Below are 113,647 nucleotides of genomic sequence, written 5' to 3' on the forward strand. Positions count from 1 at the left end.
GCTCGCCCGTGGCACGGGTTCCGGTCTCGATCAGGATACCCGCCATCTTGCGGCCCGACAGCAGCAGGTCATTGGGCCATTTCAGTTGCAATGCGTCGGGATCGGGCAGGAACGCCACCATTGCGTCATGAAGCGCCAGCCCCGCAATGAACGGCCACAGCCCGACCGGCACATCGGCCCCCTGCCCCACCAGCATGACCGACAGCGCCAGATTGCCGCCCGGGTCAGCCCATTGCCGCCCCCTGCTGCCCCGCCCGGCCGTCTGTGAAAGGGCAAGGATGGCAAGACCGTCCTCGCCCTGTCCCGCATCCAGCATGGCCTTGCATGTATCTGACGTTGATCCCAGCGTGTCATGTACTTCCAGCCGCCAGGGCCGCGCATTGCTGCGGGGTATGCTCTGGCTGGAAGTGCAGGCCGGGATTTCGGTCATGGTCTACCTGAACAAAGCGCCTGCGGCCGCCTGTGCCGCGGTTGCGACCGGGCCCAGACCCACAATGAAGAAAACGGTCACCAGCCCCATCCCGACCGATACGAACGAGACGGAAACCGGCGGGCGGTCCAGCGCCGGGGCCGGCGCATCGAAGAACATGACCTTGACGACGCGCACGTAGTAATAAGCCCCGATCACGCTGCTGATGATACCGATCGCAGCCAGCCCGTAAAGCTGTGCGTTGATGGCGGCGTAAAACACCATCAGCTTGCCAAAGAACCCGGCCAGCGGCGGCGCGCCCGCCATGGAGAACATGAACACCGCCATGGCCAGCGCCAGCCCCGGATCGCTGCGCCCCAGCCCCGCCAGGTCGCTGATGCGGCTGACCGCCCGCCCCTTGCGCCGCATGGCCACGATTCCGGCAAAGGCACCCACGTTCATGAACAGGTAGGTCACCAGATAGACCAGCGTGCCGCGCGTGCCCTCCGCCGTGCCCGCCGCAAGCCCGATCATGGCGTAGCCCATATGCCCGATGGAGGAATAGGCCATGAGCCGCTTGATGTTGACCTGCGGAATGGCCGCAAGCGAGCCGAACAGCATGGAGGCGGCAGACACCACCTCGATCAGCAGCTGCCATTGCGGCGTCATGCTGCCGAAGGGCCCGGCCATGACCCGCAGCAGCACGGCAAATGCCGCAACCTTGGGTGCCCCCGCCATATAGGCGGTGACCGAACTGGGCGCGCCCTGGTACACATCCGGCGTCCACATATGGAACGGCACCATGGACAGCTTGAAGCACAGCCCCACCAGCACGAACACGATGCCCACCATAAGCCCCGCCGGCAGCACGGCACTGCCACGCACCGCCTGCTGCAGCCCCGCATATTCCAGCGTGCCGCCAAAGCCGTAAGCCAGCGAGATGCCGTAAAGCAGCAGCCCCGACGCCAGTGAGCCGAGTACGAAATACTTCAGCCCCGCCTCCGCCGCCGTAACCCGGTCACGCGCAAAGGCGCACAGGATGTAGATGGCAAGCGACGAGAGCTCCAGCCCCACGAACAGCGTCATGAGATTGCCCGAGGACGCCATGATCATGGTGCCCAGCGTGGAAAACGCGATCAGGACCGGGAATTCGAATTTGTCGATTTCCATTTCCCGCGCGTAGCCCACGCTCAGCACCAGCGAGAGCGCGGCTCCGGTCAGGCTGAGCACCTTCATGAAGCGGGCAAACCCGTCATTGACAAAGACATGCCCGTAGCCCGTGCCGTCCGGTGTCAGCACCACGAGGATGCCGGTCACCACAAGGGCCAGCAGCGTCATCATGGTGCACGGGAAGAAAGCCTGCCCGCGCCTGAGCATTACCCCGGCCAGCAGGATGGCCAGCCCCGACAGGGCCAGCACGATTTCGGGCAGAGCGAGTGTCCAGTTCATTGGTATGGCCCTGACATCCTTGGGGTTAACGGGCGAACAGCATGGTGGACAGCAACACCACCAGGCCGATCAGCATGGAGAAGGCATAGACGGCAATCGATCCGGTCTGCACGCGCACGGCCTGTCCCGCGCTGCCCGCGGTCAGGCGGGCAAGACCTTCGGGTATGCCCTCGACCACATCCTCATCAACGCCCTTCCAAAGGAAGCGCGCCAGCGCGCGGTAAGGCCGGACGAAGATGAAGCCGTACAGTTCGTCGAAATACCATTTGTTGAGCAGGAACAGGTAAAGCGGGCGCATGCCGCGCGCCATGGAAGCCGGAATGCCGGGGCTTGCGATATAGCACACATAGGCCACCGCAATGCCTGCCACGGCGGCAAGGGTGGGCACCAGTGCGATGAAGCCCGGCGTCTGCTCCAGCCGTTCCATGATGTCATGGCCGGGCAGGACAGCGATCGCCCCGTTCCAGAACGCCACCTGATGGGCACCGATATAGAACGGCGCCAGCACGAACCCCGCCACCACCGCGCCAACCGACAGCACGGCCAGCGGCATGAGCATGGAAGGCGGGCTTTCATGCGCGCCTTCATTCAGGTGCGCATCACGCGGCGTGCCATGGAAGACCAGGAAGATCAGCCGCCAGCTGTACAGCGCGGTCAGGAACGCGGTGATGCAGCCCATGACCCAGCCATAATGGCCCATGGATGAACCCGACATCCATGCCGCCTCCAGGATCGCATCCTTCGACCAGTAGCCGGCAAAGGGGAAGATTCCGGCCAGCGCCAGGCTGCCGATCCACATGGCGCCGTAGGTGAAGGGAATTTTGCGCCACAGCCCGCCCATGCGGAACATGTCCTGCTCGTCATGCACGGCATGGATCACGCAGCCCGCGCCAAGGAACAGCAGTGCCTTGAAGAAGGCATGCGTGGTCAGGTGGAACATGGAAGCCTGATACGCCCCCACGCCAACGGCCACGAACATGTAGCCCAGCTGCGAACAGGTGGAATAGGCAATGGTGCGCTTGATGTCAGGCTGCACCAACCCCACCGTGGCGGCAAAGAAGCTGGTGGTGCCACCGACAAGGATGATCAGGTCGCGCGTGACTGGTGCCAGTTCCACCAGCGGCGACATGCGCACCATCAGGAACACGCCCGCCGTGACCATGGTGGCCGCGTGGATCAGGGCGGAAACCGGGGTCGGTCCCTCCATCGCGTCGGGCAGCCAGGTGTGCAGGAACAGCTGCGCCGACTTGCCCATCGCGCCAATGAACAGCAGCGTTGCGATCACTTCCAGCAGCGGATGCGTGCCGAACAGCTGGAATGTATCGTTCACATGGTAGGGGATGGCGGCGAAAATATCGTCATACGACACGCTGCCCAGCCGGATGAAGATGAGCGAGATGCCCAGCAGGAAGAACAGGTCGGCCACGCGGTTGACCACGAAGGCCTTGATGGCGGCGGCACAGGCGGAAGGCCGGTCGTACCAGTAGCCGATCAGCAGGTAGCTCGCCAGACCGACCCCTTCCCAGCCAAAGAAGAGCTGGAGCAGGTTATCCGACGTCACCAGCATGAGCATGGCAAACGTGAACAGCGACAGGTAGGAGAAGAAGCGGTACACCGGCCGCGCTTCATGCGCCATGTAACCCACACTGTACACATGCACCAGCAGCGAGACCACGGTAACCATGGCCACCACGCTGACCGAAAGCATGTCCATGCGCAGCTGCCAGTCGGCCCGGAAGCCGGCTGCGTGGACCCAGTCCGCCACCGGCACGACAAACGTGCCCACATCGCCCATCTCGAAGCCCAGCACGCCAATGGCGGACAGGGCGGCGCAGGCCATGAGGGCGATGGTGAGCGCACGCGCCGCCGCATCACCCATCAGGTGGCCGAAACCACCGGCAAGCAGGAAGCTGGCAAGGGGCGCGAACACCGCCACTTCAAACAGGAAGGATGCCGTCTGCATGTCCCCTACCCCTTCATCATCGTGATATCGTCGACCTCGATCGACCCGCGATTGCGGAAATAGACCGTGACAATGGCCAGCCCGATGGCGGATTCCGCTGCCGCGATGGTCAGCACGAACAGCGTCATCACCTGACCCGACAGGTCGCCGGTGGCAGCCGAGAACGCCACGAAATTGATATTGGCGGAAAGCAGGATCAGTTCGATCGACATCAGGATGATGATGACGTTCTTGCGGTTGAGGAAGATGCCGAACACCCCCAGAACCAGCAAAATCGCGCCTACGCTCAGATAGGGTGCAAGACCTATCGCCTCGATCGGGCTATGCATCGCCCTGTCCTTTCGTGGTTTCGGCCGGTGTCGTGACCACCAGCACGGCCTGCGCTTCCTCCGTCGCCTCACGCACGCGCCAGGCTTCGGTGCCATAGGTGCCGGGCACGGCGGCCACGTCATAACTTTCATGCGGGCGCAGGAAGCCACCCTGGGCTGCCACACCCGCGCCAAGGGGAACCTGCAGCATTTCCAGAGAATCGCTGGCCACGCGGTCGTGCTGGCGGTCGATGTTCTGGCGGCGCCCGGTGGGCCGGTCGCGCAGGGTCAGCACGATTGCCCCGATCATGGCCACCAGCAGCACCAGCGCGCAGGACTGGAACAGGAAGATGTAGTGGGTATAGATCACATCCCCCAGTGCGGCCGTATTGGTGCGCGTGGGCGATGAGGGCACCAGATGGGGGATCTGGTCGATGTTGGACGCGCTGCGCCAGCGCATGAACGCTATGACCAGTTCCACCAGCAGCACACCGCCCACCAGACCGCCAATGGGCGCGTAGCGCTGCACGCCTTCACGCATGCGGGTGAAATTGACATCCAGCATCATGACCACGAACAGGAACAGCACCGCGACCGCGCCGACATAGACAATGACCAGCGTCATCGCCAGGAACTCGGCCCCCGCTATCAGGAACAGCCCCGCCGCGTTGAAGAACGCGAGGATAAGGAACAGCACCGAATGCACGGGGTTGCGCGCGCACACCACCATGGTGGCGGACAGGACCAGCACCGCCGCGAAAACGTAGAAGACAATCTGGGTTATCATGGGTGAGCTTCCTGCCGCATGGATCTTTCCTCCGGCTGGCATGGCAGGTGCCGCGTGGGCCGCGCCCGCCATGCGGTATCAGCGGTACGGGGCATCAAGCTCGAGCCTGCGGGCAAGCACGCTTTCCCAGCGGTCGCCATTGGCCAGAAGCTTGTCCTTGTTGTACATCAGTTCTTCGCGGGTTTCGGTCGCGAACTCGTAATTCGGGCCTTCGACAATGGCATCGACCGGGCAGGCTTCCTCGCACAGGCCACAATAGATGCACTTGGTCATGTCGATATCGTAGCGCGTGGTGCGGCGTGAGCCGTCATCGCGCGGTTCGGCCTCGATCGTGATCGCCTCGGCGGGGCACGTCGCCTCGCACAGCTTGCAGGCGATGCAGCGTTCCTCCCCGTTAGGGTAGCGCCGCAGCGCGTGTTCACCCCGGAAGCGCGGCGAAAGCACGCCCTTCTCGTAAGGGTAGTTGATCGTGGCCTTCGGCTTGAAGAACGCCTTCAGTGTCACGCTCATGCCCGCCACCAGTTCGGACAGCAGCATGGAACGGGCGGCTTTGCTCAGGGTACCCATCAGCCTGCTCCTCCGGGCAGAAGGCCCGTTACCATCAGGAATCCTGCGCTCAGGACCATCCATGCCAGCGAGAACGGCAGGAATACCTTCCAGCCCAGCCGCATCAGCTGGTCGTAGCGGTAGCGGGGGAATGTCGCGCGCACCCAGATGAATACGAACAGGCAGAACAGGATCTTGGCAATCAGCCACAAAGGCCCCGGTATCCAGGTAAAGGGCGCAATCCCCAGCGGCGGCAGCCAGCCCCCCAGGAACAGGATGCTGACCATGCCGGACATGAGGAACATGTTCGCGTATTCACCCAGAAAGAACAGGCCGAACGCAAGCGCCGAATATTCGACAAAGAACCCCGCCACCAGTTCGCTCTCGCCTTCGGGCAGGTCAAAGGGCGCGCGGTTGGTCTCGGCCAGCGCCGAGATGAAAAACACGATGAACATCGGGAACATGGGCAGGCAGAACCACACATGGCGCTGCGCCAGCACGATGTCGTTCAGGTTGAGGCTGCCTACCGCCAGCAGCACCGACACGATCACCAGCCCGATCGAGACCTCATAGGACACCATCTGCGCTGCTGACCGCAGCCCGCCAAGGAAAGCGTATTTGGAATTGGACGCCCACCCCGCGATCAGCATGCCGTAGACACCCAGCGAGGAGATGGCCAGCAGGTACAGGATGCCCACGTTGATGTTGGCAATGGCCAGCCCGTTGCCCGTGGGAATGACCGCCCACGCGATCATGGCCAGCGAGAAGGTCAGGAACGGTGCGAACAGGAACAGCATCCGGTTTGCACCCGCCGGGATGACCGTCTCCTTGGTCAGCATCTTGATCGCATCGGCAAAGGCCTGCAGCACGCCGAACGGGCCGTTCACGTTCGGCCCCTTGCGCAGCTGCATGGCGGCCATCACCTTGCGCTCGGCAAGTGTCAGGTAAGCCACGCCCAGCAGCAGCGGCACCAGCACCGCCAGTGATTCCAGTACGATCAGCACAAGCTGGCCCAGCGTGGTGTGAAAGAAGAAATCCGCCATGGTCCTACTCCGCCGCCTGGTTTGCGGGGTGCACATAAATCCCCGAACAGGTTTCCATCGTGGGGCTGGCGCGGCACACCGCATGGGTCAGGTAATAATCGGCAATGACCGGATGGAAGGGGTCGGCGGCCACCGGCGTGTCACCCGCCTGCGGCCCCGCAGTGGCGGATGTGCCAAGGCGCGTCCACTGTGTCTGACCGAATACGGGATTGGCCCGCGCCATGCGCGCACGAAGCGCGTCAATCGTGTCATAGGGAAGCTTACGGTCCACCACTTCGGAGAAGGCGCGCAGGATACGCCAGTCCTCCCGTGCGTCACCCGGCGGCATGACGGCGCGGAAAGCCTGCTGCACGCGGCCTTCGGTATTGGTGTAGGTGCCCGGCTTTTCGGCATAGAGCGTGCCGGGCAGGATCACATCGGCCCGTGCGGCCCCCGCATCACCATGATGGCCCTGATAGACCACGAAGGTCTCCGCTCCGATGCGCCCGACGGGGAACTCATCCGCCCCCAGCAGCCACAGCACGTCCACGCCGCCATCCAGCATGCCCGCCACGTCGCGCCCTTCGGGCCCCGGCACCAGGCCAAGGTCCAGCCCCGCCACCCGGCCTGCCGCCGTGTGCAGCACGTTGAACCCATGCCAGTCCGTGCCAATCGCGCCAACCTGCACCGCCAGATCCCAGCACGCGCGCGCGATAGCCTGCCCGTCCGGCCGGGTCAGTGCGCCGTGGCCGATCATGACCATGGGCTTCTTCGCGTTTTTCAGCACATCGGCAAAGGGCAGATCGCCTGACGCAAGCTTCGCCAGCACATCCGGCCCCTCACCCAGCACTTCGACCGTATAGGTCGGGTCGGCATTGGGGGCACCGATCATGGCAATGGGAAAGCCGCCACGCCCGGCCCCCACGAAACGCTTGCGGATGCGGGCATTGAGCACGGGTGCTTCCTGCCGGGGAATGGAACCCACGATCAACAGCGCGTCCGCCTCCTCAATGCCGGCAATACCGGTATTGAAGGTGTAGAAATCCCGCCGCGACGTGTCGTACCGCGCCCCGTCCTGCCGGCAGTCGATGCTGGATGAGCCGAGTGCCGCCATCAGGTCCTTCAGCGCCATCATGCTCTCGGCATCGCACATGTCGCCCGCGATCGCGCCGATGCGCTCGCCCGGCACGCCTTTGAGGCGGGTGGCGATGGTGGTGAAGGCATCCTGCCAGCTTGCGGGCTGCAGTTTGCCGTCCACCCGTATCCATGGCCGGTCAAGGCGTCGGCGGCGGAAACCATCGACCACAAAGCGCCCCTTGTCGGCCAGCCATTCCTCATTCACCTCGTCATTGATGCGTGGCGTAATCCGCAGCACGGAGGCGCCACGGGCCTGCATGACAATGTTGGTGCCCACCGCATCGCACACATCGATCGAGTCCGTGCGCCTGAGTTCCCACGGCCGCGCGCTGAAGGCGTAGGGCTGCGATGTCAGCGCGCCCACGGGGCAGATGTCGATCAGGTTGCCCGACAGTTCGGATGTCAGCGCCTTTTCGACATAATTGGTGATCTCGAGGTTTTCACCGCGCGAGACGCCACCCAGTTCGGGCACGCCCGCCACCTCGGTGGAAAAGCGGATGCAGCGCGTGCACTGGATGCAGCGCGTCATGACCGTCTTGACCAGCGGGCCAAGATATTTGTCGGTCACCGCGCGCTTGTTCTCGCGGTAGCGGGAATGATCCGCGCCATAGCCGAAGGCCTGGTCCTGCAGGTCGCATTCACCACCCTGGTCACAGATGGGGCAGTCCAGCGGGTGGTTGATCAGCAGGAATTCCATCACCGCGCGGCGGGCACGACGCACCACCTCGGTATCGGTAAAGATCTGCATGCCCTCACCGATGGGGAAACCGCATGACGCCACCGGCTTGCGCCCGCCCGAGACCTCGACCAGACACATCCGGCAGTTACCCGCCACCGACAGGCGTTCATGATAACAGAAACGCGGGATTTCCTTGCCCGCCGCCTCACACGCCTGCAGCGCGGAGGAACCTGCCGCAACTTCCACCGGAATACCGTCAACGGTTACTTTTACCACTGTTCCTACTCCGCCGCTTCAACCAGGCCCGCCGGTACCTGTACGGTACGGCCGCCCCCATGCGCCGCCTTGTAGGCGCGGATGCGTTCTTCCATGACCGGGCGGAACCGGCGGATCAGCCCCTGTATCGGCCATGCCGCCGCATCACCCAGCGCGCAGATGGTGTGCCCTTCCACCTGCCGGGTAACCTGTTCGAGCATGTCGATTTCCTCGATTTCCGCCCGCCCCTGCACCATCCGGTCCATGATGCGCATCATCCATCCCGTCCCCTCGCGGCACGGCGTGCACTGGCCACAGCTTTCATGCTTGAAGAATTTCGAGAACCGGGCGATGGCGGCAATGATGTCGGTGGATTTGTCCATCACGATCATGCAGCCGGTGCCAAGGCCGGAGCCTTCGGCACGCAGGCTGTCATAATCCATCAGTACGGTGTCGCACACGTCACGCGGCAGCATGGGCACCGAACAGCCGCCGGGGATGACCGCCAGCAGGTTGTCCCACCCGCCGCGCACGCCGCCGCCATGTTTTTCGATCAGTTCCTTCATCGGAACACCCAGTTCTTCCTCGAACACGCAGGGCGTGTTGACATGGCCCGATATGGCCATGAGCTTGGTGCCCGCGTTATTGGGCCGTCCCAGCCCAGAAAACCATGCAGCCCCCCGGCGCAGGATGGTGGCGGAAACGGCAATGCTTTCCACGTTGTTGACCGTAGTGGGGCAGCCATACAGGCCCATGGCGGCGGGGAAAGGCGGCTTCATGCGCGGCTGGCCCTTCTTGCCCTCCAGGCTTTCCAGCAGCGCGGTTTCCTCGCCACATATGTAGGCGCCAGCGCCACGGTGGATGTAGAAATCGAAATCCCAGCCCGACCCGCAGGCGTTCTTTCCGATCAGGCCCGCCGCGTACGCCTCGTCAATGGCGTGCTGCAGGTGCATGGCCTCGTTATAGAACTCGCCACGGATATAGATGTAGGCCGCGTGCGCCCCCATGGCGAAGGAGGCGATCAGCGCGCTTTCCACCAGTTTGTGCGGGTCGTGGCGCAGGATCTCGCGGTCCTTGCAGGTGCCGGGTTCTGACTCGTCACCATTGATGACCAGATAATGCGGCCGCCCGTCATTTTTCTTGGGCATGAACGACCATTTGACGCCGGTGGGAAAACCCGCCCCCCCGCGCCCACGCAGGCCGGAGGCCTTCATCTCGTTGATGATGGCATCACGCCCGCGCGCCAGTATGTCCGCCGTGCCATCCCAGTCCCCCCGGGCGCGGGCACCGGCCAGAGTCCAGTCCCCCTGGCCATACAGGTTGGTGAAGATACGGTCCTTGTCCTGCAGCATGGCCTTACTCCTGCCCCTGCGGCTTGGCCGCCACGTCATCCACCAGCACCTTGCGCCCGCCTGCCGGGGCGGAGTTCAGGCGGTTGATCGTGGGGCCGGGCGTGGGGCGTTCACCGCGCTTAAGCGCCGCAATCAGTTCTTCCGTGCGCGGGCCGTCCAGATCCTCGTAATAATCATCATCAACCTGCAGGATCGGGGCATTGGCGCAGGCACCGAGGCATTCGACCTCGGTCAGGGTGAACAGGCCGTCGGCACTGGTCTCGCCAAATGCACTGATGCCCGTCGCCGCCTTGCACGCCGCCGTCACGTCATCCGACCCGCGCAGCCAGCACGACGTGGTGGTGCAGACCTGCAGGTGATAACGGCCAATCGGCCTGGTGTTGAACATGAGGTAGAAGGTCGCGACCTCGTAAACGCGGATCGGGGCCATCTCCAGCCGTTCGGCCACCACATCCATGGCCACGCGGGGAATCCACGCGCTGCCGGTCTGGCGGCCCATCTGCTTCTGCACCACGTAAAGCAGCGGCAGCACGCCGCTGGCCTTACGCTCGGGCGGGTATTTGGCCAGGATGGTGGCGATCTGCCGTTCGCTCTCGGCATCGAATGCGAAATGGGCGGGTTCCACGCCCGCAGGCGCGTTGGGCTGGACGGACATGTCGGTCACCTGTCAATCTCGCCAAATACCAGATCGAGCGACCCGATAATGGCCACGGCATCCGCCAGCATGTGCCGGCGCGACATCTCGTCGATTGCCTGGAGATGGGAAAAACCCGTGGGCCGGATCTTGCAGCGATACGGCCGGTTGCTGCCATCGGCCACCAGATACACGCCGAACTCCCCCTTGGGCGTTTCGGTCACGGTGTAGGTCGCACCCGGTGGCACGTGATAGCCTTCGGTAAACAGCTTGAAGTGGTGGATCAGCGCCTCCATCGAGCGCTTCATCTCCCGGCGCGGTGGCGGCGTGATCTTGTGGTCCTGCACCTTGACCGGCCCGGGACGGATCTGCTCGAGGCACTGGTTGATGATCTTCACGCTCTCGCGCATTTCGGCCACGCGGATCAGGTAGCGGTCATAACAGTCTCCCTGACGGCCCACGGGCACATCGAATTCGACCTTATGGTAATTGTCATAAGGCTGGCTTCGCCGCAGGTCCCATGGCACGCCGGACGCCCGCAGGCACGGGCCGCTGAAACCCCAGGCCAGCGCCTGCTCGGTGGTGAACACGCCGATGCCCACCGTACGCTGTTTCCAGATGCGGTTGCCGGTCAGCAGCGCCTCAAGGTCATCAATCCATTGGGGGAAGGTCCGCGCCCAGTCGGCGATCCGTTCCTCCAGCCCTGCCGGCAGGTCACGTGACACCCCGCCGGGGCGGACGTAATTGGCATGGAACCGTGCGCCGGATGCGGCTTCATAGAACTCGATCAGCTTTTCGCGTTCCTCATACCCCCACAGCGCGGGCGTCAGCGCGCCGCAGTCCAGCCCGAAAGAGGTCAGGTTGAGGATATGGTTCAGGATGCGCGTGATCTCGGCAAACATGACCCGGATCCACCTGGCGCGTTCCGGGGCCTCGATGCCCAGCAGCTTTTCCACCGCCAGCGCAAAGGCCTGCTCCTCACACATGGGGGAGACGTAATCGAGGCGGTCGAAATACGGCAGCGCCTTGGGATACGTCTTGTATTCGATCAGCTTTTCCGTGCCGCGGTGCAGCAGGCCGACATGGGGAATGGCGCGGGCAACGACCTCGCCCTCCATTTCCAGCACCAGCCGCAGCACGCCGTGGGCGGACGGATGCTGGGGGCCGAAGTTCAACGCGTGGGAGTCTATTTCAACCACGTGGCGCTTGACTTCGCCATCCGCCTCCTCCGGCAGGAGGCTGTCGGGAATATCCGTATCGGTACGAAGGGTTATGTCGCTCATCTGTCGCCTATCCCTGTCGTTTCATGTCCTGGCGGGCGGCATGTGCCTTTTCATCGCCCGGTAGCGTCAGGATGCCTTCCCAGGGCGATTCAAAATCGAAATTGCGGAAGTCCTGCACCAGATCGACCGGTTCATAGACAACCTGCCGCCGTTCCTCGTCGTATCGCAGTTCGACATAGCCGGTCAGCGGGAAGTCCTTGCGCAGCGGATGCCCCTCAAACCCGTAATCGGTCAGGATGCGGCGCAGGTCCGGCTGGTCGGTAAACAGGATGCCGAACAGGTCGTAGGCTTCGCGCTCCCACCATGTGGCCGCGGGCCACAGCTGGTGCACCGATGGCACCGGTGCTGTCTCGTCCGTGGTCACGATCACGCGGATGCGGTGGTTATGGGTGACGGACAGCAGGTTGTAGACCACATCAAAACGCTCGGCGCGTTCGGGAAAGTCGACGCCGCATATGTCCATCACCTGCTGGCAGGCATAACGCGGGTCATCACGCAGCATGGACATGAGCGCAAGAAGCCGGTCGCGCGTGGTCCGCACCACCAGTTCACCCTTCTCTATACTGGCGGAAATGACCCCGGGCACAGCCGTGGAAAGACGGAAGGCAATGGCCCCCAGCCCACCGGAAACCGCGCGCGCAAGCCCCCCGCCCGGGGTCGTGTTGACTGGCTCAGCCACGGCGTATGGTCCCTGTCCTGCGAATTTTCTTCTGCAGCTGCAGAATGCCGTAAATCAGCGCCTCCGCCGTGGGCGGGCAGCCGGGCACGTACACATCCACCGGCACGATGCGGTCGCACCCGCGCACGACGGAATAGGAATAGTGGTAATAACCACCACCATTGGCGCATGACCCCATGGAGATGACCCAGCGCGGCTCGGCCATCTGGTCGTAAACCCGGCGCAGGGCCGGCGCCATCTTGTTGGTCAGCGTGCCCGCCACGATCATCACATCCGACTGCCGCGGCGAGCCGCGCGGGATGATCCCCATGCGGTCCAGGTCGTAGCGCGGCATGTAGGCATGGATCATTTCCACCGCACAGCACGCCAGGCCAAACGACATGGGCCACAGGCTGCCGGTGCGGCCCCAGTTGACCAGCTTGTCCAGGTTCGCGACCACGAAGCCCTTTTCGGTAATCTCACCGGTCACGCCCTTGATCACGGCGTCCTGCTCCGCCCCCGGAGGCAACATTTCCCGGTTCCAGGCTATGCTGTCGGCCGGCCGCCCCGTGCCGGGTGTGTCATTGGCCATTGCTGCACCCTCCCCTTGTCATGCTCAATCCCAATCCAGTGCGCCCTTGCTCCATTCGTAAATGAAGCCGACGACCAGAACGCCGAGGAAACCCATCATGGAGGCGAAGCCGAACCACCCGATCCGTGACAGGCTGAGCGCCCATGGAAAGAGGAAGGCGACCTCAAGGTCGAAAATGATGAAAAGGATCGCGACCAGATAGAAGCGCACGTCGAAGCGATGACGCGCGTCATCAAACGCCTCGAAACCACATTCATAGGCGGACGTTTTCTCGGCATAGGGTTTCTGGTGGCCAAACAGCAGCGAACTGCCCAGCATGGCCCCCGCGATCACCACCGCGATGCAACCGAATATGAGAACGGGCAAATAATCAGCGATAACGGAATGCATCTTCCGTGTTCCCAACCTGTTAAACAGCCATCTGCCGTCGTTATCGACTTGTCCGTGGCTTTCAGGATGCTAGCCCCAACGTTGGGCAGGGAACAGTTACTTAACCGTGTTCTTTCAGGAACATTACTGTGAGGGCGAATACAGGACCGCATTCGTCAATATTACGTGACCGTTACTTGCATGGCACGTTTTGTTGTTCTCATTTTTTTCGTGTGGACCGGGCACAAAAAAATGCCAGTGCGCGGGCATCTGGCATCATGACCTGTGTGGCACCTGTCGTGCCATGATGGCGCGAGTGACGGGGCTCGAACCCGCGACCTCCGGCGTGACAGGCCGGCGCTCTAACCAACTGAGCTACACCCGCGTGGTGCATGTTCCTGCCTTCAGGGAGGCCAGGAAACATATGGTGGGCGATGACGGGATCGAACCGCCGACCCTCTCGGTGTAAACGAGATGCTCTACCGCTAAGCTAATCGCCCGCGACCCTACTAAGGGATTGCAAAAAAAGGGGCAACCCAAAAAATGGATTGCCCCTTCTTTTTTTCCCGATGGAAAACGGTCTTACTTGCTGACCGCTTCCTTCAGGTTCTTGCCGGGCTTGAAGCGCACGGACGTGGAAGCCGGAATATCCAGCGGTTCACCCGTACGGGGATTGCGCCCCTTGGCTGCCTTGCGGGTTGCGGTCACGAACGTACCGAAACCAACCAGACGGACTTCCTGCTTGCTGGCCAGGGCCTTTTCAATCGCACCGAAAACCGCATCAACCACTTCGCCAGCCTTCGCCTTGGCCAGATCGGCTTCCTCGGCTACAGCAGCGACGAGTTCCTGCTTGTTAAGTGGCTTCTCCATTTTACGCCTTTCTTTATACTGTGCGCCCACGCAAATCGTTCAAAAGTCGCGCCGCATTTCTGCACGCACTATGCCGCTGTTTTTTCTCACGTCAACCGACAGAATTCGGGGAATGACCGAGAAAATCCGTCATTCCCCCTCATCATGACAATTTTGCGACCCAGCACCTTCCCCATACGGTGGTCAGTGGGTCAATGCCGGGGTGGCCTTGCCTTCCGTTGCCGGCGGTGTAACCGGTTCCGTCCATTCGATCGGCTCGGGCTTGTGCACCAGTGCCTGGCCAATCACCTCATCCACATGCGCAACGGGCAGGATGGTCAAGGCGGATTTCACGACATCGGGAATATCCACCAGGTCCTTCTCGTTGTCCTTCGGGATGAAGATGGTCGTCAGCCCCGCTCTGTGGGCCGCCAGCAGCTTTTCCTTCAGGCCACCAATGGGCAGCACGCGCCCACGCAGGGTGATCTCGCCCGTCATGCCCACGTCCCGGCGCACGGGGATGCCCGTCATCACGCTCACGATGGATGTCGCCATGGCAATGCCCGCGGACGGACCATCCTTCGGCGTTGCCCCCTCGGGCACATGCACGTGCAGGTCACGCTTTTCAAACAGGTCGGGGCTGATGCCAAACGTCACGGCGCGGCTGCGGACATAGGACAGGGCCGCGGCAACACTCTCCTTCATCACGTCGCCCAGCTTGCCGGTCAGCTTGATGTTCCCCTTGCCGGGCACCATCACACTTTCGATGGTCAGGATTTCTCCCCCCACCTCGGTCCATGCCAGCCCGGTCACGACTCCGATCATGTCTTCCGACTCGGTCTCGCCATGACGGAAGCGCTTCACGCCAGCGTATTTCTCAAGGTTTTCAGCCGTGATCGCCACGGTCTTCGCCTTGCCGGTCACGATTTCGGTCACGGCCTTGCGCGCAAGGGTCGCGATTTCACGCTCCAGGTTACGCACACCCGCTTCGCGCGTGTAGCTGCGGATCAGTTCGCGCAGGGCATCATCCGATACCGACCATTCACCCGGCTTGAGGTTGTTGGCCTCCGTCTGCTTGGTCAGCAGGTGGCGCTTGGCTATCTCGACCTTCTCGTCCTCGGTATAGCCGGACAGGCGGATGATCTCCATGCGGTCCAGCAGCGGCTGGGGCATGTTCAGGCTGTTGGCCGTGGTGATGAACATCACGTCCGACAGATCGTAATCGACCTCCAGATAGTGGTCGCCAAAGGTGGAATTCTGCTCCGGGTCCAGCACTTCCAGCAGGGCGGAAGACGGATCACCGCGCCAGTCCGCACCCAGCTTGTCGATCTCGTCCAGCAGGAACAGCGGGTTGGACGTCTTGGCCTTCTTCATCCCCTGGATGATCTTGCCGGGCATGGAGCCGATATAAGTGCGGCGATGGCCACGGATCTCGGCCTCGTCGCGCATGCCACCAAGCGACATGCGGACATACTGCCGCCCCGTCGCCTTGGCGATGGACTTGGCCAGCGAGGTCTTGCCAACACCCGGCGGCCCTACAAGGCACAGGATCGGGCCCTTGAGCTTCTGCGCGCGACTCTGCACGGCCAGATACTCGATGATGCGTTCCTTGACCTTCTCCAGACCGTAATGGTCGGTATCAAGCACCTTCTGGGCTTCGGACAGGTCATGGCGGACCTTGGAGCGCTTTTTCCACGGGATTCCCAGAATCCAGTCGAGATAGTTGCGCACCACTGTCGATTCGGCGGACATCGGGCTCATGGTCCGCAGCTTTTTCAGCTCGGCCACCGCTTTCTCACGCGCTTCCTTGCTCAGCTTGGTCCGGGCAATCTTTTCCTCAAGTTCGGCGGTCTCGTCCTTGCCGTCCTCGCCTTCGCCCAGTTCCTTCTGGATCGCCTTGAGCTGCTCGTTCAGATAGTACTCGCGCTGCGTCTTTTCCATCTGCCGCTTCACGCGGTTGCGGATGCGCTTTTCCACCTGAAGTACGCCGATCTCGGCTTCCATATGCGCGAAAACCCGCTCCAGACGCGCATTCACGTCCTGGATTTCAAGGATTTCCTGCTTTTCGGGAATCTTCAGGTTCAGGTGGCTGGCAATGGTGTCCGCAAGCTTGGACAGGTCATCAATCTGGTTGAGCGAGACCAGCACCTCTGGCGCGATCTTCTTGTTCAGCTTGATGTACTGCTCGAACTGGCCGATCAGCGTGCGGCCGATGGCCTCGGCTTCCTTGCCATCGGTTTCCTGCTCCGGCACGTCCTCAATCTCGGCCTCGAAATGGCCATCGACTTCATGCAGGGCGGTGATGTGGGCACGACGGCCGCCTTCGACCAGCACCTTCACCGTGCCATCGGGCAGCTTGAGCAACTGCAGGATCGTGGATACCGTGCCGTAGCGGTAGATGTCCTCGGGCGCGGGATCATCCTGCGCCGCGTTCTTCTGCGCCACCAGCAGGATCTGCTTGTCGCTGCGCGTCACCGCTTCCAGCGCGCGGACGGATTTCTCACGCCCCACGAACAGCGGCACGATCATGTGCGGGAAGACGACAATATCGCGCAGCGGCAGCACGGCGATGGTGTCGTGGCCGCCTTCGGCTTCCTGCGGATCACGCGTGGCCACGATGGGGGTGGCGGCCGTCTTGTTATCCATGGTTTCCGTCCCTTCCGGCACGGGGTTCAGTCTGTCCGTTTTTGACATATTGTTTTTGACCTCCTGATGGACGATCCCGGACGGGCACCCAGCATCTGGCCTGCCCATCCGTTGCGCCGCATGTGCGACAACTTCACTTCATGTTGTCACGACGCCCCACCATCACAAGTCCGGCGGTGACAATTCGATGCGAATCCGGTGCCTGCGCTCAGGCAGACTGTTCGGCCGGCTCGTTCTTGCCGTACACATAGACAGGCTGGGCCTTGCCCTCGGCCACTTCCTTGTTGACCACGACTTCCTCGACATTTTTCAGGCCGGGCAGGTCGAACATGGTCGAAAGCAGGATGCTCTCCAGTATCGCGCGCAGGCCACGCGCGCCGGTGCGCCGTGCGATGGCACGCTGGGCGATCTGGCGCAGCGCATCCTCGGTAAAGGTCAGCTGCACCTCTTCCATCTGGAACAGGCGGGCATACTGCTTGACCAGCGCATTCTTGGGCTTGGTCAGGATCTCGATCAGGGCCGCCTCATCCAGATCCTCCAGCGTGGCCACAACCGGCAGGCGGCCGATGAACTCGGGGATCAGGCCGAATTTCAGCAGGTCCTCGGGCTCCACGTCACGCAGCACGGCGCCCATGCGCCGCTCCTCGGGTGACTGCACATCCGCACCGAACCCGATGCCCGACCCCTTGCCACGCGCGCTGATGATCTTGTCCAGCCCCGCGAACGCACCACCGCAGATGAACAGCATGTTGGTGGTATCGACCTGCAGGAATTCCTGCTGCGGGTGCTTGCGCCCGCCCTGCGGCGGCACGGAGGCAACGGTGCCTTCCATGATCTTGAGCAGCGCCTGCTGCACGCCCTCGCCACTGACGTCACGGGTGATGGAGGGATTGTCCGACTTGCGGGAAATCTTGTCGATCTCGTCAATGTAGACAATGCCGCGCTGGGCCTTCTCCACATTGTAATCCGCCGCCTGCAGCAGCTTGAGGATGATGTTCTCCACGTCCTCGCCCACATACCCCGCCTCGGTCAGGGTCGTGGCGTCGGCCATGGTGAAGGGCACGTCAAGGATGCGGGCAAGGGTCTGGGCCAGCAGCGTCTTGCCCGAACCCGTGGGGCCAAGCAGCATGATGTTGGATTTTGCAATCTCGACATCACTGTTCTTCTGGGCATGGGCCAGGCGCTTGTAGTGGTTGTGCACGGCCACCGACAGCACCTTTTTCGCATGGGCCTGGCCGATCACGTAGTCATCCAGGATCTTGCAGATCTCACGCGGGGTCGGCACGCCATCGCGCGATTTGACCAGATGCGTCTTGTGTTCCTCACGGATGATGTCCATGCACAATTCGACGCATTCATCGCAAATGAACACGGTGGGACCGGCGATCAGTTTGCGGACCTCATGCTGCGACTTGCCGCAGAACGAGCAGTAAAGCGTATTTTTGGAATCGCCGGATTTGTTATTCATAACCGCTCCTATTCCCGCCAGGGGGAACTTCTCCATACCTTGCGACCGGACAGCCACATCCCGGCACGCCGCAGATGACAACGCCCCACGGGGGCGGGGAGCACACCTGCGCGCATGCTCCCCGGTGCAGATTACTCAGCAGGCTTTGACGCAACGTTACGACGGACCACTTCATCCACAATGCCGAATGCCTGCGCTTCCTCCGCCGACATGTAGCTGTCGCGCTCCAGCTTCTGCTCGATTTCCTCAAGCGTACGGCCGGTGTGCTCGTTGTAGATTTCGTTCAGGCGCTTGCGGATGGTCAGGATTTCCTGGGCCTGGATCTCGATGTCGCTGGCCTGTCCCTGCGCCCCGCCCGAAGGCTGGTGCACCATCACGCGGGAATTGGGCAGGGCGAAACGCCGCCCCTTCTCCCCGCCGGCCAGCAGCAGCGACCCCATGGAGGCCGCCTGCCCGATGCACACCGTGCTGACGGGCGAGCGGATGTACTGCATGGTATCGTAAATCGCGAGCCCGGCCGACACCACGCCACCGGGGCTGTTGATGTAGAACGAGATTTCCTTCGTCGGGTTCACGCTTTCCAGATAAAGCAGCTGTGCCGACACCACGGCCGAGACCTGATCATAGACCGGCCCGGTCAGAAAAATGATCCGTTCCTGCAGAAGGCGGGAATAGATGTCGAATGCCCGTTCCCCGCGGGAGGTCTGTTCAACCACCATGGGTACCAGAGCGTTATTGAAGATCTCTACGGGATCCCGATCCCTCATAGCCATATTCCCGATCCTGAAAGGCAAGGGCGCATGCCCCGCGCACGCTGCCCGGCGCAAGACGCACGGACAGCCACGACGCAGCCGGACCCTTCCCGGTTACTTATGACAAAATAGAGACAAACACGCCAGATACCACCCCATCCCTGTCATTTTGCCACGAACGGGGTGACAAACCATGCCTGTGCGCCTGCCCGCAAACACATACGGCGCACGGAAGGAGCCCTTCCGCGCGCCGCATGCGCCACCTATGCTCCGAATGCGGATCAGACGTCAGCTTCCGGCATTTCGGCCAGTTCTTCCGGCGTCACGTCCTTGTCCTCGACCTTGGCCAGTTCGACGATATAGTCGATGACCTTGTTCTCGAAGATCGGGCCGCGCAGCCCGTCAACCGCCTGCGGGTTCTTGGAGAAATATTCGAACACGGCCTGTTCCTGGCCGGGGTAGCGCGAGGCTTCGGCGCGCACGGCGTGCACGATTTCGTCCTGCGTCACGGTGATGTTGTTCACCCGGCCGATTTCGGCCAGCAGCAGGCCCAGCTTCACGCGGCGTTCGGCAATCTTGCGATAGTCGGCGCGCAGCGTGTCCTCGTCCTTGTCCTTGTCTTCCTCATCCAGGCGACCGGCCTTGCGGTCTTCCTCGATGCGGTTCCAGATCTGGCTGAACTCGGCATCGACCATGCCCGGAGGGGCTTCGAAATCGGTCTTTTCCGCCAGCTTGTCCAGCAGTTCGCGCTTCAGGCGCAGGCGGGAAAGCTGCTCGTATTCCTGACCGACCTGCTTGGAGATCAGTTCACGCACCTGCTCCAGCCCCTCGAAGCCCAGCTTCTTGGCCAGGTCATCGTCGATCTTGGCATCAACCGGGCGCTTGAGCTCCTTGACCTTGATGTCGAAGTTGGCTTCCTTGCCCGCCAGGTGCTCCGCGCCGTAATCGGCAGGGAAGGTTACGGTGATCACCTTTTCGTCACCGACCTTCATGCCCACGATCTGCTCGGCAAAACCGGGGATGAAGCCGGCACCGCCCAGTTCGACATTCACGTCGTCGGCGGAACCGCCCTCAAAAGCCGTGCCGTCGATCTTGCCAACGAAGTCCACCGTCACCACGTCGCCATCGGCTGCGGGGCGGTCTTCCTCGATCTTCTCGAATTCGCGCTGGCGGCCTGCGATTTCCTGCAGCGCCTTGTCCACCGTCTCGGCATTGACCTCGGACTTGAGGCGCACGAGCGACAGGGTGGACAGGTCGGGAATGGCGATTTCAGGCAGGAGTTCGAACGCAACCGTGAAAACCAGGTCTTCCTTGCTGCCCGGCTCGCTGCCGGAGACCAGGTCAACCTGGGGCTGCATGGCAGGACGCAGGCCACGCTCGTCCAGCAGGGTGCGGGTCGCATCGCTGACCACCTGCTCCAGAACCTCGCCCTGGACGGATTCGCCAAAACGCTGCTGCAGGATGCTCATCGGCACCTTTCCGGGGCGGAAGCCCGGCAGCTTCATGGACTGTCCAACTTCTTTCAGGCGCGCGGTGCGCTTGCTCTCGATTTCTGCGGCAGGCACCGTAACGGTAAACCCGCGCTTCAGGCCATCGGAAAGCGTTTCAGTAACCTGCATCTGCCAGGCCATCCTCTCGGTCAGAACGTGTCAAAGAACGCAAGAGGCCGCTTGGGCCACCACGTCTGTTCGCATAACGCGACTTGCCGGGTATCTTGGTACGGGCGGAGGGACTTGAACCCCCACGACTTGCGTCACCAGAACCTAAATCTGGCGTGTCTGCCAATTCCACCACGCCCGCACAGTGCCCAGGCTGTAAGCGCGCGGCTTTAGCGCACCATTTGCCATGGGGCAAGGTCCCCCGGCGCAGGAATGGCGTTTTCAGCCGAAAACTTTTTGCGCCAGCACCTCCGCCCGTGCCCGCGCATCGCCTACATGAAGATCGAATGCCTCGGCGACCGGCCACGCCCCGGCATGCAGCGCCGCGTCACCATGCAGCCACACTCCGGCGCAGGCCGCATCCCACCGGGGCATGCCGGCGGCCAGCAGCGCCGCGATGATCCCCGTCAGCGTATCGCCCGATCCCGCCGTGCCCAGCATGGGGGTGGCGTGGTCGTTAATCGCAACGCGTCCGTCCGGGCTTGCAATGATGGTATCGGGCCCCTTCAGCACGGTGACCGCCCCGGTACGCACGGCGGCCGCACGCGCGGCAGCAAGCCGGTCCGGACCCGGCCTGCCGAACACGCGCGAGAACTCGCCGATATGGGGTGTGATGATGGCTGCCCCCGCCAGACGCTCCGGCGCACCGGCTGCCATGGTGAAGGCCCCGGCATCGGCAATCACGTCCCGGCCCGCCTTCAGCAGCGCGGGAAAGGTCTGCGCGACCTCCGCCACCGACAGGCCCGGACCGCAGACCCATACATGACGGCGCGAATCCTCCAGGAGCCTGTCCAGCGGTTCGGAATCCACGATCAGGCCGGGTGGCGCGGTCATGCGGTAGACTTCGGCGCTGTCCCCCACCGCCAGCCTGACCAGACCCGCTCCCGCCGCCCGCGCACCGCCAGCGGAAAGGCGCGCCGCGCCGGGCATGTCCCGCCCGCCACAGATGCTGACCACCCCGCGACTGTATTTATAGCTGTTCACGCCACAGGCCGGGGTGCGCCACAGGCCCGGCTCGTTGCGCCATGCCCGAATCGGGACGGACTCCACGGCGGATTCCGGTATGCCGATATCCGCCAGCACCACCTGCCCGCACAGGGTACGCCCCGGCAGGAGCAGGTGACCGGGCTTGAGGCGGCAGAACGTGACCGTCAGTTCAGCCTGCGCCGCATGCCCCCGGACCGCACCGGTCGCCCCGTCCACACCCGTTGGCATGTCAATGGCGACCAGCCGGGGCGCCGCATCGAGCACCGCCGCGATATCCGCCCCCACATCCCGGCTCAGCCCCGCGCCGAACACGCCATCGACCACCAGGTCGAAGCGGCGGGCGGCATCCGGCGTGAAGGGCACGACGGGACCGTGCCACAGTGCCGCGGCGGCTGCCGCGTCCCCACCCGGGCGGGGGGCCGCCAGCATGGCGACGGAGACCGGCCACCCCTGCTCCGCCAGCCTGCGTGCGGCCACATAGCCATCCCCGCCATTATTGCCCGGCCCGCACAGCACCAGCACCCGGCACGGGCGGGTATGGCGGCGTATGGCGCGCGCCACGGCGCGGCCCGCATTTTCCATAAGTGTCGCCACCGGCACGACGCGGGCGGCAGCGGCGTCGATGCGCCCCATCTCGTCCGGCGCGGGCAGCAGCAGGTGGCGCGCAATGGCGCGATCAGGTTGGTTCTCAGGCATGTCAGCCCCCTTTCCGGCAACTTTGGCTGCGTCAGTGCCCTTGCGCATGATACAGGAATAGGGAAACAAGCATCCCGTATCCTGCCTTTGGCACCACGACCACTTTCCTTAATCACTTACCCCCGCAAGGAGGCTTCATGTCCCCATCCATTGTCTGGAGCCTTGTGCTCGCCCTTCATATTACAGCCATGGCGGCCTGGGTTGGCGGCATGATCTATGCGGCCTTCGTGCTCAAGCCCAGCCTGGGGCTGCTGGACCCGACACAACGCGCCTCGATCCATCTCCAGACCCTGAACCGCTTCTTCCGCATCGTCTGGCATACCATGCCCATGGTGCTGGTGAGCGGATGGCTGCTGATCTATCATGACGGCGGCTTCGCGGTCGTGCCATGGCCGATCAACCTCATGCAGCTTTTCGGCCTGATCATGGCTGGCGTATTCGCGCGCATCTATTTCGGTCCCTACCAGAAGGCCCGCCGCGCGCTGCGCCCCAAGCCGGGCATGTTCGACTCGATCCGTTCGCTGGTGCTGGTCAACATCGGGCTGGGCGTGCTGACCATCCTGACCGCCTGCCTGGCACACCCGTTCTGAAATTGCGGGCGTGTACCCTCACGCCCCCTTGATTTCCATTGCAAAGATGGATAGGCACAGGGAATGTGGCGCTTGAGGGGTGTATCCCTGCGTGTCACACTCCCCTTCCCTGCATTGCTGCAGGTACATCAGGGACGGCAGCCTGATACAGCGCGACACGGTGGCAATCGGACGGGGCCATATTCACCTGCTAATACGTTCGAGAGTAATTTGAGCGCCAAAAAAACTTCCCCCGCCCCGGCACGTCCCGCAAAGAAGGCGGTGACCGCATCCCCCGCCGCCAGCACGGACGGGGCCGCCCCTGCCGATACGCCAGATCCCGGGGGGGAAGCAGAACAGGCGCAGCCCCTGTTTTCCGAACTTGGCCTGTCCGAACCCATCCAGCGCGCGATTGACGAGATGGGATACCGTCATCCCACCCCCATCCAGGCCCAGGCCATTCCGTATGTGCTGATGGGTCGCGATGTGCTGGGGGTCGCCCAGACGGGCACGGGCAAGACCGCATCCTTCACCCTGCCGATGCTTGAAATCCTGCAGGGTTCGCGGGCCCGCGCGCGCATGCCGCGTTCGCTTATCCTTGAGCCGACACGCGAACTGGCGCTGCAGGTGGCCGAGAACTTCGTGAACTACGGCAAGCACCTCAAGCTGACCCACGCGCTGCTGATCGGTGGCGAGAGCATGGCCGAGCAGAAGGAAGTGCTCAACCGCGGCGTCGACGTGCTGATCGCGACCCCGGGCCGCCTGATCGACCTGTTCGAACGCGGTGGCCTGCTGCTGACCCAGACAAAGCTGCTGGTGATCGATGAAGCCGACCGCATGCTCGACATGGGGTTCATCCCCGATATCGAGAAGATCGTGAGCATGCTCTCGCCGCTGCGCCAGACGCTGTTCTTCTCCGCCACCATGGCGCCAGAGATCCGCCGCCTGGCCGATGCGTTCCTGCGCAACCCGAAGGAGATCACGGTCAGCCGTCCGTCCTCCGTCGCGTCCACCATCGAGACCGGACTTGCCATTGTCGATGCCAAGGACAAGCGCCGTGCGCTGCGCAAGCTCCTGCGTGAGTCGGACATGCAGAACGCCATTGTGTTCTGCAACCGCAAGCGCGATGTGGACGTGCTGTGCAAATCCCTGATCAAGCATGGTTTTTCCGCCGGTGCGCTGCACGGTGACCTGGCGCAGTCCCTGCGCTTCTCCACCCTTGAGGCTTTCAAGAGCGGGGAACTGAAAATTCTGGTCTGCTCGGATATCGCGGCGCGCGGGATCGATATTGGCGGCCTGTCGCACGTGTTCAATTTCGACCTGCCATTCCATGCCGAGGACTATGTCCACCGGATTGGCCGGACCGGCCGCGCGGGCCGCACCGGCCACGCCTACAGCCTTGCCACCCCCGATGAAGAAGCTCTGGCACAGGCGATCGAGAAACTGACGGGCAAGCCCATCCCGAGAATCGAGGTCAAAGGCGTGGATAATCTGGAATGGTCCGATGAGCCGCGTGCCGCGAATGGCCGCCGCAAGTCCCGCAAAGCCAACGCGGAGACCACGCAGCAGCCCGCAGCCACCCCGGCCAGGCAACCGGCCGAGGAAGCGCCGCGTCGCGCCCGCAGGGCGGCAAACCCGCAGCCGCCTGCTTCCACCACGCCGCCACGGCGTGAACGTGACACAGGCCTGCTGCCCGCCGCCGCCGACCAGCCCACGACCGGATTTGGCGAGGACATGCCTGCCTTCATGCGTCTGCCCCGCCGGGAAAAGCCCGTTATCACGGCTGACGAATAAGCCGAATCCGTCAGGCGATCACAGTCATGGAAAACGTAGTGGCCGATGCCATTCCCGTGGTGGCGCTCGGCAATGACGGGGATGGCATTGCCCAGACCCCGACGGGGCGGATATTCGTATCCGGCACCGTGCCGGGGGATGAAATCCTGCTGACCAGCCAGACCGGCACGCATGGCGCGCTGGAGCAGGTCGTCACTCCCGGTCCCGCGCGTGTAACACCGCCCTGCCCCCTGTTCGGTACATGTGGCGGCTGTCGCCTGCAGCACATGGCGTTGCCCGCCATCATGGAATGGAAAGCAGGCCGGGTGGTCGAAGCCCTGGGCCGTGCGGGTTTTGACCCCGTGCCCGTGCCGCAGACCCGACAGGTCAGCCCCCATGGCAGGCGCCGCGTCGATCTGGCCTTCCGGCGGGTTGGCAGGGACATTGTACTGGGTCTGCACCGCCGCCGTGGCGACGTGGTGGACATGACGGCATGCACCCTGCTTGATCCCGGTCTGTTTGGCCTGCTTGCGCCGCTCCGTGCCATGCTGCATTCACTTCCCGCCGTACATGCGGGGGGTGACATACAGATCAACCTGCTTGATAGCGGGCCGGATCTGCTGATTACGATGGATGGCACGCCGGATGCGAATGACCGGCGCATTCTGGCCCAGTTCGGCCGGGCGCATGGCATTGCGCGCATATCCCTGCATGCAAAGCCGCCTGAAACACTGGCGCTGACCGGACCGGTTTTCCAGCATTTCGATGGTGTCCGTGTCGTTCCCCCGCCCGGTGCCTTTCTCCAGCCCGCGCGGGAGGGGGAAGATGCCATACGGGAAGCGGTTCTGGCCGGATTGCCGCTCAAGGGGCTGAAAGCCGGCATTATCGAACTCTATGCAGGCTGCGGCACGCTGTCCTTTGCCCTGGCTGCCCATGCCAAGGTCCATGCCTATGAAGGCGAGAAAGCAGCACTTGCCTGCCTGAAGCAGGCCAGCGGTGGCACGCGCGTGCTGCCAGCACTCCGTGACCTGAACCGCCAGCCGGTCATGGCCAGCGAACTGGCAAAAAGTGCCGCCGTCGTGCTGGACCCGCCCCATGCGGGCGCGGGTGCCCAGATAGCGCAGATCGTGGCAGGCAGGCCGCGTTGTGTCATTTATGTAAGCTGCAACCCCGTGGCCCTGCAGCGCGACCTGGCCCCGCTGCGACAGACGGGCTACCGGCTGGACAGCGTGACGGTCATTGACCAGTTCCTGTGGTCGACCGAGGTCGAATCCGTTTGCGTGCTGACGCTGCCTGCTACCCGGCCCCGGCGTTGAACAAACACGCCAGGGCAACCTGTTGGAAAAGAGAAGTTCCCGGGTGCCGCCTTTTTTAAAAAGGCGGCATTTCATGAAGCTGTTTTAAAAAACTTCGCCAAAAAACTTCCCTGGAATTTATGGGTGGTCTTTCCAAACAGTCCCTGATGGATGGTTACCTGGGGTCGGTATCGGGCAAGGCATGCGCCTCCCGCCATCCATCAATCAGACGTGAAAGCTTTCCCCGCAGCCACAACGCCCCTTTTCATTGGGGTTGCTGAAGGTAAAGCCGGATTCAAGCTGCCTGACCTCATAATCCATGACCGAGCCGATCAGGAACAGGGTCGCCTTGCGGTCCACCAGCAGGGTCACCCCTTTGTCCACCACCACTTCATCACCCGGGCCGGGCTGCGCCACGAAACTCATGTCATAGGCATGGCCCGAGCATCCCTTGGTCGAAATCGCGATGCGGAGCAGATGACCCGCATGGTTGGTCTGGTACAGCTTTTCCAGCCGCTGCGCAGCCCGGTCCGTCATGGTCAGGAGCGGTGGCAGCGCACGGCGGGGGGCGGTTGTGGTGGCGGATGGCGTGTTGTGTTCAGTCATGGCACGTTCCCCTAACTGGGTTCAGAACATGTTCAGGGCAAGGCGGGCATCTTCGCTCATGCGCGACATGTCCCATGGCGGTTCCCACACGATCTCCACCGTGGCGGACGTGACCGTCTCGATCTTTTCCACGGCTTCCTTCACCTGTACGGGCAGTTCCTGCGCGCTGGGACAGTTGGGGGCCGTCAGCGTCATTTCAACCTTCACGGTGCCATCATCATGCAGGTCGATGGCGTAAATCAGGCCAAGTTCGTAAATATTGACCGGAATTTCCGGGTCATACACGGTAGCAATGGCGGCAATGATCGTATCTTCGTCCGGTGCCCCGGATGCACCAGCCCCCTCGGCCGGCTTTTCGCCGTCAGGGGTCCAGGCTGATACGGGCTGGGTCTTTTCCGTGGCATGCCCTTCGGCCTCAAGGGAGAAATGCCCGGCTCCCTCTGCCATGCCGCTGGCAGGCGCTACCTGATTTTTCTCGTCCATGAGACTTTCACCTGTCTTTTTCATCATTGAGCATGTCACTCAGCGCCGACCACGGCAGCATCGCGCAGCGAATACGCGAACGATGCTGGTGAAGCGGCGCGAAAACCGAGAGTTCACCCAGACCATCCGGGGCCATGCCCGTCTCGACTGCCGTGGCCAGATCCGCATGCAGCATGCTGACCTGCGTTCGCCCCTGCCCTGTTACCTGCTCGGCCATCAGATCGGCGGAAGCGACACAGATCGCGCACCCCCGTGTCTCATGCCGTAGTGTAGCAATCCGTCCGTGCGTATCAACCATGGCGTGCAGTTTTACCCTGTCACCACATAACGGGTTGCTGCCCTGACCATGCAGGTCTGCTTCCGGCAGGCTGCCTGCGTAACGGGGGTGTTTGGCCCGCTCCAGCACCACGGAGCGGTACAGATCATCCTGCGCCATCACGCCATCAGACAAAGAAGCCGCGTATCTGTTCCAGCGTGGCGGCCAGTTTATCGATGTCCTCCGGCGTGGTGTAGATGCCGAAGCTGGCCCGCGCGGTTGCCGTAACCCCCAGCCTGCGCATGAGCGGTTCGGCACAGTGATGACCCGCGCGCACCGCAATGCCGTTGCGGTCCAGCAGGGTCGCGATATCGTGCGGATGGACATCGGCCATGGTAAAGGAAATGACCCCGCCACGCTGCGGTGCCGTGCCGATCACCTTCAGGCCGCCTACATTCCCCAGCGCTTCAAGCGCGTAGGTGGTCAGGGCATCCTCATGCGCGCTGATCGCATCGAAACCTATGGCTTCGATATAGGCAAGGGCGGCGCCCAGCCCGATGGTCTCGATGATGGCGGGGGTACCTGCCTCGAACTTGTGCGGCACATGTGCCCAGGTGGAGCGTTCGAACGACACGGTGGAGATCATGTCCCCCCCACCCAGGAAGGGTGGCATGGCTTCCAGTATCTCGCGCCGCGCCCACAGCACGCCTATGCCGGTCGGGCCATACAGCTTGTGCCCGGTCACCACATAGAAATCGGCATCCAGTTCATTCATGTCCACGCGGCGGTGCACGGCAAGCTGGCTGCCATCGAACAGCACCTTCGCCCCCGCCGCATGCGCCATGTCGGCAATGGCGCGGCCATCGGTAATCGTGCCCAGCACGTTGGACATGTGGGTGATCGCAACCAGCCCCACCCTGCCATCGGACAGGGTGCGACCCAGCGCATCCATGTCCAGCGCGCCATCATCGGTAATGGGGGTCACGCGCAGTTCGATGCCGGTGCGGTCACGCAGCATCTGCCATGGCACGAGATTGGCGTGATGCTCCATTTCCGACACCACGACCGCCTGTCCCGGCTTCAGCAGCGAACCGTAGGAATGGGCGACCAGATTGATGGCCTCGGTGCTGTTGCGGGTGAAAACGATTTCCTCACGCGCATTCGCACCCAGAAACTTCGCCACCTGGTCCCGCACGGCCTCATAGGCTTCGGTCGTGCGCTCGCTCATCCAGTACAGGCCACGATGGATGTTGGCATACTGGGTGCGCATGGTCTCGGCCATGCAGTCGATCACCTGCCGGGGCTTCTGGGCGGAGGCGGCGCTGTCAAGGAACACGAAATCCTTTCCATGTACCTTCTCCGACAGGATCGGGAAGTCATCACGCACATGGCGCAGGCTTTCCGCTGCCCTGCCGGGGCGGGTTACCGTCTGGTCCATCAGGCGACCTCCTGCTTCCACCATGCCTCGACCGTCAGGTTGAGGCTGTCCTTCAGGCGCGGGTCATCCACCTGGTCCACCACGTCATGCAGGAATGCGCGGATCAGGATGGAGCGCGCGACCGGCTGCGCAATGCCACGGCTGCGCAGATAGAACATCTGGTCATCATCCAGCGCGCCCACGGTGGCGCCGTGGCTGCATTTCACGTCATCGGCATAGATTTCCAGTTCCGGCTTGGCGTCGATCTCGGCGTTATCGGACAGCAAAAGCGCCTGGTTCATCTGATAGCCATCGGTCTTCTGGGCAATCCGCTCCACATGGATCTTGCCCTGGAACACGCCGCGCGCATGGTCGGACAGGACGTTCTTCACTGTCTGGCGCGAGATGCAGTCGGGTGCTGCATGCGTGATCACGCTGGTCAGGTCGCCATGCTGCCGCCCGCCCAGAAGCTGCGCGCCGTTCACATGCACGCAGGCCTTTGGCGCTGCCAGCCCGGCATGCACTTCATGCCGGGACAGGCTGCCACCCAGCGTCAGGGTAAAGCTGTCATACAGCCCCGCGGCCATGATGCGGGCGTGACTTACGGCAAGGTGGATCGCCTCTCTGCCTTCGGCCTGGACACGGGCATGGGACAGGTAGCCATCTTCCGCGACCGTGATGTCATAGAGCGGATTATGAAGATAGAACCCCCGTCCCACCGCAGCGTCAAGCAGGGCCAGCCGTCCACCCTTCTCCACCATGATGCGGTGGCGTGGGTGGAAAGATGCCGGCATATCCCCCGCCGTGATCCCGATGCTGGCCAGCAGCAGGCACCCGGCATCCACGCCTTCGGGCACGACCAGCACCAGCCCGTCACGCGCCAGAACGGTATTGAGCGCGGTCGTGACATCACCGGCGGGGTCGATGTCGTCACCAATGCGCCCTTCAGCGGCAAAGGTGGACACCCTTACCCCGGTAGGCAAACGTGAACGGGCGGCATCAAAATGACCATTGACGAACACCGCGCGCGGCGCGCCGGCGCCCAGGCCGGAAATGGTCTCGACCTCCGCCAGCAGGGTGTCGACCGCTGCGGGGTCCGCATCCTGCGCGACTGCGGTAAAGCCGACACCGGCCAGGCTGCGCAGGCTGGTATATTTCCATGCCTCCACGCCAGCCCGCGGCAGGCCCTCATGGCGCAGGAAATCGGCAGCCCTGCGCCGTGCCGGGCAGCCCGCCACATCACCCCGGTCGAGAAAGGCGGAGGCATTGACCCCGACCGGTGCGATGGCGTTCACGCCGCCTCCGACAGGAACTGGGCGTAACCCTGTGCCTCAAGCTGCCTGGCCAGTTCCGGACCACCGCTATGGATGATCCGCCCCTTCGCCATCACATGGATGCGGTCGGGCACGATATAATCCAGCAGGCGCTGGTGGTGGGTGATGACCAGAGCCGAGAAATCGGGCGAGCGCAGGGAGTTCACGCCTTCGGCTACAATGCGCAGGGCATCGATGTCCAGCCCGCTATCCGTTTCGTCCAGAATGGCGAAGGACGGCTGGAGCATACGCATCTGCAGCACTTCGTTGCGCTTCTTCTCACCGCCGGAAAAACCGACATTGACGTTGCGCTTGAGCATCTCGTCCGACATGGACAGGTGCTTCGTCTCCTTGCGCACGGCCTTCAGGAAGGCCACGGCGTCCAGTTCATCCATCCCGCGCGCACGGCGCACGGCGTTGACGGCGGTGCGCAGGAAGTTGGCGTTGTTCACACCCGGCAGTTCAACAGGGGTCTGGAACGCCAGGAACAGGCCAAGGGCCGCACGCTCTTCGGGTTCCAGCGACAGCAGGTCCTGCCCCTTGAAGGTGGCGGACCCACCGGTCACTTCATAATCCTCACGCCCGGCCAGCACGTAGGACAGGGTGGACTTGCCCGAGCCGTTCGGCCCCATGATGGCATGGACCTCACCCGCCGGGATTTCCAGGTCAACGCCGCGCAGGATTTCCTTGGGCGTTCCCTCGTCCGAGATCCGGGCGCACAGGCCATTGATGCTTACGAATTGCTTGCTCACGTTTTTCAATCCCTGTTAGCCCACGCTGCCTTCTAGGCTGATCTGCAGAAGCTTCTGGGCTTCCACCGCGAATTCCATGGGCAGTTCCTTGAGAACGTCCTTGCAGAACCCGTTCACGATCAGGCCCACCGCGTCCTCTTCCGACAGGCCACGCTGGCGGCAGTAGAAGAGCTGGTCTTCCGATATCTTGGAGGTTGTCGCCTCATGCTCCACGCGTGCGGACATGTTGCGGCTTTCGATATAGGGCACGGTATGCGCCCCGCAGCGATCACCGATCAGCAGGCTGTCGCACTGGGTGAAGTTGCGCCCGCCCGATGCCTTGGGCATCATCCGCACCAGCCCGCGATAGGTACTGTCGGACTGGCCCGCGCTGATGGTCTTGGCGATGATGGTCGAACGCGTGTTGCGCCCGATATGGATCATCTTGGTACCGGTATCGGCCTGCTGGTGGTTGTTGGTCACGGCGACGGAATAGAACTCCCCCACCGATCCCTCGCCCTGCAGGATGCAGGACGGATACTTCCACGTAATGGCCGACCCGGTCTCCACCTGCGTCCATGAGATCTTGGAGCGCGCGCCCCGGCACGCGCCGCGCTTGGTCACGAAATTGTAGATGCCGCCCCTGCCGTTTTCATCACCGGGGTACCAGTTCTGCACGGTGGAATACTTGATCGAGGCATCTTCCATCGCCACCAGTTCGACCACGGCGGCATGAAGCTGGTTTTCATCGCGCATCGGCGCGGTGCACCCCTCAAGGTAAGAGACGGAACCCCCGTCCTCCACCACGATCAGCGTGCGCTCGAACTGCCCGGTATTGCGCGCATTGATGCGGAAATAGGTGGACAGTTCCATCGGGCAGCGCACGCCCTTGGGCACGAACACGAAGGAACCGTCGGTAAACACGGCGGCGTTGAGTGCTGCGTAGAAATTGTCGGTAACCGGCACCACGCTGCCCAGGTACTTGCGCACCAGTTCGGGATGTTCTTGCACCGCCTCGGAAATGGGGCAGAAGATCACGCCCGCTTCCTGCAGCGTCTTGCGGAAGGTGGTGGCGACGGACACGCTGTCAAACACCGCATCCACCGCGACCGGCGCCCGCGCTTCCTGTCCCTCGGGTATTTCCACCCCGGCCAGCATGGCCTGCTCATGCAGCGGGATGCCCAGCTTTTCATAGGTACGCAGCAGCTCGGGGTCGACCTCGTCCAGCGACTTGGGTCCGGGCTTCTTACGCGGGGCGGCGTAATAATGGATATCCTGGTAGTCGATGGGGGGATGACTGACCTTTGCCCATGTCGGATCACGCATTTCCAGCCATGAACGGTAGGCCTTGAGCCGCCATTCCAGCATCCACTCCGGCTCTTTCTTGCGCGCCGAGATCAGGCGAATCGTCTCTTCATTCAGGCCCTTGGGGGCGATATCCATCTCGATATCGGTCTCGAACCCCCATTTATAGGTGTTCTGACCCAGGGTTTCGACCGTCTTGCGGGTTTCGGCTACTGCCGGCATGTGTCTATCCTCCCCTGTTTCAGGCCGTGGCCACGGGGCCACGGGGCACGGACGGCGCATGCAGTCCGCCCAGCCGGGCGCCCACCGTATGATTCTTCATGTCGGCCAGCATGATGGCGGACAGGGCATTGCGGATGGCCGCGTTGACCATGTCCCACTCCCCCCCCAGCCCGCAGGTGGACCGGGCATCGCAGTCGCCCCCATCCACGCAGGTGGTAAGCGATATGGGCCCGTCAATGGCCTCGATTACCGTGGCGATCGAGATTTCTTCCAGCGGATGGGCCAGCCTGTAGCCGCCACGTGCGCCACGCTGGGAGGTGACGATACCCTGGGTGGCAAGAATCTTGAGCACTTTCGCCACGGTCGGCTCGGGGATGCCCGTCGAACGCGACAGGACAGGCGAGGTCGTGACCTCCTCCTTCTGCCCCAGCCGGACCAGAGCCACGACGGCATAATCGGTCAGTTTCGACAGTTTCAGCATCATGCTCTCCCGTACATCCGGCCCGGCTTTTCTAATTGGACCGAAACAGTACTGTTTCCTGAGGTTTCAGATGGGCTACCAGCCATGCGCCGTCAAGTCCAATCGTGCCACATGGATACCCTTATCCGATCCCGGTTCCGAATATCAGCTGTAATAGCATGGAAAGACCACATCCGGCCAGAAAGCCCACCAGCGTGCCATTAAGCCGGATATACTGCAGATCCTTGCCCACGCGCAGCTCCAGCCGGTCGCTCAGGCTGTTCGCGTCCCACCCGTTGACCACCGAGTAAATAAAGCGCGACATCCGATCGCGCAGGAATGGCAGGCTGCCCATCACCATGCCGCGCGCGGCGTCGTCCACCCGCTTGCGCATGGTGGAATCATGGTACATCTGCTCCGCCAGGCGCTGCAGCGCGTCGCGCACCAGGGTCGCGGCCCAGCTGGCCTCGCCCTTGCGGGTGTCCTCCTCGATCAGGCGGCGCAGGCGGTGCCAGACATCGCTGCTCCAGCCACGCACGCTGTCATGGGTCAGCACCCCCTTCACCGCATCGGTAATCTCGCCCCGGCGCACGGGGTCCTGCTCGATCCGGTCGATCTCGGAACGGACCCAGGATGTAAAGCCCTCACGCAATTCTGAATTCTGCGGGTCGATGCGGTCCAGTTCCTGGCTGGCCGCCAGCAGCACCTTGGTGGCGATCGAACCGCCAATGGCCCAGCCCAGCACACGCCCCCCCTGCTCGCGCACGCGGTCCTCGATCATCGCACGCAGGGACGGCTCCTTGGCCTTTATGCCTTCCTTCAGCCGCGAGAGCAGGAAGGTCAGCACCTCCTGATGGCAGTCGCCTTCCACCATCGCGCGCAGGCTGCGGGTCACGATGGGGGCGATCTCCTCACCACCCAGCAGGGTGGGCAGCATGCCGGCTATGGCGGAACTGGCCCGCCCGTCCTCCAGCCGGTCCAGTACATGCGGCATCGAGCCCAGCACGGCGCGGCTGACCATGTCCGCCGTTTCCGGCTCCTGCAGGATGCCACCGATCAGCGAAGGCAGGTCGATGCGGCCGAAGGCGGCCTCGACTTCCTTTTCGGTAAACACGGTGTTGGAGACAAAACGCCCCAGCGCCTGCGCCAGGCGTTCCTTCTGCGCGGGAAGGATGGCGGTGTGCGGAATCGGCAGGCCCATCGGCCTGCGGAACAGCGCGGTCACGGCAAACCAGTCGGCCAGCCCCCCCACAACCCCCGCCTTGGTGCCCGAACGCAGGATCTCGAGCCAGGGCCGCTCGGCCAGCCAGCCCATCTGCGGCAGGGCGTAGCCTGCGACCGTAAGCCCCGCCATGGCAGCAAGCAGGCCCGTGGCGGACCGCTTGTAGCGTGCCAGCACACGCCGCGCGTCCTGGTCCGTCTGTGGAATACCGTTCATGAAGTTCCTGATACCATTGTCTTCCCGCCAGCCCAAGCAACACTCGGTGCGTCATGCCAAATAGGCGTGAATATACGACACGAAACATTGCAGGCCGCCCCCGAACATGGGATTTGATGGTGCATGATACCCCTCCATGACAGGACAACACGATGACCGAAGCCGCCGTCCGGACTGCGTCCGATCTGCTGCAGCTGGCTGACAGACTGATCGCCAGCCATGACGAGACCGCGTCGGGCAGCCCCGTCATGGCGCTGGCCCGCCATATCGGCCGGCAGATGACCGCAGGCACGCTGTCCATGGACCAGGTGGAGGACATCGTGCGCGTGCTGCGTGACCGTGCCTTTGCCGGACGGGCCCATCATATTGCCACCTATCTCGACGGCCCCGATGAACAGGCCGTGAACGCACGCATGCAGGCCGTGGCCCGGCGCATCGTCCAGCCCGACCCCGATGACAGCCCCGTGCCGATCGCCCGCTTCCGCTCAGCGGTCGAACGCAGCCGCTTTGCCGCCGTGTTTACCGCCCATCCCACCTTCGCCCTGGCCAACCCGGTCTACGAGGCGCTGGCCGAACTTGCCTCAACCAATCCGGCGCAGGCTCCGGCGCATGTCCCTCCCTTCCTTACGCACCGGCGTGTGGGGCCACCCACCCTGGATGAGGAATTCGGCCTTGCCACGCAGGCCATCCTGCGCGGGCGCACGGCGCTGGACCGGCTGAACGCCATTCTCCTGTCCGAGGCACGGACCCACTGGCCCCAGCTGTGGTCGACCCTGGTGCCGCGTCCCATCATCATGACCAGCTGGGTCGGCTATGATACCGATGGCCGCACCGATATCGGCTGGTGGGACACGCTGCGCCTGCGCCTGCGCATGAAGCAGTTCCAGCTTGCCCGCCTGCATGAACAGATCGCCCCCGTGGCCTCGCTGGCCAACGACCTGCCCGCACGCGTGCAGACCGCGCTGGAAGCCGTGGGCGCCCAGCTTGCCGCCTGCCCCACCGGCCCGGAGCCGGAGGCGATCTCCCGCTTTGCCGATGTCCTGATCAACCGCAGCGGGGATGCGCTGACCAGCAGCAACGATCTGGCCGCCGCCTTCAGCGAGGCGATCGACGCGGCGACACCGGATGACAGGATGACCCTGGCCGTGGCGCGCGCGGGATTCATGGCGCATGGCCTGTCCGCCGCCCATACCCACACCCGGCTGAACGCGACACAGCTGCACAATATCGCCCGCCAGCGGCTGGGCATTACCGATAACCCCGATGTCCCGGCCCAGCGCCGCGCGCTGATCAGCCGGATGAACGAGGCGCTGGAAAGCGTGACGCCGATCGAAATCGATTTCGGCTCGCTCCTGATGGAACAGGCCAGCGCCGGGCGGCTCATGATGACGGTGCGCCAGATCCTGCGCCATATCGACCGCACCAGCCCCATCCGCTTCCTGATTGCCGAGACCGAGACCGGCTACACCCTGCTGACCGCGCTGTGGCTGGCGCGGCTGTACGGGGTGGAGGACATGATCGAGATCTCGCCCCTGTTCGAGACACAGGAAGCGCTGGAAAATGGCGAGCAGATCATCGAGGAAGCCCTGCGCTCCCCCCACTGGCGGGCCTACATGCAGCGCACGCGCAAGCTCAGCCTGCAGTTCGGCTTTTCCGACTCCGGGCGGTATGTGGGGCAGCTGGCCGCGACCTACCTGATCGAACGGCTGCGTATCAAGGTCTGTGACCTGCTGCGCAAATGGGATCTCGCCTTTGTCGAGGTAATCCTGTTCGACACCCATGGCGAAAGCATCGGCCGCGGTGCCCATCCCTACCGGATGGCGGACCGCTTCGACTACCTTTCCCCCCCGCATGCCCGCGCCCGCTATGCCCGCGCCGGTATCCAGATGCGTGAGGAAACCGCCTTCCAGGGCGGGGATGGCTATCTGCTGTTCGGCACCCAGACCCTGGCGGACGCCACCGTCAGCATCATTGCCGAACACGCCTTCGCCACCACCACGCTGGACCGGGACCCGGTTTATGACGAACCGGACTTCTCGGCCGATTTCTTCGCCACCATCGCCAATGGCATGACCGGCCTGGTGGAAGATCCCGGCTATGCCGCTCTGCTGGGCGCGTTTGGTCCGTCACTGATCGACAAGACCGGATCCCGCCCGTCCGCGCGGCAGAGCGACGCGGCCTCGACCGTGACCCGGATCAAGCATCCCAGCCAGCTACGCGCCATTCCCAACAACGCCATCCTGCAGCAGCTGGCATGGTGCGCCAATACGCTGCAGGGGCTGGGCACGGCGGCGGCCCGCCACCCCGATACGTTCGAGAAATACCTGGCCGAAAGTCCCCGCTTCCGCCGCGCCATGGACTTCGCGGCCCATGCCCTTGCCCATTCCGACCACGGGGTGCTGCGTGGCGTGATCCGGCTGCTGGACCCCGACCTGTGGCTTGAACGCGCCACCACGCTGGCCGACCCGGCACGGCAGGAAGCGTGTCTTACCCTCATGCACGGGCTGGAGAAACTTGATTTCTGGGCCAGCACGCAGGCCATGTTCCGCCGTATCCAGTCCGACCATCTTGCCCTGCGCCGCGCATGGCCCGATGCGCCGCGCATGCAGCCTGACGAACTGCTGCTTCATGGCATCCGCATCGCCCTGATCGAACAGATATGGCTGCATTCCACGCGGGTACCCTATTTCTCCCCCCGTCATGCCTTTTCGCGTGACGTGCTGACGCTGAAGGTACTGTGCCTGGAGATCCCTGCCGTGCTGGGTGAGCTTGAACATATCTTCCCCTACCGCTCGGACGGCAGTTTCGACCTGGATTTCCATGAGCCGCACGGCCCCCGGCAGGAGGGCACGTACCGCCGCGAATACACCGAGATATTCGAACCCATGCAACGCCTGTTCCAGATGGTGCGCGAGATCAGCACCGGCATCATGCACCATGTCGGCGCCTTTGGCTGAGGCCATGAAGGCGCCGCGTAACGGATGGCGCGTCAGTGAACCGCCACCGCCCCATGGTGTGTCCCTGCCGCAGTCAGCGACCATCCGCCGGGTCGTGGCGAACAACCCCGGCCCCATGACCGGTAACGGCACCAACAGCTGGCTGGTCGAACATGATGATGGGTGTGTGGTGATCGACCCCGGCAGCACGGACCCTGCCCATCTGGATGCACTGGTCGCGGCAGCGGGCGGGCGGCGTATCACGCATGTCATCCTGACCCATACCCATCATGACCACCTTGATGGCGCACGCCCGCTCGCGGCACGGCTGGGTGTTCCCGTATGCGGCTTCCATGCCAGTGCCGAGCCGGAATTCACGCCGGATATCGGATTGCATGATGGCGACGCGATAGCGGGCCTGCGCGTGCTGTACACCCCCGGCCACGCCAGCGACCATATCTGCCTTGAAACGGCGGACGGCGTCATCCTGACCGGCGATCATGTCATGGGGTGGTCCACCACGATGATCCCTCCGGCCCCGTATGGCTCGGTCCGGCAGTTCCTTGCCAGCATGCAGCGGCTGCGTGAGCGCCATGCCCGCCTGCTGCTGCCTGCCCACGGGCCTGCCATAACCCGGGTGGATGACTGCATCGATGGTCTGGTCGCCCACCGGCGCGCGCGGGAGGACAGCATCCTTGCCCTGATGCCCGCCGTGCCGCGCACGCTCGATGAAATCGTGGACAGCATATACCACAACCTGCGCCCCGGCCTGCGCCGTGCGGCACGGCTCAACCTGCATGCCCATCTGGAAAAGCTGGCGGAGGATGAAAAAGTCGTGGCGCAGGGAGAATGCTGGATGACAGCCGCGCCCTGAATGACCCGAAGCATGGGCGTCCGGCCAGGGGCTGCCCTGCATGAAAAGGTTTCTGGTGAAGCCTGTTTCAAAAATCTTCGAAAAAATGGCGCCTTTCTGAAAACAGGGGGGCGACCGGAGCTTCCGGTTTTTCAATCGGAATGTGCGGGCCATCACCCGCAGATGCCACAAAAAAAACCGGCCCCTTTCGGCGGCCGGTTTCCTTTTGATGCTCTCTTTCGAGAAAGATCAGGCGGACTGCGCCATGATCTCTTCCGCAACGTTGCGGGACACCGGATCGTAGTGGTGGAACTGCATCGTGAAGGATGCACGGCCCTTGGTCATGGAACGCAGGTGCGAGATGTAGCCGAACATTTCCTTCAGCGGCACCATCGCACGGACCATGACGGTCGAGCCCGAGGTTTCCTGGCTCTGGATCATGCCACGGCGGCGGTTGAGGTCACCCACCACGTCACCCACGTGATCGTTGGGGGTGGTCACTTCCACGTCCATGATCGGCTCGAGAATGACCGGGCCGGCCTTCTTCATGCCTTCACGGAAGCAGGCCTTCGCCGCGATTTCGAACGCCAGGGCAGAGGAGTCGACATCATGGTACTTGCCGTCCAGCAGCGTGAACTTGAAGTCCACGGTGGGGAAGCCCGCCAGCACGCCGGTCGAAGCCTGCGCCTGGATGCCCTTGTCCACAGCCGGGATGTATTCCTTCGGCACGGTGCCGCCCACGACCTTGTTCTCAAAGGAGATGCCTTCGTTACGCTCGACCGGTGCGAACTCGATCTTCACTTCGGCGAACTGGCCCGACCCACCGGACTGCTTCTTGTGGGTATAGGTTTCGGTATGCGCCTGGGTGATCGTTTCACGATAGGCCACCTGCGGCGCACCGATGTTCGCATCCACGCCATATTCACGGCGCAGGCGGTCGATGATGATGTCGAGGTGCAGTTCGCCCATGCCGGACAGGATGGTCTGGCCGGTTTCCTGGTCGGTCTTCAGGCGCAGGGAGGGATCTTCACCGGACAGCTTCTGCAGCGCCAGCGTCATCTTTTCCACGCCGTCCTTCGTCTTCGGCTCGACCGAGATGTCGATGACCGGGATCGGGAAGCTCATGCGCTCCAGCACCACCGGGTCTGCCGGGTCCGCCAGCGTGTCACCCGTCTGGGTGTCCTTCAGGCCAACGAAGGCGGCGATGTCACCGGCGTGGACTTCCTTGAGTTCCTCACGCTTGTCGGCGTGCATCTGGAAGATACGGCCGATACGCTCCTTGTGGCCCTTCGTGGTGTTCAGCACGGTGTCACCGGTGCGCAGCACGCCACGATACACGCGCACGAAGGTCAGCGTGCCGTATTTGTCGTTGATGATCTTGAAGGCGAGACCGGCAAACTTGCCATCCGGGTCAACCGGGATGATCGGCAGCTTGTTCTCGTCCACTTCCTCGTCTTCCGGCGGGGCAATGCGGATGCCTTCCACGTCGTCCGGCGCGGGCAGGAAGTCGATCACGGCGTCGAGCAGCGGCTGGACACCCTTGTTCTTGAACGCGGTGCCACACAGTACGGGACGGAATTCACCCTTGATGGTGCCCTTCTTGATGCAGCGCTTGAGCGTTGCAACGTCCACGTCGCCCTTGTCGAAGTATTCTTCCATCGCCGCGTCATCAACGGACAGGGCGGTGTCGAGCAGGTTCTGGCGGGCTTCGGCGGCCTTTTCCTTCAGGTCGTCGGGAATTTCCTCGTAATGGAACTTGGCGCCCAGTTCACCACCTTCCCAGACGATCGCACGCATCTCGACCAGGTCGACCACGCCGACGAAGTTTTCTTCGGCGCCGATGGGCAGCTGCAGCGGGATCGCCACGATGTCCAGCTTCTCCTTCAGCGTGTCGAACGCGTAGTAGAAATTGGCGCCGGTGCGGTCCAGCTTGTTGATGAAGATGATGCGCGGCACGTTGTAGCGGTCAGCCAGACGCCAGTTGGTCTCGGACTGCGGCTGCACGCCGGCCACGCCTTCGATGATGAAGATCGCGCCATCGAGCACGCGCAGCGAGCGGTTGACTTCGATGTTGAAGTCGATGTGGCCCGGGGTGTCGATGATGTTGATGCGGCGGCCTTCCCACTCACACGTCACGGCGGCGGACGTGATGGTGATGCCACGCTCACGCTCCTGCGCCATGTAGTCGGTGGTGGTGTTGCCTTCGTGCACCTCACCGATCTTATGGGACACACCGGTGTAGTACAGGATACGCTCGGTCGTGGTGGTCTTGCCGGCATCGATGTGCGCGGTGATACCGATATTGCGAATCAGGGAAAGATCAGACTTGGCGGACACGGGAGAACCTCCACAAGACAACACGGGCGCGAAGGGGAACCGCTCCCTTTCGCGCCTGCCGGAACCGTAAGCTGCTCCCGCCCTCAGTCTCTTTCAACCTGGACGACGCAGACCGGCACAGCGGAACAATGCACCAGACTTCAGTCAGGCTTCGATAGCACCGGGCCACCCGCCACCCCGAAGGGTGCCGGGGGCCGCGCGGTGTATCAGGCCACAGCGGCCTTCTTTTCCTGAACGCGCAGGATGCGGCGCTTCACCGTCAGGGCTTCCGGCGTCAGCTTGCGGTTCGGGGTGGACAGCAGGAACGAATCCAGCCCACCATTGTGCTCGACCGTGCGGATGCCATTGGTGGTCATGCGCATGGGAACAGCCGCCCCCAGGATATCGGACAGCAGCGACGTTTCCTGCAGGTTGGGCAGGAAGCGGCGGCGGGACTTGTTGTTGGCGTGGCTGACGTTGTTTCCCGTCAGCACGCCCTTGCCTGTGATCTGGCAGCGGCGAGACATGTTATCATCCTCGGGTATAACTATGGCCGAGGCATAAATGCTCCGGCAAGGATCATCTGGATTAGGCGCGGCTTATCGCCAAACCACCGCCAACAGTCAAGATGCATAAGCAGGATTCGGCATATTTTGTGCCGCAAAGGGGTAGAATCGCCATGATTGCGCCCCTTTGCGGCACCATGGCTCAGCCTGCGCCGTGGTCGTGGTCGGGGTGGAGTTCGCCGGCCTGCACGCTGTGCAGCGCGTTTTCCAGCATGCCCTGCATGGCCTCGCGCCCCATGGTGCGCGACAGCAGGCCAAGCGATCCGCCCAGCAGGGCGGAGGCGATGGCCATCGGCGGCAGGTTCTCGCCCAGCATGTATTCGATGGCCTTGTCCACCACCGCGCCACAATGGCTGAGTTCGGGGGGGATGGCGTCCCCTTCGGGGGGCGGGGTGTTCGTGTCCGTCATGTCACGGCTCCTTTTAGCGTTCTTCCTGCATATGTACCGCCATGGCGCCCCTGACCAGTGCCAGGCGCACATGAAACCTGTCACATGCACGCAGGCGGGGTCAGGTGATGGCGGCTTCCTCCTCCGCCTGCACGGCCCACATTTCGGCATACACGCCGCCATGGGCCAGCAGGGCACGGTGGGTGCCGCGCTCAAGGATGCGCCCCTGCCCCATCACGAGGATTTCATCCACATCCACGATGGTGGACAGCCGGTGGGCGATGATCAGCGTGGTGCGGTTGGCCGCGACCATGTGCAGGGCGGTCTGGATTTCCTGCTCGGTGCGGGTGTCGAGTGCGCTCGTGGCCTCGTCGAGTATCAGTACGCGCGGGTTCTTGAGAATGGTGCGGGCAATCGCCACGCGCTGCTTTTCACCACCCGACAGCTTCAGCCCACGCTCACCCACGCGGGTGGCGTAGCCTTCGGGCAGGGTCATGATGAAATCATGGATGCAGGCCAGGCGCGCCGCCTGCTCCACCTCCGCCTGCGTTGCACCCAGGCGGCCATAGGCGATGTTGTAGCCGATCGTGTCGTTGAACAGGATGGTGTCCTGCGGCACCACGCCCACCGCACCACGCAGCGCCGCCTGCGAGATGGTGCGGATATCGTGCCCGTCCAGTTCGATGCGCCCCGCCGTCACGTCATAAAAGCGGAACAGCAGGCGGCTTATGGTGGACTTGCCCGCACCCGTCGGTCCGACAATGGCGACGCGGTGCCCCGCGGGGACATGAAAACTGACCCCGCGCAGGATCTCGCGGTCGGGACGGTAGCTGAAATGCACGTTGTCGAAGCGGATGTCGGCGGCAGGTGCCTCGTCCAGCCGCGCGGGTATGCCCATGGCCCCCGGCGCATCGGTAATGTCGGCCTGTTCATCCATCAGTGCGAACATGTGCTCGAGGTCGACCAGAGAATTGCGCAGCGACGTATAGACGCTGCCCAGAAAGTTGAGCGGCATGTACAGCTGCATGAGATAGGTGTTAACCAGCACGAAATGCCCCACGGTCATCCGTCCCGCCTCCACATCCCGCCCGGCCATGAGCATGACGGCGATCAGGGCCACGGCAATGATCGCGGCCTGCCCGAAGTTCAGCCCGTTGAGCGATATCTGGGTGCGGATGGCCGCCAGTTCGTAGCGCCGCTGGGCATCCTCGTAGCGCTGGCGCTCGTGGTCCTCGTTGCCGAAATACTTGACCGTCTCGTAATTGAGCAGGCTGTCCAGCGCCTTCCAGCTGGCTTCGCTGTTGATGTCGTTCATCTGCCGCCGCAGCCCGATCCGCCATGACGTGAACTGGATGGTGAACAGCACATACACCGCCACCGCCAGCAGCATCACCACGGCGTAGCGCCAGTCGAACAGCCGCCATATGACGACAATGACCAGAAGCGCTTCGATCAGGGTCGGCGCGACATTGAACACACCCACGCGCAGCAGGGTCTCGATGGCTTCCGTGCCGCGCGCGATGGCCCGCGTGACACTGCCGGACTGCCGGTTGAGGTGGAAGCGCAGCGAAAGCTGGTGCATATGGGTGAAGCTGCGCATGGCCGCGATCCGGCTTATGCGGTAGCGCAGGGGGGCGAACAGGGCATCACGCAGTTCACCCAGCCCCGCCGCCGCCATGCGCAGCAGGCCATAGCCCACGATCAGCACCAGCGGCATCATGGCCGCCCGTCCCGCCACGGGCTGCAGCGCGTCGATCACGCGGCTGTAGGCATAGGGCACGCCAATCGTGGCGACCTTGGCCGCCAGCAGCAGCAGGCACACACCCACCACACGCAGGCGGGTGCGGCTGTCATGCCGGGGCCACAGATAGGGCAGCAGGCCGCGCAGGGTGGCGGCAGCGGAACGTTCCGGCATATCGTGCCGGTTCTTGTCAGTAACAGCCATATGCACGGCATGGGCATACGGCACGGGTTTTGCAACCCATATTCCCCGCCGCGTGCCGGTTACTCAAGCATTGTCAGCCCCCGGGGCAGCCGGTATGCCAGCCATGGCCCGAAGGACAGGGATGGAACATGTCAGATCGCCTCGAAGGTTTTTTTCGTCATATTGCCGCATGCAACACGGCGGTGCTGCCCGGCGGGCGGCTGGAATTCAGGCTGGGCGACCAGCCGGCGGGCTGGGTGCAGCCTGCCCTGCTGCCGGTCCTGCTCCAGCATGGCATGACCCATGCGGACGGGCGCGTGACCCTGCATGACCCTGCCCGGCTGGAAGCGGTGGGCGAGGCCATGGCGCGTGAGGGCGTGTACCGCTCCCACCATGAACCGTTCGATGTCTGGACCGACATGGGCCGCCCGCCCGTGGCCCGCATCGACCGGGGCGCCCTGCCGCTGTTCGGGCTCATGGCGGCGGGGGTGCATCTCAACGGTCTCGTGCGCAGGCCCGACGGGCTGCATCTGTGGATCGCGCGGCGTTCCATGACCAAGCGGCTGGACCCCGGCAAGCTGGACCATCTGGTGGCGGGTGGCATTCCCGCCGGGCATACGGCCGCCCAGACGCTGGTCAAGGAAGCGGCGGAAGAAGCAAGCCTGCCACCGGAACTGGTCCGTGCCGCGCGCGCCACGGCGGATATCCGTTACGCGCTTGACCGGCCGGAAGGGCTGCGCCGCGATGTGCTGCACTGCTTCGAACTGGAACTGCCGCCCGACTTCATGCCAACCCCGGCCGATGGGGAGGTGGAGGAATTCCGCCTGATCCCCCTGCACGAAGCCTATGTGCTGGTACGTGATACCGATGAGTTCAAGTTCAATGTCAACCTTGTGCTGATCGACCTGTTCCTGCGCACGGGCATGATTGACGAACACAGCCCCGCAGGCCAGCGCCTGCGCACGGGACTGACAGGCTGGCACGCCCCGGTCACGTCCTGAAACCCGCACGCCACCCCTGCCCCACGCCAAGGACCATGCGATGACCCTCCCCCCCACGCCCCGCAGGATCCCCCACACCATCACGCAGCTTGGACGCACCCGCCACGATGACTATGCGTGGATGAAGGATGACAACTGGCAGGCCGTGCTGCGCGACCCGGCCCTGCTGCGCCCCGAGATTGCCGACCACCTGCGTGCCGAGAACGCCTATACCCATGCCGTCCTGTCCGGCACGGAGGCGCTGCAGGTGCAGCTTGTGGCCGAAATGAAAGGCCGCATGCAGCCTGACGATACCTATCCCGCCCTACCGCACGGGCCGTTCCTCTACCAGACCAGCTATGGCGCGGGGTCGGAATATCCGGTCTACAGCCGCCATCCCGCAACCGACCCGCAGGCGGAACAGGTGCTGCTGGATGTGAACGAAGCCGCGCAGGGGCACGACTATTACGCCGTTGCGGCTGCCACCCACAGCCCCGACCATACCCTGTTCGCCCATGCGGAGGACACGCAGGGATCCGAGATCTACCGCATCCGCATCCGCCGGCTGGATGATGACGCCGTCACCATTCCCCCGGTGGACAACTGCAGCGGGGCCTTTGTCTTCTCCCCCGACAGCCGGTTCCTGTTCTGGGTCTGGCGTGATGAGCACGGTCGCCCCGCGCGCGTCTACCGCCGCCGCATCGGGGAGGATACGGACACGCTGGTCTATGAGGAACCTGATCCCGGCTTTTTCGTGGGCGTGGACGCAACACGCTCCGGCGGGTGGATCATCATCTCCAGCGGCAACCATGATACATCCGAATCCTGGCTGGTTCCCGGTCATGATCCGCAGGCCCCCGCCACCTGCGCCGCACCGCGCGAGACCGGACTGATATACGGGCTGCACCATCAGGGCAGCCGGTTCATCATCCTGACCAATGCGGATGGCGCGTATGATTTCAAGATCATGGCAACACCCGACACGAAGCCGGGGCGGGAGCACTGGCGCGATCTCGTGCCCCATGAACCCGGGCGCTACATAACCGACTGCATGGTATGGTCCGGCCATATTGCATGGCGGGAACGACGTGACGCCAACACCCGCATCCTCATGCGCGACCATGCGGGCGCCACCCGGGCGCTGGAACCTGCCGAAGCCGCCTATGACCTGACCCTGAGCGGCGGGTATGAATACGACACCACCGAACTGCGCTACGTCTACCAGTCCCCCACCACCCCGCGCCAGTGGCATGCGCGGGACATGGTGACGGGCGATGACAGGCTGCTCAAGCAGCAGGCCGTGCCTTCGGGCCACGACCCCGCGCAGTACCGCTGCTGGCGGCTGATGGCGACCGCTCCCGATGGCGAACAGGTGCCGGTAACCGTACTGGGCCACCGTGATACGCCGGTTGATGGTAGCGCCCCGCTGCTGCTGTATGGCTATGGCGCCTACGGCCATGCCATTGATCCGGTATTCTCCACCCGCGTGTTCAGCCTGGTGGACCGGGGCTGGTTCCATGCCATTGCCCATGTGCGTGGCGGGTCGGAGAAGGGCTGGAACTGGTTTCTGGGCGGGCGGGGGCGCAACAAGCCCAACACGTTCAGTGATTTCATTGCCTGTGCCACGATGCTGACCGAAGCGGGCTTTGGCGCGCCCGGCCGGATCGTGGCGGACGGCCGCTCGGCGGGGGGCATGGTGATGGGGGCGATTGCCAACATGCGGCCCGACCTGTTTGCCGGAATCGTGGCGGTGGTACCATTCGTGGATGAACTCAACACCATGTCCGACGCTGCCCTGCCGCTTACCCCGCCGGAATGGCCCGAATGGGGCAACCCGCTGGAGGACGTCCAGGCCTATGACCTGATTGCCAGCTACGCCGCATACGAACAGATTGCCCCACGTGCCTATCCCGCCATACTGGCCATGGGCGGGCTGACCGACCCGCGCGTGACCTACTGGGAGCCGGCCAAATGGGTGGCCCGCCTGCGTGAGCACACCACGTCGGACCGGCCCATCATGCTCCGCACCAACATGGAGGCGGGCCACAGGGGGGCCACGGGTCGTTTCGATTCCCTGAAGGAAGCGGCCCTGATTCATGCTTTTGCCCTGTGGGCCGTTGAAACCGCAGCGCCAAAATAGGATGAATGTCCCTGCGGGCAGGATGCCATGCGTATCAGGCAGCCTGCCGAACCGAGCCAGCTTTCCAGAGGAATGACCATGAAAGACCCCCATAACGCGGATCAGGAACCTGCGCCCGCGCCGGGGATGGAGGCTGATCCCGCCTCCACGATACGTATCTTCCGGTCGTTCAGCGAGACACAGCGCACCCAGCGCGTGGCCAGGGCCCTGCTGGCGCTGTTCTTCGTGCTACTGGCGCTTTACACCGTGCGCGGCTTCCTGCCATCGCTCATATGGGGGTGCATCTTCGCCATCGCTTCATGGCCCCTTTATGCACGCGCGCGCAGGCGGTGGCATTCCCGCGCGCACCAGACCATGCTGCCGGTACTGTTCACGCTGGCCATGGCCCTTATCTTCCTCGGCCCGCTGGCGCTGTTCGGGCTGGAAGCCGGGCGTGAGGCCGAAGGCGTGCTCCGTCTGCTCAACGATGCCCGGCATTCCGGCATTCCTGTGCCCCCATGGATCAGCCGCCTGCCCTATGGCCAGCAGGCGATCGAGGCATGGTGGAGCGAGCATCTGAAAAACCCGGCCGATGTGTCCGCCCTGCTCGGTTCAATGAATATCGGACAGGGCGTGAAGGTGACCCAGCAGCTTGGCTCGCAGGTACTGCACAGGGTGCTTCTGTTCGTATTCGCGATCCTGACGCTGTTCTTCCTGCTCAAGGACGGAGATGCCGTCATCCGCCAGTCGCTCAACGTCTCGCGCCGGGCCTTTGGCAAGCGCGGCGAGCGGATCGCACTGCAGATGATCGCCTCCGTCCACGGCTCGGTCTCGGGTCTGGTGCTGGTGGGCATTGGCGAAGGGATGCTCATGGGCCTTGCCTACCTGGTGGCCGGTGCGCCGCATCCCTTCCTGTTCGGAGTGATCACGGCCGTTGCCGCCATGATCCCCTTCTGCGCACTGATCGCCATTGGCGCCGTAGCCCTGCTGCTGCTGGTCAATACCGGCGCCGTGCTGACCGCACTGGCCATCGTGCTGTTTGGTATTGCCGTGATCTTCCTGGCGGACCACCTGGTACGGCCCGCCCTGATCGGCGGCTCGACCCAGTTGCCATTCTTGTGGGTGCTGATGGGCATTCTGGGCGGGGCGGAAAGCTGGAGCCTGCTGGGACTGTTCGTCGGCCCCGCCATCATGGCCGTGCTGCACATGCTGTGGCTGAACTGGAGCCGGGCACGCTACTGAGCCGCGCCCCTCCCGCCGGATTACATACCCCGGCGACCTGTGTGTAAAAATAAAAAAGGCATCCTTTGCAGGATGCCTTTTTTTACCCCCAATTTGGGGAAAACCCTATCGCAGACAGGGATATCGGGCAGGCGGGATTCGAACCCACGACCCCCAGTCCCCCAGACTGATGCGCTACCAGGCTGCGCTACTGCCCGCCTGTCTGCGATGGGCAGGGTGTAGCAGCCACAAGGGGGGACCGCAAGGCATGTTCTGGTCCAAAATGAAAAAAAACGTCCGTTCAGACGGGGACCATCTCGCGCAGGGCCTGCAATTCCACCAGAACACCGCGCAGGCTGTCACGCAGCATGGTATTTTCCGCCTGCAGGCGCTCAAGTTCGATCATGACAAGCTGCTCAAGCGGGACTTCAGCGGCATTGTCCTGCGTGGTGTCCGCCGGGGACACGGGGGCGGCCTGTACAGGTGGGGAGGGTTCGGCCTCCTGCGCCGCTGCTGGCTGCGGGGTATCGACGGGAACGGGCTGAACAGGCTCCTGTACAGCCATCACAGCCGGTGCCTCGGGCGGCAGGACTTCGGGGTCAGGTTCAGGTTCAGGCGCCGTATATTCGATCGTCTCCTGGACAATCGTGATCTCCTCCACAACCGGGGTGGAGACGGGCTGCGTATCCGCCTCGATCTGGAGCGGGGCGGGTTCGGCGGACGGTACGGACTGCGGTACGGCTGGTGGCGTGGCCGCGGCCACGGATTGTACTGGCGTGCCCCCGTCATGTTCGACCACAGGCGGCCCCGCCGTCAGCGCCGGAGCAGGTGCCGTGCCCACAGCAGGCGGGGCATGCGCCAGTTCCGTCTGGGCCTGCCCCAGGGACAGCTTGCGCACGTAAAGCAGGTCGGCAATCTGGCGCAGCACAGCAATGTCATGCGCGCGATAGTAACGCCGCCCCCCCTGCCCGCGCAGCGGGCGCAACTGCGGGAAGCGGGTTTCCCACATGCGCATCACATGCTGGGCCAGCCCGAGTTCACGCGCGACCTCATAGATCGGCAGGGTATCGATTCCCGGCTGCACCGTATCGGGTGTGGTTCCGGCGGGATAATCCTGCATGCTCATTCGTCATCTCCTTCCGGCCGGGTCTCCCCGCCGGACTGTCCGTTGACATGGGCACGAAGCAGCTGACTGGGGCGGAAAACCAGCACGGAGCGCGGCAGAATCGGTACTTCCACGCCCGTTTTGGGGTTCCGGCCCGTTCGCTGTCCCTTCTGTCGGACGGAGAACGTGCCAAACCCGCTTATCTTCAGGGTATCGCCGGCCTCAAGTGTCCGTGCCATCTGCTCCAGGATATCTTCCAGGATATCGGCGGATTCATGGCGGGACAGGCCGACCTGATCATATATCTGTTCTGCCAGAGTGGCGCGCGTCACGGTGCTCATGCGTAAACGTTATGCATGCCTGCCCGCAGCGTCAATTGAATGTGGCAAAAGGAGCGGCAGTTTATTCCCCGCCCTTTTCAATGTGGTACCGAAACGACATTAGAGCCGTGCCAGTGCCGCTCCCCATGTCAGACCACCGCCAAGGGCTTCCATCAGCACCAGGTCGCCCTTGCGGATACGTCCGTCGCGCACCGCCTCGTTCAGCGCCAGCGGGATGGACGCGGCAGAGGTGTTGGCATGCCGGTCCACCGTCACCACCACCCGCTCGGCGGGCAGGTCCAGCTTGCGGGCCACGCCATCTATGATGCGCAGGTTGGCCTGGTGCGGCACCAGCCAGTTCACGTCCGCATGGGTCAGGCCATTCGCCGCCAGTGCTTCATCAACCGAGGATGACAGCTTGCCCACGGCATGGCGGAACACGTCGCGGCCCTGCATGCGCAGATGGGCCGGCCTGTCATGCTGCCCCGTGGCGCCATCCACATACAGCAGGTCGCCATACCGCCCGTCGGAATGCAGGTGGGTGGACAGGATGCCCGCCTCACCATCTTCCGGCCCGGCGGTGGTCAGGAAGACCGCCCCCGCGCCATCGCCAAACAGCACGCAGGTGCCACGGTCCGACCAGTCCAGGATACGGGAATAGACTTCGCTGCCGATCACCAGCGCGGAACGGGCCTGCCCGCTGCGGATCAGCGAGTCGGCCATGGACAGGGCATAAATGAACCCCGAACACGCGGCGGCAAGGTCAAAGCCGAATCCATGGGTCATGCCCAGTTCGGCCTGCACGCGCACGGCCGTGGCGGGAAAGGCCTGGTCGGGCGTGCTGGTGGCAATGATCACGGCATCCACGTCAGCCGGTGTGGCGCCGGCATAGTCCAGTGCCTGCCGGGCCGCCCTGGCCGCCATGGTAACGGCGGTGTCCCCTTCCCCCGCAATGTGGCGCTGCCGGATGCCGGTGCGGCCCCTGATCCATTCGTCAGAGGTGTCGAGCCGGCCGGCAAGTTCGTCATTGGTCACGATCCGCTCAGGCAGGTAGCCACCGAACCCGGAGAGAAGCGAGCGTTTCGCCGTCATGCCTGTTTTTCCACCAATTTCATCTCGCATTCACGACCGGCGGCAGGCATTCCGCCCGCAGCCATGCCGGAATGTCCCTAGGTCAGGATGCAGGAACCGCCTGCGACTGGTCGGGGCTTGCCTTGACGGATGTCAGGCTTTCCATATGGGCAAGGCGCTCGCGTATGCCGTCGGTAAAGCGGTGGGTAACCATGTCCATCGCCACATCCACCGCGGCGGCGAAGCCTTCGGCATCCGTGCCACCATGGGATTTGACCACCACACCATTAAGCCCGACGAACACGGCACCGTTGTACCGGCGCGGATCAAGCCATTCCTTCATCCGCTCCAGGCCGGGCCGCACGAGCAGGTAGCCAATCCGCCCCAGCAGGCTGGAGGTAAAGACCTGACGCAGCAGGGTAAACGCCATTTTCAGCGCGCCTTCCCCCGTTTTCAGCGCCACATTGCCGGTAAAGCCGTCCGTCACCACCACATCGGTCGTGCCGGCGGTAATGTCGTGACCTTCCACAAAGCCGTGGAACTGCCGGGCGAGCGGACTGCCCCGCAGCACTTCGGCTGCCTGGCGCAGGCGCTCGTCGCCCTTCAGTTCTTCCGATCCGACATTGAGCAGCCCGATCGTGGGTGCCGGAAGCCCCAGCACCGCCTTGGCAAAGGCTTCGCCCATCACGGCGAATTCCACCAGGTTGCGCCAGTCGCACGATACGTTCGCCCCCAGGTCGAGCATGACCACATCCCCGCGCGTGGTGGGGCTGATGGCGGCCATGGCCGGGCGGGTAATGCCGGGAAGGGTTTTTATGACAATCTTGGCCAGTGCCAGCATGGCGCCGCTGTTGCCGGCGGATACGACGCCCTGCGCCTCCCCCTGTGCAACGGCATCCATGGCCAGGCGCATGGACGAATCCCGCACGCGCAGCGCCGCCGTGGGCTTCATGTCCATGGGAATAGCCGAACCGGCCGGACGGATCGTGCAGATGGCGGCCGCGCGCGGATGGCGGGCCAGAAGGCCGGACAACGTCGCCTCATCCCCCACCAGGAGAATCCTGGCGGATGGATGTCGGTCTGCCGCAATCGCCAGTCCGGCCACTACAACTTCCGGACCACCATCCCCCCCCATGCCATCAATGGCAAGGGTGTAAGGCCCAGTCTCGGAAAAGGAGGAACCTGTCTCGCTCATGCTCGTCTTGTGCCGGGTAGGAAAGGAACGCGCAAGGTGCGGGCCATACACTTTGGCATGACCCTTCCCCGCGCCCCGGACGGGACAGCCCGGGAGCGCCCGCCGGCGTGGCCCCCGTGGACCGCGCCGAGACCGGGTGGTGACGTCGGTCGTGGCCTGTTATCAGGCGCGGACCGCCGTCTTCAGCGCCTTGCCGGCGGATGCGACTTCGCGGCCGTCATAATGCCCGCAGTGGCTGCAGACATGATGCGGGCGCTTGAGTTCGCCACAGTTGGAGCATTCGGCATGTGCCGGAACGCTGAGTGCCGCGTGGCTGCGACGCATGCCACGACGCGACGGGGAGGTTTTTCTCTTGGGTACAGCCATGGGCCTGGGCCCCTCCGATCTGGATCACAACCGGCAGGCACACCCTCGTGGCGTTACACCGGTCAGTTATCAGTAATTGAGGGGGGCGCTCTAGCAGACCATTCGCACTTGCGCAAGAGACCCTGCGCAAAGATTGCGTAGCGCGCCCCTCCGTTCCGCCCTTTCTTTGCGTCAGTTCTGCTTTTTTTTCAACTCGGCAAGAGCGGAAAAAGGCTGCCTGCGCGTGGTTTCTTCGGGTTCGGCCTCTTCCGTTCCTGCAAATTCATCCGGAATCCGGCTGCCGGGCTTGTGCGGGTAGGGATCGAGCGCAAGCGACAGTTCTTCCGTCGCAAGCTCACCCAGGTCGATGGTGTCGCGCGCATAGGGCACTTCATCGACGCTGAACGGATCGATCTCGTCATCCTCGCGGAAGCGTTCGGCCGGAATGCAGCGCACAGTGAACGATTCCGCCAGCACATCCTCAAACGGTTCCAGGCTGACCACGCATTCCTGTGTCACATGCGCGGTCAGCCAGCCTTCGGCCAGTACCTCCCCGTCCTGCCCCGGCGCCAGCCGGTAGCGGCACGACAGGTTGCGCAGGCCGGGAATGCCCAGCCGCGTCGCCAGCCTGCGGCATTCGGTATCCGATGCCTCGACCACCGTCTCCATGCCACGGGCCGGGATGCGCCCCACGGCAACGGGTCGGGAAAATTCTGCATCCATGTTCTTCACTCCTGCACGTGTGTGGCGGGGTGCTGGCCCCCCGCCGGGGTGGGCAAATGGGTGGAAACCATGCCCTGTCGCCGTGTTTTTCCATCCGCGGGGCGATCTGTGATTGACTTCATTTTCCCGATGGGGCACCGGAAAGACGAACCATCATCATGCGCCATGCCCTTATTTCAGGATATTTTCCGGACCATGCGGTCATCCAAGGACAACCTGCCCCGCTCCCGTTCATTACGCCTGTTTTCGTGCGCTGTCATCGGGGCAGGCATGATGCTGTCGGGATGTTCGGTCTTCAGGCCGAGCCATATCCAGCATGGCTCGCTGGTTGAACCGGATGACTACAACAAGCTCAAGGTAGGCGAGACCTCGCGCTCGGACGTGATGGACGCGCTGGGCTCCCCCACCGGGCGCGCCACGTTCGATGACAATACGTGGATCTATGTCTCCATGACCCACGTACTGGCCCCGATCAGCTTCCCGCAGGTACGCAAGCAGGATGTCGTGGTCCTGACCTTCGATCAGGATGGCGTGCTGCGCGGCCTGCGCAGCCTGCACAAGGACGATGCCCGCTACGTGACCATGGCCTCTGGCCGCACGCCCACCCCGGGCACCAAGATCAACATCATGCAGCAGATCCTGGGCAATGTGGGGCGCTACAACCCGCTCAGCCAGATGAGCAGCACCTATGGCGGCAGCACCGGCCCGATGAACAGCATGAACGGCGGCCCCGGCCATGGCGGGTCGGGCAACAGCCTGCCCTGATCTCCTGACCCTGCGGCCCGCTCAGGCCGGAAGTACGATCCGTACCCGCGCGCCCCCCATCGGGCTGGCTTCCAGCCCGATATGGCCGCCATGGGCATGAATGATGTCACGCGCTATGGCCAGGCCCAGGCCGGTGCCGCCCTCGGCCCCGCTCTCAAAGGGGCGGAAGACATGCTCGCGCCTGGATTCTTCTATCCCGCAGCCATCGTCATCCACATACAGCACGACCTGCCTGCGCCCGCTCTGGGCTGAAAAAACGACCCGCTCCGCATGGCGGCGCGCGTTCTCCGCCACGTTGCTCAGCACGCGCCGCAGGGCGTTGGGCCGCCCGGTCATGGCCAGCCCCGGGGTGATCGACCCGATGGCCGCCTGCGCGCCCATGCGGCGCAGGGTGGTCACGATTTCCTCGAACATGTCCTCCACCCGGATCATGACGGGGGTTTCCGCCCCTTCCCCCCGGGCAAAGGAGAGGTACCCTTCGATCATGTGCTCCATTTCCCCGATATCGCCAATCATGTCGGCAATGTCGGGCTGCAGGTCGGCGGCCTCCACCCTGCCCGCGCGTGGCAGCATGGCCAGGGACAGCCGCAGGCGGGTCAGTGGCGTGCGCAGGTCGTGGGAGACACCGGCCAGCACGGTGGTGCGCTGTTCGACAAAGCGGTTGATGCGCTCGCGCATGCGGTTGAAGGCCACGGCGGCCTTGCGGATCTCCTGCGCACCCTCTGGCACGATCGGCACGGTATCGCGCCCCAGCCCGAACAGTTCCGCCGCCCGCGCCAGCCGCCTGATGGCCCGCACCTGGTTGCGCATGAACAGGGCCGCGATCAGGAACAGCAGCAGCGCGCTGCCCGACGCCCATGCCACGAACAGCCATACGGGGGCCACAACCAGCCGCTTGCGCAGGACCACAACCTGCAGCACGCCAATAGGTGTCTGAACCGAAATCACGACCCGGTGACGCGCCTGCTTCCAGTCGACAAAGGTGGGCCAGCGCACGGCGGCCTGAAGGTCGTGGGCCAGATCCTCGTCTATCGGACCAAGCACATGGTTCGACCCGCTGCGGTGCAGGCTTTCACCTTCATGCAGGGTCATGACCAGACCCGCGCGCCGCCCCGCATCCTCCAGTATCCACTGCCGGTCCGCCGCTGACGGATAGCGTTCGAGCATGTCCAGCGTCATGGAGATGGTGGTGGCCAGATCGCCCGACAGGCGGCGCGAGACGACCTGCAGGTAATGGCCATAGAACAGTTCCAGCGAGATGGCCTGTGTGGCCAGAAGCGGAATGAACCCGATCAGCAGCATCCGCCCCAGCAGCGAGCGCGGCAGGATGCGGCGGACGAGCCGTTCGCGCACACGACGCCAGCCGCGTGGCGGGGCGCTGTCCATGCCTGGGGGTGACTCCATGCCGTCCTTCTCCGGTTTTTTCCAGGCACAAAAAAACCGGCTCCCTTGCAGGAGCCGGTTCCTTGCGGGTCAGACCCGTATCTGTATCCTGATGACGCGGGGCTTAGAAGCCTTCACGCTCCAGGCGCTTGCGCTCCATCTTGCGGGCGCGGCGCACGGCTTCGGCTGCCTCGCGCGCCTTGCGCTCGGACGGCTTTTCGTAATGGCGACGCAGCTTCATTTCGCGGAAGATGCCTTCACGCTGCATTTTTTTCTTGAGGGCCTTGAGGGCCTGATCAACATTGTTGTCACGAACGAGAACCTGCACTGGGTCGTCAACTCCTGATCTGCCATCCGGTATGGATGATCCATGAAACTGAAACTTGGGGAACGTCCGCCCGAGGCCATTCCCTTCGTGCGATTCCCAAACGGGCCGCACCTATATCACACTCACGCACGGCAACACAAATCTTTCCCGCAGGCAGGGATAAATGAATTTCCTGCTCCGCCTTGCGTGCCAACGCTGTCATATAGATGTTCCCCGAAACAGGAAGGGCATTTCCTTTCATGACGCTGCTCAAGATCGCCCGCATGGGCCATCCGGTGCTGCTCCGGCCCGCCAGTGATGTTGCCGACCCGCAGGCCCCCGCCATCCGCACGCTGGTGGCGGACATGATCGAGACCATGCTCGATGCACAGGGCGCGGGACTGGCTGCGCCGCAGGTCCATCAGAGCCTGCGCCTGTTCGTCTATCATGTCCCGCCTGCCCGCAGCGCGGGGGAAGACGACCCGCCACGGCCGCCATCGGTCCTGATCAACCCGGTGCTGGAACCCGTGGATGAGGAAAAGGTGGACCGACTGGAGGGCTGCCTGTCCATTCCCGGCATGCGGGGCTGGGTGCCGCGCTACCGGCGCATCGCCTATCGGGGGCTTGATGGGCATGGTCATGAAGTGCACGGCGTTGCATCAGGCTTTCTGGCCAATGTATTGCAGCACGAATACGATCACCTGAACGGGATTCTCTACCCCATGCGCATGGTCGATCTGGGCCGGATGGGATTTGACAGCGAAATGGCACGTTATGGAGAGCGCACATGAATCCTTCCCTTCTGGCCACGGCCGCCACGTCCGCGCTGGTGCCGCCCGCGCTTCCGCACTCACCACAGGGTGATGACCTGCTGCGCCGGTTCCTGGCCGATCCGCGCGCGGGCAGCACGCCATGGACTCCGGCCCTGCTGCGGGCCTGTCTGGGGGCGGATGCGGATATCCTGTTCCCCGAAGGGGTGGCGCAGGTGGCCGAATCCTGTTTCGACCTGATGGACCGTGACATGCTGGCCGCATCAGGCAGCTTCCGCAGCCGCAAGATCAGCCGCCGCGTGCGCGCCGCCATCCTGTTCCGGCTGGAACGCGCCGCGCCATATCGCATGGCCATACGGCAGGCGCTGGCGGTGCTCATGGTTCCGACGCATGCCCGTATCCTGGCCCGCACGCTGGGCCGGAGCGTGAACGCCATATGGCAGGCGGCGGCCGATACCTCCACCGGCTTCACATTCCTGACCAAGCGCGTCACGCTCAGTGGCGTCTATGTTTCCACACTGCTGTTCTGGCTCACACGCGGGGGCAATCCGGCATCGGTGGAGGAATTCCTTGACCGTCGCCTGGCCGATGTCGGGCGCATCACGCGCCTGCGCAACCGGCTGACCGGCCGTATCGCCTGAACGCCGGACATTCCACCACGCCATGGCCCCGCCCCGCCCGCCCCCCATCCGCAGCACGCCCACGGGTGCGGGGGTGGAACTGCTCTTCCTGCGCGACGAGGACATGCGCCAGGCGCAGGACCTGCTCATGCTGGCGTGCCGTTCTTTCAATGCGGTGATTGACCAGGAACTGCAGGCACAGGGTCTGGGACATGCACATTACCGGATCATGCAGGCCGTGGCGCAGCAGCCCGGCCTGCCGGTGGGCGGACTGCTGGACCTGCTGGGCATTACCAAGCAGAGCATGGGCCGTGCACTGGGGGAACTGCTGACGCACGGGCTGATACGGCAGGAAACCGCCCAGCAGGACCGCAGGCAGCGCCAGCTTTACCTGACGCCACGCGGAACGGAGATTGAAAACCGTCTCTTTTCCCTGCAACGTGAGGTACTTCTGCGGGTGTACCGCAATGCGGGCGGCAGGGCGGTGGACGGTTTCCGCCGCGTCATGCGCGGCCTGATAGACGAATCGGATGGCCCCGGCGTATCCACCGGTGCCTTTTCCCCTTCCGACCGGAGTTCCCCATGATCCAGACGGCCTGCGACTCATCTTCCCCCCGTGACAGCATGATCGTGGATGCGCATGTGGTGGTGGTGGATGATGATCCCCGCCTGCGCCGCCTGCTGCAACGTTACCTGAGTGAACAGGGCTTTCGTGTCAGCGCCGCGTCATCGGCCCATGAAGCACGGCAGGTGCTTGGCTTCATGCAGCCCGATGCACTGGTGCTCGACATTACCATGCCGGGGGAAAACGGGCTGGAACTGACCCGGGAACTGCGGCGGGAGAAGCATGATTTCCCCATACTGCTGCTGACCGCGCGCGGCGAGCCGGAGGACCGGATCATCGGGCTGGAAGCCGGGGCCGATGATTACCTGGCCAAACCGTTCGAACCACGTGAACTGCTGCTGCGGCTCAAGGCGCACCTGCGTCGATTCGTGCCGCCGGCGCCCAGCAGCAACCTGCGTATCGTGCGGCTGGGCACGCTGGAATTCGACCCGGTGCGCGGCCTGCTGTCCAATGCCGATGGCATCGTGCACCTGACGGGGGGGGAATCGGCGCTGCTTTCGGTGCTGGCGCGCCACCCGAACGAGATCCTGTCGCGCACCGATATCGCAACGACACTGGACATGGAGGAAATTGGCAAGCGCGCGGTGGATGTGCAGGTCACCCGCCTGCGCCGCCGCATCGAGCCCGACCCCAAGGAACCACGCTACCTGCAGACCGTGCGCGGCAAGGGTTACGTGCTCAAGCCGGGCCTTTGAAACAGAAAGAAGTTTCTGGTGCCGCTTTTTTTAAAGCTTCGAAGAACGCCGCCTTTTTGAAAAAAGGCGGCGCCTGGAAACTTTCATGATCTCCCGATCAGCCAGTCTGAAATAACCCCTTGAAGTGAAAAAGGCCGGCACATCCACCATGCCGGCCTTTCTTGCACCAGAGGCAATGCCCAAAGGCTCAGGCCGCCCCGTTCAGGCGCTCCAGTTCGGCCACCACGGCGCTACCCATGCCATCGGTGTTCACTTCCGTCCTGCCCGCGCTCATGATGTCGGGCGTGCGCAGGCCCTGGTCCAGCACGTTGGACACGGCCTGCTCGATCAGTGCCGCATCCTCCTGCATATCGAACGAATAGCGCAGCAGCATGGCAAAGGAGAGGATCTGCGCCAGCGGGTTCGCCTTGCCCTGCCCCGCAATGTCCGGCGCGCTGCCATGGATCGGTTCATACAGCGCGGGCAGGCGGCCGTCCTCGCCCTTTGCTCCCAGTGTGGCCGAAGGCAGCATGCCCAGGCTGCCCGTCAGCATAGAGGCAAGGTCGGACAGCAGGTCGCCAAACAGGTTGCCGGTCACGATCACATCGAACTGGCGCGGATTGCGCACCATCTGCATGGCACAGTTGTCAGCCAGCATATGGGTCAGTTCCACGTCCTTGTACTCACGGGCGTGCAGGTCGGTCACGACCTCTTTCCACAGCAGGCCGCTTTCCATCACGTTGCACTTCTCGACCGAGCACACGCGATTGTCGCGCTTGCGTGCCAGGTCAAAGGCCACGCGGGCCACGCGCTCGATTTCCGCCGTGGTGTAGACCTCGGTATTGATGCCCCGGCGTGAGCCGTCCGGCAGGGTCTCTATGCCACGCGGCGTGCCGAAATAGATGCCGCCCACCGTCTCGCGCACGATCATGATGTCCAGCCCGCGAATGACATCGGGCTTGAGCGTGCTGGCATCGACCAGCGAGTCGAACACCTTGGCCGGACGCAGGTTGGCGAACAGCCCCAGTTCCTGCCGCAGCTTCAGGATCGCGATCTCGGGCCGGCGGTCAAACCCCGCTGAAGCCCATTTCGGGTCCCCTACCGAGCCGAACAGCACCGCATCCGCCGCACGCGCCGCGTCAATCACCTGCTGGGTGATCGGCTGGCCATGTACAGCAAGCGATGCGCCCCCCACCAGATCCTCGCTGATATCAAACCGGATGCCGCGCGCCTGCGCCATCCAGTCCATGATGCGCCGGACCTGCTGCATGATTTCAGGACCAATGCCATCGCCAGGCAGGATCAGGAGTTTCTTGGGTGCGGACATGACGTTTCCCATCCGGATAATCGGTTTGTTAAATGCTCTTTCCCGTGTGGCGGGCAGCGGGCAGCCGCCCGGGCCGCTCAGTCAAGGACGATGCGGGGCATCCACGGCTGTGCCTTCTCGCGGCGATCCTCGAAGGTCGTGATCGACTTTTCATGCTGCAGGGTCTGGTCAATATCATCCAGCCCTTCCAGCAGCAGCTGCTTGCGCAGCGGGTCGACCTCGAAGGGCACTTCGCTGCCATCGGGGCGCATGACGACCTGCCGTGGCAGGTCGATCGTGATGCGCGCATTGCCGCCCATGCGGGCATCTTCCATCAGCTGCTCACACACCGCGCGCGGCAGGGCGATGGGCAGGATGCCGTTCTTGAAACAGTTGTTATTGAAGATATCGGCAAAGGACGGCGCGATCACGCAGCGGATGCCAAAATCCAGCAGCGCCCAGGGCGCATGCTCGCGTGAGGAACCACAACCAAGGTTGTCATACGTGATCAGGATCTCGGCCTTGCGGTAAGGCTCCTGATTCAGCACGAAATCCGGATTTTCCGTACCATCGGGCCGGTAGCGCATGCTGTCGAACGCATGCACACCCAGGCCGGAGCGCCTGGTGGTCTTGAGAAACCGCGCCGGGATGATCTTGTCGGTATCGATGTTCTCTTCCGGCAGAGGGGCCGCCACGGCCGTGAGGACGTTGAATTTATCCATTGTCAGATCAGCTCCCGCACATCGGTCAGGGTTCCGGTTACGGCGGCCGCCGCCGCCATGGCAGGCGACAGCAGGTGCGTACGCCCGCCGGGCCCCTGCCTGCCCTCAAAATTACGGTTGGATGTGGAGGCACAGCGCTGGCCCGGCGTCAGCCGGTCGGGGTTCATGCCAAGGCACATGGAACACCCGGCCTCGCGCCACTCGAACCCGGCTTCCAGAAAAACCCTGTCCAGCCCTTCCTCTTCCGCCTGCGCCTTCACAATACCCGATCCGGGCACGATCATCGCCCGCACACCGGGGGCGACCTTGCGCCCCGCGGCAATGGCGGCGGCGGCCCGCAGGTCCTCGATCCGGCTGTTGGTGCATGACCCGATGAACACGACATCAACCGGCGTACCCGCGATCTTCTGTCCGGCCTGCAGCCCCATGTAGTCCAGCATGCGCTGCATCTGCGCGCGGCGGGCCGGGTCGGCTTCGGTGGCAGGATCGGGCACGGTGCCGGTGACGGGAATGACGGTCTCGGGGCTGGTGCCCCATGTCAGCACGGGGGTGATGTCTTCCGCGCGCAGTTCCACCACGCGGTCGTAATGGGCGCCCTCGTCGGCAGCCAGCGTCTTCCAGTAGGCCACGGCCTCGTCAAACGCCTCGCCTTTCGGCGCGAAGGGGCGGCCGCGCACGTATTCGAACGTGGTCTCGTCAGGTGCGACCAGTCCCGCGCGGGCACCGGCCTCGATCGACATGTTGCACACCGTCATCCGGCCCGCCATGTCCAGGTCACGAATGGCGGAGCCCGCGAACTCGATCACATGCCCCGTACCACCTGCTGTCCCGATATGGCCGATGATCGCCAGCATGATGTCTTTGGCAGTGACACCGGGGCCGACCTGCCCCTCGACGACGACCTTCATGTTCTTCGCGGGCTTCTGCAGGATGGTCTGGGTCGCCATCACATGCTCGACCTCGGACGTGCCGATACCGAATGCCAGCGCCCCCAGCGCGCCGTGGGTGGAAGTATGGCTGTCACCGCATACGATGGTCATGCCTGGCAGGGAAATCCCCTGTTCCGGCCCCACAACATGCACGATGCCCTGGCGCGCGGACAGCAGCGGGAAATACGGCACGCCGAATTCCTTCACGTTGCGTTCCAGCGTTTCGATCTGGTTGCGACTTTCGGGTTCCGCAATCGGCAGCGTGCGGTCGGATGTGGGCACGTTATGGTCCACCACCGCAACCGTCGCATCCGGATGGCGCAGGCGGCGGCCGCTCAGGCGCAGCCCCTCAAACGCCTGCGGGCTGGTGACTTCGTGCAGGAGATGACGGTCGATATAGAGGATGGCGGTCCTGTCCGGAAGGGTTTCGACCACATGGCTATCCCATATCTTGTCGAACAGTGTGCGCGGGGCCATCGTATTTTCCTCTCCCGGACGGAAACAGGCCGCCATCACGCGCGGGACAGGCACGTAACGGGCAGCCGGAAATTCTCAGGTAAAAAGCGTTTCGCCCGTTTCCACCACAATGGCGGGAAACGGGCGAAGGGTCGGCGTATTACTCGGCTGCGGCGGTGGCCGCGGGTGCCGCGACCTCACGCTTGCGCTCGGCAATACGGGCGGACTTGCCGCGACGGCCACGCAGGTAATACAGCTTCGCACGGCGGACAACGCCGCGACGGACAACCGTGATGTCCGCAATGGTGGGGGAATACAGCGGGAACACACGCTCCACGCCTTCACCGTTGGAAATCTTGCGCACGGTGAAGTTGCTGTTCAGGCCCTTGTTGGAGCGGGCGATCACAACGCCTTCGTAGTTCTGCACACGCTTGCGGGTGCCTTCGACCACTTCCACGCCGACACGCACGGTATCGCCCGGGGCGAATTCCGGTACGGCGCGCTTTGCGGTCAGGCGGGCGATCTCTTCCGCCTCGTATTTCTGGATGATGTTCATGATCCGGTCCTCGTTCGATAGGATTTCATGTTCAGTTCAGCCGGTCCGCATCGGCACGGGGGCCTACGGTCCGGGAAATGTCTTGACCCGCGCCCGCCCGGTAGGCGGCCCACAGGTCCGGCCGACGCGCCTGCGTCACCGTCTCGGATGCCGCGCGCCGCCATTCGGCGATCGCGGCATGATGACCGGACAGCAGGACTTCGGGCACGTCGCGCCCGTCCCATTGTGCCGGCTTGGTATAAAGCGGATATTCAAGCAGACCGTCGGAGAAGCTTTCCTCGACCGCACTTTCCCCCGATCCCATCACGCCCGGCAGCAGCCGCACGCAGGCATCAAGCAGCACAGTCGCCGCCACCTCCCCGCCCGACAGGACATAATCCCCTATCGAGACCTGTTCAGCACCCGAGGCTTCGAGCACGCGCTCATCCACCCCTTCGTACCGCCCACACAGCACCACGACACCCGGACCCGCCGCATACCGGCGGATATCCGCCTGCTGCAGCCGCCGTCCGCGCGGCGTGGGATAGACCAGCGGTCGCCCCGCCAGATCAATATCGGCAATGGCACCCGCCACGACATCGGGGCGCATGACCATGCCCGCCCCGCCGCCAAACGGCGTATCGTCCACAACCCGGTGCCGCCCCAGACCGTATGCGCGCATGTCACGCGCCTCCACGGACCAGATGCCACGTTCCAGCGCCCGCCCGGCCAGCGAATGGCCCAGCATGCCTGGAAACATGTCGGGGAACAGCGTCAGCGCCGTTACCTGCCACGTCATGGCGCATCTCCCTGCCCCGCCGTGCCGGGAAAGCATTCGACGGGCACCTCGATCTCATCGGGCTGGCAGATGGCGACCCATCCCGCGCCGACATTCACCACCGGCACGCAGGCTTCGGTGAATGGCAGCAGGATGCTTCCATCCGCGCCGTCAATTTCAAGGCTGGTGCCCGCACCATAGTCATGCACGGCGGCCACGCGGCCAACCACGTGCTCCGTGCCGTGTTCGCGCGCTTCCAGCCCGACCAGATCGGCGAAATAGAATTCGTCCTCATCCGTTTCGGGCAGGCTGGTGCGGGGCACGTACAGCTTGCGGTTGACCATCAGTTGGGCGGCTTCGCGGCTGTCAATGGCATTGCCTGCCGCATCATGCAGCCGTGCAATGCCATTGCCATGCCATGACAGCCGCCACGGACGGCCAAGGTCATCGACCAGTCCGGCATAGGCGGCCAGGTCTTCCGCCACGGCGGTGTAGCTGCGCACATGCACAAGCCCCCGCACGCCATGCGGACGACCCACCACACCCATCAGGACATGATCGCGGTTCATGGGATGACTGCCTGCCTTTCCTGCCTGTCTATCGCGTCAGCAGACTTACGCTGCGGCTGCTTCGGCAGCGGCGGCGGCACGTTCCTGTGCGCGCTTCTTGGGCGCGGACTTCTTGGGCTGCTCGTTCCAGGTCGGCTTCGGCGCCAGGCCGGCGTTGCCAAGGAAGCGGGCCACGCGGTCGGTCGGCAGCGCGCCGTTGGACAGCCAGTGGGTGATGCGCTCGCCCACCAGACGCACGCGGTCAGCATGGTCGGACGGCAGCATCGGGTTGTAGGAACCGACGCGCTCGATGAAGCGGCCATCACGCGGGGAGCGGCTGTCCGCCACAACGATGTGGTAGTAAGGACGCTTCTTCGCACCGGCGCGGGCGAGACGGATCTTGAGGCTCATTTAAGACTTCTCCAGACAGAAAAAAGGGAAAGAAAACGGAAACGGCGTTACGGGATCAGCCGAAAGGCGGACGCCCGCCGCCACCGGGGGGGCGTCCGCCATTGGGCATGAGGGCGGACAGGCCCTGACGCATCAGCCCCTTCACCCCCAGTTTGCTGAACCGCTTCATCATGGAGGCCATCGCGTCATACTGCTTGAGCAGACGGTTGATCTCCTGCACGGTCGTGCCGGACCCGGCGGCAATGCGCTTCTTGCGCGATGCCTTGATGATGGAGGGCGTGCGCCGCTCCTTGCGGGTCATGGATGAAATGATGGCCTGATGACGCTTGAGGACGGATGTATCAAGTTCCTTGTCCCCCAGCGCATCCTTCAGCTTGCCCATGCCGGGCAGCATGCCGAGGATACCGGAAATGGAACCCATCTTGTTGATCTGGCGGATCTGGGCCGCGTAGTCATCCAGATCGAACTTGCCCTGCATCATCTTGAGGGCAAGCTTCTCGCTTTCCTCATGATCCAGGGTATCGGCAGCCTTTTCCACCAGTCCGGCAATATCGCCCAGGCCAAGGATACGGCCCGCGACACGCTCGGGATGGAATTCCTCCAGCGCGTCCAGCTTCTCGCCCGAGCCGGTCAGCTTGATCGGCGCGCCGGTAATGGCACGCATGGACAGGGCGGCACCGCCACGGGCATCACCATCCATACGGGTCATGACAACGCCGGTCACGCCCACGGCCTCGTTGAATGCCTTGGCGGTGTTGACCGCGTCCTGCCCGGTCATGGCGTCGACCACCAGCAGGGTCTCGGCGGGATCGGTCTCGGCGCGGATGGCGCGGACCTCATCCATCAGGGCTTCATCGATCGACAGGCGGCCGGCGGTGTCGAGGATGACGATGTCATACCCCTCGCGCCGGCCCGTATCCATTGCCCGCTGCGCGATCTGTACCGGGGTCTGCCCCGCGATGATGGGCAGCGACGCCACACCCGCGCGTTCAGCCAGCTGCGCCAACTGCAGCTGGGCCGCGGGGCGCTGGGTATCAAGGCTGGCCAGCAGTACCTTCTTGCGCTCACGCTGCGCCAGACGGCGCGCGATCTTGCCCGATGTCGTGGTCTTGCCCGAACCCTGCAGGCCGACCATCAGGATCGGCACCGGCGGGGCCGCGTTCAGGTTCAGCGGAACGGCGCCCGCGCCACCCAGCGCGTCGATCAGCGCGTCATTGACGATCTTGGCGACGGCCTGACCGGGGGAAATGCTGTCCAGCACCTCATGCCCCACGGCGCGTTCACGAACCTTGTTGACGAAATCCTTGACGACAGGCAGCGCGACGTCGGCGTCCAGCATGGCCAGACGCACCTCGCGCATGGCTTCCGTAACATCGGCTTCCGACAGGGCCCCGCGCTTGGCGAGGCCATCGAACACACCGGAAAGCTTGCCTGACAGGGTCTCGAACAAAGTATTTCCCCAAAAGAGGACGCGCCACTGCGCGAACCCTCGCGAAGTGACGTGCCTGATTGTGCGGCGGATGTATCGCGCCCTGTCCCGCCCTGTCAAGCATTACGCGCGCTGGCATAAAAAAACGGCTGCCGGACAGTCCGGCAGCCGTTTTTCAGGTCCTGCCCCGCACGTGGCGGGGACGGGTTCCTTATTTCTTGCCATCTTCCGGCGGCGGCGGCGCGGTCAGCGCGCGCAGCTGCTCGTGCAGGCTTGCGACCTTGTCCTGCGTGGCGCGGATCTGGTTCAGCTGATCGGTGGTCAGGATATCGTGGATGCGGATGGCCGTCTGCAGGCGGGCCGCCTCATGCAGCTGGTGCATCTGGGCGATCTGCTGCTGCAGGCCAACGATCTGGGATTCATCAACCTTGCCCGGCGTGGCCAGCAGGTCCTGGATCTGCCTGTGAAGCTGGTGCTCCTTCTCCATGTCGGCATGGAAGTCCGGATGGCTGTCCTGCAGGATGGCCTTCAGCTTCTTGTGCTGGGCGGACGTCAGCTGGACATTCCCCAAGAAGGGCATGCCGCCAAACCCGCCGGGGCCACCCATGCCACCATTGCAGCCGGGGGGCGGCGGCGGGGCATGATGGGCGGCCAGGGCCTGACCGGACAGGCTTGCAAGACTACCGGCCACGGCGGCGGCCATAATCATTTTCTTCATCATGGGAACCAAGTCTACTCCTGTTATAACTCGTTCTCTACCCTGCATGCCTCAGGATGGTCATGCAAGGCCTGCAAACGCAACGCTACAACAGACCGACCGTTCCAATGCAGGCAAACTTGCTACAAAATGTAAGGAGCGCGGCCCGATGCCTCAGCCAAAGCGGCCGGTTATGTAGTCCTGCGTGCGTTTTTCACGCGGGGTGGTGAACATGCGGTCGGCACTGTCCACCTCCACCACCTCGCCCATATAGAAAAAGGCGACCTGATCGGCGCAGCGCGCGGCCTGCTGCAGGTTATGGGTGACGATGGCGATGGTGAAATCGGCTTTCAGCTCGTCCAGCAGTTCCTCGATCCGCGCGGTGGAGACCGGGTCCAGCGCACTGGTCGGTTCATCCAGCAGCACCACTTCCGGCCGGGTCGCTATGGTGCGCGCGATGCACAGCCGCTGCTGCTGGCCACCGGACAGGGCCGCCGCCGAATCGCGCAGCCTGTCCCGCACCTCGGACCACAGGGCGACGCGCCGGAGCACGTCCTCCACCCGCGCGTCCATCGCCGCACGGTCAAGCCGCTCGTGCAGGCGCACGCCAAAGGCTATGTTGTCATAGATCGACATCGGGAATGGCGTGGGCTTCTGGAACACCATACCCACACGCGCGCGCAGGACGTTCAGGTTCACTTTCGGGCCAAGGATGTTGCAACCGTCGAAAATGACCTCTCCCGTCGCTCGCTGGCCGGGATAAAGGTCATACATCCGGTTGAGCACACGCAGCAGCGTGGACTTGCCACACCCCGAAGGCCCGATCATGCCCGTGACCTGCCCCTGCGGAAAATCGATCGAGATGTTCCGGAGCGCATGGTTCGTGCCATAGTAGAAGTTCAGGTCACGGACCGATATGGCCGTGGGAACCGGGCTTTTTTCCGCTGCCATCATGTTCATTTCCTGTTCCGTCCCAGCCCCAGCCTTACGGTTATGTTTATCATCAGGATACCTGCCGTGATCAGCAGCGCGCCGGTCCACGCCAGCGCGGTCCAGTCGTCATACGCTGCCCCTGCGTACTGGTAGATGGTGACCGGCAGGCTGGCCATGGGCGCCGCGGGCGAGACCGACCAGTTCATGTTGCCAAGCGATGTGAACAGCAGCGGCGCCGTTTCGCCCGACACACGGGCAAGGGCGAGCAGGATGCCCGTTGTCACCCCGTCACGCGCAGCGCGCAGGCACACCAGCAGGATCACCCGCCACCGGGGCGCACCCAGTGCGATGGCCGCCTCCCGCATGGAAAGCGGCACGAGGCGCAGCATGTCCTCGGTCGTGCGCACCACCACGGGCACCACCAGCATGGACAGCGCCAGCGCCCCTGCCATGCCGGAGAAATGCCCCGTCGGCACCACCACGACCATGTAGATGAACAGCCCGACCAGAATGGACGGGGCCGAAAGCAGCAGGTCGGACACGAAGCGGACCAGATTGGTCAGCCGCCCGTCCGTTGCCGTGAATTCCGCAAGGTAGATACCCGCCAGCAGCCCGATGGGCGCACCGATCAGCACGGCAAGCCCGGTCTGGATCAGGCTGCCGACAATGGCGTTGGCAAGCCCGCCCCCCTGCCCCGGCGGGGCGGTGACATGCACCAGCGTAGCCCAGCGCAGCCCCCCGATTCCGTTGCGCACCAGCACGAACAGGATGGAAAACAGCATGAGCAGCACCAGCACCGTCGCAAGCCAGCACAGCACCGTTGCAATCCGGTCCACCATGCGCCTGCGCATGTCCGACAGGGTATTGCCCTGCCAGCGCGCCGCGGCGGCGGGATCCATCATGCCCTGCTCCTGACCCGCCATGCTCAGGCCGCCCTGCCGGTGCGCAGCAGCAGCCGCGAGCAGACCAGCGTACCAAGGGAGATGAGCATGAGCAGGAAGCCCGCCGCCATGAGCGAGGAGAATTTCAGGCTGCCCATCGCACTTTCAGGGAATTCCAGTGCGATGAGGGAGGCAATGGTGTTCCCCGGCGAGAACAGCGACCAGCCGATATGGTTGGCGTTGCCTATGACGAAGGTAATGGCCATCGTCTCCCCCAGCGCACGGCCCAGCCCCAGCATGATCCCGCCCACCACGGACGTACGCGACCACGGCAGGATGATGCGGCGCACGACCTCCCACCGGGTCATGCCCAGCCCGTAGGCGCTCTCCTTCAGCACGGCGGGAATGGACAGGAAGACATCACGCATCACGGCGGAAATGAACGGCGTGACCATGACAGCCAGGATCATGCCGCCGGTCAGGAACCCGGTGCCATAGGGCGCGCCGCGGAACATGATGCCGATACCGGGCACGCGGCCCAGCGTATGGCTGGCCAGCGGTTCCACATGATGGGCCATGAAGGGTACCAGCACCGCAAACCCCCACATGCCGAAAATGATGGACGGCACCGCCGCCAGCAGCTGGATCAGCGTGCCGATGACGCCTGCGATGCGGGCGGATGCGATTTCGGTCAGCCATACCGCAATGCCGAAGGCCAGCGGCACGGCCAGTGCTATGGCCAGAAGCGCGGTCACCAGCGTGCCGAACACGGGGGCAGCGGCACCAAAATGCTGTGTGACCGGATTCCACGCCGTGCCCAGCACGAAGCCGGGACCAAATGCCGCGAACGCGCCCCGCGCGCCCCACGCCATGACCACGACCATGCCACCCAGCCCCAGCAGAATCAGGACGGCGGCGCAACGGACAATGGTGGTGAATATGGTATCGCCATTGCCCCTTGCCCCCCCTGTCAGGGTCGAAGGGGATGTTGCAGACCGATCCATACAGAAGACCTCCGCGCCGCCACACGCATCACAGTTCTCGAAATTAGCGCCCGCGGGCACACCGGAATGCCGGGACCAATACTGGAGGTCACGCGGTTTCTGCAACCATCATGATCGCACATGGCGCAACTTTGCACCACATCACTGTATTTTTTTGCAATTTCGGGATGGCCCGGACCTTATTTCGTGGCAACCAGCAACAGGTCACGCAACACGCCCCGCCCCGCATCCACCGACAGGTTCCGCAGCACGAGCGCGTTGGGCTGCATGCCCCCGCGCGCCGCCACCGTCATGCCGCGCGTATGGGCACCCCGGCATTCCACATTCACATGCGCCAGATGCCCCTGGAAAATACCGGGGCTGAGCAGGGCCAGAAGCGGCGCCACGGCGGCAAGGCCGATATCCACCCCGCTGCCGCGCGCGCCACCATTGCGCGCTGCGACAAGTTCAGCATGCACCCTGCCCGCGACGGAGGCAGGACGACTCCCCATGCGCGCAAGCTGTTCCATCCACACCGCATCCGCCTTCAGCCGGCCGGTGCATTCCAGCGGCAGCATGGTGACGGGCACGCCGGCGGCCAGGACCGTGGCCGCCGCCTCCGGGTCGGCCGCGACGTTGCGTTCGGCGACCGATGTCGCATCCCCGGCCGTATGGAAGGCGCCCCCGCTGAATATGATCCCGTGCAGATGCGCGCCCACATCCGGCGCCTGCACCAGCGCCAGCGCCAGCGTGGTCAGCGGGCCGGAGCAGCACATGACGGCGCTGCCCGGCGGGCAGGCCCAGATGGCCTGGACCAGATGCGCCGCCCCCAGCCCGTCATTGCCCGGCGGCAGGTCATGCCCCACACCATCCGCCTGCACCATCGCGCCAGGGCAGCCTGCCTGCACGGCCACATCCCCCAGCCCGTAGTGCCGCAGCAGGTCACGTGCATGGCCCATGGCCACGCCCACCTCCGTTGCCCTGCCGCTGAACAGCACCAGCACCGGACGGACGTGATCGGGCACCTGCAGCGCCGCCAGCAGCGCCACCATTCCCTGCGCATCGGGGGTCAGATCGAGAATGATGGGGCGTGTCATGGGCATCCTGTCCTTGGCTTCGGGTTGGGCGCGTCAGTGGTGGTGGCGTGTTACAACAGTTCAGTCAACATCCGCGTGCACGGGCTGCCAGTACAGGGCACGCGCCAGCGCCCGGTCTACCCCCCACCAGAGCACCACGGTCATGACCGCCAGCACGGCCAGCGCCGCGAACATGAGATCGGTCTGGAAACGTGTGTTGGCCGTCTGCATGAGAAAGCCCAGCCCGGAGGATGCGCCAACCCATTCCCCCACCACCGCGCCGATGGGGGCGATGGCGGTAGCCATGCGCACGCCGGAGGCAAAGGAAGGCATGGCGGCGGGCAGCCTGACATGGACCAGCACCCGCCAGCGCGAAGCCCCCATGGTGCGGGCAAGGTCCATCCAGCCCGGCTCCGTCTGGCGCAGTCCATCGCCCAGCGCCGAGGTGACGGGAAAGAAGATGACCAGCACCGCCATGACCACCTTCGAACTCATGCCGAATCCGAACCACAGCACCAGCAGCGGCGCCAGGGCAAAGACCGGTACCGCCTGGCTGAGCAGGACCATGGGCATGACCCACCGCCGCAGCGGCGCCCACAGCGCCATGCCAATGGCAAGCGCGCTACCCGCGCCAATGCCAAGGACCAGGCCGAGCAGCGTTTCCTCCAGCGTGGTCAGCCCCGCGGGGGCAAGCTGCGCACGCTGGGTCCATAACGCGCGCGCCACGGCGGCGGGGGATGGCAGCATGTACGGCGGAATCCCCCCCCAGCGCGCAAGCCCGGCCCACAGTGCCACAAGTCCCGCCAGCGTCAGGACCGGGCGCAGGACCGCCATTGCGCGGGCGTAGGGCGTGGGGCCGGTCACTGCCGCAGCATCCGGCGCAGCAGTCCGGCCTGCGCGGCCAGCACGGCGGGATCATCCACCGGGCGGGGCACCGCGCCGGGGGGGGCCGCAATGGTACTGATCGTGGCAGGATAACCCGCCATGAGCAGCATGGTATCGGCCAGCCTGCAGGCCTCCAGCGGGTCATGGGTGATCAGCACGACGGTGCGCCCCGCCAGCATGCGCCCGGCCAGATCCTGCATGCGCGCGCGTGTGATGCTGTCCAGCGCGGAAAAGGGCTCATCCATCAGGATGACGGGACGGCCTTCATACAGCACGCGTGCCAGTGCCACGCGCTGGCGCATGCCACCCGACAGGGTTGCGGGACGGGCATCCGCCTGCGCCGCAAGCCCCACGCAGCCCAGCAGGTGGCGTGCGCGCGCGGGCTCCGGCCTGTCACCACGCAGGCGCGCACCCAGCATGACGTTGTGAAGTGCGCTTGCCCATGGCAGAAGCAGGTCCTGCTGGCCCATCCACGCAACCCGGCCGGCCAGGGGCTGCCCGTCATCGGCCACGATACGCCCGTGATCCGGGCGGGCCAGGCCGCCCAGCATGCGCAGCAGCGATGTCTTGCCCACCCCGCTTGCCCCCAGCAGGACGGTGATGCGCCCGCCCCCGATGCACAGATCCATGTCCCGCAACAGGGGGGCACCGTCAAAATCCAGCCCCACGCCCTCAAGCCGGATGGCGGGTGGCGCGCCGGTCATTTCCTGGCGCGTCTGGGGTAGGCTATGCCCAGCGCATCGCGCGCGGCGGTGGCCAGCTGGTCCACGCGCTCGTTATTCACGTCGCCCGAATGGCCGCGCACCCATTTCCATTCGATTTCGTGCCGCGCACTGATTTCCAGCAGCCTGCGCCACAGGTCCATGTTGGCCACCGGGTCGCCCGATGCATTGCGCCACTTGCGCCGCACCCAGCCCGTGCTCCAGCGCGTGATGCCGTTGCGCACGTATTCGCTGTCGGTATGCAGCACCACGCGGCACGGGCGTCTGAGTGCTTCCAGCGCCTCGGCCGCCGCCGTCAGTTCCATGCGGTTGTTGGTTGTCTCCGCCTCACCACCCGACAGTTCACGTTCCTGCCCGCGGTAGCACAGCAGGGCGCCCCAGCCACCGGGGCCGGGATTGGGCTTGCAGCCACCATCGGTCCAGATCTCGACCACGCCCGCACTGTCGGGCACGCTGGCCGCCGCACCGCTTTCTTCCGGTCCCGTATCCCCCACAACCATGACCCCTTCGTTGCTCATGGCAGGAAAGGTCCGCCCATGCGACTGGCACAGAACGCCATGCGCGCCGCGTAGTCCAGCGGGTCCTTGCGCGTGACCAGCGCATCGGCGGGGGTGTTGATCCAGTCATACAGCCTTGTGAGCGTGAACCGGATGGCGGCACCCGTGGCAAGGGTCGCAAGGGCCGCGTCCTCCGCATCCTCCAGCGGGCGTACGCGGCGATAAGCCTCCAGCATGGCGCCCGCACGCGCGGGCATGAACTGCCGCTGCGCGTCAAAGCACCATGCATTGATGGTAATGGCCAGATCGTAGGCGTACCAGTCCGTACAGGCGAAATAGAAGTCGATGATGCCCGACAGCCTGCCATCGCGGAAAAAGACGTTATCAGGAAAAAGATCGGCATGGATTTGCCCGCGCGGCAGGGTCGGGTTGTTGCCCACCCCCGGCCATGCGGGCAGCACGCGGGCCAGCACCGCCCCGATTTCGTGCACAAGGCCGGGACGGACCGCATCACCGCGCGCGCGACAGGCGTCAAGCAACCCGGTCCATGACTGCGGCCCCATGGAATTGGGGCGCTCGGCCACGTATCCTTCGCCCAGCAGGTGCAGCCGCGCCATGGCCGCGCCGACCTGCGCACACATGTCCGTATCGATCCGGGGCGACCACCCGCCGGGCAGGAAGGTGGTGATGGCGGCGGGCCTGCCGGCCAGCGTGCGCAGCGTGCGGCCCTGCCGGTCCGCCACCGGCAGCGGGCATGACAGCCCGCGCCCCGCCAGATACTGCATGAGCCCCAGGAACCATGGCAGTTCGTCAGGATCCACCCGGCGCTCGTACAGCGTCAGGATGAAGGTGGCCTGTGTGGTCTTCAGCAGGAAATTGCTGTTCTCCACACCTTCCGCAATGCCGTGGCAGGACAGGAGCCTGCCGATGTCATAGCCTTCGAGAAACGCCTCCAGCGCATCTTCCGGCACTTCGGTATAGACTGCCATGGAAAGTTACGGTTCAGCCCAGCGGCGCCGGCAGGCGGAAGGCCACGTTTTCTTCCTTCACGGTGATTTCCTCGATCTCGAGCGTGAAGCGCTTGGCCAGGGCGGCCACCATTTCCTGCACCAGTGATTCGGGGGCGGACGCACCCGCGGTGATGCCCAGCGTGGAGACACCGTCCAGCGCCGACCAGTCCAGCGCGTTCAGGCGCGGCACCAGCAGGGCGCGTGGCGCGCCCGAACGCTCCGCCACTTCGCGCAGGCGCTGCGAGTTGGAGGAATTGGGCGAGCCGATCACGATCACCAGGTCACAGCCGGGTGCTATGGCCTTGACCGCTTCCTGCCGGTTGGTGGTGGCGTAGCAGATGTCCTCGCGCCGCGGCCCCTCGATCAGGGGGAAGCGGTCGCGCAGGATGTCCACGATCTCCGCCGTGTCATCGACGGACAGGGTGGTCTGGGTGATGAAGGCCAGCCGTGTCGGGTCGGCGGGCTGGACGGTGCGGGCTTCCTCCGCATCGTTGATCAGGGTGACCGCACCGTTGGGCAACTGGCCCATCGTGCCTACGACCTCGGGGTGGCCCGCATGGCCGATCATCAGGATATGGCGGCTTTCGGGCCCGCCATCGGCGAAGTGGCGCTCGGCCTCGCGGTGCACTTTCGACACCAGCGGGCAGGTTGCGTCCAGATACAGCAGATTACGGCGCTCGGCCTCGGCCGGAACGGTCTTGGGCACGCCATGGGCGGAGAAGACGACCTGGCCATCGGCGGGCACTTCATCGAGTTCCTCGACAAAGATCGCGCCCTGCGCCTCCAGCGTTTCGACCACGGTGCGGTTATGGACGATTTCATGGCGGACATAGACCGGCGCGCCGTAGCGGCGGATCGCTTCCTCCACGACACGGATGGCACGATCGACGCCTGCGCAGAATCCGCGCGGGCCTGCAAGCAGGACCCTGAGCACGCGGGGCGGCGCGTCGGTGGGGGCAGTGGTATCGGGCGTATGAATCATCTGGTCGGGCATGGTGTTCCCCAAACATCCGGCGGGCGGTATAGGATACGGGCCACGATCTGCTAGAGTTCCGGCGCCGGGATCCCGTGTTATGGGTCCGGCCCTACGCAAACCGTGACAATGGCGCAAGCCATTTTCCTGTCGATCCTAACGTATTGTGCCATGCCTGTCCTCCCCCGTTGCCCTGCCAGCTTCCCCCCGCACCGCTCGTGGCGGGATTTCATCCACACCTGACCCACCCGGAATACCTGCATGCTTCCTGCCCTTCCGCTGTCGCGCCTGCGCCGCACCGCCCTGCAATTCTGTGCCGTGGCCAGCCTGCCCCTGCTGGCCGCCTGCAGCAGCGAATCCGATTCGATCGATTTCGCTCCCGCCTGCCCCGTGGTGGAAATTCCCGGCGAGGCGGCCGACTACTACCAGTATTCCGGCACCGACCATGACGTGACCCATCTGGTGGCGCGCGCCAGCCTGACGCGCGTGGTGGGATCATGCGAAGCGGGGCCACATCGCAGCGTGATGACCAACATGAAGATCGGGCTGCATGTCGAGCGTGGGCCAGCATCCAAGGTGGACTTTGTCAATGTTCCGTATTTTGTCGCCGTCGTGTTCAATGGCGAGATCAAGAGCAAGAAGGAATTCGTGGCCCACGTCTCCTTCGAGGACGGACGCATGCAGGACCTGACCCATACCAGCAACATCCCCATCAGCCTGCCCGTGTCGCGTCACATCCACAGCGACCAGTACCATCTGGAAATCGGCTTCCAGCTGACCAAGGCACAGCTTGACTTCAACCGTGCGCATCTGGTCATGCCCTCCTTTCACAAGATGTAAGGCAGCGCCTTGGCCAGCCTCCCCGTCCAGCGTGAACTGACATGGCGCGGCATCGTGATCGGCGCGCTGATCACCGTGGTCTTCACCGCGTCGAATGTCTATCTCGGGCTGCGCATCGGCCTGACCATCGCCACGTCCATCCCCGCCGCCGTCATTTCCATGGCGGTGCTGCGGGTGCTGGGCGGCGGCACGATACTCGAAAACAACCTCGTGCAGACCCAGGCTTCCGCCGCGGGCACGCTGGCCTGCGTGTTCGCCAGCCTGCCAGCACTGCTGATGGGTGGGTTCTGGCAGCATTTCCCCTTCGTCCAGGCCGCCGTGCTCACGGCCGCGGGCGGCATGACCGGGGTGCTGTTCACCATCCCCCTGCGCCGGGTCATGCTGCGCGATGCGACGCTGTCCTTTCCCGAAGGGGTGGCCGCGGCCGAGATCCTGCGCGCGGGTGCAACGCGGGAAGACCCTGAAAGCATCCGCGCCCTGCTGCATGGCGGCATGCTGGCGGCCGTACTCACCTTTGCCTCCACCGGGCTGCGCCTGCTTGGCAATGGCCTGACCGCGACCGTCGTGGCCGGGGGAACCGCCTTGCGCCTGTCCGTCGGGTTCTCGCCCGCCCTGCTGGGGGCGGGCTACCTGGTCGGGCTTGCAGGCGGGCTGGCCATGCTGGCGGGCGCGCTGCTGACGTGGGAAGTGCTCATTCCCGCCATGGCGCAGGTCATGCCCAACCCCGCGGGGCTTGCGCCAGGCGACTTCGCGGCCCTGCTGTGGCGGGAAAAAGCCCGCTTCATCGGCGTGGGACTGATCGGGGTGGCGGCGATCTGGACCGTGCTGCGCATGGGCCGCCCGCTGCTGAACAGCGTGCGCCTGCTGCTGGTCCGTCCCGCCGCCGATGCAGCCCCCGCGCGGACCGACACCGATCTGTCACCCCGGGCCATACGCGCCATGGCAGGCATCGTGCTGGTGCTGGTCGGGAGCATGTTCTTCGTCTTTGCCCGTGGCAGCGTGCCCTTCGGTCCCGCACTCGCAGCCGCACTGGCCGGGCTTGCCTGCTGCGCGGGGCTGGGGCTGTTCGTGGCGGCGGCGTGCGGTTACATGGCCGGGCTGGTGGGATCATCCTCATCCCCCATTTCCGGCGTGACCATCCTGGCGGCCATGTGCGTGGCATGCGTGTTCGTGGTGCTGCGTGCGACGGGACTGTTCGCGGGGGTGGCGGGGCAGCATTTCACCATCGGGTTCTGCCTTTACGCACTGACCGCCATCACCGCCTCCGCCGCCATTGCCAATGACAACCTGCAGGACCTGAAAACCGGGCAGATGATCGGCGCGACACCATGGAAGCAGGAAGCCGCGCTGCTGATCGGCTGCGTAAGCGGGGCGGTTGTCATCCCGCCGGTCCTGAACGTGCTGTACCAGACCTATGGCTTCGTGGGGGCCATGCCGCATGCGGGCATGGACGCCACACAGGCGCTGGCCGCCCCCCAGCCCGCGCTGCTGCTCATGATCACATCGGGCATTTTCCTGCACCAGCTGGACTGGAACCTGCTGCTGCTGGGGGCCGTGGCGGGCTGCGCGCTGATCGGCATTGACGCGGCGCTGCGCCGGACGGGCCGGGGCAGCCTGCCCCCGCTGGCTGTGGGCATTGGCATCTACCTGCCGATGAACGTGTCCGTCACCCTGGCCCTGGGCGCGCTTCTGGGCAGTCTCATCAACCGGCTGAACCCGCATGCGGGCGTCCATCGTGGCACCATGATCGCGTCGGGCCTGATCGTGGGGGAAAGCCTGACAGGGGTGGTGCTGGCCTGCCTGTCCGCCCTGAGCGGGCGGGACAGTCCGCTGTCGCTCCTGCCCCATGGCATGCCTGCCATGGTGACGGACATGGCAGGCCTTGCCGCGTTTGGCCTGCTGTGCGTGTGGTTCTGCCGCACCCAGATCCGCCCGCCCGCCAGATAATGGCCATACGGGGCATGGACGCGCGCGGCGGTTCCGTGGCACGCTGCCCCGATGTGCAGCCCTTTTGACAGCCTGGACTTCCCCCGTCCCACACGGGATGCCCTTGCCCTGCGCTTTGGCCAGGTCTCCACCCTGCTTGACCAGGCCAACGTGCCCGATGCCGCCCGCCTGTTCGACTCCATCCGTCGCGACTATGAAAGCTGGGCCGCACTGGTCGACCTGCGCTTTGCACAGGACACTACAAGCCCCGACGCCCGCGCCGAACGTGATTACGCCGATGCGCTGACCCCTTTTGTCACGGCGCACGAAGTCACGCTCAAGCGCAGGCTGCTGGAATATCCCGACCCCACGGCGGTGGCGCAGGTCCTGACCCCCCATACGCTGGAACTGTGGCGCACCGACATCACGACCTTTGACCCCCGCATTGCCGATGCGCTGGAGGAGGAAGCCCGGCTGAGCGGTGAATACACGGCGCTTCTGGCCGGCGCGCGGGTGGAAATCGGCGGGGAGAGCGTAAACCTGTCCGGTCTCGCCCCCTATGCCGAAAGCACGGACCGCGCCGTGCGCCATGAGGCGGAACAGGTGCGCTGGGCCTTCTTTGAAGAAAATGCCACCCGCCTTGACACCCTGTTCGACCAGATGGTGAAGCTGCGCCACGGCATGGCGCGCACGCTGGGCTACGAGTCCTACATTCCACTGGCCTACCGCCGCATGCGCCGGGTAGATTACGGGCCTGCGGATGTCGCGCGCTTCCGTGCCGACGTGCTGGAACATGTCGTGCCGCTGGTGCACGACATCCTGCGCCAGCGATGCGAGGCCATGGGATGGGAAGTCCTGTATTCATGGGATGAACCGCTGATCGACCCGCTTGGCAATCCGCGCCCGGCGGGCGGGGCCGACCTGCTCATGTCCCGTGCCCGGACCATGTTCGACCGCATGGGCGGTGATCTGGGCCATTTTTACAGCCAGATGCGCGATGGCGGCTATCTGGACCTGATCAACCGCGCGGGCAAGGCGGGGGGCGGGTTCTGCACGTCGTTTCCCACCATTGGCATGCCGTTCATCTTCGCCAACTTCAATGGCACGCAGCATGACATAAACGTCTTTACCCACGAAATGGGGCATGCCTACCAGAACTGGAAAAGCCGCAGCCTGCCAGCGGTGGACCTGCTGTGGCCCACCATGGACGCAGCCGAGATCAATTCCATGGCGCTGGAATTCCTGACCTGGCCGCATCTGGACCTGATGGTCGAACCGGGACAGGGGGCGCGCTTCCGGCAGATGCACCTGATCTCCTCGCTGTCGTTCCTGCCTTATGGCGTATGCGTCGACCACTTCCAGCATGAAGTCTATGCCCGCCCGGACATGACACCCGCCGAGCGCAACGCCACATGGCGCACGCTGGAACAGCGCTACCTGCCGTGGCGCGACTATGGCGACCTGTCCTATACTGCATCCGGTGGCCGGTGGCAGGCACAGGGGCATATCTACCGCTCCCCCTTCTATTACATCGACTACGCACTGGCGCTGTGCTGCGCCATGCAGTTCTGGATCCGCAGCCGCACCGATACGGCGGGCGCCATGCAGGCCTATGTCGACCTGTGCGCGCAGGGGGGCGCGCAACCTTTTACCCGGCTGGTGCGTTCGGCGGGACTGCAGTCCCCCTTCCAGCCCGGCACGCTGGCCGATGTGGTCCGCACTGCGCGCGATATCCTGAACGCCTGATCCCGAACGTGTGACCGGCCACACGGCTGGCCCGCACGGCGTGCCGGGCAGGCCCGTCACACGGCGCGACCGGCGGGGCAGTCGTCCAGCCATGCCGCAGCCCCCGTGTCCTGTACCCCTGGGGAAAAACCATGCCCATATCCTCCACGCCCACACCATCGCCTGAACGCACGCTGTGCAAGACCGTGGCGGTCCTTGTACTGACGGGACTGTTCATGCTCAGCCTGCGGTTCAGCGCAACCGTGGCCGGTTTTGTGGACCGGATCGCGGGCACGGGGCTGTGGCTGTCCGTCTACCGTCTTGCCGGTGCCAGCGACGCCACCGAGCAGGAGCGGCTGATCGTGATGGCGGTGGCCCTGACATGCTGCCTGCTGGCCGTATGCGTGGTGGAAGTGGCGGACAGGCTGCTCACCCGCATCCGCCCGCCGCGCTCATGACGGGTCACGCTGCCAGAAAAAGGTGAGTTCATGCTTGTTGTGCCACAGATGCACGACACGGCCACCGGGAATGGCGGCAAAGGCGTCCGCCGTTTCATGATCGGTCTCGCCCTGGAACTTGATGGTCATGACGATGCGCGCCGCCCGGCCCGACGCGATCCATCGCCGTGCCAGCGCCAGCAGCCGCGCGGGATAAGCGATGATATCGGAAAACAGCCAGTCCACCGGCGCACAGTCCTGCGGGTCCAGCCCGAACGCGCTTTCGTACCGGCAGGTGACATTGGGCAGCCCGGCCACGTTTTCCGCCAGCGGGGAGCGGTCTATGGCGGTGACATGCGCCCCGCAACCGGCCGCAACCCAGGTCCACCCGCCAGGACAGGCCCCCAGGTCCAGGCAGGTTTCACCCGCCACGGGCCAGCGGCCAAGGCGCAGCAGGGCCTCCCACAGCTTGAGATAGGCGCGTGATGGCGGGTCGGTCCGGTTTTCCACGAACTCGACCTCCCCATTCACGAATGGCGAGGACTTGGTGCGCGACAGCAGCAGCCTGTCGGGCGAAAGCAGCGTCCATGCGCCCAGATGGGCATCCGGGGCCGTGGCGGGAAAGAAAACGGGTCTGGGACGCAGCGGCGGCAGCGCGTCAGCCACCAGCGCGCAGCGACGGTACAGCATGGGCGCATATCCCGCCCAGTTGCGCTGGATCGCCCGCATGATGCGGGCCGCCCCCTTGATGGAGGGCACATCATGCGTCTCCGGCGCATCCCATATGTCCAGCGCCCACAGGCTTGCCACCGGCGGCAGGCCGGACAGCGCCAGACGGCCGTGCCAGCACAGCTCCCCCGCCCCCCTGCGCGCCAGTTCCTGTGCCAGAACCGGCTCAAACCCTGGGGCGGCCAGATAGGCGCTGCGTACGGGCCAGGGGGGACGCGTCACCTCTGGTGCCGATACATCCCGGGGTGCGTCCCTGTGTATCACGTCCCGCTGCGTCATGACCGCATGACCCCCACGGCCAGAAGCAGCCAGGCCGCCATGAGCAGGCTGCCACCCGTGGGCGCCACCGGCCCCGGATGGATTCCCCAGAACGCGGTCAGCGCAACACCGGTCGTGAACAGCACGGTACCCACCGCCATGAGACAGCCCGCAACGGAAACCAGCGCGCGACACCCCTGCTGGATCATGAGCACCGACACGCCAATAATGGCCAGCGCGTGCCACATCTGCATCTGTATGGCCTGGCGCGCCATGTCGCGCCCCCCCTCGGCAAAGAAGCGGTCCGGCAGATGAGCGGTCAGCGCGCCCCCCATGACGGCGGCAAACGCGGCCAGCGCCGCAAAACACAAGAGAAACCTGACAACAGTAGGCATGAAGGATATCCGCAGGAACCGGGTGACAACCCGCCAGTGGTGCGGGCGGGCACACCCTACTCCCCGCATGGGGTCATCGTATAGGCCAGCCACGCGGGAGACTGCCGTGCCGTACGGGTCATGCTGCCCCTTCATGCATGGGGAACGATGCCCTATCGTACCCGCACCACCTGCAACTGCGGCATCCTGCCCGGGCCAGCCCGGCGTGCTGCCGTCGTCCCCGATACCGGGCCGGGGCTGCATGTCGGCTTTATATGGCACGCCAAAACTGATAAACCGCGATGTCGCCCGGTAAAAAATCCAGATTCTACACGTTAGGAAGACGATAACATGAGACAATACGCAGTCTGCCTCCTTTGTGCGTCTGTCAGCCTTCTTCCTCTCCCCACCATGGCGCGTCCGGCACCCGCGGCACCCGCCGCCGCAAGCGCCGCAGCCCCCACCCTGCCCCCGCTTACGGAATCGGATTCCACCTTTGCCGAAAATGTTTCCGCGCTGAATACTTTCGAAATCAACATATCCAGCCTGGCGGCGGACCGGGCCAGGCGCCGCAAGGTGCAGGAATTCGCGCAGAATTCGGCCAAGATGAATACAACGAACCAGAAAACCCTGACCACACTGGCGCTCAGGCACGGGTTGGAACTGCACAAGGAGATGAGTCCCGACGAGGAGCAGATCGCAGCCCAGCTCAAGACGGAAAATGGCGCCAAATTCGACCGTGACTATCTGGACCTGCAGGCACAGGCGGCAAGCGATGCGCTGGCCATGTTCCAGAACCAGGCGGAATCCGCCAGCGACCCGGAACTGAAGGCCTACGCCTCCGCCACGGCGGATACACTGCAGGCGAACCTGAATGAAAGCCTGAAACTGGGCGCAAGCAAACCGACGCGCTGAATGCGTCCCTCCGCGTTTCCACCCACATACAGGCAGGAAGACCCATGGCCATTCGCATCGACCGGATCGTAACGCGCGGCGGCGACGGGGGGCAGACCTCGCTGGGGGATGGTGTGCGCGTGCCAAAGGACTGCGCGCGCATCGAAGCCCTTGGCGCGCTGGATGAGGCCAATGCCACCATCGGCCTGCTGCGCGGCGTCCTGCCACCGGGGCGCGATGCCACCTTCATCGCATGGGTTCAGGGGCTGCTGTTTGATATTGGCGGTGCCCTGTGCATGCCCGCAACACCGCCGCGCGCACTGCCCCACGCGGCGGCGGCGCTGGAAGCCATGGAGGGGGAAGTGGAACGCCTGCGCGCCGACATTCCGCCACTGCGCAGTTTCATCCTGCCCGGCGGCACGCCGGCGGCCAGTCACGCCCATGTCGCACGCACGGTCGTACGCCGCGCCGAACGCCGCGTGGCCACACTGGCGCAGGCGGAGGAAATCGGCACGGACATTCCCGCGTGCATGAATCGCCTGTCGGATTACCTGTTCGTGCTGGGCCGGCATCTCAACGACAACGGGGCCGGTGACCTGACATGGACCCCGGCCACGCCCCCGCCATCCGCCTGCGGGTGATGTCCCGCTTCAGCCTGTCGCCAGGCTGTCCAGGTGCGCGCAGGCCAGTTCCGCCAGTACGTCCTGCGCGGCATTGACGTCTAGAGCCATGACCACTTCTTCCTCCATATCCGGTTCCTCCAGCGTGGCGAACTGGCTGTCGAGCATGGCGACGGGCATGAAGTGGCCGGTGCGCTGCCGCAGGCGCGGGGCAATGTCCTCCCGGCTGCCCCTGAGGTAGACAAAGCATACATTCGGGCTGCCACCAGCAATACGCTCGCGGTATCTGCGCCTGAGCGACGAACACGTCACGATGCCGCACTGCCCCGCTTCCGCCCATGTCGCGATCTGTGCCGCGATACGGTCGAGCCATGGGGCACGGTCCTCATCGGTAAGCGGGATGCCATTGCTCATGCGGGCGATGTTGTTGGGGGTATGCAGGTCATCGCCCTCGATCACGGGCCAGCCCATGCGTTCGCCCATAAGCTGGGCCAGCGTGCTCTTGCCGCAGCCCGATACCCCCATGACGACCAGCACGTCCGGCCGCCCCGCCGGGCCGAGCCTGCGCGAGAGGGAAACCATCGAAACCGCCTTCTGACCCATGTCATACATTCCGTATTCTGCCAGATATTATGGAGAAACCCGTGTCGTCCCCTAATCTGGACCCGATGCCACCATGAACGCAAGTGACCGGCCAGACAGAGCGCATGCAATATGAAATAACAGAACAGGGCATTATGATGCGTTCAACAGGGCCATGAAGGAAGTGAAATAAATTATATTTGCACGGCCTGTTCCCGGAAAGTCCCTGAAATATTTTTTACTTCAGTTTCATCAAAACATGACAGAATCATATAATACTGGTTATATTCTTATTTATTGCGCTTGCGTTGTGCAGGCATATCGCCTTATATACCCATGCAAGCATTAAAAAACAGCACCGTTAGCATGTTGCTCGTAGGAATAAATTCCTCAAAGTCGATTTTAGCTACGGTCCTTCTGGTGCGCCAAGTTATCGAGAGTTCAGCTGTGTCATCTTATAATGATTTTCTTTCCCTCCCGAAAGAAGAAGACCAGAACACACCACGTGAAGAAGTAAATGAAACCGCCTTCCGTCAGGCGCTGGAACGGCTGGGCAAGGGCAAACCCGCCCCGGCGCGCAGCGCGGGTGGCGGCAACGCCAAGTCCCGGCCGCAACGCCCTGCCCGCCAGGTCGAGACCGTCCAGCGCCGCCGCAAATTCGTGCAGGATGGTGATGTGCGGGTCGAGCATCAGTCCCTCAGCCCCGGGCGTACCACGCCACGCGCCATGCACGCCCAGCAGGAAGACCGGAGCGAGACCGAACAGCTGCGCCACAAGGTCCAGTTCGAGCAGAAGCTGCGCGAGCAGTCCGAACTGCGCCTGGCGGAAGCACAGGCACAGATCCGCTCCCTGACCACCCGCATCGGCCATGCGGACGTGATCGCGGCGGAACACAAGAACAGTCTGGCCGCGAAAGAGGCGGACATGCAGGCCCTGCGCGCGGAACTGTATGCCCTGCGTGAGGAAAACACCCATCTGCGTGAGGAACTGAACCGCCAGAAGGCCCGGCAGCGCACGACGGATTCCCGTCCCGTCGCCACAAAGGCCGCCCCGCCCCCTGCATCCGACAGCGTGGCGGAAGAAGCCGAACCCGAACCCGTCAAGTGGTGGCTGCGCTAGACATCGGCCTGCCCGCCCCATGCCTTCCGCTGATCCGCCGCGTAATGCAGCCGCACGCCAACGCCAGATCGGGCTTGTCATCGTGGCGACATGCACCAGTGCAAGCCTGGCCATACTGGTGCTGCTGCCGCTGGTAAGCGGTCTGGTCAACCTGCTGCGTGACATACTGGGCGTACTGATCCTGCCCTTTTCATTCATGTTCGGGCTGGGAGGGGAGCAGGGAGAATCTCCCGCACTGCTGCGCCTGCTGTCCGATATGGGACTGCAGACCCAGCTGCATCCGCTACGGCTGGGTGCCGCGGCCATCCTGGAACTGTTGGCCGTTTTCCTGTTTGTCATAGCCGAACGGCTGGGCGGGCGCGCAGGCTACATGGCGGCCTTTACCGCCACCGCCGGGGCAATCGGCCTGTCGGGCCTGCCGCTGGCCATGCCGCTGCTGCCCGCCATCGTGACGGAGGGAGTTTTCCTGTTCTGCCCCCCCTCGCCCGATCCGGAATAGGGCGTTTTCAGCCCGGGTTCAGCGCAGCCCGTCCACAAAGCGTGCCAGACGGGCGCAGGCTTCCTTCAGCACATCATCACTGGTGGCATAGGACAGGCGCAGATATGGCCCCTGCCCGAAGGCCGAGCCATGCACCACCGCCACCTTCTGCTCGTTCAGCAGGGCAATGGCGAAGTCCTCGTCCGTTTTCAGGGTCTGGCCTCCTTCCGTCACCCGACCCATGCACCCGGCAATACCGGGATAGGCATAGAACGCCCCGTGTGGCATGGCGCAGGTCACCCCCGGTATGGCCCGCAGCGTCGAGACCATCATCTCCCGCCTGCGCGCATAGACCGCGCACATATGGGCGATGACATCCGGCGGCCCGTCCAGCGCCGCCGCCGCCGCCGCCTGCGCGATGGAGCAGATGCCCGATGTCGCACTGCCCTGTATGGCGGTCATGGCCCGGATCAGCGCCTCGGGGCCACCCACGTAGCCCACGCGCCAGCCGGTCATGGCATAGGCTTTCGATACGCCATTCAGGGTCAGGATACGGTGCCGGAGATCAGGCGCCACCGCGGCAAGCGAGACATGGTGCTGGCCATCATACACCAGGTGCTCGTATATCTCGTCGGACAGTACATGCACGTGCGGGTGGCGGCGCAGCACCTCGGCCACGGCCTCCAGGTCCGTGCGCCCCATCGTGCCGCCGGTGGGATTGTTGGGAAAATTGAGCACAAGCCACTTGGTGCGTGACGTAATGGCAGCTTCCAGCGCCCCTGCCGTCAGCCGGAAGTCATCGGCCTCATGACAGTCGGCATAGACGGGCGTGCCGCCAAACAGCTGTACGATCAGCGGGTAGCTGACCCAGTATGGCCGGGGAATGACCACTTCATCCCCCGGCTGCACGGTGGCCATGAAGGCATTGAAGATGACCTGCTTGCCGCCATTGGACACCATGATTTCCGCCGGGGCGTATTCCAGCGCGTTCTCACGCGCGAACTTGCGCGCGATGGCGGCCTTGAGCGCGGGCGTGCCATCGACCGGGGGGTATTTTGTCTGCCCCTCCAGCGCCGCGCGGTGGGCAGCCTCGATCACGGCCGGAGGGGTGGCAAAATCCGGCTCCCCCAATGCCAGGGAGAGCACTTTTTCCCCCTGCGCCCGCATGGCACGCGCGCGCTGCGCCATCGCGATGGTGGCAGGAACCGCCAGACGTTCCATCCGCTGTGCAAAAAACGGCGGGCATGTATGCTGATCCATGGCCATGTCCGTCCCCCTCAACGCAGGCCGGCACAGAAGCGCTGGATGCGCAGGCATGCCTCCTTCAGGCTGTCGGTATCGGTCGCGTAGGAAATGCGGAAGTGACCGGCGAACATGAACGCGCTGCCATGCACGGCGGCAACGCCTTCCTCATCCAGCAGGGCGGTCACGAATGCTTCATCGGTATCGATCAGCGTGCCACCGGCACTGGTCCTGCCCAGACAGGCGACCATGGAGGGGAAGACGTAGAACGCCCCCTCCGGCACCGGGCAATGCAGGCCGGGCGTCTCGTTCAGCATCGCCACCACAAGGTCGCGCCGCGCCTGATAGGTGGCGACCATGGTGCCGATGAAATCCTGCGGGCCGGTCAGCGCCGCAAGTGCCGCCGCCTGGCTGATCGAGCCGGGGCCGGAGGTGGACTGGCTCTGCAGCTTGTTCATGGCCCGTGTCATCTGCACGGGGGCGGCGGAATAGCCGATGCGCCAGCCGGTCATGGCATAGGCCTTGGACACGCCATTCATGGTCACGGTCCGGTCACGCAGGCGCGGCTCGACCTCCACCACCGTGGGGGCGCGGAAGCCGTCATAGACCAGCTTGTTATAGATGTCGTCCGTCAGGATCCATATATCGGGGTGGCGGAGCAGCACATCGCACAGGCCACGCATTTCCGCTTCCGAATAGGCCGCGCCGGTGGGATTGTTGGGGGAGTTGAGCAGCAGCCACTTGGTACGCGGCGTAATGGCGGCTTCCAGTTCGGCGGGCTGGAGCTTGAAGCCGTTTTCCACGCTGCACGGCACGATGACGGGCGTGCCTTCGGCCAGCGCCACGATATCGGGATACGACACCCAGCACGGCGCGGGAATGATCGCCTCATCCCCCGGATTGATGGTGGCGACCATGGCGTTATAGATGATCTGCTTGCCACCGTTGGAGACGATCACCTCATCCCATGTGTAGTCCAGCCCGCTATCGGTGCGGAAGCGTTCGGCAATGGCGCGGCGCAGCGCGGGGGTGCCCGCCACATCGGTATATTTGGTCTCACCCGCCTCGATGGCGCGGATCGCGGCCTGCTTGATCGTATCTGGCGTATCGAAATCCGGCTCCCCGGCGGAAAGACTGATAATGTCCTTTCCTGCCGCCTTGAGTGCACGCGCCTTGGTTGAGATTGCGATCGTCTGGCTGGGGCTGATACGGTCCAGGCGGGCGGCGGTAAGATCCATGGTATCAAGATCCATCAACAGTGGAAAACGCCCGGCACGCTGCCGGGAACGGGCACGCAGCCTAGAGCGATCCCACGCCGGAGGGAACAGCGGATATGTGATCGGCCGCCATTGCAGCGCGCCACACCTGCGCCGGCGTCATGCCCGCGTCCCGCATGGCGCGGATGGACACCGCGCCATCGCGCTTGGCCAGCCGCCTGCCCGTGCCATCGCATAGCAGCGCATGGTGGCTGTAGCGCGGCACGGGCCAGCCCATGATGTGCTGCAGCAGCCGGTGCAGCGCGGTCGCGGGCCGCAGGTCCACCCCCCGTGTCACAAGGGTTACGCCCTGTACCGCATCATCATGGGTGACACACAGGTGATAGGACGCCGCCACATCCTTGCGCGCCAGCACCACATCTCCGAATGCCGCGGGATCACAGGGCTGCGGGCCGTGACCCGCTTCATCCCATGCCAGGGTGCGTGCGCCGGGCAGTTCCAGCGCGCGCGCCATGTCCAGGCGCAGCGCGTGCGGCGTGCCTGCCGCCAGCAGGGCCGCGCGGCGTCCGGGATCCATATGGCGGCACGTGCCCGGATAGACCATGGTACCATCCGGCGCATGGTGCGGGGCAGCGGCGGACTCCGTGATGTCACGGCGGGTGCAGAAGCATGGATAGAGCAGTCCCCGCGCATCCAGGCTGTCCAGCACGCGGCGGTAGTCATCCATGTGACGTGACTGCTGGCGTACGGGTCGGGGCCATGACAGGCCAAGCCATTCCAGGTCGGCATACAGGTCGATGATGAATCCGGGCCGGCAGCGCACGGTGTCAATGTCCTCGACGCGCAGCACGAACGTTCCCCCCGACTCCGCAGCCGCCCGCCAGCCATGCAGGGCGGATGCGACATGGCCAAGATGCAGGTGCCCCGTGGGGCTGGGCGCGAAACGGGTGATTTCTTTCATTATCAAACCAAATCAACGGGCTGGAGAAAAATTGTTCCCGTTTCCTGTTTTTTTGGGCCTGCTGGACGTTAACGGGTGGCCAGCCCCCATGGGTTGCCACGGCGTATGCGGTCTGCAATAGATTCAACAGTTACCTGACGACGACGCACATCACAGGCGCTCGCTTCGGAACAGAGTACGCCTGAGCAGTGTGCGGCGGCATTCGGAAAGGAATGCGTCTGTGCCTTGTGACAGTCAATACTTGCCTACCCTGGTCCTGAATGCCGATTTCAGGCCGCTCTCCTATTTCCCGCTTTCCCTGTGGTCATGGCAGGATGCGGTCCGTGCCGTATGGCTGGACCGGGTATCGGTGCTGAGTGAATACGACACCGTTGTCCACTCCCCCAGCCACACCCTGCGCCTGCCCAGCGTGATCGCGCTGAAAGACTACATTCCCGCAGCCCGCAAGCCCGCCTTCACCCGGTTCAACGTCTTCCTGCGGGACAATTTTTCCTGCCAGTACTGCACAACCCGCTTCCCCACGCAGGAACTGACGTTCGACCACGTCATCCCGCGCAGCAAGGGCGGGCGGACAAGCTGGGAAAATGTCGTGACCGCCTGCAGCCCGTGCAACCTGATCAAGGGATCCTACATGCCGCATGAGATCCGCATGTATCCCGACCGGCCGCCCACACGCCCCAACAGCCGCAGGCTGCAGGAAAATGGCCGCGCCTTTCCGCCCAACTACCTGCATGAAAGCTGGCGCGACTATCTGTACTGGGACACCGAACTGGAAAACTGACCCTGTCCGGCCACGGGGCCGGGGGCCGGACACGTTATTTTGTGTAGCTGTAGCCGTATTCGTCCGCCATCTTCTGCAGGTCGGGCGCACCACGCAGGTTGAGCGGCAGCGGCACGGCCTTCTTCTTCTTTGAACCGAAGATGAAGTTATGGTCACTCATGCGCTGGCATGTATTGGCGGCGATGGGAAAACTGAGCTGCATGGTCGTGCCCATCTGCTCACGCAGGCATTTCACATCACTCTCGAACGGCTTGCGCCCGATTTCGGCCGTGCAGCCACCCAGAACCACCAGGCCGCAGACCAGCAGCCCCAGCCGGGCAGGCAGTTTTTCCACGATTTTGAGCTTCATTTCGACCCCGTAGCTTACGCGCCGCGACACTGCCACGAAAGTGCGCATTGCGATAGAGGACAAGAAGCTACTTGCGCCCTGCCGCGTCTTGGGCGCATGGGTGGCTTACGCACAGAGCACGCCCAAGGCCCGAACATGACGGGAAGGCCTGTCCGGCAAGAAGATTACGGTAATCATGCCATCAGGTATTATCTGGGTGCATAGGTGATATTACCGTGAATAAGGTGACAGACGCCCCTTATATTGTCACCCTCTGTCATTATTCTGAATTTTTTTAAATCGCACGTGATATATAAAAATTATAAATGCATTGCCGGTCCGGCTGTCATTTTGCCGCCAGATTGCCTAATGCATATCGCGCGTTGTTTCCGTCCCCCATCGATGCCTGAGGTAAAAGAATGAGATTACTGGCCGTCCATCCAAGCTCGCTCATGTACACGAAGGTCTTCCTGCGTCTTGAACCGCTGGGGCTGGAACTGGTTGCCGGTGCGGCGCGCAACAAGGGACATGAGGTGGAAATCATCGACCTGCAGGTCGAGAAGCATCCTGATTACTGGGAGCGCATCGAACGCTTCCGCCCGCATGCCATCTGTTTTTCGGGCAACTACCTGGCCAATGTTCCCGAGATCATCGACCTGTGCAAGGAAACCCGCAGGCGCCTGCCCAACGTCTTCCTGTTCATGGGCGGGCATTCCATCTCGTTCATTGCGCGCGACGTGCTGGCGCTGTCCGAAGGGGCGGTGAACTGCGTGCTCAAGGGCGAGGGCGATGCGACCGTGGGCCCGCTGCTGGAAGCGTGGGAGCAGGGCCGCGACCTGACCACCGTACCCGGCGTCGTCACCATGGATGGCGAAGGGCCGCCGCCGATCTTTGTCGAATCCCTTGACGAAGTACGTCCCGCGCGCGACCTGCTGCGCCATCGCCGCAAATACTTCATCGGCACGCTCGACCCCGCCGCCTCCATCGAGTTTGCGCGTGGCTGCCCTTGGGACTGTACGTTCTGCAGTGCATGGACCTTTTATGGCCGCTCCTACCGTACCGCCAGCGCCAAGGTGATTGGCGAGGAACTGCAGGAGATCAAGGAGCCCGGCATCTTCATTGTCGATGACGTGGCCTTCGTGCATGCCGAGCATGGCATGGCCATTGCCGAGGAAGTCAAGCGCCGCAACATCCAGAAGGAATACTACCTTGAAACCCGCGCGGACGTGCTGCTGCGCAACAAGGAAGTCTTCGCGGTCTGGAAAGAGATTGGGCTGAGCTACATCTTCATCGGGCTGGAAGCGGTGGATGCCGAGGGGCTGAAGCGCTTCCGCAAGCGCGTGTCGATGGACCGCAACTTCGAGGCACTGGAATACGCCCGCTCGCTTGACCTGATCGTGGCCATCAACCTGATTGCCGATCCATCATGGGACCGGGAACGTTTCGAGGTCATCCGCCAGTGGTGCCTGGAAATCCCGGACATCGTGAACATTTCCGTCACCACGCCCTATCCCGGCACGGAAATCTGGGAAAGCGAGTCCCGCAAGCTGACCACGCGCGATTACCGCCTGTTCGACATCCAGCATGCGGTAATGCCCACCACCCTGCCGCTGCGTGAGTTCTATGAAGAACTGGTCAAGACCCAGCAGATCCTGAACAACAAGCATCTGGGCTGGAGTGCTATCAAGGACACGCTGGGCATTGCCCTGCGCCTGGCGCTGCGGGGGCAGACCAACTTCCTGACCATGATCTGGAAGTTCAATTCCGTCTTCAATCCCGACCTGCAGATGGCCGACCATGCCCAGAAGCCGGAATACGAAATGCCGCTCAAGCCGCAGGGCAGCGAGCAGAAGGTTGACCGCAAGACGCTGTATGTCCACGGCCCCGCCGGCCGCAAGTCGCGCAAGCTGGATGACGATACCGAAAAGTTCGTGGATGAAACCCGCATGAGCACGGTCGACTGACCTACGCGGCTCCCCAATCCGGAAAAGGCCGGTTGCCTGTGCAACCGGCCTTTTTTGTGCCCTGCGGATTCATCCCTGCCGGACCCTGCTGCCCTGTAGGGCCCTGTCGAATCGTGGGGCGGGAGGGCGGCATGGTGGCCATGGCACATTCATTTTCATGCGGAACTGATTGCGGGGTATTATATCAGGATTGATAATTCCGACACTGCATCATGCCCCCACCACACGGCCCGCACCCCGTATCCTGCGGCGAATGCATGATGCCATCATTCCCCTGCTGCGTTATAAACAGGACAGTCTTCAATCACAGGTAGACAGCCAGCGGGCTGCAACAGGCAAAGGATGGCCAGAGCATGGAAAAATTGACACTGAACATAAGCGGCATGACGTGTGACGGCTGCGTGTCCAAGGTGGTTCAGGCGCTGGAAAACGTGAACGGCGTTGCCATGGTCCAGGTCTCGCTGGAGCGCGGCAGTGCAACCGTGACCTATGATGGCCGTTCCACCAATCCCGATGATCTGTTCGCCGCCGTGGACGACGCGGGCTTCGACGCCGGGTACTGACCCCGGCGCGCCACCCTGCCGCCGTTACGCGGCAGGCAGGGCGGCGGCCGCCTTGCGTATGGCCTGCGCCATGGCTTCCACCCCGTTGCCCCGGTTGGTGGACAACGCCTGCACAAGACCCAGGTCACGCAGGAACTGCGGGTCGGTGGCCAGTATTTCCTCACGGCTGCGGCCGGAATAGACCCGCAGCAGAAGGGCCACCAGCCCGGACACGATGGCCGCATCCGATGCCCCGGCCAGATACAGCCTGTCATCACGTGGCTGGACTTCCATCCAGACCTGGCTCTGGCATCCGGGCACGCGATGGGCATCATCCTGCCATTCCGGCGGAAACGGCGGCAGCTTGCGCCCCAGTTCGATAATGTACTGGTAGCGCTGCATCCAGTCATCGAACAGGGCCAGTTCGTCGCCAATTTCGGCTATGGCATCGGCGGCGGAATCGTCCTCGGGCTTTACGAAGGGGTCAGTCATCATCTTTCCTGTAACGAACGCCCTGGCCCGCTGCCGGGGCCAGAACACTGGACTGCAATGCAAAAGGCCGCGCCCAACATGACGCGGCCCCCGCTGGTTCCTGCCTGCTTCCCTACAGGATAAAGCGGCTCAGATCACCCCTGCTGGCAAGTGGCGCCACTTTCTCCTGCACGTCGTCAACATCGATCACCACACTCTGGCCACTACGGTCAGGCGCGGTGAAGGAGACAGATTCAAGCAGGCGCTCCAGCACGGTGGCCAGTCGCCGCGCGCCGATATTCTCGACGCGTTCATTGATATCCGCCGCCAGTTCCGCCAGCGCGTCGACCGCGGCATCGGTAAAGGACAGGCTGACCTTTTCCGTGCCCAGCAGGGCGACATACTGCTGGAGCAGCGAATGCTCCGGCTCGGTCAGGATACGGCGCAGGTCTTCGCGTGTCAGCGACGCCAGTTCCACGCGGATGGGCAGCCGCCCCTGCAGTTCGGGCAGCAGGTCGGACGGTTTGGCGATATGGAACGCACCGGATGCGATGAACAGGATATGATCCGTGCGCACTGGTCCATATTTGGTGGAAACGGTCGTCCCCTCGATCAGCGGCAGCAGGTCGCGCTGCACCCCTTCGCGGGAGACGTCGCCCCCGCCGCCACGCGATCCGCCTTCGGACGCACGGGCGCAGACCTTGTCGATCTCGTCGAGAAACACGATGCCATGGTCCTGCGCATGGGCCACGGCTTCGCGCGTCAGGGCTTCGGTATCGAGCATCTTGTCCGCTTCCTGCCGGATCAGGGCGGCGCGGGCCTCGGCCACCGTCATGCGCTTCTGCTGCGGCATGCGGTTCATGAATCCCTTCATCATGTCCGAAAAATTGATCACCGCACCCGGTGTCATGCTGGACATGTCAGGCTGGGCGGGACTGCCGCCCTCGGCAATCGAGATCTCGACCTCCTTGCCCTCAAGCTCGCCCGCGCGCAGCATGCGACGGAATTTGTTGCGCGTCTCGGACGATGCGCCCTCGCCCACCAGCGCATCGAGCAGGATGCTCTCGGCAGCCCCTTCCGCCCTGACCTCCACATCCTTGCGCCGCAATTCGCGCAGCATGTTGATCGAGACCTCGACCAGATCGCGCACGATGCTTTCCACATCGCGGCCGACATAGCCCACTTCGGTAAACTTGGTGGCCTCGACCTTCAGGAACGGGGCCTGCGCCAGCTTCGCCAGACGACGGGCGATCTCGGTCTTGCCGCAGCCCGTCGGCCCGATCATGAGGATGTTCTTGGGCACCACTTCCTCACGCATCGCATCCGTAAGCTGGGCGCGACGCCAGCGGTTGCGCAGGGCAATGGCGACCGCGCGCTTGGCATCGGTCTGGCCGATGATGTAGCGGTCGAGCTCCGACACGATCTCCCGCGGGGAATGGTTGGGTATGTCCATCACGCGACCTCCCCTTTCGCATCCGCGCCCAGTGTTTCCACAATGACGGAATGGTTGGTGTAGACACAGATATCACCCGCGATCTTCATGGAGCGGCGGGCGATATCGACCGCCGGCAGCCCGTCTACCCCCAGCAGCGCACGCGCGGCGGACAGCGCATAGTTGCCGCCCGACCCGATGGCGATGATGCCGTCCTCGGGCTCCAGCACGTCGCCATTGCCGGTCAGGGTGAAGGAACGCTCCGCATCGGCCACGGCCATCATTGCTTCCAGCCGGCGCAGGTAGCGGTCCGTGCGCCAGTCCTTGGCCAGTTCCACGCAGGCACGTTCCAGCTGGTTGGGATAGCGTTCCAGCTTGTTTTCCAGCCGCTCCAGCAGGGTGAAGGCATCGGCCGTGGCACCGGCGAAACCGGCCAGTATCTGCCCCGTCGGCCCGATGCGGCGTACCTTGCGGGCATTGCCCTTGATCACGGTGGCGCCCAGCGTCACCTGCCCGTCGCCTGCCATGGCCACCTGGCCGCCACGCCGCACACAGAGAATGGTGGTGCCATGCCACCCGACCGGGTCATGGGGGAAGGAATGATAATCTTGCATGATGATAGAGATAAAACCTTCTGCCGCCAGAACAAGGGGAAAAGCCAGCCACGTTACGTGACGGGAGGGGGCTGGTTCATGATCCGGTCGATATGGGCGGCAAGGTCCGCGCGCGTGAAGGGCTTGTGCATGACATTGGCGCTGCCTGCGGGCAGCGCGCCCGCATTGGCATAGCCGGTCAGATACAGCACACGCAGCCCGGGCCGCAGGGCCTGGAGGTGATGCACCGTCTCCAGCCCGCCCATGCCCGGCATCATCACATCCATGATCACCAGGTCGATCGGCCCCGGCCCCTGCTCCATCGCGCGCACCGCGTCGGCCCCGCTGGCATATTCCACCACCGTATGCCCCCGCGCGCGCAGGAAGCCCGCGGTCACCGCACGCACGCCCGGCTCGTCATCCACCACCATTACATGCAGCGCACGTCCCGCCGCCCCTTCTCCCGCGGCCACGGCAACCGCTGGCGTGGACGCGCCACCGGCTGCCTCCACCGGCACGGGCAGGCACAGATCGACACGCGTGCCCTCGCCCGGCCGGCTCAGGACCTGCACCTCACCGCCCACATGCCGGATGAATCCGTAGATCATGGACAGGCCCAGCCCGGTGCCATGACCCACGTCCTTGGTGGTGAAAAACGGTTCGAACACGCGCGCGAGCGTCTCGGGCGACATGCCGACACCCTGGTCGGTGACCGACACCATCACGTAGTCACCGGGCACGAGATTGGTGCCCGCAATGATTTCCCTGACCCGCTTGAGGCTGGTGGAAACCCGGATCAGGCCACCTTCCGGCATGGCATCCACCGCGTTGATGCACAGATTGAGCACCGCGAGTTCCAGTTGCCCCGCATCGGTGCACACGGCCGGCAGCGTGCCATCGGACGTTGCTGTGTCCACCACGATGGCACATGGCGCGCCGCCCTTGCCCTGGCGCGAGACCACGGTCTGCGCCAGCAGGTCCTTCATGCCGTGCAGCAGGGCGTTCACATCCACCGGCTCCAGGCTAAGGTCCCGCGGGCGGCTGAAGTTCAGCAGCCTGCGCGTAAGCGAGGCCCCCCGCCGGGCGGCGGCGGAAGCATTGTCCAGCAACCGCGCCACCGGGCCGCTTTCTTCCCTCCCCATGTCGCGCACCAGTTCGAGCGAGCCGAGCACGGCGGTCAGCAGATTGTTGAAATCATGCGCGATGCCGCCGGCCAGCGTGCCCAGCGCCTGCATCTTTTCCGCCTGGCGCAGGCGGGCCGCCATTTCCTGCTGGCGGGTGATGTCGCGGTTGATCACGACCGAGCAGGCCGAGCCATCGCCCAGCGCGCCCAGCACCACGCGGGTGATCTCGCGCCACCGCCCCTGCACGCCGCCGCGGACATGGACGGGCATCTCCAGCGTTTCCTCATCCCGCCCCTCGGCCTGCAGGCGGGCCTGGGCTGCGCGGATCACGGGCAGCAGGTCGACATCGCACAGTTCCTCCTCCGTCCGGCCCAGGCAGGATGCGATGTCACGGCCATAGAAATCCGCCGCCTGCCGGTTGATGCGGATGAAGCGGCCCTGCGCGTCCTTGAAGCCAAGGCCCGAGCGCAGGTTGTCCAGCAGGCCGTGCAGCAGCATGCGCTCGGTGCGCAGTTCACGTTCCAGCCGGTGGTAGTCGGCCGCCTGCACGATCATGGCGCGCAGGGCGTCGGGGTCCCATGGCTTGTGGGAATAGAACGAGATCCGCCCCTGGTTGAGTGCGGCCGCCACCGCGCCGATATCGGCATAGCCGGTCAGCAGGATGGCCTGCGCGTCGCTGTGCGCCCGCGCACGGGCCAGCATCACGTCGCCCCCCATCTCGGGCATGCGCTGGTCGGACACGATCACGTCCACATCGTTGCGGGTGGACAGGATTTCCAGCGCTTCGGTGGGGGATGTGGTGGACAGGACGGTAAAGGTGTCTTCCAGCAGGTCGGTCAGGGCAACAAGGATCTCGGCCTCGTCATCCACCAGCAGCACGACGGGGCGCGACTGTGTCGCGGGGTCTGTATTCATCACGCGGCAAACTCCCTGCGCGGCGGTCTGTGGCATGCTCAGCGCATGGACCCCGATGGCGGTGGCGCGGGCTGGCCTTCGGCCCCCGCCCCGGCATGCCAGGGTACGGAAATGGTAAAGCGGGCACCGCCACCGGGCGCGTTGCCCACCTGCAGGCTGCCGTGGTGCGCCTGCACCACGCTGTAGGCAATGGCCAGCCCCAGCCCGGTGCCCGCCCCTACGGGCTTGGTGGTAAAGAACGGTTCGAATATGCGCTCCTGCACATCCGGCGCAATGCCGGGGCCACTGTCGGTTATGACAAACACGTAGGTATCCTGCCCGCCCGCGTCATGTGACAGGAATGTGTGGATACCGATCTCCCCTTCAGCAATCCCGCCACGCCCAGACATATCATCTGGCTGGGTCGCCAGAATTGCATCAGCCGCATTGCTGATAATATTCATGATGACCTGATTGAGCAGCGCCGCCTGGCAGTACAGCCGGTCCGGCGCCTCGTACTGCCGCCGGACCACAATGCCGCTGCCCAGCTTCTGCGTCAGCAGCGCCATGACCGTCTCCAGCGCCTCGGGCACGTCGATCAGCTGGAACAGCCCTTCATCCAGTCGCGAGAATTTGCGCAGGTTGAGCACAAGGTTCTGGATGCGCCGCAGCCCCATGTTCATCGAACCCACCCGGTCGCGGCACTTGGTCAGGTCCGCCTCGCGCGCCGCATGGCCTTCATCGGTGCAGCCGGCTTCCAGTTCCAGCACGCGCGCAAGGCCGCGCGCCACCGTGTCCTTGTGCGCCAGGATGAAGGCGAGCGGGTTGTTGATCTCATGCGCGATGCCCGCCACCAGTTCGCCCAGCGAGGCCATCTTGGCCGTCTGCACCAGCTTGCCCTGGGTTTCGATCAGCTTGCGGTTGGCATCGGCCAGTTCACGATTGGCCTGTTCCAGCGCTTCGGCCAGCGATGCTTTGGAGGCAATGGCCGCAGCCTCGGCGCGCGCGCTCTTGACCGCGATCTCACGTGCCTGACGCTCGACCTCGATGCGGCGCACGTCATCCTGCAGAAGCTTGCGCCGCACCAGCACCCGGATGCGCAGCGCCAGCGCCGCGGGCCCCACATCGCGGGAGACGAGATCATCGATCCCCGCCTCGAACATCCGTGCCGAGAACCCGCGCGCATCGGGCCGTGGCCCGCCATCAACCCCCAGCAGGCGCAGCGGCACGTTGCCCGACAGCAGATCCGCCTGCCGCCATTCATCCAGCACGCGACAGACCTCCAGCCCGTCGAATTCCCGGCAGGCAAGGTCGATCACCACACAGTCGGGCACATGTTCGGGGTCGTGCAGCAGCGTGGGATCAAGCCGGGCCGGATCGGGGCACAGGGTGACGATATGCCCGTCGCGCCGCAGCTGCCCGATCAGTTCCGGTACCGCCTGCAGATGGGGGGAGGCCGGGGCGATGACCATGATGCGCGCCCGGCGGAACATGTGCTCGGCCACGGGAGATGGTGCATGCGCCGCGTGCTCGCGCAGCAGCGCCCGGATGCGGAAGACGATCAGCGCCGGATCGGAGGATTTGGGGATATAGGCATCCGCCCCGCTCTCCAGCCCCTCGCGCTCCAGTCCCGGCTCGATCCCCTCGGTCAGGATCAGCACCGGGATCGTGCGCGTGACCGCATTCATGCGCAGCTGGCGGGCAAGCTGGCCGCCATTCATGCCCGGCAGGTGGTAGTCGGCAATCACCAGTCCGGGCAGGCGCGCATCCAGCGTGTCAAGCGCTTCCTCGCCACTGGCCACGCGGTGGACGTGAAAGCCGTGGCCTTCCAGCATGCGGCGGATACGCAGGGCCTGCGTGTCGGAATCCTCGACCAGCAGCAGGGTGTCGGGATTGTCCTCTTGCTCAGCAGGCGGCATCGGGCAGGCTCATGGGTCGGATGGTCCTTCGGTGGGGATCGGGCTGCCAGCCATGATCCGGAGAATATGCGGCGCGATCTCATGCACCGGCAGGCTGATGCACGCCGCTCCCGCCCGTTCGGCCGCCCCCGGCATGCCATGGATGACGGCGGTGCTGCGGTCCTCGACGATCGTGTAGCCGCCATGCGCACGGATGCGGCCCAGACCCTGGACCCCGTCCTCGCCCATGCCGGTCAGCAGCACGCCCAGCCCGTCAGCGCCAAAGACCCCTGCCACCGAGGAAAACAGCACATCCGCCGAAGGCCGCTGCCCCTGCACGGGTGGCCCGTCATGCAGCACGATCTCGCCACGCGTGCCGACCGTCATGTGCTGGTTGCCCGGCGCGACCAGCACACGGCCGCGCTCCAGCGCCATGCCGTGCCGCGCCAGCATGACCGGCAGTGCGACCTGCTGGTCCAGCCACTGGGCAAACCCTTCCATGAAGGACGCCCCCATGTGCTGGACCAGCACCACCGGCAGCCCGAAATCGGCCGGCAGGTCGCCCAGCACGCGGGCAAAGGCGGTGGGACCGCCGGTGGAGGCCGCAAGGGCAAGGATGCGCGGGTGAATGGAAAGCGGGCGTGTCCACATGCCCTTGTGGCGGAAGGGCTCGGCCTCCATCAGGCGGCGGCGGATGACGGGCACCTGGCTCATGATGTAAAGCTGGGTGGCGATGCCCTGCGCCACGGCAGCCCCGGCGGTGCCCGACAGGCCCTGCGGCTTTTCCAGCACAGCCAGCGCGCCCGAGCGCAGGGCGTTCATGGAGACATGGGTGGCCTGCCCGCCCAGCGTGTCGCTCACGATCACGATGGGGGTGGGAAAATGCGCCATGATCTGGCGCGTGGCCTCAAGCCCGTCCATGCCGGGCAGGCAGATGTCCATGGAAATCACATCGGGCCGCAGGCGGGGGACAAGGCGCAGCGCCTCCTCCGCCGTTTCCACCGCCTCCAGCAGTTCAAGACGCGGATCACCCGCCACCACGCGCATGAGCAGATGCCGCAGGACGGCGGAATCCTCCACGATCAGCACACGGCGCGGGGGCTGCGGGGTAGCAGCCGGGCTGCTCATAACAGGCCCCTTATGGTGTCGATCAGTTCACCCTGGTCGAATTTCTGCTTGGTCAGGTAGGCGCGCGCACCGCCGTCCATGCCACGGCGCACGTCCTCCCCGTCATCGCGCGATGTCATGAGCACCACGGGAATGTCGGCCAGATGCGGGTCGGCCCGCATGGCGGCCAGCAGGGCAAGACCATCCATGCGCGGCATTTCGACATCGGTCACGACCACATCCACATGCCGCGAGGACTGCTGTAGCAGCGCCAGCGCTTCCTCCCCATCCACCGCCAGACACACATCATAACCATGGGACTGCAGGATCGTTTTCTGCAATGTCCGGGTCGTGATCGAATCATCGACCACCATCACCAGCGGCGCATGGCGCTGGGCGGCCACGGGGGCCGGGCCCTCGCCATCGCTGAAGCGTATGCCGCCACCCGCCCCACGCAGGCGCCAGCGCGCGAACAGCCGGTCGGGGCTCATGATGAAGACCGGCTGGTCCTCACGCGGCCAGGCAATGCCGGGCACCAGTTCACTGTCCAGCCCCACCGCCGTGGCGTCGGATACCAGCAGCGTGCGGACATCCAGCATGCGCTCCACCGCAAAACCGCAGCGCACGCCGCCCACTTCCATCACCGCGACACTGACCGCGCCATCACGCACGGGCAATGGCGCGTCCTCATCCCCTACGAAGGCCCGCAGGGGCACGAGCGGCACCAGTTCCTCCTCCTGTTCCTGCGTCGGCGCGGGCATGCGGTGCGCGCCATCGGGCGGGTGGGGCACCACGGCAAAGGGCATGTTGTTGAGCAGTCGGATCTCCTCACGCCGCACCCGCAGCAGGTGACGGATCACGCGGCCGGGCAGGCCGATGGTCTGGCCCGCGTTTTCCACCAGCAGCACGGTGCGCTGGCGCTGGGAGACGGGCACGGTCAGGGTCACGGTGGTGCCTGCTGGCTGGCGCTGTTCCATGCGCACGGTGCCGTGCAGCGCGCGCGCGGCTTCGGCCACCACCGACAGGCCAACCCCCCGCCCGGCCAGGGTATCGGCCTGCCCGCGCGTGGAAAAGCCCGGCTCGAACACGCGTGCAAGCAGTTGCCGGGCATCAAGCGGCGCATCGGCATGGACCAGCCCCTGCCCCGCCGCCCTTGCGGCAATGGCGCGCAGGTCCGGCCCGCGTCCGTCATCACTGACCGCGACCTGCAGCCGCACGCCGTTCAGGGTAACGGCGATGGTGATGTTCATATGTTCGGGCTTGCCCGCCTTCAGCCGCTGGGCCCGGGTTTCATGCCCATGCACGATGGCGTTGCGCACCAGGTGCAGCACCGGGTCGCGCAGGGCCTGCATCACGCGCCGCTCGGTCTGGACTTCCATGCCGTGCATATGCACGTCCACCCCCGCATCCGGCCCGCCATGCTCCCGCGCGATGCTGCGCGCCATGCCGGCAAGGGAGCCGAACACGCTGCCCGCGGGGACAAGGGTCACGGCATGCACTTCCTCCCCCAGCCGCAGCAGCGCGCGGTCGATCTGGCCCGCCATGAGTTCACGCTCCCGCCCCACCGCCATGAGCCTGCGGGTCATGCGCGCGAATTCGGCCACCGGGTCGGCGCGCATGCGCTCGGGCGCGTGCATGACGGCGCGCGATTCCGTCAGCAGGTCCATGACCTGCGCCCACAGCCGTTCCTGCCGGTCCGCCACCGACATGAGATCATGCACCGTCGTGGCCAGCGCATCGAGCCGGGCCACCGGCACCTGCACATAGGCCGGGTTTTCGGTTGGTGCGGCGGGGGTTTCGGGCGTCTCTCCCGCTGTCGGCGGGGTGGCCATAAGCAGGTCGATCTCGTCCAGCGTATCGGTTATGGCGCCAAGGTCGGCATCCTGCGGGGCGGCATGGGCCGCCAGCAGGGCGGACAGGCGGTTTTCCAGCGCATGGGCCACCCCTTCGACCACCGGAAGTTCCACCGCGCGCGCCGCCCCCTTGAGAGAGTGGACGCGGCGGAAGATTTCCGCCAGCCCCTGCGCGTCCGGACAGCCCCGGGCCACGATGGCGCGGATGGCACGCAGGTGGTCACGGTATTCCGCGTCAAATACCGCCAGAAGTTCTTCGCGCAGGTTCTCCACAATACCGCCGTCAGGTCCGGTAGCGCGCGGAGATGGTCAGCAGCTGCTTGGACAGCTTGCCCAGGTTGCTGGCCGAGACCTCGAGATTGCGGGTGCCCGCCGATGTCTGCTGGCTGGCCTGGCGGATGCTCTGCAACGCGGTCATGACCTGTTCGATGCCGATCTGCTGCTGGTTGGTGGACGCCACGATCTGCTGGAAGGCGTGCACCCCTTCCTCGATCCCGCCGGTCATGCGCTCGATGGTGCGGTAGGCGATGTCGGTGCGTTCCTTACCCGCCGAGACACGCTTGACCGCTTCCTCCGTCAGCATGACCGAGGTGTTGATGCCGCGCTGGATGTCACCCAGTATGGCGCGTACGTTCTGGGTCGCATCGCGCGACTGGTCGGCCAGGATCTTCATCTCGGCCGCCACCACGGCGAAGGACCGTCCATGTTCGCCCGCCGCCGCTGCCTCGATCGCGGCATTGAGTGCGAGCAGGTGCGAACGCTCCGACAGATCGTTGACGGAGGCGATGATTTCACTGATTGCCTCCGTCCGTTCGGACAGGGCCACGATGTTCGATGCCACGGCTTCCGCCCCGTCATGGGTATGGGCCATGGCGCGGGCGGTTTCCTCCACCGCTTCCAGCCCGCTTGCCGAACTGTGGACGATCACCTCCGCCGAGGAAATGACTTCACGCGCGCGCTTGCTGATCTGGGCGCCGGAATGGGTGATCTCGTCCACCGTGGCCGCCGTTTCCTGGACTGCGGCGAACTGTTCCTCAACACTTGCGGCCTGCTGCTGGGTGGAAGCGCGGATTTCGGCCACGGCGGCGTCAAGGTTCTGGGTGACCTCCCCGCTCTGGCGCGCGATCTCGCGCAGGCCGTCGATCATGCGGTTCAGGCCGGCGGCCAGGCGGGCGACCTCGTCACGTTCCTCGCCCATGCCGCCCACCTTGGCACGGGTGGCAAGGTCACCCTGCCCCACGCGCTCCATCACATGCATGATGGAGGAGATCGGCTCCATGATCGACCGCCGGGTCCAGAAGGTCACGATCAGCGCGACCACCACGGCCACCATCATACCGATGGCAAGCGAGCGGCGGCTGTAGTCATAGGATGCGGCGCCCTGCGTTTCGGCCACCTGCACGCCATGGTCCAGCAGCGAGGCCGCGCGCCCTACCAGCAGGTCGATCGACTGCTCGCGGCTGTCGATGCGTGACGCCTGCTCACGCACACTGGGGTCGTTGCCCGCGCGTATGGCCTGGAACAGCATGCCGGCGCCGTGCGTGTCCATCTGGAACTGGCCCGAAATCTCACGCAGCTGGCTGGCAACGGTATTGAACATCTCGCGCTGGTCATCGCTGCGGGCAAGGCGGCCGCCTTCCTCCGCGCGCGACAGCACGCCCGCCAGCAGGCCATCGGCCTCGCGCGCCTTTTCATTCCAGCTGGCAATGGCATCTTCCAGCACGGCGGGGGCGGTCTCGAAATCATGCGCGTAGTAATGCGCGAGGATGGCGAGGCGGCGGGCCACCAGATCGTTCTCGTTCGCGCGGATATGCGTCAGTTCACGGTAAACCGACAGGTCGCGGGTCACGATGATGTTCATCTCGTCACGCACCTCACGGATCTGGCCCAGCGCGTAGATGCCCAGCGACACCAGCAGCAGGACACCGACCATGAAACCGAACAGCAGGCGATTGGCGATTGTCACGGGACTTCACACTCCGACATAACGGGAAGAGAACAGGCGGGCAGGATCAATCACGCTCAGGCGACGGCCATCGGGCAGGCTGGCCTGCGGAAAGCCCGAGGGCGTGAGCGGCGTGGGGGTGCCGGTAATCTCCACCGTGCCCGCGGCCGATGTGGCAAGCAGCGCGATCCGTCCGAGCGGGATGCTGGAAACCGAACGCAGCAGCAGCATGACACCGGGCCGTTCCAGCCGTGCGCCACCCAGCAGCACCGACAGGTCGAACACGGTATACAGATCCCCCTGGTAGCCATGCACGCCCTGCACGCCGGGCGGGCAGTCGGGCCTGCGGGGCATGTCGTTCCAGACCGGGTCGGTCACACGCAGCACGGCATGCAGGTCCACCCCGCAGGGCTGGTCCGCCACATCCACCATGATCAGCGGGCGACAGGGCGCGATATGCGCGCCGGGCCGGTCACGGGCCGCCAGGGCGCGCGCGCGCTCATGCAGCACGCGCCGGGCAAAGGCGTCGTTCCCGCTGTCGCGCGCCACCGGCCCGCCCCCCGTCACGACCCGTCTCCCGTCATGACGAGACCCGGGCATGCTCGCCAGGCAGGGCTTCATCCATGTGTCGTGCCAGGCGCAGCAGGCCGCCGGCCGTCAGGCCATCCCCATCGGGCAGCGCCGCGCCGGGCGGACAGCGCCGGGCCAGCGCCACCATCTGCTGGCGGGTCCGCCGCGCCTCGGCGCAGGCGCCTGCATCTTCCAGCAGGCGGGCCAGGTAGCAGCGCGCCATGATGTGGTCCCGGCACAGGTAAATGACACGGCGAAACGATTCCTCGGCCTGCAGGAGACTGCCTTCCCCCCATGCCAGCACCGCGAACAGGAAGTGGATGCGCGCATCGACCGGATGGCTGGCAAGATGGTCACGGCACATCTGCATGGCCCGCGGCACGTGGCCATCATCCGCCATGCGGCGTATCGCGGTGGCAACGGCGGCACTGTCGGCGCCCGCCATGGGCACGTTCGCGCGCGGGGAGTGGCGCCGGGGCGGCATGGCCCGCGCCGCGACGGGCGCCACCGGTCCCTTCCCCGCCATGCCGGCGCGGAAGGCCAGCGTGCCGGGCAGGCGCACGGTCTCGAGCCATGGCGAAAAATCGGTAACCGGCTCCGAATGCCCCAGCAGCAGCCAGCCCCGTGGGGCAAGACGCCCTGCAATGGCGCGGACGAGGGCGGTGGCCTGTGCCTGCGCGAAATAGATCAGCACATTGCGGCACAGGACCAGGTCGAACGGCCCGGCGGGGCCGCCATCGGGCTGCAGCAGGTCAAGGATGTTGCTGTAGCGGAAGCTGACCATGCGGCGGTAACGCTCATGCAGCCGCCACACGCGGGGGCTCACCGCAGTAAACCATGCCGCCCGCCGGGCCGGGTCGATATCGCGCAGGGTCCATGCACTGAATTCGGCAAGACGGGCCTGTTCGATGGCGCGGGTGCTGATATCGGTGCCCAGTATCTCGATATGCCACTCCCGCGGGTTCATGCCCGCCTTTTCCAGCAGGCGCGCAAGCAGGATGGCGATGGAATAGGGTTCCGCGCCGTTGGAGCAGCCTATGCTCCAGACACGCAGGTGGCGCGTGGTGGCCGCCGCGCGGATCAGTCCGGGCACGATGGTATGCTCCAGCGCCGCAAACTGCTCAGCATACCGGAAGAAAAAGGTCTCCCCTATGGTAATGGCGGATTCCAGTTCCCGCCATTCCGCGTCCCCCATTCCCTTATCCGCCAGCACGGCCAGATAGTCATGGCAGGTCCGGCACCCGTGCAGGCGCATGCGCGCGCCCACCATTTCCTCCAGCAGGTCGGTCTTGTCCGTGTAGTAATGCAGGCCGGTGCGCCGGGTCACGGCGGCAAGCAGCTTGCGCAACCCCGCGGGCGGAAAGGCGGATGGCGTGGTCATGCCCCATCCCCGCCCGCATCGGCATCGGCATCGGCCGTGTCGTCCCCGCCAGCCCACAGGGCCGCGCGCATGCGGGCCCGGGCCATCAGGCTGTCCAGCCGCACCTGCTCCCCATCGTTGAGGATATCTGTCATGCGCAGCATGAAGGCAATGCTTCCATCCCCGAGTTCAAGTTCCTGCCGTGCACCCTCTGCCCCCCCCGGCGCGCCGTCAACCACCGTGCGCATGCCGCCTTCGGGCCGGACCACGTCAAGTGCCGCATCCACCACCAGCCCCACGCTGCCGCCGCCGGGCAGGTTGCACAGCAGCAGCGGTCGGTACAGCAGGTCGACCGGCTGGCGCACCGCCTGCGCACGCGCGCCCAGCAGCACCCCCATGTCCAGCACCCCCACCATGGTGCCCCCCAGCTTCAGGCAGCCTGTTATATGTGGCATTTCCACCGCCAGCGGCAACAGGTCCGGCACGGGCATGCATTCACGCACGACCAGCCCTGCGGGCAGGCCATACAGCCGCATGCCGACACGGAAGATGACGAGAGGCGACAGCGCCCCGCGCGCCTGCACCGGTGCAGACGCTGATCGGTGTCCCGTATCCGGTCGTGGCGTGGCGTGATCCGTTGGCATGGCGCAACCTGCTGTTTGTCGTATCCACAAGGCAGAAGTTTGCATTTAATACAAGCCATCGCTACCTCGGTCTGGAATGCGTTTCCTACAATCCGGGGAAGTGCCCCATGGCCGGAGTCTTGTTTTGATGGACAGTCCCTTTTCCAACCACGCGCAGGACCGCGCAGCATCCCCCGATGGCACGCGCACGGGCGGGCTGAACATGCCGCGCATTCTGCGTGTGGCGGTGTGGGCCGTGTTCTATTTCCTGTTCTATCTGGTGCAGCAGGTCTCCGAACTGCTGGCGCCGCTCATGCTGGTACTGGGCATAGGCTGGAGCGCGCTGCCCCGGCTCATCGGCATTGCCGACGGCGTCGCCGGCAGCGACCCGCAGACGCGGGACATGATCGCCCATATCGCGCATTCCATTCCCGACCATGTGGAACTGGGCTCGCACCTGCTGACCCCATCCTCGCTGGTGTTTGACGGGCTGCTGCTCATGGCCGCCGCCGCCCTGTGCGCCACCCTGTCCACCATTGCCGCGCGCACCATGTAAAGACTGACGGGCAAGCCGCATGTTCCGCCTGCATGATGTCAGCTACACCCATGGTGGCAGCCGCACGGGGAGAGGCGCGCTCTCGCATGTCAGCCTGGATGTGGCGCAAGGCGAATTCCGCTGGCTGCTCGGGCCGTCGGGGGCAGGCAAGTCGTCCCTGCTGTCCATCCTGTCACTTGAGGTACAGGCCACATCGGGCATGGTGGAGATACTGGGCGTGCCGGTCATGCACGCCCGGCGCGCGGCCCTTGCACGCCTGCGCCGGCGGATCGGGGCGGTGCGGCAGGATTTCCGCCTGCTGCCCGACCTGAACGTGTTCGACAACGTGGCCCTGCCGCTGCGCCTGCAGCACCGGGCCGAGGCGGAAATCCGTCACGAGGTCCACGCCATCATGAAATGGGTGGGGCTGGAGACCCGGCTGGACGCGCTGCCGCCGCAGCTTTCGGGGGGGGAGCAGCAGCGCGTGGCGATTGCCCGCGCGGTGATCTACCGCCCGTCCCTGCTGGTGGCTGACGAACCGACAAACGCACTGGATGAACGACAGGCCGCGCGCCTGATCACCATGTTCCACCGGCTGGCGGAACTGGGCACCACCATTGTGGTCGCAACGCATAATGACGCCATTGTCCGCAAATACCCTGCACCGGCCATTGAACTGGCGCATGGCCACATGGTGCGGGATTACAACGGCTAATGGCACGACGGCGCTATCATGACGGGCTGGCCCTGCGCCAGGCCCTGCCGGGGCAGTTCCTGCCGTTCCTTGTCGCGGCCATGGCGTTCCTGGCGGCGCTGGCGCTGGCCGGCGGCATCGCGGCCCACGGCCTGTCGCAGCGCTGGACCCATGGCGCGGGCGCGGTCACGACCGTGCAGGTACCTGGTCCCGATGACCCGGCCAGCGCGGATGGCACGGCCACAGCCGCCCTGCCCACGCGCATCGCGGCGGTGCAGGCCGTCATAGACGCGACACCGGGGATTGCGGCCGCCCACCGGCTGAATGAGGGCGAACTGCGCGACCTGCTGGCGCCATGGATCGAACAGACCGGCGACCCCGTCCTGCCGCTGCCTGCCGTGATCGAGGTCCGCACCCGGCCGGGATACCCCCTGCCCCCTGATCTCGCGGCGCGCCTGCAGGCCCGTGCGCCAGGGGTCATGGTGGAACATGACAGCATATGGAGCGACCGGCTGGCGGCGCTGGCGGCCAGCCTTCAGGCCTGCGCGCTGCTTGCCGTGCTGATCGTGATGACGGTGGCCGTGGGGGTGGTGATGGCAGCCACCCGCGCCGGACTGCAGACACGGCGGCAGGCCATCGCCCTCATCCACTCGCTGGGGGCGACCGACAGCTATATTTCGGAACGGTTCGCCACCCGCGTGGGACTGCTGGCACTGGGCGGGGGGCTGGGTGGCAGCGTGCTGGCCCTGCCCATGCTGGTGGCCATGTCGTGGCTTGCCGCCCCCTTCAACGCAGCGGGAGAAACATCCATCCCCCCCGCCATGGACTGGCACGACCCGCGGGCCTGGATCGGCCTGCTGCCCCATGCACTGCCATGGATGCTGCTGGCCCTGCCGCCGGTGGCGGCCCTGACCGGCTGGGCCACCACGCAGCTGACCGTGCGGGCATGGCTGCGCCGCCTGCCATGATACGCCCCCCCGCACCGGGCGCCACGCGCGCCGCCCAACCGCGCCGTGGCCTGCTGGCCGGGTGCCTGGCCGCCGCAGTAGTGGCATGGGCGGCGGGGCTGGCGTGGTTTGTCCATGATGCCATGCGTCCACCCGTTCTGCCCCTGCGTGCCGATGGCATCGTCGCGCTGACCGGCGGGCAGGGGCGTATCGAGGAATCCCTGCGCCTGCTGGCACAGGGCCGTGCCGGCCGGCTGCTCATTTCGGGTGTGGACCCGCATGCCACACGCGGTGACTTCCTGCGCCACCTGCCCCAGCCGGTCCCGCTTGACATATGGACGCACACGGCACTGGGCCACCGCGCCACGTCCACACTGGGCAATGCGGACGAGACGGCGGCATGGGTGCATGAATACGGGCTGCACAGCCTGATCGTGGTCACGGCGGGCTATCACATCCGCCGTGCCATGCTGGAGATCTCGCGCACGGTGCCCGGTGTGCGACTGTATGGCTACCCCATACGCTCGCCCGCCCTGTTGCACCCGTTCCATCCCGCCACGATGCGGCTGATGGTGGTGGAATACGACAAATGGCTGCTCGCCTGCCTGAATGTGGTGCGGCTGACGCGTCCGCTCCATGGGCTGGTCAACCGCAGCGACACCCGCCCCGACATGCCCGACAGCATGGGATGACGCGGGCATTGCCGCTTGTCGCAACCCGGCTTTTCTGGTGTTAGGAAAAAACCATGCCCACTGATGGACCTGTTTCATGACCGTACTGCGCGCGCTGATGTTCAACCTGTATTTCCTGCTGCTGACCATCGTGATGGGTGTGCTGGCCTTTCCCATCAGGCTGCTCGCCCCGCGCCTTGCGCTGGGCTACGCCAAGCTCTGGACGGGACTGACGCTGCGCGGGCTGCGCCATATCTGCAACATCACCATACAGGTCACCGGGCGCGAGCATCTGCCACAGGGGCCGTGCCTGCTGGCCTGCCAGCATCAGTCCATGTTCGATACGCTGGTGTGGATGAACCTGGTTCCCCTGCCCGCCTATGTCATGAAACGCGAGCTGGAGCGCATCCCGCTGGTTGGCCCCATGCTGCGGCTGAGCGGCATGATACCGGTGGACCGGGATGGCAAGGCAAAAGCCCTGCGCACCCTGCTGGCCGCAACGGACGACGCGGTGGCCAAAGGCCGCCAGATCATCATCTTTCCCGAAGGCACCCGCACGCCGCCCGGCGCACCGGTCCGGCTGCAGCCCGGCATTGCCGCCCTGTCCACCCATACCGGCATGCCGGTCATTCCGGTTGCGACCGATGCGGGACTGCACTGGGGGCGCAATGCCCTGATCAAGCAGCCGGGCACCATTCATATCGTCATAGGTCAGCCCCTGCCGCCGGGCCTGCGCCGGGCACAGCTCCTGCCTGCCATCGGCGCGGCGTGGCGGACGCTGTGCACGGATAACGGGCTGCCGGTTCCCCCCGCCGGGACAACCACCGCCTCCGCCAGCTGACCCGCACCACCCCATCCGGGCGGGCGGCCTTTTGCTCTACGCCCTTCGTGCACGCCAGCGACTGCCGCGATACGGGCTGCCTGCAGGCAAACTGATACCCCGCATGATGACGCCGGAATGGAATACCGGCATGACATGCGCCATGTCAGGCCGGCATCACCCCACGGTCAGGCCGTGAAGGAGACGAAACAGGCGGGATGCAGGGCCATCTCTAGTCCGGGGTGGGGGGTGGCTGCCCCTGCCCCACGCGGGCCTGCAGTGCCGCCACCTGCTGGCGCAGGTCCATGATTTCGTGCAACAGGTCTTCAACCGTACGGTCGCCTGCCTGCTCCACAGCGTATAGCGACGTGAAGAGTGACATGGCCTGACGCACCACGGCGGCGTTTTCCTGCCCCAGGCTTTCCAGCCCGTCAGGCACTCCGGCGGTTGCAGGACGGTCCATGAAGGCCGTCATCATGCGTTCAAGATAATCAGAAACCTCACCCTGCCTCCTGTCACCATAACAGCGGATGAGCTGGCGCAGGAAGGCGACGGGCAGCATGGCCCGACCGCGCGTTTCCTCTTCCAGCATCACCTGCGCCAGCACGCCACGGGTTATGTCATCGCCCGTGCGGGCATCCAAGATGACGAAGGCACGGTCCTGCTTGACCATGTCCATGAGGTTTTCAAGCGTAATATACGCCGAAACCTCGGTATCGTACAGCCGCCGGTTTGCATATTTCTTGATTATGACGGGGGCAGAAGAGACCGACAAATGCCTTCCTTTCGCATGGATCAGGGGCCTGTCGCCCCGATACGCCATGGTGCAGATTTCATGAACGCGGCATGAGAACACACTGCCACATCATTAGGGCAAAATATTTGCCCCGACCATGTGCCCGATCAATCAATCCTGCATTTTCACGTCATCGATGATGCCCGCTCCCACCCGTGGCCCGGCGCTCTGCCAGGGTGCTCCAGCCACGACCATTGCGCCCCCCCCCGGCGCATCGGCACGCGCCGCGCCACACGCGGCCACGGCGCATTATGCGCATGCCGGGACATCATGACATATCATATCAGAAACTGTCCTTTTCCCGACGCAGGCGGGCCAGGGTCGCCACATCCTCCGCACGCAGGAACGGGTTTGTCGCACGTTCCAGCCCAAGTGTTACCGGCACGGTCGGCCGTCCCTCGTGGCGCAGGGCGTCCACCTGCGCCGCACGGGCGCGCAGCGCCGCGTTATCGGGGTCGACATGCAGGGCGAAGCGCGCATTGGACTGCGTGTATTCATGCCCGCAGCAGACAAGCGTGTCATCCGGGAGTGCCCCAATGCGCTGCAGGGAGCCGTACATGTCGGCGGGCGTACCCTCGAACAGCCGCCCACAGCCCATGCTGAACAGCGTATCGCCACAGAACAGGGCGGGGCCGGCGGGGAAGTAGTAGGAAATCTCCCCCGATGTATGTCCCGGTGTTGCCATGACACGGGCTTCGGCCTGCCCCAGACGCACGATGTCCCCATCGCGCACCGCCATATCCAGCGTGGGCAACCGGCGGGCATCGGCCGCCGCCCCCACGATCTTCGCGCCATAGCGCGCGCGCAGCGCCGCCGCCGCCGCAATATGGTCGGCATGGTGATGGGTCAGCAGGATCAGGTCCAGCCTGCCGCCTGCCGCATCGATGGCCGCGACAGGCGGGGCTTCCTCCGCGGGGTCGACAATGCCTGTCGCCCCGGTCGCCCCGTCGCGCACGAACCAGGCATAGTTGTCCGCCAGAATGGGAATCGCCCGGATGAAAATAGCGTCTGCCATGACTGTTCTCCCTGTCTGTGCCGGTTGCCACGGGCTGGCCACCATACGTGATGGCCGGGGCCACGGGGTGTGCTAGTGTGTACCAATGCAAGCCAACATGCACACCGCCGCGCGTTTTTATGAAAGCCATCGGGGCCGCGTGGCGGCACGCCTGCTGGGCCAGCGCATGACCGCCTTCTGGCCCGGCATGCCGCACGGCCATACGCTGGGGCTTGGCTACGCACTGCCCTTCCTGCCACTGTGGGACCGCGACGACGCGCCATGCATGTCCGCGCGGCTGGATACACATGTCACGCGCGACGCACCGCCATGGCAGGGGCGCGACTGCATCACGGATGGCAGGCACCTGCCGTTCGAGGACCTGAAATTCGACCGTATCCTGCTTATCCACGCGCTGGAGGTAAGCGAGGACAAGAATGCCCTGCTGCGGCAGGTGTGGAAGATACTCAGGGATGACGGGCGCCTGCTGCTGGTCGTGCCCAACCGGGCGGGGCTGTGGGCACATACCGACAACTCCCCTTTCGGGCAGGGGACACCGTTCTCGCGCCGCCAGATCGGCCGCTGGCTGGCCGATGCCTGCTTCCGCGCCGAACGGTATGAGGATGCGCTCTATATCCCCCCCGTCGGCCCCTGCCCCGCAACATCGCCCGGCATGGTGGAATGGACGGGGCGCAACCTGTTCCCCCGCCTGGGGGGTGTGTGCATGATCGAGGCGGTAAAGGACATCTATGCCGGTGTGCCCACCCGCCCCGCGGTCGTGGTGCCCGGCGGGCTGCGGCTGGGGGCGGCACGCGTCTTCTCGCGCAGCGTCACGCAGCGGCGGCCGCCCACGGATGCGCAGAATACTTGACCAATTTTACTGAAATCTTCATGAAGAGTGTCCCATGTCACTGATTCAATCCCTCAGGCTCGTCATCGCGCCGCCACACCCGGCCGCGCGTCCCTTCCTTCTCGGTTCGGGCGCCGTGGCCGTTATCGGTCGCCTGCTGCCCTTCAGGGCGACAAGGCTGCTGGGTACCGCCAGCGGGCTGTTCTTCGGTTTCTGCCTGTACTTCTTCCGTGACCCCGAACGCGTCACGCCGGCGGAACCGAACCTGGCCGTGGCACCGGCCGACGGGCATGTCGTCTCGATCGAGAAGGTCGCTCCCCCTCCGGAACTGGATATGGGGGATGCACCGGTATGGCGCGTCGCCACCTTCCTGTCCGTACTGGACGTGCATGTGAACCGCATGCCGGTGGCCGGCACGGTCACGCGCATTGCCTACCATGCGGGCCAGTTCCTCAATGCCAGCCTGGACAAGGCATCGGAACTGAACGAGCGCAACGCGCTGCGCGTGACCCTGCGTGACGGGCGTCAGGTCGCGGTGGTGCAAATCGCGGGCCTGATCGCGCGCCGCATCCTGTGCGATGCGGAAGAAGGCATGCAGTATGAAACGGGCGAACGCTTCGGCCTGATCCGCTTTGGCTCCCGCACCGACCTGTACCTGCCCGCCGATGTCACCCCGCTGGTTGAAGTTGGCCAGACCATGATCGGCGGCGAAACCGTGATGGCGCGGCTCTAGACCTCCATGGCGCTTCCCCCCCCTGACCGACCGGCACGCCGGATCCGGCGGCTGAAAAAACGCCAGCGCCCCCGCGTGCGCGGCCTGTCCTTCAACCGCATGGTCCCCAATCTCATGACCATGCTTGGCCTGTGCGCGGGGCTGACCGGCATGCGCTTCGGGCTGGAAGGGCGTTTTGGCAGCGCGGCCACGGCGCTGCTCATCGCTGCGTGCATTGACGGGCTGGACGGGCGCATTGCCCGCCTGCTGCGCGGCACCAGCCGCTTCGGGGCGGAGTTCGACAGCCTGTCGGACTTCCTGTGCTTTGGCGTGGCACCCGCCTTTGTCCTGTACCTGTGGGCCCTGCATGAAGGCGGGCGGTTCGGCTACATTCCCTGCATCATGTTCACGGTGTGCATGGCGCTGCGGCTGGCGCGCTTCAACGCCAGCCTGGATGATGATGCCGACAAGCCGAAGTACGCCAGCAACTTCTTTACCGGCGTGCCCGCCCCCGCCGGTGCGGGGCTGGCGCTGTTCCCGCTGTTCCTGGGACTGGAAGCACAGCGGCTGCATCTGGACTGGCTGTACGAACTGACGCGGGACCCGCTCCTGCCTGCCCTGACACTCAGCGGTACGGCATTCCTTCTGGTCTCCACGCTACCGGTCTGGTCATTCAAGAATTTCAAGGTACCGTCTCCCCTTATCCTGCCCACCATGCTGGGCACCGGGGCCTGTGCCGCGGTACTGGTGGCCGAGCCATGGGGCGCGCTGGCGGCGGCAGGCGTGCTGTATATCCTGCTGCTGCCCATGAGCCGCCGCAGCTTTCACCGCCTGCGCCGCGAAGCCGACGCGCTGCAGGAAAGTGACGATACGCCCGCCCACCCGTCCTGATCCCGTCTTGGCCTGCTTCTCCCGCCTTTATTCCGGGGGCGCGGGCCTGTCTTCCCCCATGCGCCAGCGCACGAGGGCGTCCAGTATCGTGGCGGGCGCGGGTGGACAGCCCGGCAGCGACAGACTGGCACGCGCCCGCTCGCCTACCCCCCCCAGCACGGCGTAACCGGGCACGAACAGGCCGCCATCCACCGCGCAGTCCCCCAGTGCGCCAAGAAGCCGGGGGCCGGGCATGGCCTGCCAGGCCAGTTCCACCACAGGGGCCATCGCCATGGTCAGGCTGCCGGTCAGGAGCAGCATGCCAGCCTGACGTGGCGTGGTGACGAAACGGATATCGATGCTGGCCGCCACCAGTGCCCGCGACACGGCGCGCAGTTCCAGTGCGCAGCCGGTGCAGCCACCGGTTTCGATATGAAAGATATCCAGCGCCCGCGGGCGCGGCAGCACCGTCCCCTCGGGCCAGAACAGGTGCAGATACGCCATCGCCGCCTCCTTACAGATCAGCCCCCGCAGCCGACAGGCCCAGCGATATCAGCACGGGATCAACATCTTCGTACATCGCGCCGGACAGGATGGCGGGCAATGCCTGTATATGCGCAAGCGACGGATCACCGCACCACCATGCGGCAATCCGGCCGTTTTTCACCCGCACCCAGTGCCATACGGGGCCTGCCGGACCTTCGGCAAGGCCAAGACCCTCGCCGGTCATATCGTCCGGGCCGGGATGCGGCGGCAATTCCGGCAGCGTATCCGCCGTGGACAGGATCGCCACGCTTTCCCCCATTTCATGCAGGCGGGTGGCAAGGCGGGCGGTCATGTCGCCCCCGCCACGCGGCGGGGGTGTCAGCCATCCCGGCGCGTAGCCGGGCCCGTCGCGCCGCAGGTCGGCCTCGATGCCCGAAGCCCGCCCCGCGCAACCCGCAATTCCCCAATGCCGGGCGACGTCAGTGGTCAGGACGCCCCGGCCCAGCAACTGCGTGGCCAGCCCGCGCGGCCGCCAGAACAGGCGTTTCAAGGCCAGACAGCCGGCATGCAGATCGTCCATCATCCCTGCCGCGGGTACGCGGGCCGCATGCGCATCGGGGGGGGAGAACACATCAAACAGCAGCCGGTGGCCATACAGTGCGTGACAGGCCTGCCTTACGCGTTCAAGCAGGGTTGCGGCCAGGGTGGCGAAGCGTCCATCCGCCAGCAGGTCCGCCATCTGCCCCAGCATGTCCAGATGGGTCGCCACCCGTTCAAGTTCAGCGGGGAAAATGGCCGACCGGGCCAGCCAGTCCGCTGCCCCCCCGGCGGCAGCCACGGCACGCGCAAGGGCCAGCTGGTGTGCAACCGTTGCCGTCGCGTCAATCCGGGCGACCAGCCCCGCCGCCCCGGCCAGCGTATTGCCCCGCATGCGCGCGCACAGTCCACGATGGGCATAGCCCATGCGGGTATGGACCTGCATGATCCGCTCCCCCGGCACACCCAGGCGCAGATGCAGGGGGGCATGAAAACCGCCCTCCG

The 113,647-nt window shown here is 64.6% G+C and carries 113 protein-coding genes and 4 tRNA genes (2 of these 117 running past the window's edge); 32 read left to right on the forward strand and 85 right to left on the reverse strand.

The window, feature by feature from the left end; translation table 11 throughout:
* The 23 genes from LDL32_RS05965 to LDL32_RS06075 form a co-directional block, all read right to left on the reverse strand.
* On the reverse strand, positions 1–430 hold the 5' portion of the coding sequence (locus LDL32_RS05965; RefSeq protein ID WP_233065158.1) for a biotin--[acetyl-CoA-carboxylase] ligase. It extends 368 nt beyond the left edge of the window; 430 of the gene's 798 nt are visible here — the first part of the coding sequence; it begins with the start codon at positions 428–430; its stop codon lies off the left edge, out of view.
* 3 nt (positions 431–433) lie between these two features.
* Positions 434–1,858 carry an NADH-quinone oxidoreductase subunit NuoN gene (gene nuoN, locus LDL32_RS05970; protein WP_233065161.1) on the reverse strand — a complete coding sequence of 475 codons (1,425 nt, stop codon included), beginning with the start codon at positions 1,856–1,858 and terminating at the stop codon, positions 434–436.
* 25 nt (positions 1,859–1,883) lie between these two features.
* Positions 1,884–3,821 (reverse strand): NADH-quinone oxidoreductase subunit L, encoded by a 1,938-nt coding sequence (nuoL, locus tag LDL32_RS05975; protein WP_233065163.1) that lies wholly within the window; start codon positions 3,819–3,821, stop codon positions 1,884–1,886.
* Positions 3,822–3,826: 5 nt separating this feature from the next.
* Positions 3,827–4,150 (reverse strand): NADH-quinone oxidoreductase subunit NuoK, encoded by a 324-nt coding sequence (nuoK, locus tag LDL32_RS05980; protein ID WP_007399835.1) that lies wholly within the window; start codon positions 4,148–4,150, stop codon positions 3,827–3,829.
* The gene (locus tag LDL32_RS05985; RefSeq protein WP_233065165.1) at positions 4,143–4,916 is read right to left on the reverse strand and encodes an NADH-quinone oxidoreductase subunit J; all 774 of its coding nucleotides are present in this window, start codon (positions 4,914–4,916) and stop codon (positions 4,143–4,145) included. Before LDL32_RS05985 ends, nuoK begins: the two co-directional genes overlap by 8 nt.
* Before the next feature lie 78 nt (positions 4,917–4,994).
* Positions 4,995–5,483 carry an NADH-quinone oxidoreductase subunit NuoI gene (gene nuoI / locus LDL32_RS05990; protein ID WP_102323322.1) on the reverse strand — a complete coding sequence of 163 codons (489 nt, stop codon included), beginning with the start codon at positions 5,481–5,483 and terminating at the stop codon, positions 4,995–4,997.
* Positions 5,483–6,505 (reverse strand): NADH-quinone oxidoreductase subunit NuoH, encoded by a 1,023-nt coding sequence (gene nuoH, locus LDL32_RS05995; protein WP_233065167.1) that lies wholly within the window; start codon positions 6,503–6,505, stop codon positions 5,483–5,485. Before nuoH ends, nuoI begins: the two co-directional genes overlap by 1 nt.
* A gap of 4 nt (positions 6,506–6,509) precedes the next feature.
* Positions 6,510–8,576: an NADH-quinone oxidoreductase subunit NuoG gene (nuoG, locus tag LDL32_RS06000; protein WP_233065169.1), complete on the reverse strand. Its 2,067-nt coding sequence runs from the start codon at positions 8,574–8,576 to the stop codon at positions 6,510–6,512.
* 5 nt (positions 8,577–8,581) lie between these two features.
* Positions 8,582–9,907 carry an NADH-quinone oxidoreductase subunit NuoF gene (nuoF, locus tag LDL32_RS06005; protein ID WP_233065171.1) on the reverse strand — a complete coding sequence of 442 codons (1,326 nt, stop codon included), beginning with the start codon at positions 9,905–9,907 and terminating at the stop codon, positions 8,582–8,584.
* Positions 9,908–9,911: 4 nt separating this feature from the next.
* On the reverse strand, positions 9,912–10,562 hold the full coding sequence (locus LDL32_RS06010) for an NAD(P)H-dependent oxidoreductase subunit E (RefSeq protein ID WP_233068727.1): 651 nt from the start codon (positions 10,560–10,562) through the stop codon (positions 9,912–9,914).
* A 5-nt stretch (positions 10,563–10,567) separates the two neighbouring features.
* Positions 10,568–11,824: an NADH-quinone oxidoreductase subunit D gene (locus LDL32_RS06015; RefSeq protein WP_233065172.1), complete on the reverse strand. Its 1,257-nt coding sequence runs from the start codon at positions 11,822–11,824 to the stop codon at positions 10,568–10,570.
* A gap of 7 nt (positions 11,825–11,831) precedes the next feature.
* Positions 11,832–12,503 (reverse strand): NADH-quinone oxidoreductase subunit C, encoded by a 672-nt coding sequence (locus LDL32_RS06020; RefSeq protein ID WP_370636648.1) that lies wholly within the window; start codon positions 12,501–12,503, stop codon positions 11,832–11,834.
* Positions 12,496–13,074: an NADH-quinone oxidoreductase subunit B family protein gene (locus LDL32_RS06025; RefSeq protein ID WP_014104855.1), complete on the reverse strand. Its 579-nt coding sequence runs from the start codon at positions 13,072–13,074 to the stop codon at positions 12,496–12,498. The genes LDL32_RS06020 and LDL32_RS06025 overlap by 8 nt, the downstream gene beginning before the upstream one ends.
* Positions 13,075–13,098: 24 nt before the next feature.
* Complete coding sequence (locus tag LDL32_RS06030) at positions 13,099–13,464, reverse strand: NADH-quinone oxidoreductase subunit A (RefSeq protein WP_007399825.1); 366 nt, start codon at positions 13,462–13,464, stop codon at positions 13,099–13,101.
* A 287-nt stretch (positions 13,465–13,751) separates the two neighbouring features.
* A tRNA-Asp gene (locus tag LDL32_RS06035) sits at positions 13,752–13,828 on the reverse strand.
* Positions 13,829–13,868: 40 nt separating this feature from the next.
* Positions 13,869–13,943, reverse strand: a tRNA-Val gene (locus LDL32_RS06040).
* Positions 13,944–14,025: 82 nt separating this feature from the next.
* Positions 14,026–14,313 (reverse strand): HU family DNA-binding protein, encoded by a 288-nt coding sequence (locus LDL32_RS06045; protein WP_007399823.1) that lies wholly within the window; start codon positions 14,311–14,313, stop codon positions 14,026–14,028.
* Between the two features lie 183 nt (positions 14,314–14,496).
* Positions 14,497–16,986 carry an endopeptidase La gene (gene lon, locus LDL32_RS06050; RefSeq protein WP_233065174.1) on the reverse strand — a complete coding sequence of 830 codons (2,490 nt, stop codon included), beginning with the start codon at positions 16,984–16,986 and terminating at the stop codon, positions 14,497–14,499.
* Positions 16,987–17,146: 160 nt separating this feature from the next.
* Positions 17,147–18,406, reverse strand: coding sequence for an ATP-dependent Clp protease ATP-binding subunit ClpX (gene clpX / locus LDL32_RS06055; RefSeq protein WP_233065177.1), 1,260 nt, complete (start codon positions 18,404–18,406; stop codon positions 17,147–17,149).
* Positions 18,407–18,537: 131 nt separating this feature from the next.
* A complete protein-coding gene (locus LDL32_RS06060) occupies positions 18,538–19,173 on the reverse strand; it encodes an ATP-dependent Clp protease proteolytic subunit (protein WP_233065179.1) in 636 nt (211 codons plus the stop codon).
* Between the two features lie 266 nt (positions 19,174–19,439).
* Positions 19,440–20,777 (reverse strand): trigger factor, encoded by a 1,338-nt coding sequence (gene tig, locus LDL32_RS06065; RefSeq protein ID WP_233065182.1) that lies wholly within the window; start codon positions 20,775–20,777, stop codon positions 19,440–19,442.
* Between the two features lie 96 nt (positions 20,778–20,873).
* A tRNA-Leu gene (locus LDL32_RS06070) sits at positions 20,874–20,958 on the reverse strand.
* An 80-nt stretch (positions 20,959–21,038) separates the two neighbouring features.
* Positions 21,039–22,499, reverse strand: coding sequence for an NAD(P)H-hydrate dehydratase (locus LDL32_RS06075; RefSeq protein ID WP_233065184.1), 1,461 nt, complete (start codon positions 22,497–22,499; stop codon positions 21,039–21,041).
* 137 nt (positions 22,500–22,636) lie between these two features.
* On the opposite strand from LDL32_RS06075, the gene LDL32_RS06080 reads away from it, so the two are divergent.
* The 3 genes from LDL32_RS06080 (at position 22,637) to LDL32_RS06090 (ending at position 26,157) form a co-directional block, all read left to right on the forward strand.
* Complete coding sequence (locus tag LDL32_RS06080) at positions 22,637–23,089, forward strand: CopD family protein (protein ID WP_233065186.1); 453 nt, start codon at positions 22,637–22,639, stop codon at positions 23,087–23,089.
* 210 nt (positions 23,090–23,299) lie between these two features.
* Positions 23,300–24,862: a DEAD/DEAH box helicase gene (locus tag LDL32_RS06085; protein ID WP_233065189.1), complete on the forward strand. Its 1,563-nt coding sequence runs from the start codon at positions 23,300–23,302 to the stop codon at positions 24,860–24,862.
* A gap of 26 nt (positions 24,863–24,888) precedes the next feature.
* Complete coding sequence (locus LDL32_RS06090; protein ID WP_233065190.1) at positions 24,889–26,157, forward strand: class I SAM-dependent RNA methyltransferase; 1,269 nt, start codon at positions 24,889–24,891, stop codon at positions 26,155–26,157.
* Between the two features lie 204 nt (positions 26,158–26,361).
* Here LDL32_RS06090 and LDL32_RS06095 read toward each other — a convergent pair whose 3' ends face one another.
* From LDL32_RS06095 to LDL32_RS06135, 9 genes are all read right to left on the reverse strand, one after another.
* Complete coding sequence (locus tag LDL32_RS06095) at positions 26,362–26,742, reverse strand: iron-sulfur cluster assembly accessory protein (RefSeq protein ID WP_233065192.1); 381 nt, start codon at positions 26,740–26,742, stop codon at positions 26,362–26,364.
* A gap of 21 nt (positions 26,743–26,763) precedes the next feature.
* Positions 26,764–27,225, reverse strand: a complete 462-nt coding sequence (locus LDL32_RS06100; RefSeq protein ID WP_233065194.1) for an SUF system Fe-S cluster assembly protein — start codon at positions 27,223–27,225, stop codon at positions 26,764–26,766.
* A gap of 7 nt (positions 27,226–27,232) precedes the next feature.
* On the reverse strand, positions 27,233–27,661 hold the full coding sequence (gene sufU / locus LDL32_RS06105) for a Fe-S cluster assembly sulfur transfer protein SufU (RefSeq protein ID WP_233065196.1): 429 nt from the start codon (positions 27,659–27,661) through the stop codon (positions 27,233–27,235).
* A gap of 7 nt (positions 27,662–27,668) precedes the next feature.
* Positions 27,669–28,919 carry a cysteine desulfurase gene (locus LDL32_RS06110; protein ID WP_233065198.1) on the reverse strand — a complete coding sequence of 417 codons (1,251 nt, stop codon included), beginning with the start codon at positions 28,917–28,919 and terminating at the stop codon, positions 27,669–27,671.
* On the reverse strand, positions 28,919–30,193 hold the full coding sequence (gene sufD, locus LDL32_RS06115; RefSeq protein ID WP_233065200.1) for a Fe-S cluster assembly protein SufD: 1,275 nt from the start codon (positions 30,191–30,193) through the stop codon (positions 28,919–28,921). The genes LDL32_RS06110 and sufD overlap by 1 nt, the downstream gene beginning before the upstream one ends.
* Positions 30,190–30,963: a Fe-S cluster assembly ATPase SufC gene (gene sufC / locus LDL32_RS06120; protein ID WP_233065202.1), complete on the reverse strand. Its 774-nt coding sequence runs from the start codon at positions 30,961–30,963 to the stop codon at positions 30,190–30,192. Before sufC ends, sufD begins: the two co-directional genes overlap by 4 nt.
* A 15-nt stretch (positions 30,964–30,978) precedes the next feature.
* Entirely contained in the window at positions 30,979–32,469 is a 1,491-nt protein-coding gene (gene sufB / locus LDL32_RS06125) for a Fe-S cluster assembly protein SufB (protein ID WP_233065205.1), read from the reverse strand.
* A gap of 19 nt (positions 32,470–32,488) precedes the next feature.
* On the reverse strand, positions 32,489–32,950 hold the full coding sequence (locus LDL32_RS06130) for an SUF system Fe-S cluster assembly regulator (RefSeq protein ID WP_233068729.1): 462 nt from the start codon (positions 32,948–32,950) through the stop codon (positions 32,489–32,491).
* Between the two features lie 121 nt (positions 32,951–33,071).
* A complete protein-coding gene (locus LDL32_RS06135) occupies positions 33,072–34,367 on the reverse strand; it encodes a DUF445 domain-containing protein (RefSeq protein WP_233065208.1) in 1,296 nt (431 codons plus the stop codon).
* A 152-nt stretch (positions 34,368–34,519) separates the two neighbouring features.
* Between LDL32_RS06135 and LDL32_RS06140 the strand changes: the two genes are divergently transcribed.
* Both LDL32_RS06140 and LDL32_RS06145 read left to right on the forward strand, forming a co-directional pair.
* Positions 34,520–37,324 carry a phosphoenolpyruvate carboxylase gene (locus LDL32_RS06140; RefSeq protein WP_233065211.1) on the forward strand — a complete coding sequence of 935 codons (2,805 nt, stop codon included), beginning with the start codon at positions 34,520–34,522 and terminating at the stop codon, positions 37,322–37,324.
* A complete protein-coding gene (locus LDL32_RS06145) occupies positions 37,305–38,177 on the forward strand; it encodes an MBL fold metallo-hydrolase (RefSeq protein ID WP_233065213.1) in 873 nt (290 codons plus the stop codon). The genes LDL32_RS06140 and LDL32_RS06145 overlap by 20 nt, the downstream gene beginning before the upstream one ends.
* A 228-nt stretch (positions 38,178–38,405) precedes the next feature.
* On the opposite strand, the gene fusA is transcribed toward LDL32_RS06145, so the two are convergent.
* From fusA to LDL32_RS06165, 4 genes are all read right to left on the reverse strand, one after another.
* The gene (fusA, locus tag LDL32_RS06150) at positions 38,406–40,493 is read right to left on the reverse strand and encodes an elongation factor G (RefSeq protein WP_233065215.1); all 2,088 of its coding nucleotides are present in this window, start codon (positions 40,491–40,493) and stop codon (positions 38,406–38,408) included.
* 206 nt (positions 40,494–40,699) lie between these two features.
* Positions 40,700–40,999 (reverse strand): 50S ribosomal protein L28, encoded by a 300-nt coding sequence (gene rpmB / locus LDL32_RS06155; protein ID WP_007399798.1) that lies wholly within the window; start codon positions 40,997–40,999, stop codon positions 40,700–40,702.
* A 181-nt stretch (positions 41,000–41,180) separates the two neighbouring features.
* The gene (locus LDL32_RS06160; protein WP_233065217.1) at positions 41,181–41,447 is read right to left on the reverse strand and encodes a hypothetical protein; all 267 of its coding nucleotides are present in this window, start codon (positions 41,445–41,447) and stop codon (positions 41,181–41,183) included.
* A 100-nt stretch (positions 41,448–41,547) separates the two neighbouring features.
* The gene (locus LDL32_RS06165) at positions 41,548–43,341 is read right to left on the reverse strand and encodes an ABC transporter ATP-binding protein/permease (protein WP_233065219.1); all 1,794 of its coding nucleotides are present in this window, start codon (positions 43,339–43,341) and stop codon (positions 41,548–41,550) included.
* A 158-nt stretch (positions 43,342–43,499) separates the two neighbouring features.
* On the opposite strand from LDL32_RS06165, the gene LDL32_RS06170 reads away from it, so the two are divergent.
* The 3 genes from LDL32_RS06170 (at position 43,500) to LDL32_RS06180 (ending at position 47,691) form a co-directional block, all read left to right on the forward strand.
* Entirely contained in the window at positions 43,500–44,351 is an 852-nt protein-coding gene (locus LDL32_RS06170) for an NUDIX hydrolase family protein (protein WP_233065221.1), read from the forward strand.
* Positions 44,352–44,391: 40 nt separating this feature from the next.
* Positions 44,392–46,470: a S9 family peptidase gene (locus tag LDL32_RS06175; protein WP_233065223.1), complete on the forward strand. Its 2,079-nt coding sequence runs from the start codon at positions 44,392–44,394 to the stop codon at positions 46,468–46,470.
* A 72-nt stretch (positions 46,471–46,542) separates the two neighbouring features.
* On the forward strand, positions 46,543–47,691 hold the full coding sequence (locus LDL32_RS06180) for an AI-2E family transporter (protein ID WP_233068730.1): 1,149 nt from the start codon (positions 46,543–46,545) through the stop codon (positions 47,689–47,691).
* 123 nt (positions 47,692–47,814) lie between these two features.
* On the opposite strand, the gene LDL32_RS06185 is transcribed toward LDL32_RS06180, so the two are convergent.
* The 7 genes from LDL32_RS06185 to LDL32_RS06215 form a co-directional block, all read right to left on the reverse strand.
* Positions 47,815–47,888 (reverse strand) — tRNA-Pro (locus LDL32_RS06185).
* Between the two features lie 83 nt (positions 47,889–47,971).
* Positions 47,972–48,796: a MerR family transcriptional regulator gene (locus LDL32_RS06190; RefSeq protein WP_233065225.1), complete on the reverse strand. Its 825-nt coding sequence runs from the start codon at positions 48,794–48,796 to the stop codon at positions 47,972–47,974.
* A complete protein-coding gene (locus LDL32_RS06195) occupies positions 48,793–49,116 on the reverse strand; it encodes an integration host factor subunit alpha (protein WP_233065227.1) in 324 nt (107 codons plus the stop codon). Before LDL32_RS06195 ends, LDL32_RS06190 begins: the two co-directional genes overlap by 4 nt.
* A 99-nt stretch (positions 49,117–49,215) precedes the next feature.
* A complete protein-coding gene (locus LDL32_RS06200; RefSeq protein ID WP_233065230.1) occupies positions 49,216–50,187 on the reverse strand; it encodes a beta-ketoacyl-ACP synthase III in 972 nt (323 codons plus the stop codon).
* Positions 50,188–50,269: 82 nt separating this feature from the next.
* Complete coding sequence (gene plsX, locus LDL32_RS06205; protein WP_233065233.1) at positions 50,270–51,361, reverse strand: phosphate acyltransferase PlsX; 1,092 nt, start codon at positions 51,359–51,361, stop codon at positions 50,270–50,272.
* Positions 51,362–51,523: 162 nt separating this feature from the next.
* Positions 51,524–51,727: a 50S ribosomal protein L32 gene (gene rpmF, locus LDL32_RS06210; RefSeq protein WP_010506434.1), complete on the reverse strand. Its 204-nt coding sequence runs from the start codon at positions 51,725–51,727 to the stop codon at positions 51,524–51,526.
* 171 nt (positions 51,728–51,898) lie between these two features.
* On the reverse strand, positions 51,899–52,429 hold the full coding sequence (locus tag LDL32_RS06215) for a DUF177 domain-containing protein (protein ID WP_233065235.1): 531 nt from the start codon (positions 52,427–52,429) through the stop codon (positions 51,899–51,901).
* Positions 52,430–52,624: 195 nt separating this feature from the next.
* Between LDL32_RS06215 and LDL32_RS06220 the strand changes: the two genes are divergently transcribed.
* Complete coding sequence (locus LDL32_RS06220; RefSeq protein WP_233065236.1) at positions 52,625–53,194, forward strand: outer membrane protein assembly factor BamE; 570 nt, start codon at positions 52,625–52,627, stop codon at positions 53,192–53,194.
* Positions 53,195–53,215: 21 nt separating this feature from the next.
* Here the strand turns inward: LDL32_RS06220 and LDL32_RS06225 are convergent, their stop codons facing one another.
* On the reverse strand, positions 53,216–54,598 hold the full coding sequence (locus LDL32_RS06225; RefSeq protein ID WP_233065238.1) for a HAMP domain-containing sensor histidine kinase: 1,383 nt from the start codon (positions 54,596–54,598) through the stop codon (positions 53,216–53,218).
* A 103-nt stretch (positions 54,599–54,701) separates the two neighbouring features.
* Complete coding sequence (gene rpsU, locus LDL32_RS06230; RefSeq protein WP_010506446.1) at positions 54,702–54,905, reverse strand: 30S ribosomal protein S21; 204 nt, start codon at positions 54,903–54,905, stop codon at positions 54,702–54,704.
* Between the two features lie 239 nt (positions 54,906–55,144).
* Here rpsU and def point away from each other — a divergent pair, with 239 nt between their 5' ends.
* Genes def through LDL32_RS06250 form a run of 4 tightly spaced genes read left to right on the forward strand, consistent with a single transcriptional unit; the run spans position 55,145 to position 57,594 of the window.
* A complete protein-coding gene (def, locus tag LDL32_RS06235; RefSeq protein ID WP_233065240.1) occupies positions 55,145–55,675 on the forward strand; it encodes a peptide deformylase in 531 nt (176 codons plus the stop codon).
* Complete coding sequence (locus tag LDL32_RS06240) at positions 55,672–56,295, forward strand: COQ9 family protein (protein ID WP_233065242.1); 624 nt, start codon at positions 55,672–55,674, stop codon at positions 56,293–56,295. The genes def and LDL32_RS06240 overlap by 4 nt, the downstream gene beginning before the upstream one ends.
* A gap of 22 nt (positions 56,296–56,317) precedes the next feature.
* Complete coding sequence (locus LDL32_RS06245) at positions 56,318–56,860, forward strand: MarR family winged helix-turn-helix transcriptional regulator (RefSeq protein ID WP_233065244.1); 543 nt, start codon at positions 56,318–56,320, stop codon at positions 56,858–56,860.
* Positions 56,857–57,594, forward strand: coding sequence for a response regulator (locus LDL32_RS06250; protein WP_233065246.1), 738 nt, complete (start codon positions 56,857–56,859; stop codon positions 57,592–57,594). The genes LDL32_RS06245 and LDL32_RS06250 overlap by 4 nt, the downstream gene beginning before the upstream one ends.
* A 187-nt stretch (positions 57,595–57,781) precedes the next feature.
* Here the strand turns inward: LDL32_RS06250 and leuB are convergent, their stop codons facing one another.
* The 18 genes from leuB to ispH all read right to left on the reverse strand — a co-directional run bounded on the left by leuB (position 57,782) and on the right by ispH (position 73,353).
* Positions 57,782–58,900 carry a 3-isopropylmalate dehydrogenase gene (gene leuB / locus LDL32_RS06255; RefSeq protein ID WP_233065250.1) on the reverse strand — a complete coding sequence of 373 codons (1,119 nt, stop codon included), beginning with the start codon at positions 58,898–58,900 and terminating at the stop codon, positions 57,782–57,784.
* Positions 58,901–58,977: 77 nt separating this feature from the next.
* Entirely contained in the window at positions 58,978–59,601 is a 624-nt protein-coding gene (leuD, locus tag LDL32_RS06260) for a 3-isopropylmalate dehydratase small subunit (protein ID WP_233065252.1), read from the reverse strand.
* 2 nt (positions 59,602–59,603) lie between these two features.
* Positions 59,604–61,007: a 3-isopropylmalate dehydratase large subunit gene (leuC, locus tag LDL32_RS06265; RefSeq protein WP_233065255.1), complete on the reverse strand. Its 1,404-nt coding sequence runs from the start codon at positions 61,005–61,007 to the stop codon at positions 59,604–59,606.
* Between the two features lie 139 nt (positions 61,008–61,146).
* A complete protein-coding gene (rplS, locus tag LDL32_RS06270; RefSeq protein WP_233065258.1) occupies positions 61,147–61,542 on the reverse strand; it encodes a 50S ribosomal protein L19 in 396 nt (131 codons plus the stop codon).
* 31 nt (positions 61,543–61,573) lie between these two features.
* Complete coding sequence (gene trmD, locus LDL32_RS06275) at positions 61,574–62,320, reverse strand: tRNA (guanosine(37)-N1)-methyltransferase TrmD (protein WP_233065260.1); 747 nt, start codon at positions 62,318–62,320, stop codon at positions 61,574–61,576.
* Positions 62,317–62,868, reverse strand: coding sequence for a ribosome maturation factor RimM (gene rimM, locus LDL32_RS06280; protein ID WP_233065262.1), 552 nt, complete (start codon positions 62,866–62,868; stop codon positions 62,317–62,319). Before rimM ends, trmD begins: the two co-directional genes overlap by 4 nt.
* 45 nt (positions 62,869–62,913) lie before the next feature.
* Complete coding sequence (gene rpsP / locus LDL32_RS06285) at positions 62,914–63,258, reverse strand: 30S ribosomal protein S16 (RefSeq protein ID WP_233065264.1); 345 nt, start codon at positions 63,256–63,258, stop codon at positions 62,914–62,916.
* Positions 63,259–63,313: 55 nt separating this feature from the next.
* A complete protein-coding gene (ffh, locus tag LDL32_RS06290) occupies positions 63,314–64,708 on the reverse strand; it encodes a signal recognition particle protein (RefSeq protein WP_048855706.1) in 1,395 nt (464 codons plus the stop codon).
* Between the two features lie 190 nt (positions 64,709–64,898).
* The gene (locus tag LDL32_RS06295; protein ID WP_233065266.1) at positions 64,899–65,408 is read right to left on the reverse strand and encodes a periplasmic heavy metal sensor; all 510 of its coding nucleotides are present in this window, start codon (positions 65,406–65,408) and stop codon (positions 64,899–64,901) included.
* Between the two features lie 150 nt (positions 65,409–65,558).
* Positions 65,559–66,344 (reverse strand): phosphate ABC transporter ATP-binding protein PstB, encoded by a 786-nt coding sequence (gene pstB / locus LDL32_RS06300; protein ID WP_233065268.1) that lies wholly within the window; start codon positions 66,342–66,344, stop codon positions 65,559–65,561.
* On the reverse strand, positions 66,341–67,219 hold the full coding sequence (gene pstA, locus LDL32_RS06305) for a phosphate ABC transporter permease PstA (RefSeq protein ID WP_233065270.1): 879 nt from the start codon (positions 67,217–67,219) through the stop codon (positions 66,341–66,343). Before pstA ends, pstB begins: the two co-directional genes overlap by 4 nt.
* A gap of 23 nt (positions 67,220–67,242) precedes the next feature.
* The gene (gene pstC / locus LDL32_RS06310) at positions 67,243–68,202 is read right to left on the reverse strand and encodes a phosphate ABC transporter permease subunit PstC (protein ID WP_233065273.1); all 960 of its coding nucleotides are present in this window, start codon (positions 68,200–68,202) and stop codon (positions 67,243–67,245) included.
* A 179-nt stretch (positions 68,203–68,381) separates the two neighbouring features.
* Positions 68,382–69,278: a nucleoside hydrolase gene (locus LDL32_RS06315; protein ID WP_233065275.1), complete on the reverse strand. Its 897-nt coding sequence runs from the start codon at positions 69,276–69,278 to the stop codon at positions 68,382–68,384.
* A 60-nt stretch (positions 69,279–69,338) separates the two neighbouring features.
* On the reverse strand, positions 69,339–70,091 hold the full coding sequence (locus LDL32_RS06320; protein ID WP_233068731.1) for an ABC transporter permease: 753 nt from the start codon (positions 70,089–70,091) through the stop codon (positions 69,339–69,341).
* A gap of 26 nt (positions 70,092–70,117) precedes the next feature.
* Entirely contained in the window at positions 70,118–70,846 is a 729-nt protein-coding gene (locus LDL32_RS06325) for an ABC transporter ATP-binding protein (RefSeq protein WP_233065277.1), read from the reverse strand.
* Positions 70,843–71,364, reverse strand: coding sequence for a ribonuclease HI (gene rnhA / locus LDL32_RS06330; RefSeq protein WP_370636754.1), 522 nt, complete (start codon positions 71,362–71,364; stop codon positions 70,843–70,845). The genes LDL32_RS06325 and rnhA overlap by 4 nt, the downstream gene beginning before the upstream one ends.
* A gap of 14 nt (positions 71,365–71,378) precedes the next feature.
* Positions 71,379–72,350, reverse strand: a complete 972-nt coding sequence (locus LDL32_RS06335) for a homoserine kinase (protein ID WP_233065279.1) — start codon at positions 72,348–72,350, stop codon at positions 71,379–71,381.
* 13 nt (positions 72,351–72,363) lie between these two features.
* Positions 72,364–73,353, reverse strand: a complete 990-nt coding sequence (gene ispH, locus LDL32_RS06340) for a 4-hydroxy-3-methylbut-2-enyl diphosphate reductase (protein ID WP_233068738.1) — start codon at positions 73,351–73,353, stop codon at positions 72,364–72,366.
* A gap of 252 nt (positions 73,354–73,605) precedes the next feature.
* On the opposite strand from ispH, the gene LDL32_RS06345 reads away from it, so the two are divergent.
* The 4 genes from LDL32_RS06345 to LDL32_RS06360 all read left to right on the forward strand — a co-directional run bounded on the left by LDL32_RS06345 (position 73,606) and on the right by LDL32_RS06360 (position 78,293).
* Positions 73,606–74,184, forward strand: coding sequence for a hypothetical protein (locus tag LDL32_RS06345; RefSeq protein WP_233065281.1), 579 nt, complete (start codon positions 73,606–73,608; stop codon positions 74,182–74,184).
* Between the two features lie 9 nt (positions 74,185–74,193).
* Complete coding sequence (locus LDL32_RS06350) at positions 74,194–76,131, forward strand: OPT family oligopeptide transporter (protein WP_233065282.1); 1,938 nt, start codon at positions 74,194–74,196, stop codon at positions 76,129–76,131.
* A gap of 51 nt (positions 76,132–76,182) precedes the next feature.
* Positions 76,183–77,856 carry a M3 family oligoendopeptidase gene (locus LDL32_RS06355; protein WP_233065284.1) on the forward strand — a complete coding sequence of 558 codons (1,674 nt, stop codon included), beginning with the start codon at positions 76,183–76,185 and terminating at the stop codon, positions 77,854–77,856.
* A 137-nt stretch (positions 77,857–77,993) separates the two neighbouring features.
* Entirely contained in the window at positions 77,994–78,293 is a 300-nt protein-coding gene (locus LDL32_RS06360) for a hypothetical protein (RefSeq protein ID WP_233068739.1), read from the forward strand.
* On the opposite strand, the gene LDL32_RS06365 is transcribed toward LDL32_RS06360, so the two are convergent.
* Together LDL32_RS06365 and LDL32_RS06370 are read right to left on the reverse strand one after the other, a co-directional pair.
* Entirely contained in the window at positions 78,288–79,280 is a 993-nt protein-coding gene (locus tag LDL32_RS06365) for an SAM-dependent methyltransferase (protein ID WP_233065286.1), read from the reverse strand. The two genes, LDL32_RS06360 and LDL32_RS06365, sit on opposite strands and share 6 nt — an antisense overlap.
* Complete coding sequence (locus tag LDL32_RS06370; protein WP_233065287.1) at positions 79,277–79,654, reverse strand: DUF423 domain-containing protein; 378 nt, start codon at positions 79,652–79,654, stop codon at positions 79,277–79,279. The genes LDL32_RS06365 and LDL32_RS06370 overlap by 4 nt, the downstream gene beginning before the upstream one ends.
* Before the next feature lie 330 nt (positions 79,655–79,984).
* Between LDL32_RS06370 and LDL32_RS06375 the strand changes: the two genes are divergently transcribed.
* Together LDL32_RS06375 and LDL32_RS06380 are read left to right on the forward strand one after the other, a co-directional pair.
* On the forward strand, positions 79,985–80,548 hold the full coding sequence (locus LDL32_RS06375; protein ID WP_370636650.1) for a DUF4142 domain-containing protein: 564 nt from the start codon (positions 79,985–79,987) through the stop codon (positions 80,546–80,548).
* Between the two features lie 44 nt (positions 80,549–80,592).
* Positions 80,593–81,168, forward strand: a complete 576-nt coding sequence (locus LDL32_RS06380; protein ID WP_233065291.1) for a cob(I)yrinic acid a,c-diamide adenosyltransferase — start codon at positions 80,593–80,595, stop codon at positions 81,166–81,168.
* A gap of 9 nt (positions 81,169–81,177) precedes the next feature.
* Here LDL32_RS06380 and LDL32_RS06385 read toward each other — a convergent pair whose 3' ends face one another.
* Entirely contained in the window at positions 81,178–81,759 is a 582-nt protein-coding gene (locus tag LDL32_RS06385) for a gluconokinase (protein WP_233065293.1), read from the reverse strand.
* 417 nt (positions 81,760–82,176) lie between these two features.
* Here LDL32_RS06385 and LDL32_RS06390 point away from each other — a divergent pair, with 417 nt between their 5' ends.
* Positions 82,177–82,848: a hypothetical protein gene (locus LDL32_RS06390; RefSeq protein WP_233065295.1), complete on the forward strand. Its 672-nt coding sequence runs from the start codon at positions 82,177–82,179 to the stop codon at positions 82,846–82,848.
* A gap of 19 nt (positions 82,849–82,867) precedes the next feature.
* The gene (locus LDL32_RS06395) at positions 82,868–83,347 is read left to right on the forward strand and encodes a hypothetical protein (protein ID WP_233065297.1); all 480 of its coding nucleotides are present in this window, start codon (positions 82,868–82,870) and stop codon (positions 83,345–83,347) included.
* Between the two features lie 18 nt (positions 83,348–83,365).
* Here LDL32_RS06395 and LDL32_RS06400 read toward each other — a convergent pair whose 3' ends face one another.
* From LDL32_RS06400 to gluQRS, 3 genes are all read right to left on the reverse strand, one after another.
* Positions 83,366–84,586: a pyridoxal phosphate-dependent aminotransferase gene (locus tag LDL32_RS06400; RefSeq protein ID WP_233065298.1), complete on the reverse strand. Its 1,221-nt coding sequence runs from the start codon at positions 84,584–84,586 to the stop codon at positions 83,366–83,368.
* A 17-nt stretch (positions 84,587–84,603) separates the two neighbouring features.
* On the reverse strand, positions 84,604–85,806 hold the full coding sequence (locus tag LDL32_RS06405; protein WP_233065301.1) for a pyridoxal phosphate-dependent aminotransferase: 1,203 nt from the start codon (positions 85,804–85,806) through the stop codon (positions 84,604–84,606).
* 61 nt (positions 85,807–85,867) lie between these two features.
* Entirely contained in the window at positions 85,868–86,746 is an 879-nt protein-coding gene (gene gluQRS / locus LDL32_RS06410) for a tRNA glutamyl-Q(34) synthetase GluQRS (protein WP_233065303.1), read from the reverse strand.
* 220 nt (positions 86,747–86,966) lie between these two features.
* Here gluQRS and LDL32_RS06415 point away from each other — a divergent pair, with 220 nt between their 5' ends.
* Positions 86,967–87,527: an HNH endonuclease gene (locus tag LDL32_RS06415; RefSeq protein ID WP_233065305.1), complete on the forward strand. Its 561-nt coding sequence runs from the start codon at positions 86,967–86,969 to the stop codon at positions 87,525–87,527.
* A gap of 34 nt (positions 87,528–87,561) precedes the next feature.
* On the opposite strand, the gene LDL32_RS06420 is transcribed toward LDL32_RS06415, so the two are convergent.
* Positions 87,562–87,876: a hypothetical protein gene (locus LDL32_RS06420; RefSeq protein WP_233068742.1), complete on the reverse strand. Its 315-nt coding sequence runs from the start codon at positions 87,874–87,876 to the stop codon at positions 87,562–87,564.
* A gap of 398 nt (positions 87,877–88,274) precedes the next feature.
* Between LDL32_RS06420 and hpnR the strand changes: the two genes are divergently transcribed.
* Together hpnR and LDL32_RS06430 are read left to right on the forward strand one after the other, a co-directional pair.
* Positions 88,275–89,819 carry a hopanoid C-3 methylase HpnR gene (gene hpnR / locus LDL32_RS06425; RefSeq protein ID WP_233065307.1) on the forward strand — a complete coding sequence of 515 codons (1,545 nt, stop codon included), beginning with the start codon at positions 88,275–88,277 and terminating at the stop codon, positions 89,817–89,819.
* A gap of 353 nt (positions 89,820–90,172) precedes the next feature.
* A complete protein-coding gene (locus tag LDL32_RS06430) occupies positions 90,173–90,382 on the forward strand; it encodes a heavy-metal-associated domain-containing protein (protein ID WP_233065309.1) in 210 nt (69 codons plus the stop codon).
* 24 nt (positions 90,383–90,406) lie between these two features.
* Here the strand turns inward: LDL32_RS06430 and LDL32_RS06435 are convergent, their stop codons facing one another.
* The 11 genes from LDL32_RS06435 to LDL32_RS06485 form a co-directional block, all read right to left on the reverse strand.
* Positions 90,407–90,853, reverse strand: a complete 447-nt coding sequence (locus LDL32_RS06435) for a SufE family protein (protein WP_233065311.1) — start codon at positions 90,851–90,853, stop codon at positions 90,407–90,409.
* Positions 90,854–90,965: 112 nt separating this feature from the next.
* Positions 90,966–92,285 (reverse strand): ATP-dependent protease ATPase subunit HslU, encoded by a 1,320-nt coding sequence (hslU, locus tag LDL32_RS06440; RefSeq protein WP_233065313.1) that lies wholly within the window; start codon positions 92,283–92,285, stop codon positions 90,966–90,968.
* Positions 92,285–92,878, reverse strand: coding sequence for an ATP-dependent protease subunit HslV (gene hslV, locus LDL32_RS06445; RefSeq protein WP_233065314.1), 594 nt, complete (start codon positions 92,876–92,878; stop codon positions 92,285–92,287). Before hslV ends, hslU begins: the two co-directional genes overlap by 1 nt.
* Positions 92,879–92,931: 53 nt before the next feature.
* Positions 92,932–94,896, reverse strand: a complete 1,965-nt coding sequence (locus LDL32_RS06450) for a response regulator (RefSeq protein ID WP_233068743.1) — start codon at positions 94,894–94,896, stop codon at positions 92,932–92,934.
* A gap of 38 nt (positions 94,897–94,934) precedes the next feature.
* A complete protein-coding gene (locus tag LDL32_RS06455) occupies positions 94,935–96,794 on the reverse strand; it encodes an ATP-binding protein (protein ID WP_233065316.1) in 1,860 nt (619 codons plus the stop codon).
* Positions 96,795–96,803: 9 nt separating this feature from the next.
* The gene (gene cheB / locus LDL32_RS06460) at positions 96,804–97,901 is read right to left on the reverse strand and encodes a chemotaxis-specific protein-glutamate methyltransferase CheB (protein WP_233065318.1); all 1,098 of its coding nucleotides are present in this window, start codon (positions 97,899–97,901) and stop codon (positions 96,804–96,806) included.
* On the reverse strand, positions 97,898–100,006 hold the full coding sequence (locus LDL32_RS06465) for a response regulator (protein ID WP_233065320.1): 2,109 nt from the start codon (positions 100,004–100,006) through the stop codon (positions 97,898–97,900). Before LDL32_RS06465 ends, cheB begins: the two co-directional genes overlap by 4 nt.
* A 10-nt stretch (positions 100,007–100,016) precedes the next feature.
* Positions 100,017–101,699 carry a methyl-accepting chemotaxis protein gene (locus LDL32_RS06470; protein WP_233065322.1) on the reverse strand — a complete coding sequence of 561 codons (1,683 nt, stop codon included), beginning with the start codon at positions 101,697–101,699 and terminating at the stop codon, positions 100,017–100,019.
* 6 nt (positions 101,700–101,705) lie between these two features.
* The gene (locus LDL32_RS06475) at positions 101,706–102,278 is read right to left on the reverse strand and encodes a chemotaxis protein CheW (protein WP_233065324.1); all 573 of its coding nucleotides are present in this window, start codon (positions 102,276–102,278) and stop codon (positions 101,706–101,708) included.
* Positions 102,259–103,629 carry a protein-glutamate O-methyltransferase CheR gene (locus LDL32_RS06480; RefSeq protein ID WP_233065326.1) on the reverse strand — a complete coding sequence of 457 codons (1,371 nt, stop codon included), beginning with the start codon at positions 103,627–103,629 and terminating at the stop codon, positions 102,259–102,261. The genes LDL32_RS06475 and LDL32_RS06480 overlap by 20 nt, the downstream gene beginning before the upstream one ends.
* Positions 103,626–104,252, reverse strand: a complete 627-nt coding sequence (locus LDL32_RS06485; RefSeq protein WP_233065327.1) for a chemotaxis protein CheW — start codon at positions 104,250–104,252, stop codon at positions 103,626–103,628. The genes LDL32_RS06480 and LDL32_RS06485 overlap by 4 nt, the downstream gene beginning before the upstream one ends.
* 127 nt (positions 104,253–104,379) lie before the next feature.
* Between LDL32_RS06485 and LDL32_RS06490 the strand changes: the two genes are divergently transcribed.
* From LDL32_RS06490 to LDL32_RS06510, 5 genes are all read left to right on the forward strand, one after another.
* Complete coding sequence (locus LDL32_RS06490; protein WP_233065330.1) at positions 104,380–104,787, forward strand: hypothetical protein; 408 nt, start codon at positions 104,380–104,382, stop codon at positions 104,785–104,787.
* A gap of 19 nt (positions 104,788–104,806) precedes the next feature.
* On the forward strand, positions 104,807–105,481 hold the full coding sequence (locus LDL32_RS06495; RefSeq protein ID WP_233065333.1) for a cell division ATP-binding protein FtsE: 675 nt from the start codon (positions 104,807–104,809) through the stop codon (positions 105,479–105,481).
* Positions 105,481–106,428 (forward strand): ABC transporter permease, encoded by a 948-nt coding sequence (locus tag LDL32_RS06500; RefSeq protein WP_233065336.1) that lies wholly within the window; start codon positions 105,481–105,483, stop codon positions 106,426–106,428. Before LDL32_RS06495 ends, LDL32_RS06500 begins: the two co-directional genes overlap by 1 nt.
* On the forward strand, positions 106,407–107,099 hold the full coding sequence (locus tag LDL32_RS06505) for a YdcF family protein (RefSeq protein ID WP_233065339.1): 693 nt from the start codon (positions 106,407–106,409) through the stop codon (positions 107,097–107,099). The genes LDL32_RS06500 and LDL32_RS06505 overlap by 22 nt, the downstream gene beginning before the upstream one ends.
* Positions 107,100–107,175: 76 nt before the next feature.
* A complete protein-coding gene (locus LDL32_RS06510) occupies positions 107,176–107,919 on the forward strand; it encodes a 1-acyl-sn-glycerol-3-phosphate acyltransferase (protein ID WP_233065341.1) in 744 nt (247 codons plus the stop codon).
* Positions 107,920–108,130: 211 nt separating this feature from the next.
* Here LDL32_RS06510 and phaR read toward each other — a convergent pair whose 3' ends face one another.
* Together phaR and gloB are read right to left on the reverse strand one after the other, a co-directional pair.
* Complete coding sequence (gene phaR, locus LDL32_RS06515; RefSeq protein ID WP_233065344.1) at positions 108,131–108,721, reverse strand: polyhydroxyalkanoate synthesis repressor PhaR; 591 nt, start codon at positions 108,719–108,721, stop codon at positions 108,131–108,133.
* Between the two features lie 256 nt (positions 108,722–108,977).
* A complete protein-coding gene (gloB, locus tag LDL32_RS06520; protein ID WP_233065346.1) occupies positions 108,978–109,709 on the reverse strand; it encodes a hydroxyacylglutathione hydrolase in 732 nt (243 codons plus the stop codon).
* 85 nt (positions 109,710–109,794) lie between these two features.
* Here gloB and LDL32_RS06525 point away from each other — a divergent pair, with 85 nt between their 5' ends.
* The 3 genes from LDL32_RS06525 to LDL32_RS06535 are packed head-to-tail and all read left to right on the forward strand — an operon-like array spanning position 109,795 to position 112,141.
* Positions 109,795–110,559, forward strand: a complete 765-nt coding sequence (locus LDL32_RS06525) for a bifunctional 2-polyprenyl-6-hydroxyphenol methylase/3-demethylubiquinol 3-O-methyltransferase UbiG (RefSeq protein ID WP_233065348.1) — start codon at positions 109,795–109,797, stop codon at positions 110,557–110,559.
* A gap of 34 nt (positions 110,560–110,593) precedes the next feature.
* On the forward strand, positions 110,594–111,271 hold the full coding sequence (locus LDL32_RS06530) for a phosphatidylserine decarboxylase (protein WP_233065350.1): 678 nt from the start codon (positions 110,594–110,596) through the stop codon (positions 111,269–111,271).
* 6 nt (positions 111,272–111,277) lie between these two features.
* Positions 111,278–112,141, forward strand: a complete 864-nt coding sequence (locus tag LDL32_RS06535; RefSeq protein ID WP_233065351.1) for a phosphatidylcholine/phosphatidylserine synthase — start codon at positions 111,278–111,280, stop codon at positions 112,139–112,141.
* 27 nt (positions 112,142–112,168) lie between these two features.
* Here the strand turns inward: LDL32_RS06535 and LDL32_RS06540 are convergent, their stop codons facing one another.
* Positions 112,169–112,624, reverse strand: coding sequence for an NADH-quinone oxidoreductase subunit B family protein (locus LDL32_RS06540; RefSeq protein WP_233065353.1), 456 nt, complete (start codon positions 112,622–112,624; stop codon positions 112,169–112,171).
* Between the two features lie 10 nt (positions 112,625–112,634).
* Positions 112,635–113,647, reverse strand: the 3' portion of a protein-coding gene (locus LDL32_RS06545; protein WP_233065355.1) for an NADH-quinone oxidoreductase. The gene runs 457 nt beyond the window's last position; only the last 1,013 of its 1,470 coding nucleotides appear in the window; the start codon falls outside the window, past its right edge; it ends in the stop codon at positions 112,635–112,637.

Origin of the sequence: Komagataeibacter sp. FNDCF1, from assembly GCF_021295335.1 — a bacterium.
Lineage (GTDB): Bacteria > Pseudomonadota > Alphaproteobacteria > Acetobacterales > Acetobacteraceae > Komagataeibacter.

Bases quoted from the DNA above. Each gene is read 5' to 3' on its own strand.
- LDL32_RS06160 (WP_233065217.1), bottom strand. From the start codon at position 41,447: ATGACGGACACGAACACCCCGCCCCCCGAAGGGGACGCCATCCCCCCC.
- LDL32_RS06500 (WP_233065336.1), top strand. From the start codon at position 105,481: ATGGCACGACGGCGCTATCATGACGGGCTGGCCCTGCGCCAGGCCCTG.
- rpsP (WP_233065264.1), bottom strand. From the start codon at position 63,258: ATGAGCCTCAAGATCCGTCTCGCCCGCGCCGGTGCGAAGAAGCGTCCT.
- LDL32_RS06480 (WP_233065326.1), bottom strand. From the start codon at position 103,629: ATGACCACGCCATCCGCCTTTCCGCCCGCGGGGTTGCGCAAGCTGCTT.
- LDL32_RS06145 (WP_233065213.1), top strand. From the start codon at position 37,305: ATGTCGGCGCCTTTGGCTGAGGCCATGAAGGCGCCGCGTAACGGATGG.
- gluQRS (WP_233065303.1), bottom strand. From the start codon at position 86,746: ATGAAAGAAATCACCCGTTTCGCGCCCAGCCCCACGGGGCACCTGCAT.
- LDL32_RS06225 (WP_233065238.1), bottom strand. From the start codon at position 54,598: ATGGAGTCACCCCCAGGCATGGACAGCGCCCCGCCACGCGGCTGGCGT.
- LDL32_RS06450 (WP_233068743.1), bottom strand. From the start codon at position 94,896: ATGAATACAGACCCCGCGACACAGTCGCGCCCCGTCGTGCTGCTGGTG.
- LDL32_RS06490 (WP_233065330.1), top strand. From the start codon at position 104,380: ATGGACAGTCCCTTTTCCAACCACGCGCAGGACCGCGCAGCATCCCCC.
- LDL32_RS06430 (WP_233065309.1), top strand. From the start codon at position 90,173: ATGGAAAAATTGACACTGAACATAAGCGGCATGACGTGTGACGGCTGC.
- LDL32_RS06295 (WP_233065266.1), bottom strand. From the start codon at position 65,408: ATGATGAAGAAAATGATTATGGCCGCCGCCGTGGCCGGTAGTCTTGCA.
- LDL32_RS06015 (WP_233065172.1), bottom strand. From the start codon at position 11,824: ATGAGCGACATAACCCTTCGTACCGATACGGATATTCCCGACAGCCTC.
- LDL32_RS06135 (WP_233065208.1), bottom strand. From the start codon at position 34,367: ATGAACGGTATTCCACAGACGGACCAGGACGCGCGGCGTGTGCTGGCA.
- sufB (WP_233065205.1), bottom strand. From the start codon at position 32,469: ATGCCGGCAGTAGCCGAAACCCGCAAGACGGTCGAAACCCTGGGTCAG.
- sufU (WP_233065196.1), bottom strand. From the start codon at position 27,661: ATGGCGCAGGATGATCTGTACCGCTCCGTGGTGCTGGAGCGGGCCAAA.
- LDL32_RS06365 (WP_233065286.1), bottom strand. From the start codon at position 79,280: ATGACGCAGCGGGACGTGATACACAGGGACGCACCCCGGGATGTATCG.
- LDL32_RS06325 (WP_233065277.1), bottom strand. From the start codon at position 70,846: ATGACCGGCGCGCCACCCGCCATCCGGCTTGAGGGCGTGGGGCTGGAT.
- nuoI (WP_102323322.1), bottom strand. From the start codon at position 5,483: ATGGGTACCCTGAGCAAAGCCGCCCGTTCCATGCTGCTGTCCGAACTG.
- LDL32_RS06030 (WP_007399825.1), bottom strand. From the start codon at position 13,464: ATGCATTCCGTTATCGCTGATTATTTGCCCGTTCTCATATTCGGTTGC.
- pstB (WP_233065268.1), bottom strand. From the start codon at position 66,344: ATGAACATGATGGCAGCGGAAAAAAGCCCGGTTCCCACGGCCATATCG.
- gloB (WP_233065346.1), bottom strand. From the start codon at position 109,709: ATGGCAGACGCTATTTTCATCCGGGCGATTCCCATTCTGGCGGACAAC.
- LDL32_RS06090 (WP_233065190.1), top strand. From the start codon at position 24,889: ATGGAAAACGTAGTGGCCGATGCCATTCCCGTGGTGGCGCTCGGCAAT.
- leuD (WP_233065252.1), bottom strand. From the start codon at position 59,601: ATGGATAAATTCAACGTCCTCACGGCCGTGGCGGCCCCTCTGCCGGAA.
- LDL32_RS06250 (WP_233065246.1), top strand. From the start codon at position 56,857: ATGATCCAGACGGCCTGCGACTCATCTTCCCCCCGTGACAGCATGATC.
- LDL32_RS06165 (WP_233065219.1), bottom strand. From the start codon at position 43,341: ATGCCGGAACGTTCCGCTGCCGCCACCCTGCGCGGCCTGCTGCCCTAT.
- LDL32_RS06025 (WP_014104855.1), bottom strand. From the start codon at position 13,074: ATGGCCAATGACACACCCGGCACGGGGCGGCCGGCCGACAGCATAGCC.
- LDL32_RS06180 (WP_233068730.1), top strand. From the start codon at position 46,543: ATGACCATGAAAGACCCCCATAACGCGGATCAGGAACCTGCGCCCGCG.
- LDL32_RS06455 (WP_233065316.1), bottom strand. From the start codon at position 96,794: ATGCCGCCTGCTGAGCAAGAGGACAATCCCGACACCCTGCTGCTGGTC.
- LDL32_RS06060 (WP_233065179.1), bottom strand. From the start codon at position 19,173: ATGAGGGATCGGGATCCCGTAGAGATCTTCAATAACGCTCTGGTACCC.
- nuoK (WP_007399835.1), bottom strand. From the start codon at position 4,150: ATGCATAGCCCGATCGAGGCGATAGGTCTTGCACCCTATCTGAGCGTA.
- LDL32_RS06485 (WP_233065327.1), bottom strand. From the start codon at position 104,252: ATGCCAACGGATCACGCCACGCCACGACCGGATACGGGACACCGATCA.
- LDL32_RS06530 (WP_233065350.1), top strand. From the start codon at position 110,594: ATGTCACTGATTCAATCCCTCAGGCTCGTCATCGCGCCGCCACACCCG.
- LDL32_RS06420 (WP_233068742.1), bottom strand. From the start codon at position 87,876: ATGAAGCTCAAAATCGTGGAAAAACTGCCTGCCCGGCTGGGGCTGCTG.
- LDL32_RS06405 (WP_233065301.1), bottom strand. From the start codon at position 85,806: ATGGATCTTACCGCCGCCCGCCTGGACCGTATCAGCCCCAGCCAGACG.
- tig (WP_233065182.1), bottom strand. From the start codon at position 20,777: ATGCAGGTTACTGAAACGCTTTCCGATGGCCTGAAGCGCGGGTTTACC.
- LDL32_RS06395 (WP_233065297.1), top strand. From the start codon at position 82,868: ATGCCTTCCGCTGATCCGCCGCGTAATGCAGCCGCACGCCAACGCCAG.
- LDL32_RS06140 (WP_233065211.1), top strand. From the start codon at position 34,520: ATGACCGAAGCCGCCGTCCGGACTGCGTCCGATCTGCTGCAGCTGGCT.
- rpmF (WP_010506434.1), bottom strand. From the start codon at position 51,727: ATGGCTGTACCCAAGAGAAAAACCTCCCCGTCGCGTCGTGGCATGCGT.
- LDL32_RS06400 (WP_233065298.1), bottom strand. From the start codon at position 84,586: ATGGATCAGCATACATGCCCGCCGTTTTTTGCACAGCGGATGGAACGT.
- def (WP_233065240.1), top strand. From the start codon at position 55,145: ATGACGCTGCTCAAGATCGCCCGCATGGGCCATCCGGTGCTGCTCCGG.
- LDL32_RS06200 (WP_233065230.1), bottom strand. From the start codon at position 50,187: ATGACGGCGAAACGCTCGCTTCTCTCCGGGTTCGGTGGCTACCTGCCT.
- LDL32_RS06380 (WP_233065291.1), top strand. From the start codon at position 80,593: ATGGCCATTCGCATCGACCGGATCGTAACGCGCGGCGGCGACGGGGGG.
- cheB (WP_233065318.1), bottom strand. From the start codon at position 97,901: ATGAGCAGCCCGGCTGCTACCCCGCAGCCCCCGCGCCGTGTGCTGATC.
- phaR (WP_233065344.1), bottom strand. From the start codon at position 108,721: ATGGCGTATCGGGGCGACAGGCCCCTGATCCATGCGAAAGGAAGGCAT.
- nuoF (WP_233065171.1), bottom strand. From the start codon at position 9,907: ATGCTGCAGGACAAGGACCGTATCTTCACCAACCTGTATGGCCAGGGG.
- LDL32_RS06110 (WP_233065198.1), bottom strand. From the start codon at position 28,919: ATGGACCAGACGGTAACCCGCCCCGGCAGGGCAGCGGAAAGCCTGCGC.
- pstC (WP_233065273.1), bottom strand. From the start codon at position 68,202: ATGGATCGGTCTGCAACATCCCCTTCGACCCTGACAGGGGGGGCAAGG.
- LDL32_RS06315 (WP_233065275.1), bottom strand. From the start codon at position 69,278: ATGACACGCCCCATCATTCTCGATCTGACCCCCGATGCGCAGGGAATG.
- nuoL (WP_233065163.1), bottom strand. From the start codon at position 3,821: ATGCAGACGGCATCCTTCCTGTTTGAAGTGGCGGTGTTCGCGCCCCTT.
- LDL32_RS06190 (WP_233065225.1), bottom strand. From the start codon at position 48,796: ATGAGCATGCAGGATTATCCCGCCGGAACCACACCCGATACGGTGCAG.
- LDL32_RS06130 (WP_233068729.1), bottom strand. From the start codon at position 32,950: ATGCTGAAACTGTCGAAACTGACCGATTATGCCGTCGTGGCTCTGGTC.
- LDL32_RS06370 (WP_233065287.1), bottom strand. From the start codon at position 79,654: ATGCCTACTGTTGTCAGGTTTCTCTTGTGTTTTGCGGCGCTGGCCGCG.
- plsX (WP_233065233.1), bottom strand. From the start codon at position 51,361: ATGAGCGAGACAGGTTCCTCCTTTTCCGAGACTGGGCCTTACACCCTT.
- pstA (WP_233065270.1), bottom strand. From the start codon at position 67,219: ATGATGGATCCCGCCGCCGCGGCGCGCTGGCAGGGCAATACCCTGTCG.
- LDL32_RS06495 (WP_233065333.1), top strand. From the start codon at position 104,807: ATGTTCCGCCTGCATGATGTCAGCTACACCCATGGTGGCAGCCGCACG.
- LDL32_RS06100 (WP_233065194.1), bottom strand. From the start codon at position 27,225: ATGGACGAGAAAAATCAGGTAGCGCCTGCCAGCGGCATGGCAGAGGGA.
- LDL32_RS06525 (WP_233065348.1), top strand. From the start codon at position 109,795: ATGCAAGCCAACATGCACACCGCCGCGCGTTTTTATGAAAGCCATCGG.
- LDL32_RS06215 (WP_233065235.1), bottom strand. From the start codon at position 52,429: ATGGATGCAGAATTTTCCCGACCCGTTGCCGTGGGGCGCATCCCGGCC.
- lon (WP_233065174.1), bottom strand. From the start codon at position 16,986: ATGTCAAAAACGGACAGACTGAACCCCGTGCCGGAAGGGACGGAAACC.
- LDL32_RS06540 (WP_233065353.1), bottom strand. From the start codon at position 112,624: ATGGCGTATCTGCACCTGTTCTGGCCCGAGGGGACGGTGCTGCCGCGC.
- clpX (WP_233065177.1), bottom strand. From the start codon at position 18,406: ATGAATAACAAATCCGGCGATTCCAAAAATACGCTTTACTGCTCGTTC.
- ispH (WP_233068738.1), bottom strand. From the start codon at position 73,353: ATGATTCATACGCCCGATACCACTGCCCCCACCGACGCGCCGCCCCGC.
- rimM (WP_233065262.1), bottom strand. From the start codon at position 62,868: ATGAACCGCGATCATGTCCTGATGGGTGTGGTGGGTCGTCCGCATGGC.
- LDL32_RS06435 (WP_233065311.1), bottom strand. From the start codon at position 90,853: ATGACTGACCCCTTCGTAAAGCCCGAGGACGATTCCGCCGCCGATGCC.
- LDL32_RS06080 (WP_233065186.1), top strand. From the start codon at position 22,637: ATGTCCCCATCCATTGTCTGGAGCCTTGTGCTCGCCCTTCATATTACA.
- leuC (WP_233065255.1), bottom strand. From the start codon at position 61,007: ATGGCCCCGCGCACACTGTTCGACAAGATATGGGATAGCCATGTGGTC.
- LDL32_RS06475 (WP_233065324.1), bottom strand. From the start codon at position 102,278: ATGCCCGGGTCTCGTCATGACGGGAGACGGGTCGTGACGGGGGGCGGG.
- rplS (WP_233065258.1), bottom strand. From the start codon at position 61,542: ATGAACATCATCCAGAAATACGAGGCGGAAGAGATCGCCCGCCTGACC.
- LDL32_RS06535 (WP_233065351.1), top strand. From the start codon at position 111,278: ATGGCGCTTCCCCCCCCTGACCGACCGGCACGCCGGATCCGGCGGCTG.
- nuoH (WP_233065167.1), bottom strand. From the start codon at position 6,505: ATGGCGGATTTCTTCTTTCACACCACGCTGGGCCAGCTTGTGCTGATC.
- LDL32_RS06355 (WP_233065284.1), top strand. From the start codon at position 76,183: ATGTGCAGCCCTTTTGACAGCCTGGACTTCCCCCGTCCCACACGGGAT.
- LDL32_RS06095 (WP_233065192.1), bottom strand. From the start codon at position 26,742: ATGACTGAACACAACACGCCATCCGCCACCACAACCGCCCCCCGCCGT.
- leuB (WP_233065250.1), bottom strand. From the start codon at position 58,900: ATGTCCGCACCCAAGAAACTCCTGATCCTGCCTGGCGATGGCATTGGT.
- LDL32_RS06195 (WP_233065227.1), bottom strand. From the start codon at position 49,116: ATGAGCACCGTGACGCGCGCCACTCTGGCAGAACAGATATATGATCAG.
- LDL32_RS06045 (WP_007399823.1), bottom strand. From the start codon at position 14,313: ATGGAGAAGCCACTTAACAAGCAGGAACTCGTCGCTGCTGTAGCCGAG.
- LDL32_RS06245 (WP_233065244.1), top strand. From the start codon at position 56,318: ATGGCCCCGCCCCGCCCGCCCCCCATCCGCAGCACGCCCACGGGTGCG.
- LDL32_RS06220 (WP_233065236.1), top strand. From the start codon at position 52,625: ATGCGGTCATCCAAGGACAACCTGCCCCGCTCCCGTTCATTACGCCTG.
- LDL32_RS06240 (WP_233065242.1), top strand. From the start codon at position 55,672: ATGAATCCTTCCCTTCTGGCCACGGCCGCCACGTCCGCGCTGGTGCCG.
- LDL32_RS06320 (WP_233068731.1), bottom strand. From the start codon at position 70,091: ATGGCGGTCCTGCGCCCGGTCCTGACGCTGGCGGGACTTGTGGCACTG.
- LDL32_RS06175 (WP_233065223.1), top strand. From the start codon at position 44,392: ATGACCCTCCCCCCCACGCCCCGCAGGATCCCCCACACCATCACGCAG.
- rnhA (WP_370636754.1), bottom strand. From the start codon at position 71,364: ATGGTTGTGGGGGATACGGGACCGGAAGAAAGCGGTGCGGCGGCCAGC.
- hpnR (WP_233065307.1), top strand. From the start codon at position 88,275: ATGAGATTACTGGCCGTCCATCCAAGCTCGCTCATGTACACGAAGGTC.
- LDL32_RS06075 (WP_233065184.1), bottom strand. From the start codon at position 22,499: ATGCCTGAGAACCAACCTGATCGCGCCATTGCGCGCCACCTGCTGCTG.
- nuoN (WP_233065161.1), bottom strand. From the start codon at position 1,858: ATGAACTGGACACTCGCTCTGCCCGAAATCGTGCTGGCCCTGTCGGGG.
- LDL32_RS06375 (WP_370636650.1), top strand. From the start codon at position 79,985: ATGAGACAATACGCAGTCTGCCTCCTTTGTGCGTCTGTCAGCCTTCTT.
- trmD (WP_233065260.1), bottom strand. From the start codon at position 62,320: ATGACGTGGCAGGTAACGGCGCTGACGCTGTTCCCCGACATGTTTCCA.
- LDL32_RS06010 (WP_233068727.1), bottom strand. From the start codon at position 10,562: ATGTCCGTCCAGCCCAACGCGCCTGCGGGCGTGGAACCCGCCCATTTC.
- LDL32_RS06510 (WP_233065341.1), top strand. From the start codon at position 107,176: ATGACCGTACTGCGCGCGCTGATGTTCAACCTGTATTTCCTGCTGCTG.
- hslU (WP_233065313.1), bottom strand. From the start codon at position 92,285: ATGGACATACCCAACCATTCCCCGCGGGAGATCGTGTCGGAGCTCGAC.
- LDL32_RS06335 (WP_233065279.1), bottom strand. From the start codon at position 72,350: ATGGCAGTCTATACCGAAGTGCCGGAAGATGCGCTGGAGGCGTTTCTC.
- rpmB (WP_007399798.1), bottom strand. From the start codon at position 40,999: ATGTCTCGCCGCTGCCAGATCACAGGCAAGGGCGTGCTGACGGGAAAC.
- LDL32_RS06385 (WP_233065293.1), bottom strand. From the start codon at position 81,759: ATGTATGACATGGGTCAGAAGGCGGTTTCGATGGTTTCCCTCTCGCGC.
- LDL32_RS06505 (WP_233065339.1), top strand. From the start codon at position 106,407: ATGGCTGCGCCGCCTGCCATGATACGCCCCCCCGCACCGGGCGCCACG.
- LDL32_RS06345 (WP_233065281.1), top strand. From the start codon at position 73,606: ATGCTTCCTGCCCTTCCGCTGTCGCGCCTGCGCCGCACCGCCCTGCAA.
- LDL32_RS05985 (WP_233065165.1), bottom strand. From the start codon at position 4,916: ATGATAACCCAGATTGTCTTCTACGTTTTCGCGGCGGTGCTGGTCCTG.
- LDL32_RS06170 (WP_233065221.1), top strand. From the start codon at position 43,500: ATGTCAGATCGCCTCGAAGGTTTTTTTCGTCATATTGCCGCATGCAAC.
- hslV (WP_233065314.1), bottom strand. From the start codon at position 92,878: ATGCAAGATTATCATTCCTTCCCCCATGACCCGGTCGGGTGGCATGGC.